General features: G+C 67.6%; 112 protein-coding genes, 1 rRNA gene and 2 pseudogenes (1 of these 115 only partly in view). 71 read left to right on the forward strand and 44 right to left on the reverse strand.

Going from position 1 to position 113,925, the window contains the following annotated elements; all coding sequences use genetic code 11:
• Positions 1–94 (forward strand): 5S ribosomal RNA (rrf, locus tag C8K36_RS14425); the annotation flags it as partial.
• Between the two features lie 115 nt (positions 95–209).
• On the opposite strand, the gene C8K36_RS14430 is transcribed toward rrf, so the two are convergent.
• Positions 210–1,811: an adenylate/guanylate cyclase domain-containing protein gene (locus C8K36_RS14430; protein ID WP_107985216.1), complete on the reverse strand. Its 1,602-nt coding sequence runs from the start codon at positions 1,809–1,811 to the stop codon at positions 210–212.
• A gap of 44 nt (positions 1,812–1,855) precedes the next feature.
• On the opposite strand from C8K36_RS14430, the gene nucS reads away from it, so the two are divergent.
• Together nucS and C8K36_RS14440 are read left to right on the forward strand one after the other, a co-directional pair.
• On the forward strand, positions 1,856–2,545 hold the full coding sequence (gene nucS / locus C8K36_RS14435; RefSeq protein ID WP_107985217.1) for an endonuclease NucS: 690 nt from the start codon (positions 1,856–1,858) through the stop codon (positions 2,543–2,545).
• A gap of 42 nt (positions 2,546–2,587) precedes the next feature.
• On the forward strand, positions 2,588–2,917 hold the full coding sequence (locus C8K36_RS14440; protein ID WP_107985218.1) for an ATP/GTP-binding protein: 330 nt from the start codon (positions 2,588–2,590) through the stop codon (positions 2,915–2,917).
• Here the strand turns inward: C8K36_RS14440 and C8K36_RS14445 are convergent.
• Positions 2,914–3,849, reverse strand: coding sequence for a hypothetical protein (locus C8K36_RS14445; protein WP_107985219.1), 936 nt, complete (start codon positions 3,847–3,849; stop codon positions 2,914–2,916). The two genes, C8K36_RS14440 and C8K36_RS14445, sit on opposite strands and share 4 nt — an antisense overlap.
• 98 nt (positions 3,850–3,947) lie before the next feature.
• A complete protein-coding gene (gene mce / locus C8K36_RS14450) occupies positions 3,948–4,427 on the reverse strand; it encodes a methylmalonyl-CoA epimerase (protein WP_107985220.1) in 480 nt (159 codons plus the stop codon).
• 91 nt (positions 4,428–4,518) lie between these two features.
• Between mce and C8K36_RS14455 the strand changes: the two genes are divergently transcribed.
• The 3 genes from C8K36_RS14455 to C8K36_RS14465 all read left to right on the forward strand — a co-directional run bounded on the left by C8K36_RS14455 (position 4,519) and on the right by C8K36_RS14465 (position 7,183).
• Positions 4,519–5,712, forward strand: coding sequence for an acetyl-CoA C-acetyltransferase (locus tag C8K36_RS14455; protein WP_107985221.1), 1,194 nt, complete (start codon positions 4,519–4,521; stop codon positions 5,710–5,712).
• Between the two features lie 79 nt (positions 5,713–5,791).
• Entirely contained in the window at positions 5,792–6,163 is a 372-nt protein-coding gene (locus C8K36_RS14460; RefSeq protein ID WP_181319561.1) for a DUF3817 domain-containing protein, read from the forward strand.
• A 108-nt stretch (positions 6,164–6,271) separates the two neighbouring features.
• Positions 6,272–7,183 (forward strand): tetratricopeptide repeat protein, encoded by a 912-nt coding sequence (locus C8K36_RS14465; protein WP_107985222.1) that lies wholly within the window; start codon positions 6,272–6,274, stop codon positions 7,181–7,183.
• 19 nt (positions 7,184–7,202) lie between these two features.
• Here the strand turns inward: C8K36_RS14465 and C8K36_RS14470 are convergent, their stop codons facing one another.
• The 3 genes from C8K36_RS14470 to C8K36_RS14480 are packed head-to-tail and all read right to left on the reverse strand — an operon-like array spanning position 7,203 to position 12,900.
• Positions 7,203–8,669: a metallopeptidase gene (locus C8K36_RS14470; protein ID WP_420910892.1), complete on the reverse strand. Its 1,467-nt coding sequence runs from the start codon at positions 8,667–8,669 to the stop codon at positions 7,203–7,205.
• 29 nt (positions 8,670–8,698) lie between these two features.
• Positions 8,699–10,894, reverse strand: a complete 2,196-nt coding sequence (gene glgB, locus C8K36_RS14475; protein WP_107985223.1) for a 1,4-alpha-glucan branching protein GlgB — start codon at positions 10,892–10,894, stop codon at positions 8,699–8,701.
• Positions 10,891–12,900 carry an alpha-1,4-glucan--maltose-1-phosphate maltosyltransferase gene (locus C8K36_RS14480; protein WP_107985505.1) on the reverse strand — a complete coding sequence of 670 codons (2,010 nt, stop codon included), beginning with the start codon at positions 12,898–12,900 and terminating at the stop codon, positions 10,891–10,893. The genes glgB and C8K36_RS14480 overlap by 4 nt, the downstream gene beginning before the upstream one ends.
• A 195-nt stretch (positions 12,901–13,095) precedes the next feature.
• On the opposite strand from C8K36_RS14480, the gene glgP reads away from it, so the two are divergent.
• Complete coding sequence (glgP, locus tag C8K36_RS14485; RefSeq protein WP_107985224.1) at positions 13,096–15,696, forward strand: alpha-glucan family phosphorylase; 2,601 nt, start codon at positions 13,096–13,098, stop codon at positions 15,694–15,696.
• Positions 15,697–15,718: 22 nt separating this feature from the next.
• Here glgP and C8K36_RS14490 read toward each other — a convergent pair whose 3' ends face one another.
• From C8K36_RS14490 to C8K36_RS14510, 4 genes are all read right to left on the reverse strand, one after another.
• On the reverse strand, positions 15,719–17,368 hold the full coding sequence (locus C8K36_RS14490) for an ABC transporter permease (protein ID WP_107985225.1): 1,650 nt from the start codon (positions 17,366–17,368) through the stop codon (positions 15,719–15,721).
• Positions 17,365–18,285 carry an ABC transporter ATP-binding protein gene (locus C8K36_RS14495; protein WP_107985226.1) on the reverse strand — a complete coding sequence of 307 codons (921 nt, stop codon included), beginning with the start codon at positions 18,283–18,285 and terminating at the stop codon, positions 17,365–17,367. Before C8K36_RS14495 ends, C8K36_RS14490 begins: the two co-directional genes overlap by 4 nt.
• Before the next feature lie 57 nt (positions 18,286–18,342).
• Positions 18,343–20,400, reverse strand: a complete 2,058-nt coding sequence (locus tag C8K36_RS14500; RefSeq protein ID WP_107985227.1) for an ATP-dependent DNA helicase — start codon at positions 20,398–20,400, stop codon at positions 18,343–18,345.
• Between the two features lie 403 nt (positions 20,401–20,803).
• The gene (locus tag C8K36_RS14510) at positions 20,804–22,192 is read right to left on the reverse strand and encodes a cytochrome P450 (protein ID WP_181319562.1); all 1,389 of its coding nucleotides are present in this window, start codon (positions 22,190–22,192) and stop codon (positions 20,804–20,806) included.
• A gap of 86 nt (positions 22,193–22,278) precedes the next feature.
• Here C8K36_RS14510 and C8K36_RS14515 point away from each other — a divergent pair, with 86 nt between their 5' ends.
• Positions 22,279–22,899, forward strand: coding sequence for a TetR/AcrR family transcriptional regulator (locus tag C8K36_RS14515; protein WP_107985230.1), 621 nt, complete (start codon positions 22,279–22,281; stop codon positions 22,897–22,899).
• 39 nt (positions 22,900–22,938) lie between these two features.
• On the opposite strand, the gene C8K36_RS14520 is transcribed toward C8K36_RS14515, so the two are convergent.
• Positions 22,939–23,526 (reverse strand): isochorismatase family protein, encoded by a 588-nt coding sequence (locus C8K36_RS14520; protein WP_107985506.1) that lies wholly within the window; start codon positions 23,524–23,526, stop codon positions 22,939–22,941.
• The gene (locus tag C8K36_RS14525; RefSeq protein WP_258195425.1) at positions 23,523–24,881 is read right to left on the reverse strand and encodes a nicotinate phosphoribosyltransferase; all 1,359 of its coding nucleotides are present in this window, start codon (positions 24,879–24,881) and stop codon (positions 23,523–23,525) included. Before C8K36_RS14525 ends, C8K36_RS14520 begins: the two co-directional genes overlap by 4 nt.
• Positions 24,882–24,951: 70 nt before the next feature.
• On the opposite strand from C8K36_RS14525, the gene clpS reads away from it, so the two are divergent.
• The 3 genes from clpS to C8K36_RS14540 are packed head-to-tail and all read left to right on the forward strand — an operon-like array spanning position 24,952 to position 27,011.
• Entirely contained in the window at positions 24,952–25,308 is a 357-nt protein-coding gene (gene clpS, locus C8K36_RS14530; protein ID WP_107985231.1) for an ATP-dependent Clp protease adapter ClpS, read from the forward strand.
• Between the two features lie 48 nt (positions 25,309–25,356).
• Complete coding sequence (locus C8K36_RS14535; protein ID WP_107985232.1) at positions 25,357–25,932, forward strand: DUF2017 domain-containing protein; 576 nt, start codon at positions 25,357–25,359, stop codon at positions 25,930–25,932.
• A complete protein-coding gene (locus tag C8K36_RS14540; RefSeq protein WP_107985233.1) occupies positions 25,929–27,011 on the forward strand; it encodes a P1 family peptidase in 1,083 nt (360 codons plus the stop codon). The genes C8K36_RS14535 and C8K36_RS14540 overlap by 4 nt, the downstream gene beginning before the upstream one ends.
• 22 nt (positions 27,012–27,033) lie before the next feature.
• On the opposite strand, the gene C8K36_RS14545 is transcribed toward C8K36_RS14540, so the two are convergent.
• Genes C8K36_RS14545 through C8K36_RS14565 form a run of 5 tightly spaced genes read right to left on the reverse strand, consistent with a single transcriptional unit; the run spans position 27,034 to position 32,322 of the window.
• On the reverse strand, positions 27,034–27,849 hold the full coding sequence (locus tag C8K36_RS14545; protein ID WP_107985234.1) for an ATP-binding cassette domain-containing protein: 816 nt from the start codon (positions 27,847–27,849) through the stop codon (positions 27,034–27,036).
• Positions 27,846–28,859, reverse strand: a complete 1,014-nt coding sequence (locus tag C8K36_RS14550) for an ABC transporter ATP-binding protein (RefSeq protein ID WP_107985235.1) — start codon at positions 28,857–28,859, stop codon at positions 27,846–27,848. Before C8K36_RS14550 ends, C8K36_RS14545 begins: the two co-directional genes overlap by 4 nt.
• Positions 28,852–29,751 carry an ABC transporter permease gene (locus C8K36_RS14555; RefSeq protein ID WP_107985236.1) on the reverse strand — a complete coding sequence of 300 codons (900 nt, stop codon included), beginning with the start codon at positions 29,749–29,751 and terminating at the stop codon, positions 28,852–28,854. Before C8K36_RS14555 ends, C8K36_RS14550 begins: the two co-directional genes overlap by 8 nt.
• Complete coding sequence (locus C8K36_RS14560) at positions 29,748–30,689, reverse strand: ABC transporter permease (protein ID WP_107985237.1); 942 nt, start codon at positions 30,687–30,689, stop codon at positions 29,748–29,750. Before C8K36_RS14560 ends, C8K36_RS14555 begins: the two co-directional genes overlap by 4 nt.
• Positions 30,690–30,735: 46 nt before the next feature.
• Complete coding sequence (locus C8K36_RS14565; RefSeq protein ID WP_107985238.1) at positions 30,736–32,322, reverse strand: ABC transporter substrate-binding protein; 1,587 nt, start codon at positions 32,320–32,322, stop codon at positions 30,736–30,738.
• 343 nt (positions 32,323–32,665) lie between these two features.
• Between C8K36_RS14565 and C8K36_RS14570 the strand changes: the two genes are divergently transcribed.
• The 4 genes from C8K36_RS14570 to rdgB all read left to right on the forward strand — a co-directional run bounded on the left by C8K36_RS14570 (position 32,666) and on the right by rdgB (position 35,590).
• Positions 32,666–33,253, forward strand: coding sequence for a rhomboid family intramembrane serine protease (locus tag C8K36_RS14570; RefSeq protein ID WP_107985239.1), 588 nt, complete (start codon positions 32,666–32,668; stop codon positions 33,251–33,253).
• Positions 33,254–33,376: 123 nt separating this feature from the next.
• Entirely contained in the window at positions 33,377–34,135 is a 759-nt protein-coding gene (locus C8K36_RS14575) for a cyclic nucleotide-degrading phosphodiesterase (protein ID WP_107985240.1), read from the forward strand.
• Between the two features lie 58 nt (positions 34,136–34,193).
• On the forward strand, positions 34,194–34,976 hold the full coding sequence (gene rph, locus C8K36_RS14580) for a ribonuclease PH (RefSeq protein WP_107985241.1): 783 nt from the start codon (positions 34,194–34,196) through the stop codon (positions 34,974–34,976).
• On the forward strand, positions 34,973–35,590 hold the full coding sequence (gene rdgB / locus C8K36_RS14585; RefSeq protein WP_181319563.1) for an RdgB/HAM1 family non-canonical purine NTP pyrophosphatase: 618 nt from the start codon (positions 34,973–34,975) through the stop codon (positions 35,588–35,590). The genes rph and rdgB overlap by 4 nt, the downstream gene beginning before the upstream one ends.
• A 74-nt stretch (positions 35,591–35,664) precedes the next feature.
• Here the strand turns inward: rdgB and C8K36_RS14590 are convergent, their stop codons facing one another.
• On the reverse strand, positions 35,665–36,045 hold the full coding sequence (locus tag C8K36_RS14590) for a DUF3817 domain-containing protein (protein ID WP_107985242.1): 381 nt from the start codon (positions 36,043–36,045) through the stop codon (positions 35,665–35,667).
• On the reverse strand, positions 36,042–36,440 hold the full coding sequence (locus C8K36_RS14595; protein ID WP_107985243.1) for a transcriptional regulator: 399 nt from the start codon (positions 36,438–36,440) through the stop codon (positions 36,042–36,044). Before C8K36_RS14595 ends, C8K36_RS14590 begins: the two co-directional genes overlap by 4 nt.
• 265 nt (positions 36,441–36,705) lie before the next feature.
• On the opposite strand from C8K36_RS14595, the gene rpsP reads away from it, so the two are divergent.
• From rpsP to C8K36_RS14620, 5 genes are all read left to right on the forward strand, one after another.
• Positions 36,706–37,149, forward strand: a complete 444-nt coding sequence (rpsP, locus tag C8K36_RS14600; RefSeq protein WP_107985244.1) for a 30S ribosomal protein S16 — start codon at positions 36,706–36,708, stop codon at positions 37,147–37,149.
• Positions 37,149–37,391, forward strand: a complete 243-nt coding sequence (locus tag C8K36_RS14605) for an RNA-binding protein (protein WP_003939023.1) — start codon at positions 37,149–37,151, stop codon at positions 37,389–37,391. Before rpsP ends, C8K36_RS14605 begins: the two co-directional genes overlap by 1 nt.
• A 6-nt stretch (positions 37,392–37,397) precedes the next feature.
• Complete coding sequence (gene rimM / locus C8K36_RS14610; RefSeq protein WP_107985245.1) at positions 37,398–37,964, forward strand: ribosome maturation factor RimM; 567 nt, start codon at positions 37,398–37,400, stop codon at positions 37,962–37,964.
• A gap of 10 nt (positions 37,965–37,974) precedes the next feature.
• The gene (gene trmD, locus C8K36_RS14615) at positions 37,975–38,673 is read left to right on the forward strand and encodes a tRNA (guanosine(37)-N1)-methyltransferase TrmD (protein WP_107985246.1); all 699 of its coding nucleotides are present in this window, start codon (positions 37,975–37,977) and stop codon (positions 38,671–38,673) included.
• A 67-nt stretch (positions 38,674–38,740) separates the two neighbouring features.
• Complete coding sequence (locus tag C8K36_RS14620) at positions 38,741–40,114, forward strand: flavin monoamine oxidase family protein (protein ID WP_107985247.1); 1,374 nt, start codon at positions 38,741–38,743, stop codon at positions 40,112–40,114.
• On the opposite strand, the gene C8K36_RS14625 is transcribed toward C8K36_RS14620, so the two are convergent.
• Entirely contained in the window at positions 40,111–41,085 is a 975-nt protein-coding gene (locus C8K36_RS14625) for a serine hydrolase (RefSeq protein ID WP_107985248.1), read from the reverse strand. The two genes, C8K36_RS14620 and C8K36_RS14625, sit on opposite strands and share 4 nt — an antisense overlap.
• Before the next feature lie 40 nt (positions 41,086–41,125).
• Here C8K36_RS14625 and C8K36_RS14630 point away from each other — a divergent pair, with 40 nt between their 5' ends.
• Positions 41,126–43,480, forward strand: a complete 2,355-nt coding sequence (locus C8K36_RS14630; protein WP_107985249.1) for a Tex family protein — start codon at positions 41,126–41,128, stop codon at positions 43,478–43,480.
• Positions 43,481–43,525: 45 nt separating this feature from the next.
• Here the strand turns inward: C8K36_RS14630 and C8K36_RS14635 are convergent, their stop codons facing one another.
• Positions 43,526–44,197 carry a GAP family protein gene (locus C8K36_RS14635; RefSeq protein WP_107985250.1) on the reverse strand — a complete coding sequence of 224 codons (672 nt, stop codon included), beginning with the start codon at positions 44,195–44,197 and terminating at the stop codon, positions 43,526–43,528.
• Between the two features lie 110 nt (positions 44,198–44,307).
• Between C8K36_RS14635 and C8K36_RS14640 the strand changes: the two genes are divergently transcribed.
• The 10 genes and pseudogenes from C8K36_RS14640 to C8K36_RS14685 all read left to right on the forward strand — a co-directional run bounded on the left by C8K36_RS14640 (position 44,308) and on the right by C8K36_RS14685 (position 52,955).
• Entirely contained in the window at positions 44,308–45,282 is a 975-nt protein-coding gene (locus tag C8K36_RS14640; protein WP_107985251.1) for a formylglycine-generating enzyme family protein, read from the forward strand.
• Positions 45,282–46,166: a hypothetical protein gene (locus C8K36_RS14645; RefSeq protein ID WP_107985509.1), complete on the forward strand. Its 885-nt coding sequence runs from the start codon at positions 45,282–45,284 to the stop codon at positions 46,164–46,166. Before C8K36_RS14640 ends, C8K36_RS14645 begins: the two co-directional genes overlap by 1 nt.
• A 73-nt stretch (positions 46,167–46,239) precedes the next feature.
• The gene (gene rplS / locus C8K36_RS14650) at positions 46,240–46,581 is read left to right on the forward strand and encodes a 50S ribosomal protein L19 (protein WP_107985252.1); all 342 of its coding nucleotides are present in this window, start codon (positions 46,240–46,242) and stop codon (positions 46,579–46,581) included.
• A 70-nt stretch (positions 46,582–46,651) separates the two neighbouring features.
• On the forward strand, positions 46,652–47,452 hold the full coding sequence (gene lepB / locus C8K36_RS14655) for a signal peptidase I (RefSeq protein WP_181319564.1): 801 nt from the start codon (positions 46,652–46,654) through the stop codon (positions 47,450–47,452).
• Positions 47,449–48,165, forward strand: a complete 717-nt coding sequence (locus tag C8K36_RS14660) for a ribonuclease HII (protein ID WP_107985253.1) — start codon at positions 47,449–47,451, stop codon at positions 48,163–48,165. Before lepB ends, C8K36_RS14660 begins: the two co-directional genes overlap by 4 nt.
• 48 nt (positions 48,166–48,213) lie before the next feature.
• Positions 48,214–48,531: a DUF2469 domain-containing protein gene (locus C8K36_RS14665; RefSeq protein WP_005513927.1), complete on the forward strand. Its 318-nt coding sequence runs from the start codon at positions 48,214–48,216 to the stop codon at positions 48,529–48,531.
• A 195-nt stretch (positions 48,532–48,726) separates the two neighbouring features.
• Positions 48,727–49,083, forward strand: a complete 357-nt coding sequence (locus tag C8K36_RS14670; protein ID WP_107985254.1) for a YraN family protein — start codon at positions 48,727–48,729, stop codon at positions 49,081–49,083.
• On the forward strand, positions 49,083–50,591 hold the full coding sequence (locus C8K36_RS14675) for a YifB family Mg chelatase-like AAA ATPase (protein ID WP_107985255.1): 1,509 nt from the start codon (positions 49,083–49,085) through the stop codon (positions 50,589–50,591). Before C8K36_RS14670 ends, C8K36_RS14675 begins: the two co-directional genes overlap by 1 nt.
• Positions 50,588–51,217, forward strand: a pseudogene (locus C8K36_RS14680) (DNA-processing protein DprA); the annotation flags it as partial. The gene C8K36_RS14675 and the pseudogene C8K36_RS14680, both read left to right, overlap by 4 nt.
• A gap of 22 nt (positions 51,218–51,239) precedes the next feature.
• Positions 51,240–52,955, forward strand: coding sequence for a recombinase family protein (locus C8K36_RS14685; RefSeq protein ID WP_107985256.1), 1,716 nt, complete (start codon positions 51,240–51,242; stop codon positions 52,953–52,955).
• 159 nt (positions 52,956–53,114) lie between these two features.
• Here the strand turns inward: C8K36_RS14685 and C8K36_RS14690 are convergent, their stop codons facing one another.
• Positions 53,115–53,672 carry a hypothetical protein gene (locus C8K36_RS14690; RefSeq protein ID WP_107985257.1) on the reverse strand — a complete coding sequence of 186 codons (558 nt, stop codon included), beginning with the start codon at positions 53,670–53,672 and terminating at the stop codon, positions 53,115–53,117.
• A 145-nt stretch (positions 53,673–53,817) separates the two neighbouring features.
• Here C8K36_RS14690 and C8K36_RS14695 point away from each other — a divergent pair, with 145 nt between their 5' ends.
• From C8K36_RS14695 to C8K36_RS14710, 5 genes are all read left to right on the forward strand, one after another.
• A complete protein-coding gene (locus C8K36_RS14695; RefSeq protein ID WP_107985258.1) occupies positions 53,818–54,285 on the forward strand; it encodes a hypothetical protein in 468 nt (155 codons plus the stop codon).
• 597 nt (positions 54,286–54,882) lie between these two features.
• Positions 54,883–55,020 carry a hypothetical protein gene (locus C8K36_RS24835; RefSeq protein WP_181319565.1) on the forward strand — a complete coding sequence of 46 codons (138 nt, stop codon included), beginning with the start codon at positions 54,883–54,885 and terminating at the stop codon, positions 55,018–55,020.
• 76 nt (positions 55,021–55,096) lie between these two features.
• Positions 55,097–55,894, forward strand: coding sequence for a helix-turn-helix domain-containing protein (locus tag C8K36_RS25455; protein ID WP_420910900.1), 798 nt, complete (start codon positions 55,097–55,099; stop codon positions 55,892–55,894).
• Positions 55,895–55,996: 102 nt separating this feature from the next.
• On the forward strand, positions 55,997–56,452 hold the full coding sequence (locus C8K36_RS14705; RefSeq protein WP_107985260.1) for a hypothetical protein: 456 nt from the start codon (positions 55,997–55,999) through the stop codon (positions 56,450–56,452).
• A gap of 238 nt (positions 56,453–56,690) precedes the next feature.
• Positions 56,691–57,518 carry a phage major capsid protein gene (locus C8K36_RS14710; protein ID WP_107985261.1) on the forward strand — a complete coding sequence of 276 codons (828 nt, stop codon included), beginning with the start codon at positions 56,691–56,693 and terminating at the stop codon, positions 57,516–57,518.
• A 49-nt stretch (positions 57,519–57,567) separates the two neighbouring features.
• On the opposite strand, the gene C8K36_RS24560 is transcribed toward C8K36_RS14710, so the two are convergent.
• Positions 57,568–57,912 carry a hypothetical protein gene (locus C8K36_RS24560; protein ID WP_146176497.1) on the reverse strand — a complete coding sequence of 115 codons (345 nt, stop codon included), beginning with the start codon at positions 57,910–57,912 and terminating at the stop codon, positions 57,568–57,570.
• A 666-nt stretch (positions 57,913–58,578) separates the two neighbouring features.
• On the opposite strand from C8K36_RS24560, the gene C8K36_RS14720 reads away from it, so the two are divergent.
• From C8K36_RS14720 to C8K36_RS14730, 4 genes are read left to right on the forward strand one after another with little or no spacing between them, the layout of a single operon-like run.
• Complete coding sequence (locus C8K36_RS14720) at positions 58,579–58,875, forward strand: hypothetical protein (RefSeq protein ID WP_107985263.1); 297 nt, start codon at positions 58,579–58,581, stop codon at positions 58,873–58,875.
• On the forward strand, positions 58,875–59,207 hold the full coding sequence (locus C8K36_RS24565) for a hypothetical protein (RefSeq protein ID WP_146176498.1): 333 nt from the start codon (positions 58,875–58,877) through the stop codon (positions 59,205–59,207). Before C8K36_RS14720 ends, C8K36_RS24565 begins: the two co-directional genes overlap by 1 nt.
• Complete coding sequence (locus C8K36_RS14725; RefSeq protein WP_107985264.1) at positions 59,188–59,589, forward strand: Gp19/Gp15/Gp42 family protein; 402 nt, start codon at positions 59,188–59,190, stop codon at positions 59,587–59,589. Before C8K36_RS24565 ends, C8K36_RS14725 begins: the two co-directional genes overlap by 20 nt.
• Before the next feature lie 2 nt (positions 59,590–59,591).
• Positions 59,592–59,933: a hypothetical protein gene (locus C8K36_RS14730; protein WP_107985265.1), complete on the forward strand. Its 342-nt coding sequence runs from the start codon at positions 59,592–59,594 to the stop codon at positions 59,931–59,933.
• Between the two features lie 199 nt (positions 59,934–60,132).
• On the opposite strand, the gene C8K36_RS24840 is transcribed toward C8K36_RS14730, so the two are convergent.
• Positions 60,133–60,282 (reverse strand): hypothetical protein, encoded by a 150-nt coding sequence (locus C8K36_RS24840; protein ID WP_181319597.1) that lies wholly within the window; start codon positions 60,280–60,282, stop codon positions 60,133–60,135.
• A gap of 983 nt (positions 60,283–61,265) precedes the next feature.
• Between C8K36_RS24840 and C8K36_RS14735 the strand changes: the two are divergent.
• A pseudogene (locus C8K36_RS14735) lies at positions 61,266–61,769 on the forward strand (DNA-processing protein DprA); the annotation flags it as partial.
• Between the two features lies 1 nt (position 61,770).
• On the opposite strand, the gene hadA reads toward C8K36_RS14735, so the two are convergent.
• Positions 61,771–62,304, reverse strand: a complete 534-nt coding sequence (gene hadA, locus C8K36_RS14740) for a (3R)-hydroxyacyl-ACP dehydratase subunit HadA (RefSeq protein ID WP_107985266.1) — start codon at positions 62,302–62,304, stop codon at positions 61,771–61,773.
• A 152-nt stretch (positions 62,305–62,456) separates the two neighbouring features.
• Here hadA and C8K36_RS14745 point away from each other — a divergent pair, with 152 nt between their 5' ends.
• A complete protein-coding gene (locus C8K36_RS14745) occupies positions 62,457–63,590 on the forward strand; it encodes a GIY-YIG nuclease family protein (RefSeq protein WP_107985267.1) in 1,134 nt (377 codons plus the stop codon).
• A gap of 77 nt (positions 63,591–63,667) precedes the next feature.
• On the forward strand, positions 63,668–64,447 hold the full coding sequence (locus tag C8K36_RS14750; RefSeq protein WP_107985268.1) for a siderophore-interacting protein: 780 nt from the start codon (positions 63,668–63,670) through the stop codon (positions 64,445–64,447).
• Here C8K36_RS14750 and C8K36_RS14755 read toward each other — a convergent pair.
• Positions 64,437–65,618, reverse strand: a complete 1,182-nt coding sequence (locus C8K36_RS14755; protein WP_107985269.1) for a multidrug effflux MFS transporter — start codon at positions 65,616–65,618, stop codon at positions 64,437–64,439. The genes C8K36_RS14750 and C8K36_RS14755 overlap by 11 nt on opposite strands.
• 85 nt (positions 65,619–65,703) lie before the next feature.
• On the opposite strand from C8K36_RS14755, the gene C8K36_RS14760 reads away from it, so the two are divergent.
• Positions 65,704–66,645: a tyrosine recombinase XerC gene (locus C8K36_RS14760; protein WP_107985511.1), complete on the forward strand. Its 942-nt coding sequence runs from the start codon at positions 65,704–65,706 to the stop codon at positions 66,643–66,645.
• On the opposite strand, the gene C8K36_RS14765 is transcribed toward C8K36_RS14760, so the two are convergent.
• The gene (locus C8K36_RS14765; RefSeq protein ID WP_107985512.1) at positions 66,630–67,208 is read right to left on the reverse strand and encodes a M23 family metallopeptidase; all 579 of its coding nucleotides are present in this window, start codon (positions 67,206–67,208) and stop codon (positions 66,630–66,632) included. The two genes, C8K36_RS14760 and C8K36_RS14765, sit on opposite strands and share 16 nt — an antisense overlap.
• A gap of 325 nt (positions 67,209–67,533) precedes the next feature.
• Between C8K36_RS14765 and rpsB the strand changes: the two genes are divergently transcribed.
• The 7 genes from rpsB to C8K36_RS14800 all read left to right on the forward strand — a co-directional run bounded on the left by rpsB (position 67,534) and on the right by C8K36_RS14800 (position 73,949).
• Positions 67,534–68,430, forward strand: coding sequence for a 30S ribosomal protein S2 (gene rpsB / locus C8K36_RS14770; RefSeq protein ID WP_107985270.1), 897 nt, complete (start codon positions 67,534–67,536; stop codon positions 68,428–68,430).
• A gap of 108 nt (positions 68,431–68,538) precedes the next feature.
• Entirely contained in the window at positions 68,539–69,363 is an 825-nt protein-coding gene (tsf, locus tag C8K36_RS14775) for a translation elongation factor Ts (protein WP_107985271.1), read from the forward strand.
• A 276-nt stretch (positions 69,364–69,639) separates the two neighbouring features.
• The gene (gene pyrH / locus C8K36_RS14780) at positions 69,640–70,368 is read left to right on the forward strand and encodes a UMP kinase (protein ID WP_107985272.1); all 729 of its coding nucleotides are present in this window, start codon (positions 69,640–69,642) and stop codon (positions 70,366–70,368) included.
• A 67-nt stretch (positions 70,369–70,435) separates the two neighbouring features.
• Positions 70,436–70,993, forward strand: coding sequence for a ribosome recycling factor (gene frr / locus C8K36_RS14785; RefSeq protein ID WP_107985273.1), 558 nt, complete (start codon positions 70,436–70,438; stop codon positions 70,991–70,993).
• 2 nt (positions 70,994–70,995) lie between these two features.
• Complete coding sequence (locus C8K36_RS14790; protein WP_107985274.1) at positions 70,996–71,865, forward strand: phosphatidate cytidylyltransferase; 870 nt, start codon at positions 70,996–70,998, stop codon at positions 71,863–71,865.
• Positions 71,862–72,596: a class I SAM-dependent methyltransferase gene (locus C8K36_RS14795; RefSeq protein WP_107985275.1), complete on the forward strand. Its 735-nt coding sequence runs from the start codon at positions 71,862–71,864 to the stop codon at positions 72,594–72,596. The genes C8K36_RS14790 and C8K36_RS14795 overlap by 4 nt, the downstream gene beginning before the upstream one ends.
• Positions 72,597–72,656: 60 nt before the next feature.
• Positions 72,657–73,949, forward strand: a complete 1,293-nt coding sequence (locus C8K36_RS14800; protein ID WP_107985276.1) for a lipase family protein — start codon at positions 72,657–72,659, stop codon at positions 73,947–73,949.
• 3 nt (positions 73,950–73,952) lie between these two features.
• On the opposite strand, the gene C8K36_RS14805 is transcribed toward C8K36_RS14800, so the two are convergent.
• Both C8K36_RS14805 and C8K36_RS14810 read right to left on the reverse strand, forming a co-directional pair.
• Positions 73,953–74,795, reverse strand: coding sequence for an HpcH/HpaI aldolase/citrate lyase family protein (locus C8K36_RS14805; RefSeq protein WP_107985277.1), 843 nt, complete (start codon positions 74,793–74,795; stop codon positions 73,953–73,955).
• 70 nt (positions 74,796–74,865) lie between these two features.
• Complete coding sequence (locus C8K36_RS14810) at positions 74,866–75,276, reverse strand: LapA family protein (protein ID WP_107985278.1); 411 nt, start codon at positions 75,274–75,276, stop codon at positions 74,866–74,868.
• 80 nt (positions 75,277–75,356) lie between these two features.
• Here C8K36_RS14810 and rlmN point away from each other — a divergent pair, with 80 nt between their 5' ends.
• Positions 75,357–76,469, forward strand: a complete 1,113-nt coding sequence (gene rlmN / locus C8K36_RS14815; RefSeq protein WP_107985279.1) for a 23S rRNA (adenine(2503)-C(2))-methyltransferase RlmN — start codon at positions 75,357–75,359, stop codon at positions 76,467–76,469.
• A gap of 143 nt (positions 76,470–76,612) precedes the next feature.
• A complete protein-coding gene (locus tag C8K36_RS14820; protein ID WP_107985280.1) occupies positions 76,613–78,319 on the forward strand; it encodes an alkaline phosphatase D family protein in 1,707 nt (568 codons plus the stop codon).
• 95 nt (positions 78,320–78,414) lie between these two features.
• On the opposite strand, the gene C8K36_RS14825 is transcribed toward C8K36_RS14820, so the two are convergent.
• A complete protein-coding gene (locus C8K36_RS14825; RefSeq protein ID WP_107985281.1) occupies positions 78,415–78,684 on the reverse strand; it encodes a DUF2631 domain-containing protein in 270 nt (89 codons plus the stop codon).
• 160 nt (positions 78,685–78,844) lie between these two features.
• Here C8K36_RS14825 and dxr point away from each other — a divergent pair, with 160 nt between their 5' ends.
• The 4 genes from dxr to C8K36_RS14845 all read left to right on the forward strand — a co-directional run bounded on the left by dxr (position 78,845) and on the right by C8K36_RS14845 (position 83,410).
• The gene (gene dxr, locus C8K36_RS14830; protein WP_107985282.1) at positions 78,845–80,002 is read left to right on the forward strand and encodes a 1-deoxy-D-xylulose-5-phosphate reductoisomerase; all 1,158 of its coding nucleotides are present in this window, start codon (positions 78,845–78,847) and stop codon (positions 80,000–80,002) included.
• A gap of 6 nt (positions 80,003–80,008) precedes the next feature.
• On the forward strand, positions 80,009–81,241 hold the full coding sequence (locus tag C8K36_RS14835) for a M50 family metallopeptidase (protein ID WP_107985283.1): 1,233 nt from the start codon (positions 80,009–80,011) through the stop codon (positions 81,239–81,241).
• A gap of 61 nt (positions 81,242–81,302) precedes the next feature.
• On the forward strand, positions 81,303–82,457 hold the full coding sequence (gene ispG, locus C8K36_RS14840) for a flavodoxin-dependent (E)-4-hydroxy-3-methylbut-2-enyl-diphosphate synthase (RefSeq protein ID WP_107985284.1): 1,155 nt from the start codon (positions 81,303–81,305) through the stop codon (positions 82,455–82,457).
• Positions 82,458–82,573: 116 nt separating this feature from the next.
• Complete coding sequence (locus tag C8K36_RS14845) at positions 82,574–83,410, forward strand: GNAT family N-acetyltransferase (protein ID WP_107985285.1); 837 nt, start codon at positions 82,574–82,576, stop codon at positions 83,408–83,410.
• Positions 83,411–83,422: 12 nt separating this feature from the next.
• Here C8K36_RS14845 and C8K36_RS14850 read toward each other — a convergent pair whose 3' ends face one another.
• Both C8K36_RS14850 and C8K36_RS14855 read right to left on the reverse strand, forming a co-directional pair.
• Positions 83,423–84,202 carry a prepilin peptidase gene (locus C8K36_RS14850; RefSeq protein ID WP_107985286.1) on the reverse strand — a complete coding sequence of 260 codons (780 nt, stop codon included), beginning with the start codon at positions 84,200–84,202 and terminating at the stop codon, positions 83,423–83,425.
• Between the two features lie 662 nt (positions 84,203–84,864).
• Complete coding sequence (locus C8K36_RS14855) at positions 84,865–85,665, reverse strand: nuclear transport factor 2 family protein (protein WP_107985287.1); 801 nt, start codon at positions 85,663–85,665, stop codon at positions 84,865–84,867.
• An 80-nt stretch (positions 85,666–85,745) separates the two neighbouring features.
• Between C8K36_RS14855 and C8K36_RS14860 the strand changes: the two genes are divergently transcribed.
• Positions 85,746–86,189: a CD225/dispanin family protein gene (locus tag C8K36_RS14860; protein WP_107985288.1), complete on the forward strand. Its 444-nt coding sequence runs from the start codon at positions 85,746–85,748 to the stop codon at positions 86,187–86,189.
• A 29-nt stretch (positions 86,190–86,218) separates the two neighbouring features.
• On the opposite strand, the gene C8K36_RS14865 is transcribed toward C8K36_RS14860, so the two are convergent.
• A complete protein-coding gene (locus C8K36_RS14865; protein WP_107985289.1) occupies positions 86,219–87,085 on the reverse strand; it encodes a LuxR C-terminal-related transcriptional regulator in 867 nt (288 codons plus the stop codon).
• Positions 87,086–87,188: 103 nt separating this feature from the next.
• On the opposite strand from C8K36_RS14865, the gene C8K36_RS14870 reads away from it, so the two are divergent.
• Entirely contained in the window at positions 87,189–88,811 is a 1,623-nt protein-coding gene (locus tag C8K36_RS14870) for an AMP-binding protein (protein ID WP_107985513.1), read from the forward strand.
• Between the two features lie 145 nt (positions 88,812–88,956).
• Here C8K36_RS14870 and C8K36_RS14875 read toward each other — a convergent pair whose 3' ends face one another.
• Genes C8K36_RS14875 through C8K36_RS14900 form a run of 6 tightly spaced genes read right to left on the reverse strand, consistent with a single transcriptional unit; the run spans position 88,957 to position 94,773 of the window.
• Positions 88,957–89,754, reverse strand: a complete 798-nt coding sequence (locus tag C8K36_RS14875; protein ID WP_107985290.1) for an ABC transporter permease — start codon at positions 89,752–89,754, stop codon at positions 88,957–88,959.
• Entirely contained in the window at positions 89,729–90,634 is a 906-nt protein-coding gene (locus C8K36_RS14880) for a 2-aminoethylphosphonate ABC transporter permease subunit (RefSeq protein WP_107985291.1), read from the reverse strand. The genes C8K36_RS14875 and C8K36_RS14880 overlap by 26 nt, the downstream gene beginning before the upstream one ends.
• Positions 90,631–91,824 carry an ABC transporter ATP-binding protein gene (locus C8K36_RS14885; RefSeq protein ID WP_107985292.1) on the reverse strand — a complete coding sequence of 398 codons (1,194 nt, stop codon included), beginning with the start codon at positions 91,822–91,824 and terminating at the stop codon, positions 90,631–90,633. Before C8K36_RS14885 ends, C8K36_RS14880 begins: the two co-directional genes overlap by 4 nt.
• A 1-nt stretch (position 91,825) precedes the next feature.
• Positions 91,826–92,887 carry a 2-aminoethylphosphonate ABC transporter substrate-binding protein gene (locus C8K36_RS14890; protein WP_107985293.1) on the reverse strand — a complete coding sequence of 354 codons (1,062 nt, stop codon included), beginning with the start codon at positions 92,885–92,887 and terminating at the stop codon, positions 91,826–91,828.
• A gap of 58 nt (positions 92,888–92,945) precedes the next feature.
• Positions 92,946–93,623 carry a phosphonatase-like hydrolase gene (locus C8K36_RS14895; protein ID WP_107985294.1) on the reverse strand — a complete coding sequence of 226 codons (678 nt, stop codon included), beginning with the start codon at positions 93,621–93,623 and terminating at the stop codon, positions 92,946–92,948.
• A 22-nt stretch (positions 93,624–93,645) separates the two neighbouring features.
• Positions 93,646–94,773 (reverse strand): TIGR03364 family FAD-dependent oxidoreductase, encoded by a 1,128-nt coding sequence (locus C8K36_RS14900; RefSeq protein WP_181319567.1) that lies wholly within the window; start codon positions 94,771–94,773, stop codon positions 93,646–93,648.
• A 99-nt stretch (positions 94,774–94,872) separates the two neighbouring features.
• Between C8K36_RS14900 and C8K36_RS25460 the strand changes: the two genes are divergently transcribed.
• Entirely contained in the window at positions 94,873–95,091 is a 219-nt protein-coding gene (locus tag C8K36_RS25460; RefSeq protein ID WP_420910894.1) for a hypothetical protein, read from the forward strand.
• Positions 95,088–95,789: a GntR family transcriptional regulator gene (locus C8K36_RS14910; RefSeq protein WP_107985296.1), complete on the forward strand. Its 702-nt coding sequence runs from the start codon at positions 95,088–95,090 to the stop codon at positions 95,787–95,789. Before C8K36_RS25460 ends, C8K36_RS14910 begins: the two co-directional genes overlap by 4 nt.
• A 21-nt stretch (positions 95,790–95,810) precedes the next feature.
• On the opposite strand, the gene C8K36_RS14915 is transcribed toward C8K36_RS14910, so the two are convergent.
• Positions 95,811–96,032: a three-helix bundle dimerization domain-containing protein gene (locus C8K36_RS14915; protein ID WP_107985297.1), complete on the reverse strand. Its 222-nt coding sequence runs from the start codon at positions 96,030–96,032 to the stop codon at positions 95,811–95,813.
• A 230-nt stretch (positions 96,033–96,262) separates the two neighbouring features.
• Here C8K36_RS14915 and ppk2 point away from each other — a divergent pair, with 230 nt between their 5' ends.
• The 6 genes from ppk2 to C8K36_RS14945 all read left to right on the forward strand — a co-directional run bounded on the left by ppk2 (position 96,263) and on the right by C8K36_RS14945 (position 105,489).
• Positions 96,263–97,132 carry a polyphosphate kinase 2 gene (gene ppk2 / locus C8K36_RS14920; RefSeq protein WP_258195427.1) on the forward strand — a complete coding sequence of 290 codons (870 nt, stop codon included), beginning with the start codon at positions 96,263–96,265 and terminating at the stop codon, positions 97,130–97,132.
• A 31-nt stretch (positions 97,133–97,163) separates the two neighbouring features.
• Complete coding sequence (locus C8K36_RS14925; protein ID WP_107985298.1) at positions 97,164–99,989, forward strand: cation-translocating P-type ATPase; 2,826 nt, start codon at positions 97,164–97,166, stop codon at positions 99,987–99,989.
• Between the two features lie 45 nt (positions 99,990–100,034).
• Complete coding sequence (locus C8K36_RS14930; RefSeq protein WP_107985299.1) at positions 100,035–101,732, forward strand: SulP family inorganic anion transporter; 1,698 nt, start codon at positions 100,035–100,037, stop codon at positions 101,730–101,732.
• An 8-nt stretch (positions 101,733–101,740) separates the two neighbouring features.
• Positions 101,741–103,033, forward strand: coding sequence for a diacylglycerol/lipid kinase family protein (locus C8K36_RS14935; RefSeq protein ID WP_107985300.1), 1,293 nt, complete (start codon positions 101,741–101,743; stop codon positions 103,031–103,033).
• Between the two features lie 69 nt (positions 103,034–103,102).
• Positions 103,103–103,960 (forward strand): type I methionyl aminopeptidase, encoded by an 858-nt coding sequence (gene map, locus C8K36_RS14940; RefSeq protein ID WP_107985301.1) that lies wholly within the window; start codon positions 103,103–103,105, stop codon positions 103,958–103,960.
• An 8-nt stretch (positions 103,961–103,968) separates the two neighbouring features.
• A complete protein-coding gene (locus tag C8K36_RS14945; RefSeq protein ID WP_181319586.1) occupies positions 103,969–105,489 on the forward strand; it encodes a cobyric acid synthase in 1,521 nt (506 codons plus the stop codon).
• Positions 105,490–105,517: 28 nt separating this feature from the next.
• Here the strand turns inward: C8K36_RS14945 and C8K36_RS14950 are convergent, their stop codons facing one another.
• From C8K36_RS14950 to C8K36_RS14965, 4 genes are all read right to left on the reverse strand, one after another.
• Positions 105,518–107,008 (reverse strand): MFS transporter, encoded by a 1,491-nt coding sequence (locus C8K36_RS14950; protein ID WP_107985303.1) that lies wholly within the window; start codon positions 107,006–107,008, stop codon positions 105,518–105,520.
• A gap of 274 nt (positions 107,009–107,282) precedes the next feature.
• Entirely contained in the window at positions 107,283–108,032 is a 750-nt protein-coding gene (locus C8K36_RS14955) for an ABC transporter permease (RefSeq protein ID WP_107985304.1), read from the reverse strand.
• Positions 108,029–108,949: an ABC transporter ATP-binding protein gene (locus tag C8K36_RS14960; protein WP_107985305.1), complete on the reverse strand. Its 921-nt coding sequence runs from the start codon at positions 108,947–108,949 to the stop codon at positions 108,029–108,031. Before C8K36_RS14960 ends, C8K36_RS14955 begins: the two co-directional genes overlap by 4 nt.
• Complete coding sequence (locus C8K36_RS14965) at positions 108,946–109,311, reverse strand: GntR family transcriptional regulator (protein ID WP_420910895.1); 366 nt, start codon at positions 109,309–109,311, stop codon at positions 108,946–108,948. Before C8K36_RS14965 ends, C8K36_RS14960 begins: the two co-directional genes overlap by 4 nt.
• Positions 109,312–109,507: 196 nt before the next feature.
• On the opposite strand from C8K36_RS14965, the gene C8K36_RS14970 reads away from it, so the two are divergent.
• From C8K36_RS14970 to C8K36_RS14985, 4 genes are all read left to right on the forward strand, one after another.
• Complete coding sequence (locus tag C8K36_RS14970) at positions 109,508–110,764, forward strand: serine hydrolase domain-containing protein (protein ID WP_420910896.1); 1,257 nt, start codon at positions 109,508–109,510, stop codon at positions 110,762–110,764.
• Positions 110,765–110,805: 41 nt separating this feature from the next.
• Entirely contained in the window at positions 110,806–111,372 is a 567-nt protein-coding gene (locus C8K36_RS14975; RefSeq protein ID WP_107985307.1) for an alpha/beta fold hydrolase, read from the forward strand.
• A 56-nt stretch (positions 111,373–111,428) separates the two neighbouring features.
• Positions 111,429–112,913, forward strand: coding sequence for a SulP family inorganic anion transporter (locus C8K36_RS14980; protein WP_107985308.1), 1,485 nt, complete (start codon positions 111,429–111,431; stop codon positions 112,911–112,913).
• A gap of 346 nt (positions 112,914–113,259) precedes the next feature.
• Positions 113,260–113,925, forward strand: partial view of an isopenicillin N synthase family dioxygenase gene (locus C8K36_RS14985; RefSeq protein WP_107985309.1) — the 5' portion only. 348 nt of this gene lie beyond the right edge of the window; 666 of the gene's 1,014 nt are visible here — the first part of the coding sequence; the start codon lies at positions 113,260–113,262; its stop codon lies beyond the right edge, outside the window.

Raw genomic sequence — 113,925 nt, forward strand, 5'->3', positions numbered from 1 at the left:
AACGCCCGGTCTCATTCCGAACCCGGAAGCTAAGCCCTCCAGCGCCGATGGTACTGCACTCGACAGGGTGTGGGAGAGTAGGACACCGCCGAACACCTTTCAACCGAAGGCCCCCACCCGTCAGGGTGGGGGCCTTCGGCATTTCCGTATCAATTTCCTCTTGTTGTATGAGCCGGCGACCTCACTGAATGCGGTGGCGAATGGGGCGCTCAGCCGAGGCTCGGGAGTGACGAGATCGCGTCCCGCGGTCCACTCTGATGTACGCGATCGATGGGATGAGCGAGTCGGGTGGGTGCCGCTCGACCGCGCAGGTTGACTTCCCCACCCGCGGCCCAGAATTCGGCTTCAGCGGTGCCGGCACGTTCGACCGTCGGAAGTGACGCGAGCAGGAGCCCCGGATCGCCCTTGGCGACCTCCGAGAGTCGGGCCGCCTCGTTCACTGGATCGCCGATGACGGTGTACTCGAAGCGTTCGCGGGCGCCGACGTTGCCGGCCACGGCTGTCCCCGCTGCCACTCCGATTGCGGCGCGGCAGTCGGGAACCTCGACGGCGAGGCGGCGTCGGATCGTGCGAGCGGCCGCCAGCGCCTGCCCTGCAGCGTCGTCCATGTCACGGGGTGCGCCGAAGATCGCCAGCGCCGCGTCACCCTCGAACTTGTTGACGAATCCACCATGGCGATCGACCTCGTCGACGACCACTTCGAAGAACCGGTTCAGGAGGTCGACGACCTCGGTAGGCGGTCGAGTCGCGGCGAGCTCCGTGGATCCCACGAGATCGACGAAGAATATGGCGACCTCACGCTCTTCACCGCCGAGCTGCGGCGGTTCGACGAGCGCAGCCGCGGCGACATCGTGGCCCACGTGCCGTCCGAAAAGATCGCGGATGCGTTCGCGCTCGCGGAGACCGTCGGCCATTCGATTGAAGCCGGACTGAAGTTCACCGAGTTCCGTGCCGTCGTAGACGACGACCGAGGCGTCGAGATCGCCCTCCTCGATCAGGCTCATGCCGGTCTTGACGGCGCGGATCGGCGCGACTGTGGCGCGCGCGGAGAGAAGGATGAGGAGTAGGCCGAAAAACAGGGTGATTGCGCCGAGGCCGACGATCGCCACAATCAGTTGCTCCCGCGTCGTGGCGCGGTTGAAGTAGCTGAAGACCGCGACGATCATGAGTCCGGTCATGGGGACACCCGTGCCGAGAACCCACGCGAGCAGCGTTCGTCCGACGACGCCGCCGAGCCTCACGTCGGGGCGGGTCCCCACCTCGAGCGCTCGGGCGGCCGCGGGACGAAGCGCGAATTCACTGAACACGTGACTGAAAGCGCAGATGGTGATTCCGCCGAATGCGATCGTGAATGCGACCTTCGGCACGGCCTCCGGGTCGACCAGCCCGTAGGCCGCCGTGAGGATGACGAGCGCGATCGTCCACTGACCGATCTGCATCTTCGTCAGCCGCCAGGGCATCGTCAGTGCCGTCAACTGTTCGCGGCGAGTCGGTGTGCGGTCCTGCATCATCCATTCGAGGCTGTGCAGGGCACGCCGCGTGCCCATGATCGTGCCGATGAGGAGGGCGACGGCGAGATAGATCGGGACGACGATGAAGTTGAGGAATCGGAATTCGTCGGAAAGCATCTCCGGCCCCGGTACGACGTACGTGACGAGTATCGCCACTACCGCTGCGCCGATGAGGTTCGCGCCGACAAGTGACGTCGTCAGCAGGGTCTGGACCCGGATGCGCCGGATACGCGGAGTCTCGGAAGGCGTTCCGAGCAGACGGGATCCGAGTGGGGTGGAGGCGGATCGGCGCGGGTCCATGGTCGTTCGAGAGTAGTCCGAATCCATCCACTAGGGTGGGCGGAGTGCGTCTCGTAATTGCTCGTTGCCGTGTCGACTACGTCGGTCGTCTGACCTCCCATCTTCCGATGGCGCGTCGACTGCTCCTCATCAAGGCGGACGGCTCGGTGAGCATTCACGCCGACGACCGGGCGTACAAGCCGTTGAACTGGATGAGCCCTCCGTGTTGGCTGTCCGAGACCACCGACGGTGAATCGTCGGACGGCGCGGAGCAGCAGTTGTGGATCGTCACCAACAAGGGCGGCGAGGAACTTCGGATCACGATCGAGGAGATCGAGCACGATTCGAGCCACGAACTCGGCATCGATCCCGGACTGGTCAAGGACGGCGTCGAGGCGCACCTACAGGAGTTGCTGGCAGAGCACGTCGGGACTCTTGGTGACGGTTACAGCCTGATTCGCCGCGAGTACATGACCGCGATCGGCCCGGTCGATCTGCTGTGTCGCGACGCGGACGGTGCCACGGTCGCGGTGGAGATCAAGCGCCGTGGTGAGATCGACGGCGTCGAACAGCTGACGCGCTACCTGGAACTGCTCAATCGGGATCCGTTGCTGGCACCGGTCAGTGGCGTGTTCGCCGCTCAGCAGATCAAGCCGCAGGCCAAGACTCTGGCGACCGACCGCGGAATCCGGTGCCTCGTACTCGATTACGAGGCACTGCGAGGAACCGAGAGTACCGAGTTCCGTCTGTTCTGATCGTCGTCGCTCAGCGCGCGCGGCGACACCTAGACTGGTGCGGTGCCGCGTCATAACCAGCCCCGCAAGTCCCAGCGCCGATCCGGAGGATCGACGGGGGAGAGTCGCGGCGGTCTGTTCGGCGATGCGCTGGCACGCGAGGAATCCGGTCCTGCCGGATATGGCGACGAACGATTCATGGTGCGGCAGATCCCCGGTGCCCGCGCCACCAAGAGCTATCGGTGTCCCGGGTGCGACCAAGAGGTGCGTCCGGGCGTGGCTCATGTGGTCGCGTGGCCGACCGACCGCGGTGGTGCCGACGACCGTCGGCACTGGCACACCGGGTGTTGGTCGGGACGCGGGACGCGCGGGCTGACCCGCCGCTGGTCCTAGCTGGTTGCGGGAGCGCCGGCAGGGACCTCCCCGCCTCCATTGGACTCGACAGCGGCACCGTTGTCGGTATCGAGTTCGGGTGCCGCGACATTGTCGAGCATTTCGGACTCGCGGTTGACGGAGGCCAACATTGCCGGAACCGAATCCAGCTGGCCGCGAATGCCCAACAGCTGAGCGAGGATCCGGCCGCGCAGCACGCGCAGCTCCTCGGCGAGTTCCTTGGCGTGGGCGATCTTGCGCTCGGATTGCTCGGTAGCGACCTGCAGGCGGCGGGCGGCTTCCTGGCTCGCATCGGTGAGGCGCCGTTGGGCGTCCGCCTTGCTGTTCGCCTCGCGTTCTTCGATCTCGGCGATAGCCTTGGCGCGACGCTCCGACATCGTGATCTCGAAGTCCTGCTGGACCTGGATGCGCTTGGCCTCGGCCTCCGCGGTGAGGCGGTCGCTCTCGGCCTGCGCTGCCTGGACGATCCGCTTGGCCTCGGCCCGGGCGGCCTGCATGGTCTGCTCGTGCTCGCGTTCGAGCACCTCACGGCGCTTCTCGAGTTCCTCGGTCTTCGTCTCGTAGAGCTCGCGAAGCCGTGCGCTCTCCTGTTCGGCGACCGAGATCATCTCGGCAGCTTCGGCTTCGGCCTTGGCGCGGACCTCCGAGGCCTCGTCGGAAGCCAGGCGGAGCATGCGGGAGATGCGCTCGCTCATGCCCTCCGCAGTAGTGGGCGGGACCGAGAGCCGATCTACGTCGCGCCGGAGTTCGTCGATCTCGTCGCGTGCGTCCTCGAGCTGATTGGCCAGTTCGCGGGCCTGCGCGGCCGCGGCGTCGCGATCCGTCGCCATGAGGCGCAACTCGGTGTCGAAACGGTCGAAGTAACGCCGAACCTCGTCCTTGTCGTATCCCTTGCGGACGATGGTGAACGGCATGCCGCGGTCGTAGGCCATGCCCGCCAATCTACCGGGGACGACAGGCGGTGTGCCCGCGGAGTGGGACCGGGATCGTCACACCGGGCCCACCCCGCGGAGGCATCCGGGAATCCCGGTCAGTGTCCGCCGTCCGCGGCCGGCTCGACGAGCTCGATGAGGACGCCGCCACCGTCCTTCGGGTGAATGAAGTTGATACGTGAGTCCGCCGTACCGCGGCGCGGTGCGTCGTACAGCAGGCGGACGCCGTCGGCGCGCAGCTGGGTGCTGATCGCGTCGATGTCGGTGACGCGGAACGCGAGCTGCTGCAGGCCGGGGCCGCTGCGGTCGATGAACTTCGCGATCGTCGAGTTCTCGTTCAACGGGGCGAGGAGCTGGATGGCGGGGGCGCCGGCAGCCTGGCCCGGGTATCCGAGCATTGCCTCGCGGACGCCCTGCTCCTCGTTGACCTCCTCGTGGAGGGAGACCATGCCGAGGTGGTTGCCGTACCAGGCGATGGCGGCGTCGAGATCAGGAACCGCGATACCGACGTGGTCGATCGCGGTCACGAGCTCGGAGGTCAGTCCACTCGGGGCGGGGCTGGGGGCGGAAGATGTCATGTATCAGACGGTAGCGCTACCGTTTGAACTGTTCGCGCCGGGCCGGGGGCTGAGGCCGCTGCCCGGACCAAGATCGACCGCTGGAGGAATCTTGACCACTTCTGTCATCGTTGCCGGGGCTCGTACCCCCGTCGGACGACTGCTGGGATCCCTGAAGGACCTTTCCGGGTCCGACCTCGGCGGTGTAGCGATCAAGGGCGCCCTGGAGAAGTCCGGTGTCGCGCCCGATCAGGTCGACTACGTGATCATGGGACAGGTCCTCACCGCCGGTGCGGGACAGATGCCGGCGCGTCAGGCTGCCGTCGCCGCGGGTATCCCGATGAGCGTCCCCGCGCTCACGATCAACAAGGTGTGCCTGTCGGGTATCGACGCCATCGCGCTGGCCGACCAGTTAATCCGTGCCGGCGAGTTCGAGATCGTCGTGGCCGGCGGCCAGGAGTCCATGTCCCGGGCCCCACACATGCTCGAGAAGAGCCGTGAGGGCTTCAAGTACGGCGACGTCACGCTGCGCGACCACATGGCCTACGACGGCCTGCACGACATCTTCTCCGACCAGCCGATGGGCAACCTCACCGAGCAGCGCAACCAGGACGACGACCAGCGCATCACGCGTGAGGCCCAGGACGCGTTCGCGTCCGCCTCGCACCAGAACGCGGCCCGCGCCTGGAAGGACGGCCTCTTCGCCGACGAGGTCGTGCCGGTCACCATTCCGCAGCGCCGCGGTGAGCCGATCGTCGTCGCCGAGGACGAGGGCATCCGCGCCGACACCACCGCCGAATCGCTGGCCAAGCTGCGTCCGGCATTCGCGAAGGACGGCTCGATCACGGCCGGTACTGCGTCGCAGATCTCCGACGGTGCCGCCGCCGTCGTCGTGATGAGCAGGACGAAGGCCGAGGAGCTGGGTCTCGAGTGGATCGCCGAGATCGGTGCGCACGGCGTCGTCGCCGGCCCGGACTCGACGCTGCAGTCCCAGCCCGCGCGCGCGATCGCTCGCGCCTGCGAGCGCGAGGGCATCGACCCGAAGGATCTGGACGTCGTCGAGATCAACGAGGCGTTCGCCGCCGTGGGTATCGCGTCGACCGGTGAGCTGGGCCTCGACCCGGCCAAGGTCAACGTCAATGGTGGCGCCATCGCGATCGGCCACCCGCTCGGCATGTCCGGTGCACGCATCACCCTGCATCTGGTCCTCGAGCTGCAGCGACGTGGTGGCGGTGTCGGCGCGGCCGCTCTCTGCGGCGGTGGCGGCCAGGGCGACGCGCTGATCGTGCGGGTCCCGAAGAAGTAGGCCACTACTCCTCGACGACACCTCGTGGTCGAGACTGTGACGAGTCTCAACTACGGGGTGTCGTAGTTTCTCGGGCACAATGGCGACCATGGCGAACTTCTTCGATCTCAGCTCGTGGCCCAAGCGTTTCCGTTTCGTGGCCGTTCTGGAAGCAATCAGTTGGGCCGGTCTGTTGATCGGAATGGCATTCAAGTACCTCCCGGAGGAGGGCCCCGAGATCGGCGTCAAGATCTTCGGACCCTTCCACGGCGCGATCTTCGTGATCTACGTGATCGTGACGCTGTTCACCGCGCGGGCACTGAAGTGGAACTTCGCGACGTTCGCCCTCGCGATGGTGTCGAGCATCCCGCCGTTCATGACGATCTGGTTCGAGATGTGGGCCGCGCGCAACGGCCGCCTCGGCGAGCTGTCGACGGGCGCTACGCAGAAGACGGAGCGCGTCGCGGCCTGACGGCACTTTTCGAGTGACGGGTCGGAATGGCTGCCCGCCCGTCACTCGTGACACACTTGAGCGGTGACTCGACCTGGTTCCCGTCCGTCCCCCAATATCGCAGCGGCCATGTCCGGAGCCGTTGATCTGTCCGGTTTGAAGGACCGTGCTCCGGCATCGCCGAGCGCGTCCACCGGTCCGCCGTCCGACGGCGCAGCCGCCCCCGTGAACGCCACCGGGCTGGCGCCCGTCATCGACGTCACCGAGGCGACGTTCCAGGCCGAGGTCCTCGAGCGATCCAACGAGGTTCTGGTCATCGTGGATCTGTGGGCCACGTGGTGTGAACCGTGCAAGCAGCTGTCGCCGTTGCTCGAGAAGCTCGCCCACGAGGGCGGTGGCAACTGGGTGCTCGCGAAGATCGACGTCGATGCGAATCCGGGCATCGCTCAGGCATTCGGTGTGCAGTCCGTGCCGACGGTCGTCGCGATCGCCGCGGGACGTCCACTGGCCGACTTCGCGGGCGCGCAGCCGGAGCCGCAGTTGCGGCAGTGGATCGCAGCGTTGCAGGAAGCGGTCGCAGGCAAGCTGGCCGGTCCGCCGTCAGGTGACGGCGAACCCGAACCCGAACCCGAGGACCCCCGCTTCGTAGCGGCGGAGAACGCGCTCGACGACGGAGACTTCGAGGGCGCCGAGGCGGCTTACAACCTCATTCTCAATTCCGAGCCGGGCAACCAGCAGGCACAGGCCGCGTTGCGTCAGGTTCGCTTCCTCGGCCGCGTGCAGGACCTGCCGGACGACGTCGTCGACGTTGCCGACGCGCAGCCGGATTCGATCGATGCGCAGTTCGCGGCCGCCGATGCCGAGCTGTATTCGCAGCGGCCGGAAGCCGCGTTCGACCGACTCGTCTCGCTGGTCAAGCGCACGTTCGGCGACGACCGGACGACAGTTCGGACGCGTCTGCTCGAGTTGTTCGAGCTGTTCGATCCGGCAGAACCCGTCGTCATCGCGGCGCGGCGAAAGCTGGCGTCAGCTCTCTACTGAGGGCTGCGCCGCCGAGTCGTCAGCGGTACCGTCCGTCGCACGCCTTCTGCCCGCCGAGAACGCCGGTGCGGAACGCGTCGACCCGGGAGAAGCCGCTGGGCACGGTGTCGCCGTCGACGTCGCTCGCGGCGAGGCCGTCGGACAGTAGTCCGGAGATCGCTTCGTCGAGATCGCCCGCCGACAACCAGATTCGGCGTTCGGCGCCGGTGGTCGAACCGTCGGGGCTGAGCGCCGCGGTCACCGAACCGGACAGGCAGGCGGCCCGCAACGCGGCCTGCGGGCCAGTGATGGATTGGCCGGCGGCCTTCTGCACCGCGAGCGTGTACCGCGACGCGACCAGGACGTACGCGCTGTAGTCGCCCGTGACGTCGACGCTGAGGAGCGGATCGACGCTGCCGGTAGCCGTCGAGGGGCGTCCGCGCGCTGCGAGCGCCGCGACGTCCACACTGATCGTGTCGGTCGACGGGCAGTATGCGACGGGCTGGGTGGTGGCAGCGTCGGCGCAGGTGGTGTCGGTGCCGTTCAGATCGAGTTTCGGCGGATCGTCGAGCGCGAACACCGAACCGAACGAGTCGAACAGCGCGGTGAGGGATTCCTTCGTCACGGGGAGTTCGCCGTCGTCGTTCCTGCCGTCGAATCGTTGCGGGAGGCTCGCCCGCCGCGAGGTGACCTCGTCCGCGTCGATTCGTGTGCAGGCCCCAGCGCCGTCGGTGAACCCGATCTGGGTCGCGGTGACCCGCTCGAAGGCGGAACCGTGGATCGAATCGGGATCGTTGGGGGCCGCGTCGCGGACCGAGACTGTCGCGGCGAGGACGGAATTGAGGCCGTCCGACGTGTTGAGGGTGAAGTGTGGTGCCCCGTTCTCGGCGACGTGCCGGACGAACGCGCCCGCGAAGCAGTCCGCCTGTTGCTCCACCACGATTCCCGGATCGTCGTCGCCGACGAGCCCGGCCTTGTGCTGGATCGCGTGGCCGTACTCGTGGGCGAGGACCATCACGACGGACATGGGGCCGAACGCCTCGATGAGGCTCGGCAGCAGGTAGGCGCGATCCCAGCCGATCGTGTCCTGCTTGATGCAGTACGCGGCATTGACCAGGTCTGCCGTGTCCATTCCGCAGAACCGGATTCCGCCGGGACCGTCCGGATCCCACGACAGCAATTCCGACACCGGTGCGAATGTGCCCTTGAAGACGTTCGGGTATTCGACAGCCCAGTAGTCCTCGATGTCGGCGATCGCGTTGGCCGCGAGGGCGTCGACGTCGCTGCCGTCGGTGCCCGACACGGCGATCTGGGCGTCGGGCACTCCGTCGCGGGGGCCGCTCGGGCCCCCCGTCGCCGGAAGACCCGCGACGGTGAACGGGTCGTCGTAGATGGACACGGCGTGGCCGTCGGTTGTCGTCGCGCAGGCGGTTGCCGCCAACGTCGCCGAGATCAGGACCGTGAGCAGGGTCCTCGCGGTGCTCGCCCGTTGCGATCGCGTCCTCACCGATCCAGCCCAGTCACCGAGAGTTCCCCTCACCGTTCCAGTTCCAACCAGATCGCCGAACTCGCCGGCAGTGTCACCACCACCGACGCCGGGCGGCCGTGCCACGAGCGTTCCGTGGCGGTCACCGCACCCAGATTGCCGAGCCCGGATCCACGAAAGTCCACTGCGTCGGTGTTCAGGATCTCAGACCAGGTTCCGGTCTCGGGCAAGCCCACGCGGTAATCGGTGTGAGGCGAACCCGAAAAGTTGAACAGGCACGCGACGATCGAACCGTCGCTGCCGTACCGGAGGAAGCTGAGCACGTTGTTCTCGGTGTCGTTCGCGTCGATCCACGAGTAGCCGCCCGGGGAGGTGTCGAGCGACCACAGCGCGGGCGTGGCGCGGTACTTGGCGTTGAGATCGCACACCAGCGCGTGGATGCCCCGATGCAGGTCGCCGGTCGCGGGATCCTCGAGCTCGGGCCAGTCCAGCCCGTGCTCCTCGGACCATTCGCTGCTCTGGCCGAATTCCTGGCCCATGAAGAGCAATTGCTTGCCGGGGTGTGCCCACAGATAGGCGAGCAGTGCCCGAACGCTCGCGGCCTTCGTTCCGTCGTCGCCGGGCATGCGGGACCACAACGTGCCCTTGCCGTGAACCACCTCGTCATGGCTGATCGGGAGCAAGTAGTGCTCGCTCCACGCGTACATCAGCGAGAAGGTGATCTCGTGGTGGTGGAAGCTGCGGTGGATGGGGTCGCGTTGCAGATAGCCGAGCGTGTCGTGCATCCAGCCCATGTTCCACTTCATCGTGAACCCCAGGCCGCCGACGCTCGTGCCCCGAGTGACGCCGGGCCACGCCGTCGATTCCTCGGCGATCGTGACGACACCCCGGTTCAGTTTGTGCACGGTCGCGTTCATCTCCTGCAGGAAGGCGACCGCCTCGAGGTTCTCCCGCCCGCCGTGCACATTGGGCGTCCACTGGCCGGGTGCCCGCGAGTAGTCGAGGTAGAGCATCGAGGCGACGGCGTCGACGCGCAGCCCGTCGACGTGGAACTCGTCGAACCAGAACAACGCGTTCGCGACGAGGAAGTTGCGGACTTCGCGCCGACCGAAGTCGAAAACATAGGTGCCCCAGTCGAGTTGTTCGCCGCGTTGCGGGTCGGCGTGTTCGTACAGGGGAGTGCCGTCGAATCGCGCGAGCGCCCACTCGTCCTTCGGGAAGTGCGCGGGCACCCAGTCGACGATGACGCCGATGCCGGCGAGGTGCAGCCGATCGACGAAGTAGCGGAAGTCGTCGGGCGAACCGAATCGCGCCGTGGGGGCGTAGTACGACGTCACCTGGTATCCCCACGAACCGCCGTACGGATGTTCGGCGACCGGCAACAGTTCGACGTGGGTGAACCCCGTCTCGATGAGGTACGCGCTCAGCTCGTCGGCCAGTTCGGTGTAGCTCAGGCCGGGTCGCCAGGAACCCAGGTGTACCTCGTAGACGCTCATCGGTTCACGGTTCGGTTCGAGTCCCGTTCGCGCCGACATCCATTCGTGATCGGTCCACCGGTACGCCGACACCGCGACGATCGAGGCGGTGGCGGGTGGGGCCTCGGTCGCGAACGCCATCGGGTCGGCCTTGTCGCGGACGCTACCGTCGTGGCCGTGGATCCGGAACTTGTACATCTCGCCGGGGCCGACATCGGGGACGAACACCTCCCAGACTCCGGTACCGCCGAGGACCCGCAGAGGGAACGTCCGTCCGCCCCACAGATCGAACTGGCCCAGCACCGTCACACCGCGTGCGGCCGGCGCCCACACCGCGAACGACGTCCCCTGCACGACGCCGTCCGGGGTCTCGTACGTCCGCGGGTGCGCTCCGAGGACGTCCCACAGGCGTTCGTGCCGGCCCTCGCCGAACAGGTGCAGGTCCAGTTCGCCGAGGGTGGGTAGGAAGCGGTAGCCGTCGGCGGTGACGGCGACGTGGTCGCCGGGGTACGTGACCACCAGGCGATAGTCGACGAGGTCCGGGACCGGAAGGAACGCGCTGAAGACGTCGTGCGCGACGTGGTGCAGTGGGTGGTCCCGGCCGTCGATCCGCACCGACACCGACTCCGCGCCCGGGCGCAGGGCGCGGATCACGGTGCCGTCGGCGCGAGCGTGTGCGCCGAGTACCGAGTGCGGATCGTGATGGGTGCCCTGCGCGAGCAGCGTCAGGTCGTGGGGGTCGGGCGGGCACACCGCGTCCGGGGTCGTCACGGGTTGTGTGCCCGGTCGGCGAGGCGTCGGCGGGCCTCGAGCGGAATCGGCGGCAGCGCCAGGACGTGGGCGCATGCACGCCACGGCTCGAGCCGGACGAAGTTGTGCTGCCCCCACTCGTACTGCTCGCCGCTGACCTTGTCGTGGACGGTGAGGTGATCGTGCCAGTCGCGTCCGATCGCCGGCATGTCGAGGGAGACGAATCCTTGCCGGGCCCCGAAGGAGTCGAGGTTCACCACGATCAGCACGGCGTCGCCGGTCACCGGGTCGAATTTCGAGTACGCGATGAGGGCGTCGTTGTCGACGTGGTGGAAGTGCAGGTTCCGCAACTGCTGCAGGGCCGGGTGAGCACGGCGGATCCGGTTGAGCGTCGCGATCCACGGCTCGAGCGATTCGCCCCGCGAGCGCGCACCGGCGAAGTCGCGCGGACGCAGTTGGTACTTCTCCGAGTCGAGATACTCCTCACTGCCCGGGCGCACGGCGACATGCTCGAACAGTTCGTATCCCGAGTACACGCCCCAGGTGGGCGAGAGGGTCGCGGCGAGCGCCGCCCGCACCGCGAACATGCCCGGCCCGCCGTGCTGCAGGCTCTCGTGCAGGATGTCCGGCGTGTTGACGAACAGGTTGGGGCGGGCCTCGTCGGCCTTGGCTGCGATCTCGGTGCCGAATTCGGTGAGTTCCCACTTGTTCACCCGCCACGTGAAGTACGTGTACGACTGCGTGAAGCCGCGTTTCGCCAGCCCGTACAGCCGGGCCGGGCGGGTGAAGGCCTCCGCCAGGAACAACACGTCCGGGTCGGATCGCTTGACCGCCGCGATGAGCCATTCCCACAAATCTGGCGGCTTGGTGTGCGGGTTGTCGACCCGGAAGATCTTGACGCCCAGTCGAACCCAGTGCAGGACGACGCGCAGGACCTCGCTGTGCAGGCCGTCCGGGTCGTGGTCGAAGTTGAGCGGGTAGATGTCCTGGTACTTCTTGGGCGGGTTCTCCGCGTACGCGATGGTGCCGTCGGGCAGTTCGGTGAACCACTCGGGGTGCGTACTCGGCCAGGGGTGATCGGGAGCGCACTGCAGCGCGAGGTCGAGCGCCACCTCGAGCCCGAGGCGGGCGGCGTCGGCGACGAAAACCTCGAAATCGGCTTCGGTGCCGAGGTCCGGATGGATCGCGTCGTGGCCGCCGTCGGCAGATCCGATAGCCCACGGTGAACCCACATCTTCCGGGCCGGCCGTCAGGGAGTTGTTGGGGCCCTTGCGGTTCACCTCGCCGATCGGATGGATCGGCGGCAGGTACACGACGTCGAAGCCCATCGCGGCAATCCGTGGCAGATCCTCGGCGGCGGTCGCGAAAGTGCCGTGCCGGGGCGCACCGTGCTCGTCCCAGCCACCCGTCGAACGGGGGAAGAACTCGTACCACGATCCGAACAGCGCCCGGCGTCGATCGACGACGACGTCGTAGGTGCGTGACGACGTCACGAGTTCCCGCAGCGGGCGGATTCGAAGCGCCTCGGCGATCTCCGTCGAGAAGGCCGGTGCCACGCGCACCGGTAGTTGCCGATCCGACCGCAGCGCGGCCGCGACCGCGAGCAGCCGATCGTGGTGGGAGGACTCGGCGCCCTCGGCGGCGCGTTCGAAGAGTCGTGCGCCCAGCTCCAGGTCGTTCGCGAGCTCCGCGGGGCCCTGCCCGACGGCGAGCTTCGCCTCGACGGCGCTGCGCCACGTCTGGATCGGATCGCCCCACGCATCGATCCGATACGTCCACGTTCCGACACTCGACGGCGCGAACGTCGCGTGGAACGCATCGAGCGTCGGCCCGGGATGCATGCGAAGGCACAGCCTTTCGGCGGCGCCGCGGGGTCCCTCGACGACAAGGGTCGCGGAGACGGCGTCGTGGCCCTCGCGCCACACCGTCGCGGACACCGGGAACACCTCGCCGACCACGGCCTTGGCCGGGAATCGGCCGCCCTCGATCGAGGGCAGCACGTCATCGATGGCGAGGCGACCTGGCACGCGTACTCCGTTCGGGTTCCGACTGTCCGGGTCAGGGCCGAGGGTGTCGACGCTGATCAATCAACGGTAGTTCAGCGGGTCGGGTAGCGCGGGGATAGTCATCCGTCCATGGTGCGCCAGGTCCCACGGCCCATGGTGCGTCAGGTCCCACGACTCGGCAGGTCACCGGCCCCGAACATGGGTAGTGTTCGCGGCGTGAAAGCCCTGCGTCGTTTCACCGTCCGAGCCCATCTGCCCGAGCGTCTCGCGGCGCTGGGTCCGTTGTCGACCAACCTGCGCTGGTCCTGGCATCCGCCGACGCAGGACCTCTTCGCATCGATCGACCCCGAATTGTGGGTGGCGGTGCGCCACGACCCGGTCCGCATGCTCGGTGAGGTCGATCCCTACCGGCTCGACGAACTGGCGGTCGACCCCACGTTCCTGGCCGATCTGGACGGCGCGGCCGCGGACCTCGACCATTACGTGACACGCCCGCGCTGGTACCAGGATCAGCAGGACAGGGGCGCCGCACTCGCGACCGGAATCGCCTACTTCTCGATGGAGTTCGGCGTCACCGAGGTGCTCCCGAACTACTCCGGTGGACTCGGCATCCTCGCGGGCGACCATCTCAAGGCGGCGTCGGATCTGGGCCTGCCGCTGATCGGCGTCGGACTGCTGTATCGCTCCGGCTACTTCCGGCAATCCCTCACCGCGGACGGCTGGCAGGCCGAGCACTACCCGGCACACGATCCGCAGGGCTTGCCGTTGCGATTGCTCACCGAGAACGCGGGTGACGGGGGCCCCGGCGCACCGGTCCTGGTGCACGTCGCGATGCCCGGCGGCCGGGTCCTGCGGGCGCGGGTGTGGATCGCGCAGGTAGGTCGGGTCCCGCTGCTGCTGCTCGACTCCGACATCGCGGAGAACGAGCCCGAACTGCGGGCGGTGACCGATCGGCTGTACGGCGGCGATCAGGACCATCGCATCAAGCAGGAGATCCTCGCCGGGATCGGTGGCGTCCGGGCGGTGCGTGCCTACACGCGCGCACACGGTCTTGCGGACCCCGAGGTGTTCCACATGAACGAGGGACATGCGGGGTTCCTCGGTCTCGAGCGCATCCGTGAGCTGGTCAGCGGCGCCGGACTGGGGTTCGACACCGCGCTGGCGGCGGTGCGCGCGGGCACCGTGTTCACCACCCACACTCCGGTGCCGGCCGGCATCGACCGGTTCCCGGCCGATCTGGTGCGCCGCTACTTCGGCGGCAACGAGGGGGAGCGCGAGTCCACGCTGCTGCCGGGACTGGCCGTCGACCGGATCCTGGCGCTGGGCGCCGAGAACGACCCGGGCACGTTCAACATGGCGCACATGGGGTTGCGCCTCGGCCAGCGCGCCAACGGGGTCTCGAAGCTGCACGGCGAGGTGAGCCGCGAGATGTTCGAGTCGCTGTGGCCGGGATTCGACGCCGCCGAGGTGCCGATCGGGTCGGTCACCAACGGCGTCCACGCCCCGACGTGGGCGGCTCGCGAGTGGATGGACCTCGCACGCCGACTGGTCGGGCCGGACATGCTCGAGGAGGCCCGCGGCTGGGAACGGCTGCGGGAGATCGATCCGGCCGAGCTGTGGTCGACCAGGAACACACTGCGCGCGCAGTTGGTGGACGAGGTCCGCCGACGGGTCCGAGCGTCGTGGCTCGAGCGCGGCGCCACCGAGGCCGAACTGGGGTGGACCGCCGAGGTGTTCGACCCGAACGTCCTGACCGTCGGGTTTGCGCGCCGCGTCCCCACCTACAAGCGTCTGACCCTGATGTTGCGCGACCCCGAGCGGCTGAAGGCGCTGCTGCTGGACGCGGAACGGCCGGTGCAGTTGGTGGTCGCCGGCAAGAGCCACCCCGCCGACGAGGGCGGCAAGGCACTCATCCAGCAGGTGGTCCGGTTCGCCGACCAGCACGACGTGCGGCACCGCATCGTGTTCCTGCCCGACTACGACATCTCCATGGCCCGCTACCTGTACTGGGGCTGCGATGTGTGGCTCAACAACCCGCTGCGCCCGCTCGAGGCGTGCGGGACGTCGGGCATGAAGTCGGCCCTCAACGGCGGGCTCAACCTGTCCATCCGCGACGGCTGGTGGGACGAGATGTTCGACGGCGAGAACGGTTGGGCCATCCCCACCGCCGACGGCGTCGCCGACGAGGTCCGCCGCGACGATCTCGAGGCGACCGCGCTGTACGAGCTGCTCGAGCGGTCGGTGCTGCCGCGGTTCTACGACCGCGACGAGGACGACGTTCCGGGTCGGTGGATCGAGATGGTGCGGCACACCCTGCAGAGCCTCGGGCCCAAGGTACTTGCGTCGCGCATGGTGCGTGACTACTCCGTCGAGTACTACGCACCGGCCGCGATCGCGGTCCGGAACACGTTGCCCGACAACTTCGCCGGCGCCCTCGAGATCGCCGAGTATCGGCGCCGTGTGGAGGCGGCATGGCCTGGTGTGCAGGTGGCGCAGGTCGACAGCGCCGGACTGCCCGACAATCCGGAGATCGGAGCAGACCTGTCACTGCGGGCGTTCGTCCGCCTGGGAGGGCTGTCGCCCGACGAGGTGGTGGTGCACGCGGTGCTCGGCCGGGTGGGTGCGAACGACGACCTCACCGACGTCTCGACGGTCCAGATGGTGCACACCGGTACCGACGGACTCGGCGAGGTGTTCGAAGCCGTCACTCCGTTGCCCGTCTCGGGATCGGTCGGATACACCGTCCGCGTTCTGCCGCACCACCGGCTGCTCGCGACCGACGCCGAACTGGGGCTCGTCGCGGCACCGTACGTCTAGCGGGACCTTCTCCAGCCCTATATCAGGACTGGATGTCCCGGCGCCGGAACCCGACGAGCGCGAGTGTGTACAGCGCGGCCGCGACGACGAGGAGCACGAGCACCGGAACGATGTCGAACTCGTCGGCAGGCAGATTCGGGGTGAAGTGGAACGGTGACGCCCAGCCGGTCCAGTCGGGGAGGACTTCCAGGAACATCCCGATCACGAGCGCGTACCCGAGGTACACCCACACCACGGCCAGCATTCGGGGGAACCACGCGTACACGGCGGCGCTCAGCGCGATGACGGTCAGTGTCGCGGGCAGGAAGTTCGCGGCGGCGCCGACGAGCCGACCGAACATTCCGCCGTCGTGCAGTGTCGCGGCCGCGGTGACTCCCATCGCGGCGCCGGCGGCCAGCACGATCAGCGATGTCGCCACCGAGATCACCACCAGCTGCGCGCCGAGCCACCGCCACCGCGACACCGGGCTCGCCAGCACGTCCTCGGCCCGGCCCGACGTCTCCTCGCCCCGGGCCGACTGGATCGCGGTCATCGCGTACATGCACGCCATGATCGCGAGGAACACCAGATACAGCGCGAACGCGCCCTGCGCGGCGTTGCTCTCGCCGCCCGGCAGCAACCCGGCCAGGCGCGGATCCTGGTTGACGAACTCGGCGACCTGCTGGCCCAGCGCACCGATCGGGAACGCCAACGCAGCGACCCCGATGCCCCACGCCGCGATCTGGTTGCGTTGCATTCGCAGCGTCAGCGCGGCGATCCCATCGAGCGCAGCGCTCGCACGGGGCCGGCCGCCGCGCGGCGCGACGAGACCGGCGCCGACGTCGCGTCGGCCCACCACCGCGTATGCGAGCACGACACCGACCACGACCGCGGCCAGCCCCAGCAGTAGCGGCCACCAACGTTCGTCGACATAGGCGCGAGTGGCCTGCCCCCAACCGATGGGCGACAGCCACGACCAGATGCTGTCGTCCTCCTTGGCGCGGACGTCACCGATCGCCCGCAGCAGGTAGGCGACCGCCACCGCGACCAAACCCAATCCGCTTGCGGTGCGGGCATGCTCGGTGACCTGTGAGAACAGGGCCGAGGTGGCGCCGAACACGAGTCCGACCATGAACACCGACCCCGCGAGATTCCAAGAACCCAACACCGGCAGGCCGACGGCGGTCAGACCGACACCCAGCACCACCGCGATCAGCAGATTCGCCAGCAGCACCACCGCGAGCCCCGACGTGATCGGTGCGAACCGCCCGACGACACCGGACCTCAGCATCTCGGCGCGCCCGGTCTCCTCCTCGGTCCGCAGATGCAGCGTCACCAGTAGGACCGACATGATCGCGACCGCGATCATCGTCATGCCCGCGATCTCGTTGGCGACCATGGCGCCGAGCGTGTAGTCCGACAGCCCGTATCCCGGTCCTGCGAGCGCGGTCGCAGCGGGCGACTCGATGAGCGCGGCGCGCGCCTGCCGGGCCTCCGGCGTGGGGTAGAGATTCTGATAGCTCGACGCCAGCAGCACCGTCGACCCGCCGACCGCGATCACCCACGCGGGCAGGCGGATCCGGTCGACGCGCAGCGCGAGGCGGGTGAGCGCCCACGTGCCCGCCAGCGGGTCGGCCGCCCCGGCGGCGGCGGGCCGCGCTGCCTGCTCGACACCCGCGACCTGCGTCGTCATCGCCGCTCGATGCCCAGCGAATCGAACTCGTCGCTGTACTCGCGCAGGAACAGATCCTCGAGCGTCGGCGGGTTCGCGGTGATCGTCACGATCCCGAGGCCGGCGAGTGTCGTCATCACCGAGTCGATGTGATCGGAGTCGACGTCGAACGTGACGCTGTTGTCCTGATCGTCGAGCGGCTTCACGTTGTGTACGCCCGCTACGGTTGCGAGGCCGTCGGGGGAGTGGCGGGTGGTCGATGTGACCGTCGTGCGGGTGAGGTGCCGCAACTCCTTCAATGTTCCACTCTGCACGGTCCGTCCCGCACGGATGATCGTCACGACCCCGCACAGCGACTCCACCTCGGCGAGGATGTGGCTCGACAGCAAGATCGTGCGCCCGTCCCGCGCGGCCTCGCCGATGCACTGCTGGAACACGGCCTCCATCAGCGGATCCAGGCCGGACGTCGGCTCGTCCAGGATGAGTAGTTGCGCGTCGGCCGCGAGCGCCGCGACCAGCGCCACCTTCTGCCGGTTGCCCTTGGAATAGGTGCGGCCCTTGCGGGTGGGATCGAGTTCGAAGCGCTCGAGGAGTTCCTGGCGGCGGTGCTCGTCGAGGCCGCCGCGCAGCCGTCCGAACAGGTCGATGGCCTCGCCACCGGTGAGATTCGGCCACAGGTTCACGTCGCCCGGCACGTACGTGAGGTGTCGGTGCAGGCTCACCGCGTCGCGCCACGGGTCGGATCCGAGCACCGAGACGTCGCCGCCATCCGCGCGCAGCAGGCCGAGCAGCACCCGGATGGTGGTGGACTTGCCGGAACCGTTGGGGCCGAGGAAGCCGTGGACCTCGCCGGGGCCGACCTCGAGATCGAGGCCGTCGAGAGCATGGACGTCACCGAAGCGTTTGGTGAGTCCGCGAACCGAGATCACCGGGTCCATCGCCCGAGCATAGGACGCCCGGCACCGGCCCGGCCGGGTTTCGAGGACAGCCGAAAGTCAGGACGACGGGCGTGACGCTGCGATCCGGGTCAGTGCCTGCCGTACCACCTGGGGGTCCGCCGTCTCCCAGAACGGGGGCAGCGACGCGCGCAGGTAACCGCCGTAGCGGGCGGTGGCCAGACGGGAGTCGAGGATCGCCACCACCCCCTTGTCGTCGACGCTGCGCAGCAGGCGCCCCACACCCTGCGCGAGCAGCAGGGCCGCATGGTTCGCCGCCACCGACAGGAATCCGTTGCCGCCGCGCGACTCCACCGCCTGCTGACGCGCCACGAGCAGCGGATCGTCGGGGCGGGGGAAGGGGATGCGGTCGAGGATCACCAGGCTCAGCGACGGCCCGGGGACGTCGACGCCCTGCCACAGCGACAGCGTGCCGAACAGCGTCGTCGGCTCGTCCTCCGAGAACTTCTTCACGAGAGTGCCGGTCGCGTCGTCACCCTGGCACAGGATCGGCACGTCGAGGCGCTCGCGCATCTCCTCGGCGGCAGCCTTCGCGGCCCGCATCGACGAGAACAGGCCCAGAGTGCGGCCACCGGCTGCGGTCACCAGTTCTGCAATCTCGTCCATGAACGCGGGGGACAGGCCGTCCCGTCCGGGCGGCGGCAGGTGCCGGGCGATGTACATGATGCCCGCCTTCGCGTGGTCGAACGGCGATCCGACATCGAGCGAATTCCAGCGCAGCGCACCGGCATCCGACGGCGCCTCCTTGCCGGTCGCCGTCGCGGTGTCGCTGCGGGACGGCGACTCCGGCGGCAGGCCCCAGTTCACCGCGAGTCCGTCGAACGACCCGCCGACGGTGAGGGTGGCCGACGTCAGCACCACCGTCGACTCCGCGAACAGGCTCGCGCGGAGCAGCCCACCCACCGACAGCGGGGCCATCCGCACGACCCGGCGCACGTTGCCGCGATTCTCGTCGACCGACAGCCACACGACGTCCTTGCGCTTGGCCGGGTCGGGCTCGTCGAACGCGGTGAGCACGCGGACGGCGCTGTCGTGGACCTCGTCGATCGCCGACAGCGCGGAGTTGCGCGCCGCCGCGGCCTCCGGATCGGCGGCGGCCATGCCCGGCTTGGCCGGACCGATCGCGGTGCGCACGTTCCACGCGGCGTCGCGAACCGCGGCCAGCGCCAGGCCGACACCGTCGGGCAGTGCGTCCCACCGTCCTGCGGCGAGCTCTTCGAGCAGATCCGCCCACCCCTCGGCGGACGCCTCCAGTCGGTCGACGTCCTGCTCCTCGACGAGCTTGACGGCGCGGCGCGCGGCGGCACTGATCGCCGCCGACGACAGTTCCGCCGTCGCGACGCCGGTGACGCGGTCGACCAGTTCGTGTGCCTCGTCGATGACGACGACGTCGTGCTCCGGGAGGACCGCGATCCCGGAGATCGCGTCGATCGCGAGCATCGCGTGGTTGGTGACCACGACGTCGACCTGCGCGGCCTCCGCGCGGGCGCGCTCGGCGAAGCAGTCCTCGCCGACGGGGCAGCGGGACTTGCCGAGGCATTCGCGGGCACTGACGCTGACCTGCCGCCACGACTGATCGCTCACGCCGGGCACGAGATCGTCGCGGTCACCGGTCTCGGTGTCCGACGACCATTTGGTGAGGCGCTGCACCTCGCGGCCGAGCCGGGAGATCGCGAACGCGTCGAACAGCTCCGCCTCCGGCGGATCGTCCTGCGCCATCCCCGTGTGGATCTTGTTCATGCACAGGTAGTTGCCGCGGCCCTTGAGGATCGCGAACCGGGGAAGGCGTCCCAGGGCGGGCTTCAACGCCTCGGCGAGCCGGGGCATGTCGCGATCCACCAACTGGCGCTGCAGCGCGATCGTCGCGGTCGAGACGACAACGGTTCGGCCGGACTGGACGGCATGCCGGACGCTGGGGACGAGGTACGCGAGGGACTTGCCGGTACCGGTGCCGGCCTGCACCGCGAGGTGCTCGCCGGTGTCGATCGAATGCGCGACGGCGGACGCCATCGTCAACTGATTCTGGCGTTCCTTGCCGCCGAGGGAGCGGACCGCGAGCTTGAGGAGATCGGGCACGTTCGGCAGCTCACGGGGCACCGGAACAGGGTACTGCCCGCCGTCGCATCAGCCCCGGCCCGGGATCACCCGCACGATCGACGACGAAGGGTGCGATGCCCCCGCATACTGCCCGGACTGTGGTTTCCTTTCGGGTGCACTACCTATTTCCGGCATTTCGCCCGAACAGTGACACGAAAGGCCGTGGTGTTCGGGGAACCCCCACGCCAGTCGGGAGCTGACCGGCATTCAGGCGACCGTCGGCGACGACCGCTTCACCGTCACCGCCGGCAACGGCACCAGCCCGGATGCCGTCCTCGGGGTATCACTGGTCGTCGCTGCGGCACCCGTCCCCGAACCGCCGACCGACGCCTTCCTCGGATCGCTCGAGTTGCTCACTTCCGCGTTCGGCAGCTGACTTCCCGGCCGCACCGTCCGGCGGGCACTACGACTCCGGACGCAGCGGCTCCGCGGGCGCACGGGGGCGAAGTCGCAGATCGACCGGTTGCCCGTCGGACGGGAACGGCAAGGAGGTGAAGTTGAGCGGGGCGACGTAGTCGGCGTCGACGCACCACTCGAAACGCAGGAGGAGGTGGTGCATGATCGCCTTGATCTCGGCCCCGGCGAAGTGCATGCCCAGACATTTGTGGACACCGCCGCCGAACGGTTCCCAGGCGTATCGGTGCACCTTGTCCTCACGTCGGTGCGGCGCGAAGCGCTCGGGATCGAAACGCTCGGGATCGGGCCAGTACTGCGTCATGTGGTGGGTGAAATGGGGTGCGACCGCCGTATAGGTTCCCGCTGGCACGAAGTGCCCCCGGATCTGGGTGTCGCGTACCGCACGGCGCGCCATGACCGGCACCGGAGACACGATCCGCAGGCATTCCTTCATCACCAGATCGAGGCTGCCGAGTCCGTCGAGATCGGCATAGCTCGGTGCCGAGGTTCCCAGCGCGAGTGACTCTGACCGGCACCGGTCCTGCCACTGCGGATGCTGGCCCAGGTACTGCATCATCGTGGAGAGGGTGATCGTGGAGGTGTCGTGTGCCGCCATCAACAGGAAGATCATGTGGTCGACCACCTCGTCATCGCTGAAGCGTTGTCCCGCTTCGGCTTCGATGTGACAGAGCACGGAGAAGAGGTCGTCGGTCTCGCGCTCTCGCCGCGCGGGCAGGTATCGGCGGAAGAAGGCCTCGAGGACCCTGCGGCCGTCGAGTCCGCGCTTCCACCGGGTCCCCGGGACCGGGTAGCGGATCACCGAGGTCGCGGCCTGGACGCAGTCGACGAAAGCCTTTTGTACCGACGAAATTTCGTGCTCAGTGGATGCCTCCGCACCGCCCATGAAGATATCGGTGGCGAGATCGAGGGTGAGCTTCTTCAGTGCGGTGTAGGCGCGGAATCCGGGGGCGGGGGCCCACTCGTCGAGCGCCGCGTCGATTGCCGGGTTGAGGGCCTCGACGGACTTGTCGAGTCGGGAGCGGGTGAACGCCTGCTGCATGATTCGGCGGTGCCGGAGATGTCCATCGGAATCGAGAAGCATGAGACCGCCGTGGAAGAACGGGCCGATCAGCACCGACCAGCCGTCGCCGTTGGCGAACGCCCGGTCCTTGTTCTGCAGCACTTCCTGGCACGCGTCGGGGCCGAGAACGGCGATCCAGCGCCGGCCGATCATCGAGAACCAGGAGACCTCGCCGTAACGGTCCCACTGCTCCTGCATCAACGCCAGGGGGTCCCGAATGTACGCGAGGGCGTGCCCGACCACCGGCGGGCCCGCTCGTCCCGCGACCGGGCGCAACAGCGAGTGGGTAGGTGGGTCGGCCAGGAACTTGGACACGATGAACCCCCGTTCAATCTGACAGTGCATCCTGTCAGAATGGATGTAGTGTGCGTCACACGGATTGCGTCTGTCAACATCGAGCCATGACTTCTCCTGCCCCGCGCCGGTACGCCGGCCTGAGCGGCGACCAACGTGCCGCGCAGCGACGCGAACGCTTGCTCGAGGCGGGGCTGGACCTGTTCGCGGCCGCCGGACGGAGCGGCGCCACCATGACGGCCATCTGCGCGCACGCCAAGTTGACGGAGCGATACTTCTACGAAAGCTTCACCAGCAGAGACGAACTCCTGCAGACGGTCCTGGAAGGCATAGTCGCCGAAGTCCGTCAGGCCGGACTGGAGGCGCTGCACGCGAGCACCGGCACCCTGGAGCAGCGGGTCCGCAGTGCCATCGCATCGCTGGTCGCCATTCTCACCGACGATCCCCGCAAGGGGCGTTTCGCGCTGATCGAATCCGCCGCCTTCGAACCCTTGCGCACCGACAGGCGCGCAGCGCTGCGCGGCTTCGCCCGGATGGTCGCGGACGAGGCAGCCCGGATGTACGGCGACCGAGCCTGGCCGACGCTGCAGGGGGAGATCAACGGGCTGCTGTTCGTCGGCGGCTTGGCCGAACTGGTCACCGCATGGTTGAACGAAGAGATCGCCCTCACCCCGGACGAGATCGTCGACGCGGCCACGTATCAGTTCACCTCCACCGCGCATCGCTGAGACGGTCTACTCGCCTCCGACGCGATCCGGCGTGAGGGGTCAATGCTCGTCGTCGGACCGGCCGGAAACTCCACCCACCAGCTCGACACCGGCCGCGTCGAGTTCCGTGAGCGCGGCCGCCACGGTGACGGGGGAGACGCCCGCGGTGAAGGGGAGCAGCACCCGTGTGCGGAAGCCCTCGCCGGTGGCGTCGAGGGCGGTCGCCCGCACGCAGTGGTCGGTCGCGATGCCGACCACGTCGACGGCGTCGATGTCGCGTCGGCGCAGCCAGTCGGCGAGGGGCTCGCCCGACCGGGACGTGCCCTCGAAGCCCGAGTAGGCGGCGCTGTACTCACCTTTCGAGAACATCTCCTCGATGGGCTCGGTGTCGAGCGCCGGGTGGAACTCGGCCCCCGGTGTCCCGGCCACGCAGTGCGGCGGCCAGGTGTCGACGTAGTCCGGGTCGTCGGAGAAGTGGGTGCCGGGATCGACGTGGTGATCCCGCGTGGCGACGATCGCCACATACCCCTGCCCGGACAGGAGTGCGTTGATCTCGGCGGCGACCGTCGCGCCACCCGCCACGGCGAGCGATCCGCCCTCGCAGAAGTCGTTCTGGACGTCGGTGACGATCAGTGCACGTCCGGTCACGGTGGCCACCCCTCTCCGCTGGTCGTGGGTTCGGCCGATGCAACGAATCGAGTCGGCACGGCCGGATCGCCGTGCGAGAGCTTGAGACCCTCCCACGGCAGGCTCACGAGATTGCGGGCGAGGAAGGCGCGACTGTCGGCCAGCGTCGGCAGGTTGTCGGCGACGTCGCCTCCGCGCACCATCGGCATCAGCAACTCTCGCGCCTCGAGTTCGCCCATCTCCGGGGCCGGCGCGCCCGCCCGGTACAGCACTTCCTCGACAACGGTGCCCGACGGCCGACTCAGGCGCACCGCGCGCTTGGTGCCACCGCGTGACTGCTTGTGGCTGCTGCGCTTCTCGACCGGGACGCCGTCGACCTCGACGAGCTTGTAGACCATGCCCGCGGTGGGGGCGCCGGATCCCGTCACCAGCGACGTCCCGACGCCGTACACGTCGACGGGCTCGGCACGCAGGGCGGCGATCGCATACTCGTCGAGGTCTCCCGACACGACGATCCTGGTTCCCGTCGCTCCGAGACCGTCCAACTGCTCGCGTACCTGCCGCGCGAGCACTCCCAGATCGCCCGAGTCGATCCGCACGCCGCCGAGGTCGGTGCCGGCCGCGGCCACCGCGTTCTCTACGCCGCGGGTGATGTCGTACGTGTCCACGAGCAGCGTCGTGGCGACCCCGAGCGCTGCGACCTGAGATCGGAACGCGGCCACCTCGTCGGGGACGCCGTCCTTCGTGTGCAGCAGCGTGAAGGCGTGTGCGCTCGTGCCCGCGCCCGGGACGCCGTGCCGGCGCACAGCCTCGAGGTTCGAGGTGGCGTCGAACCCCGCGAGGTACGCCGCGCGGGCGCACGCCACCGCGGATTCCTCGTGCGCCCGTCGCGAGCCCATCTCGATCATCCGACGTCCGCCACCGGCGCTGACCATGCGCGCCGCGGCCGAGGCGATCGCACTGTCGTGGTTGAGGATCGACAACACGAGCGTCTCGAGTAGGACACATTCGGCGAATGTCCCCCGCACCGACAGGATCGGGGAGCCGGGGAAGTAGAGATCGCCTTCGCGATAACCGTCGATGTCGCCCGTGAAACGGAAGTCCCGCAGCCAGCGCACCGTCGCGTCGTTCAGGAAGTGGGAGACGACCGAGAGCTCCGCTTCGCCGAAGTGGAAGCGCGACAACGCGTCCGCGATGCGCCCCATGCCGGCGACCACACCGTACCGGCGTCCGTCGGGTAGTCGGCGGGCGAACACCTCGAAGCTGCAGCGCCGGTGTGCGGAGCCGTCCGCGAGCGCCGCTTCGATCATCGTCAACTCGTATTGGTCGGTCAGGAGCGCAGTGCTGGGCCCGCCGAGCGCGGGAACGGTTGCCACGTGGCCAACTCTACGATTCGGGCGTCGGGCGCGGGTGTCGGGTTCGATGACCACGCCGTACCCTGGACGCATGGCGCCGTGTTCCACAATGACGACTCTCCCGACCGCAGTCCCTGTCGGCAAGATGCCCGCTGCGGCACCCCAGGTCTCGCCCGCGGAGGCGGAGATCGAGGAGACGGCCGAGGCGCAGGACCGTCCGTGGGTGACCGTCGTCTGGGACGACCCGGTCAATCTCATGCACTACGTGACGTACATCTTTCAGAAGCTTTTCGGCTACAGCAAAGCGAAGGCGACGGATCTGATGATGCAGGTTCACAAAGAGGGCAAAGCGGTCGTATCCAGCGGTTCTCGCGATAAGGTCGAGGGCGACGTGCGGAAGCTGCATGCGGCCGGCCTGTGGGCAACGATGCAGCGCGACAGCAGCTAGACCTCCATCCATCGACCTCTCTCGACCGTAAGGATCCCGGGTACAGACGTGCGGACTTGGACCAGGAAGAACTCACTCGGCGGCCTGAAGCTGCGTTCGGAGTTGGACGCGCACGAGGCGGCGGTGCTGAGGTCCCTGGTGACCTCGGTGTCCGGACTCCTCGAGGAGCGTGCGGCATCGGCGCCGACCGACGAACTCGCCGCCCTCACCGGCCTGCGGACCGGTAACTCCGAGGCGCCCTCGGACGACGTTCTCGCTCGGTTGCTTCCGGACTTCCAACGCGCCGACCCTGACAAGCCGGACAACGACACGGAACGGGGCAACGTCAACGGGGCGCTCCGCAGCCTCCACGAGCCCGACATCATCGACGACAAGCTCGCGGCGGGATCGGTCATCCTGCAGACCGTGCCCGCCGAGGGCGGGAAGGTCGTCCTCACGCCCGAGCAGGCGGACGCCTGGCTGTCCGGGCTCAACGACGTGCGCCTCGCGCTCGGCACGAACCTCGGTATCGACGCCGACACTCCCGACGAGGTGGATCCGGAGGATCCGCGAGCCCCGCACTACGACGTCTACCACTGGCTGACGTGGATGCAGGACTCCCTCGTGCAGGCATTGGTTTCGTGACGGCGCCCGGTACGTCGGTCCGGATCGGACCGACGGATTCGCTGTGCGACGTCGAGGGGGTCCTCGTCGGCCACGATTACGTGCTCGACGCGGACGCGACTCTCGGCGACGGAGCGGCATCGGGCTGCACCGTCGTCCTCGCGCCGTCGGGCGCGACGGCCGGTGTCGACGTGCGCGGCGGCGGCCCGGGTACCCGGGAGACCGACCTGCTCGACCCCAGCCATTCCGTGCAGCAGGTGCATGCGGTGCTGCTGTCGGGCGGTAGCGCGTACGGTCTGGCCGCGGCCGACGGTGTCATGCGGTGGCTCGAGGAACACGACTACGGCATCCCGATGGGGGCGCCCGGACAGGTGGTCCCGATCGTGCCCGGAGCGGTCGTCTTCGACCTGCCGGTCGGCGACTGGCGCATCCGGCCGACTGCGGAATTCGGCTACCGCGCTGCGGACCGCGCGTCCACGACAGTCGCGACGGGTTGCGTCGGTGGGGGCACCGGCGCGCGTGCCGGGGTGCTGAAGGGCGGTGTCGGCACCGCGAGCGCGGTCATCGAAGGTGGCCCGGCCCACGGCATCACGGTGTCGGCGCTCATGGTCGCCAATCCGGTCGGTTCCGTGTGGGATCCCGAGACGGGTCTGCCATGGGGTCTGTCGCTCGCGGACGCCGAAAGGCGCGGCATGAGATTGCCCTCGTCCGAGGAACTCGCGGCGGCGAACGCCCTCGCGGAGAAGGCCACGGTGCTCAACACCACGATCGGCGTGGTCGCCACCGACGCAAAACTGTCGAAGGCGTCCTGCCGTCGGGTCGCGGTCGCCGGGCACGACGGCATGGCGCGTGCGATCCGGCCCGCGCACTCTCCGCTGGACGGCGACACGATCTTCGCGCTCGCGACCGGTACGCACGAGACCCCGTTGCCGGACGGCGTCCCTGCAGCCTTCCCCGCGGAACTGCCGATCCTCGACGCGGTGTGCACCGCGGCCGCGCAGTGCGTCGAACGAGCGATCGTCGATGCGATCCTCGCCGCCACCACCGTCGCCGGAATCCCCAGCTACCGGGACGTGTTCCCGTCGGCGTTCGGTTCCTGAGGAGATCCGAACGCAGACGGGATCAGGCCGTCGAGATCCGCGACGACCGCGGGACGGGAATCGGAATCGCGGAGAGCAGTTGCCGGGTGTACTCCTGGCGCGGATTCGCAAAGACGTCGTTCACGGGGCCCTCCTCGACGATCGTGCCCGCCGACATGACGGCGACGCGGTCCGCGATCACCTCGACGAGCGCCAGGTCGTGGGTGATGAACAGGTAGGACAGTCCGAGTTCGTCCTGCAGTTCCTGCATCAAGTTGAGCACCTGCGCCTGCACCGAAACGTCGAGTGCGGCGACCGGTTCGTCACACACGATCAGCGCGGGTTCGACGGTGAGCGCCCGAGCGATCGCCACCCGCTGCAACTGGCCGCCGGAGAGTTCCGCGGGGAACCGCTCCAGATAACGCCCGCCGATCCCGACCCTGTCGAGGAGCGCGGCGGCGCGCCGATCCCGATCGGCCCGGCCCAATCGCTGATGAATGGCCAGGGGCTCGGCGACGGCCTCGGCGATGCTCATCCGCGGATCGAGGGCACTGAAAGGGTCTTGGAAGATCATCTGCATGCGGCGTCGGAGTCCACGAAGCTCGCGGCTTCCCAACGCACGGACGTCCACGCCGTCGAACCGAATCGTGCCTGCATCGGGTTCGATGAGACGCAGGACCAGTCGGCCGACGGTCGACTTGCCGGCCCCCGATTCGCCGACGAGTGCGAGTGAGCGCCCGGCCTCGATCGTGAACGCGACGTCGTGAACGGCAGGTGCGGCGGCCTTGCGAGTCCCGACCAATCCACGACGTCCGCCGAACGATTTCCGCAGGCCTGTGACTTCCAACAGTGCGGTCACGGGCGGACCACCCCTTCCAATACCAGTTCCTGTACTCGCGAGCACCGCACGGCCCGGCCGTCGGCACGTGCCGCCGTCGCCGGATGTCGGGCATCACAGACACCGGCGAGCGCGTGCGGGCAGCGGGCCTCGAACCGGCAGCCCTCCGACCATTCACCGGGCGCGGGAATCCGTCCCGCGATCGTGCGCAGGAGCCGCCCGTTGCCGACTGCTGGGATCGATCCCAGCAGTCCGGAGGTGTACGGGTGGAGTGGATCGAAGAACACCTCCTCGCACGTTCCCTGCTCGGCGACCTCGCCGGCGTACATCACGACGACCCGGTCCGCGATTTCGGCGACCACGCCCAGATCGTGGCTGATGAACAGGACCGAAACGCCGGTCCGTTCCTGGATCTCGCGGAGCAACTGCAGAATGCGAGCCTGGACCGTCACATCGAGCGCCGTCGTAGGTTCATCGGCGATGATCATCTGTGGGTCGCACGCCACCGCAGAGGCGATCATGATCCGCTGGGCCATACCGCCACTGAACGTGTGCGGATATTCCTGTGCGCGCCGGGCGGCGTCGGGGATGTGCACCATCTCGAGCATCTCGACGGCGCGGGCCCACGCGGCCTTTCGCCCCAGCCCGAGGTGCGCCCGAACGTTCTCGGCGATCTGTTCGCCCACCGTGTACGCCGGGTTGAGGCTGCGGATCGGCTGCTGAAAGATCATGCCGACGTGATTACCTCGGACCGCGCGCAGCTCCCGCTCGGGCAGACCCACCAGCTCGCGGCCGTCGAGTCGGATCGACCCGCCCGCTATTCGGCCCCCACGTCGTTCGGTGAGTCCGAGGACCGCCATCGCCGTGACAGTTTTTCCCGAACCGGATTCGCCGACGAGGGCCACCGTCTCCCCGCGCCCGACCTCCAGCGACACGTCCTGGACGGCAGGCACCCAACGGCCGCTCTGGTCGAACTCGACCGTGAGACCGCGAACCTCGAGTAGCGGTTGCGCGGTCGGTACGTCACGCATGTGAACCTCCTGATCTCCGGCGGCCGAGCGCCGCTTGCAGACCCTCGCCGACGAACGCGAACGCGAGAACGGTGAGGAAGATCATCACTCCCGGTGGCCACACCAGGTAGGGGGCGACCGAGATGGTTTGGCTGGCCGTCGTCAGCATCGAACCCCAACTGGCCGTGGGTGGTTGGACGCCCAGGCCGAGGAAGCTGAGGCTGGCCTCCGCGCTCACTCCGATACCCAGGGCGACCGACATCTGGACGATCACAGACGGCAGGACGTTCGGCAGAATGTGCCGGAGGACGGTGCGGGGACCCGAGCAGCCCAGCGCCGTCGCAGCCTCGATGTAGGTCTCCTGACGGACATCCTGGGTTGCGGCGCGCGCGACCCGGAAGAACGGGGGCGCGAGAATTACACCGACCGCGATCATCGCATTGGTCAGTCCTGGGCCGAGGATCGCGACGAGCGTCAGTGCGAGGATCAGCCCGGGCACGCTCATCAAACCGTCGTACGCCCGTGCCAGGAACGTGTCGATTCGACCGCCGCGGAACCCCGCGAACACGCCCGCCGGCAGGCCGAGGACAAGCCCGACGCACACCGCGATCGCGGCGGCGCGCAACGATACCTGGGCGCCGAAGATCAAACGGCTCAAAACATCTCGACCGAAATCGTCGGTGCCGAGCCAGTGGGTTCCGTTCGGTGATTGCAGCCGCCCCAGGAGGTCCTGAGCATCGGGGGAGAAGGGCGCGAGCGCGGGCGCGAACACGGCGACGGCACCCAACAGGAGCAGGAATGCCGACGCGACAACGGCAAGTCGGCGGGACGTGAACGCCGCGACGAAGGCACGCACCGGACCGGCGCGGCGCCGGACGATCGGGGTGGCCGGGGCTTCGTGAACGGTTGTCATGCGCGCACCTTCGGGTTGAAGTAGCCGTAGGAAATGTCGACGAGCAGATTGACGACGAGCACGATCGCGGTGGTGAGTACGACCAGGCCGAGAAGCACCGGGATGTCCCGGCCGAGGACGCTGTTGACTGCCAGGGTGCCCAGACCTGCCAGCCCGAATACCGTTTCGATCGCGACCGTGCCGCCGATCATTTGAGCGAAGCGAGAACCGAGGACTGTGACGACGGGCACCGCGGCGTTCTTCGCTGCATGCTTGATCCTGACCTGGGTGACGCTGAGTCCCTTGGCTTCCGCGTTGAGGATGTAATCGCGGCCGAGCACGTCCGCGAGGGAGGTCTTCAATTGCAGGGCCACCTCCGCCATCGGCAGCATCGCCAGGGCGATCGCGGGGAGTATGAGGTGTGAGATCCACGGCCCGAACCCGTCGGCGAGTGGTTCGTAGCCCAGCGCCGGCAACCAGCCCAGATTGACGGCCAGGACCACGACCAGTATCAAACCGAGCCAGAAGGGCGGCACCGCGATCGCGGCCGAGGCGAGGGCGGTGATCACCCGGTCCACCCACGCCCCCGGGCGTGCGGCGGCGGCGAGTCCCGCCAGCGGGCCGATGACGAGCGTGAGGATCATGGCCACCAGTACGAGCGACATCGTCACGGACAGTCGGTCGCCCACCATCTCGGCGACCGACTGTCCGTTGACGAACGACTGACCGAGATCACCCTGTACGGCGTGGGCCAACCACGACGCGTATCGCTCGGGCAAGGAGTCGTCGAGGCGGAGTTGCTCGCGGATCTGCTCGACCTGCGCCGGCGTGGGATTCTCGCCGGCCAAGGTGACGGCCGGATCGCCGGGTGCAAGATCGATCAGGACGAAGACCACGAACGAGACGACCAAGAGCAGGGGAATCGCCATCAGAAGGCGACGTGCTGCGAACCGGAGCAACGTGTGTTCTCCCTTCAGAAGTGGACGGGCGGTGCGATGGCGACGGTCAGCCGACGACCGCGAGGGTCCGCAGGTTCGGGAACCCGGATCGGATCCACGGCAGCGTGTCGACGTTGGTGACGCTCTTCGACTTCGCCCAGACCTGCTCGCTGCGCAGAATCGGCACCCAGTTCGCGTCGTCGGCCAGAATCTGCCAGATCTGGTCGTACAGCGCGGCGCGCTCGGCCTCGGATTTACGCGGGTCGGCGGCGTCCCGGGAGAGTGCCTGAACCGTGTCGTTGCCGGCCGCGATCTTGTAGCCCGCGGTCACATAGTTGGTCACTGTTCCTGCCGGATCTGGCTGCGGCTGAACACTGTTGGCCTGAGATTGCAGGTCTCCGGCCATGAAAGCGCCGTCGATCTGGGCCTGCGGCAGCATCTCGACGGTCGCGTCGATCCCGACTGCCTCGAGTTGCGCCTGAACGGCCTCGGCAACCACCTGGTTGGTGGACCCGGCCGCGGCACTGATCGTCACGGCCGCTCCTCCCGCGCGAGCCACGAGATCTTTCGCCTTGGCGGCATCGAACAGGTACGGATTCGCCAGGCTGTCGCTGTGGGCCCAGAATCCCTCCGGATAGAACTGATCGGCCACACGCGCATTGCCCGAGAAGAGCCCCTTGACGAGGGCGTCCTTGTCGATCGCGTGCCCGATCGCCTGACGCACCTCGGGTTTGGTGAGATCTCCGCGGGCCGAATTGAACAGCAGCCCCTGGATCGAGAGCTGGGGGACGGTGTCGCCCGCGATCGCACCCTGGGTGACGAGCGCCTTCGCCTCCTGCACGGGCGTGGAGCCGGCGATCTGCGCCAGGTCGAGGGCGCCGGTCCGGACGCCGTTGAGCCGGGCGGCGGTGTCCGCGCTGTACTGGATCTTCATGCTCTGCAGGAAGCCGGCGTCCTGATCCCAGTAGTCGGCGGCCTTCTCGAAGTCGACCTGGACGCCGGGGTTGACCTTGGTCGGCAGGTACGCGCCCGATCCGGCGGTGCCCGGGTTCGTGGCCAGTTCGGACGCACGCTCGGTCAGTGCCTTCGGGCTCACCATCATGCCCGCATTCAGCGCGAACTGGGCCGGCAACGACGCGCCCTGGCCGGGTTCGAGCATCAACCGCACCGCAGTGGGGCTGACGACGTCGACGGCGGTGATCGGTGCGAGCTGCGCAGCGATCGTGCTGCCGGGCATCGACTTGCCGCGCTCGATGTTTGTCTTGACGGCACCGGCGTCGAACACCGTTCCGTCGTGGAACTTCACGTCGTCGCGCAGCGTGAGGTCCAGCGAGGATCCGTCCGGCGCGAACGTCCATGCGGTCGCGAGCATGGGTTTGACGTTGTAATCGGCGTCGAGCTGGGTGAGGGCGTCGTAGATCAGGAACGTGTACACGTTCTGCCCGATGTTGTTCTGCAGTGCCGGGTCGAGGATCGTCGAGGGAGACGGCACGGACACCGTGAGTGCCGCGGTTCGGTCGTACTCTCCGCTCCCGGCCGTGGTGGACCCGCTCGTGGCGGAGGAACTGCCGCTGCCGCACGCTGTGGCCGTCATGGCCGTACCGGCGAGTGCGACGGCCAGGAGGCGTCGAGCTCGGTGCCTGCGCTGAGTCATGCTTCTACCCCTGACAGGTGTGAGTAGGGAATGGGGCAGCGAGAAATACACCGGGCGTGGCCTATTCGGATCGCCGGCTCTGCTGCGTTCTGTATGACGCGGATCACAACATAGGCGGCACCGCTGTTGCTGTCAATCAATTGATTGGCTGGGGATTGATCGGTTGATTGGGTTTGGCGGGTGGGTTGCGCCACACGGGCATTCGTCGATCGATACCGCCGCATCGATCGGTAGGCTCGATGTGACGTCGGACGCGCATCGGAGGAGTTGGCCAGTGGACAGCGCAGGGAATCGATCCGCGGTGATACCGAGCGCGCCGCGCCCTCTGTGGCAGCGGGCCGCGATGACTATCGGCGGGTTCGCGGTTGTTCTGTACGTCCTCGAGGCGTTCGACACGATCGCCCGAGACAATCCGTTGGACCAGTGGGGGATCGAACCCCGCACCCTCGACGGGTTGTGGGGAATCCTGTTCGCGCCCGTGCTGCATTTCGGGTGGGGACACCTGCTGGCCAACACGGTGCCGTTCCTGATTCTCGGGTTCCTGGTGCTGATGTCGGGCATCGGCCGGGGGCTCGCGGCGACCGGCATCATCTGGGTGATCGGCGGCGTCGGCACGTGGTTGACCGGTGGCGTCGGGGCGCACGCCGGTGCGTCCGTCCTGATCTTCGGCTGGCTCACGTTCCTGCTGGTGCAGGGCATCTTCACGCGTAGTTTCGGGCAGATCGTGCTCGGCGTCGTGGTGCTGTTCGTCTACGGCGGCATGCTGTGGGGCGTGCTGCCCGGGCAGTACGGGATCTCGTGGCAGGGCCACCTGTTCGGGGCGATCGGTGGTGTCGCGGCAGCCTGGGTGCTGTCGGCCGACACCCGGCGGAAGGGCGATTCGGCGTCGCCGACGATCGGTTCCATCGGGACGACGCGACCGCTTCGCTGACTCGATCGTCACACCGTTCGCGGCGGTATCGGCGCATCACAATCCGGCGTCGGATGTGAGTTGACGCCACCGAAACGGCCCGAAGCTTTTTGAGAGCGCGGTCGTCGTGGCAGCATAGTTTGCATGCGCATTACGGTCCTGGGATGTTCGGGCAGCGTCTCCGGACCCGACTCGGCTGCTTCGGGTTACTTGTTGACTGCTCCGGGCACCCCGCCGGTCGTCATGGATTTCGGACCCGGCGTGCTCGGCGCCCTGCAGAAGCATGCTGATCCCGGCGAGGCCACGATCCTGCTCTCACACCTCCACGCGGATCACTGCCTCGACATGCCCGGTCTGCTGGTGTGGCGGCGCTACCACCCGAAACCGCCCAGCGGGCGTGCCCTCGTCTACGGACCGACGGACAGTGCGTGCCGCATCGGGGTCGCATCCGCCGAGTGCGGCGGGGAACTCGACGACATCTCCGACACCATCGACCTGCGTAGCTGGTCGGACGGGCACGTCGCCGCGATCGGCGAACTCACGGTCCAGGCCTACCGTGTGAACCATCCGCCGGAGTCCTACGGCTTCCGCGTCACCAGCCAGACCGGCCGCGTGCTCGCGTACACGGGCGATACCGGCATGTGCGACGCCGTCGTCGACCTCGCCCGCGGCGCGGACGTGCTTCTGTCGGAAGCGTCGTGGACACACAGCGTGGACCGACCCGAGGGCATCCACCTGTCCGGCACCGAGGCCGGCCGGGTCGCGACACGCGCCGGGGTGGGCGAACTGCTCCTCACCCACATCCCGCCGTGGACGTCCCGCGAGGATGTGATCGCGGAGGCGAAGGCGGAATTCTCGGGCCCCGTGCACGCGGTATCCGCCGGGGATGTCTACACCGTCTGACACCACCCGCTCGACACCGAGGACTCGCTGTCCCGTGTGACGACTAGGCTCTTCGAACGTGACGACACGAGAAGACGGTAGGACGGACGACGAGCTCCGCGAGGTTCGCATCACGCGCGGTTTCACCAACCATCCCGCGGGTTCGGTGCTGGTCGAGTTCGGCAACACCCGGGTGATGTGCACCGCGAGCGTCGAGCAGGGTGTGCCGCGCTGGCGTAAGGGCTCCGGACTCGGCTGGCTCACCGCCGAGTACGCGATGCTGCCCGCCGCGACCCACACCCGCAGCGGCCGCGAGTCGGTCAAGGGCAAGGTCGGCGGCCGCACGCAGGAGATCAGCCGGCTGGTCGGCCGGTCGCTCCGCGCATGCATCGACCTCGCCGCGATCGGCGAGAACACCATCGCGATCGACTGCGACGTATTGCAGGCCGACGGTGGTACCCGCACCGCGGCGATCACCGGCGCCTACGTCGCGCTCGTCGACGCGGTGGCCTACCTGCGCGCAGCGGGCCGTCTGGCCGACCCGCAGCCCATCTCGTGCGCGATCGCCGCGGTCAGCGTCGGTGTCGTCGACGGCCGTGTTCGTCTGGACCTGCCGTACGAGGAGGACTCGCGCGCCGAGGTCGACATGAACGTCGTCGCGACGGACACGGGCACGCTCGTCGAGATCCAGGGCACCGGCGAGGGCGCGACCTTCCCGCGAACCACCCTCGACAAGCTGCTCGACTCGGCGCTCGCCGGCTGCGAAGAGCTGTTCGCGATCCAGCAGGCTGCGCTGGCCGAGCCATATCCGGGCGTGCTGCCCGAGTCGCCCGAGCCGAAGAAGAAGGCGTTCGGCAGTTGAGCGAGATCCGCAGAGTCCTTGTAGCCAGCCGCAACGCCAAGAAGCTCGGTGAGCTCCGCCGCGTCCTGGCCGCCGCCGGTATCGACGGACTCGAGGTGATCGGCCTCGACGAGGTGCCCGCATTCCCCGAGACCCCGGAGACCGGTGCAACGTTCGAGGCCAACGCGATCGTGAAGGCCGTCGACGGCGCTGCGGCCACCGGACTGCCCTGCGTCGCCGACGATTCCGGTCTCGAGGTCGATGCGCTCAACGCGATGCCGGGCGTGCTGTCGGCGCGCTGGAGCGGTGGGCACGGCGACGATGCCGCCAACACGGCGCTGCTGCTCGGTCAGCTCTCGGACGTGCCGGACGAGCGTCGCGGTGCGGCGTTCGTGTCGGCATGCGCGCTCGCGATCCCCGGACAGGACCCCGTCGTGGTGCGTGGGGAATGGCGCGGCAGGATCGTTCGTGAGCCACGCGGCGAGAACGGGTTCGGCTACGACCCCGTCTTCGAGCCCGAGGGCGAGCAGCGGACATCGGCGCAGCTTTCGCCGCAGGAGAAGGACGCCGCGTCGCACCGTGGTCGCGCGCTGGCCCAGTTGGTGCCCGCACTGGCGGCGCTGGCACGCCGCTAGCCGGACCTCTGGAAACAGACGAAGGGCCCGTCCGTGGACGGGCCCTTCGTTGTGGGTCGGTGCGGGTGAGCCGCTCAGACGCCGAAGTCCTTCTTGACCTGCTGGGTGCGCCAGTGTTCGACGAAGAACGACAGGAAGGGGATGGTGCCGGCGAGGAGCGTGCCGATGGTGCGGCCCGCGGGCCAGCGCACCTTGACCGCGAGGTCGATGGTGAGGATCAGGTACACGAAGTAGACCCAGCCGTGGACGATCGCGATCCAGGCGGGGAGGTTGTCGACGCTGAAGATGTACTTGGCGACCATCTCGGCGGTGAGCACCAGGAGCCAGATGCCGGTCGCGTACGCGAGAACGCGGTAGCGAAGCAGCGCGGATGCGATCTTCTTGTTGTCCTGCTGCGTCGGTGCCGCCGCGGTCGCGGTCTGCTGTGGGGTGGTCTCGCTGGGGCCGCCGCTCACTTGTCGCTCCTATCGGGCTCGCGAGCGGAGAGCTCGGCGAGATAATCGTTGTACTCGAGCATCTGCCGAGCCTCGGGGTCGTCCAGGTCTGCGGACGTGGGCGTCGTGTTCGTCCGCGTCGGCAGCAGCCCCTCGGGGACATCGGTGGGCTCGTCGTCCTTCGCAGTGGCGGCGCCCTCGTCGTCACCGTCCTCGAGCTGCACGAACCGCCGATACGCATACACCACGAACGCCGCGAAAAGCGGCCACTGGAAGGCGTAGCCCAGGTTCTGTCCGGTGCCGCCGACGGCTTCGAAACGCATCCACTGCCACCAGCCGAGCCCCAGGCATCCGAGGGATGCAACGACGACCAGCAGAATCAGGGCTGGTCGGCTCTTTCGACGGGTTCGGGCCACACTTCGACGGTACCCGAGGTGGGGAGCCTCCCTGTAGGGGTGCCGGGTGGTTCTGGTCACCTGAGCTGCGACGCAGCGACTGTCCGGGCTGCGTTTCGTTCCGTGCGGGTCGTCTGGCAGAATGAACCGCTGTTCGTCGCATCCGGTTCCGTACCGCGCGACGGTCACAGGAAAGTGGCAAAACCGGACTCACCACCCTGGTGGGTCGCTGAATTGCACGTGACACGTGCGCACTCGTGTGCGCGCTGAAGGAGAACCGCAGCTCATGGCTGTCAAGATCAAGCTCACCCGCCTCGGCAAGATCCGCAACCCGCAGTACCGGATCGTCATCGCCGACTCTCGCACCCGTCGTAACGGCCGTGCGATCGAGACCATCGGCAAGTACCACCCCAAGGAAGAGCCCTCGCTGATCGAGATCGATTCCGAGCGCGCTCAGTACTGGCTGAGTGTCGGCGCGCAGCCGACCGAGCCGGTCGAGAACCTGCTGAAGATCACCGGTGACTGGCAGAAGTTCAAGGGCCTGCCGGGCACCGAGGGCACCCTGCGCGTCAAGGAAGCCAAGCCGTCCAAGCTGGAGCTGTTCCAGGCTGCGCTGGCGCAGGCCGAGAACGAGCCGGCCGCCGAGGCCATCACCCCCAAGAAGAAGAAGGCCGCCAAGGACGCAGAGGCTGAGGCTCCTGCCGCCGAGTCCACCGAGGCTGCCGAGTAATGAGCGCCGTTGTCGCCGATGCCGTCGAGCATCTCGTCCGTGGGATCGTCGCCAACCCCGACGACGTTCGCGTCGAGCTGATCACGGGGCGTCGGGGACGCACCGTCGAGGTGCATGTGCACCCCGACGATCTCGGTAAGGTGATCGGTCGCGGTGGTCGTACCGCGACCGCCCTGCGGACCCTGGTCTCCGGTATCGGTGGCCGTGGAATCCGCGTCGACGTCGTCGACACCGATCAGTAGGACGCAGTGGAACTCGTTGTAGGCCGCATCGCCAAGGCGCACGGCATCAAGGGCGAACTGGTCGTAGAGGTTCGCACTGACGAACCCGAGGATCGTTTCGTCGTCGGTGCCGAACTGCGTGGTCGCAAGCCGCGCGAGAGCAAGCTGCACACGTACACGGTGGAAGCCGCCCGGGATCATTCCGGGCGGCTTCTGCTGCGCCTCGAGGGCGTAGCCGATCGCTCCGCCGCGGACAACCTGCGCGGCACGCTGTTCGTGATCGACACCGCAGATCTCACACCGTCCGACGATCCGGACGAGTTCTACGATCACGAGCTCGAGGGTCTGGCCGTGCGGATCGCCGCTGGACGCCCCGACGCCGGTACTCCCATCGGCACGGTGATCGAGGTATTGCATTCCGCTGCAGGAGAACTGCTGTCCATTCGCCGTGAGGGCGAGACATCCGGCGAGCTGTTGGTGCCGTTCGTCACGGCCATCGTGCCGAGGGTCTCGGTGGCTGACGGCGTCATCGAGATCGATCCGCCGGAAGGCCTGCTGGACCCGGACTTCGGCGACAGCCGCAACGAGGAGTGACCGAACCGCCGTGCGTCTGGACGTAGTCACGATCTTCCCCGAGTACCTCGAGCCGCTTCGCGCCGCTCTGCTCGGTAAGGCGATCGACAAGGGACTCATCTCCGTCGGTGTCCACGATCTGCGACGCTGGACCCACGACGTACACAAGGCCGTGGACGATTCGCCGTACGGGGGCGGCCCCGGGATGGTCATGAAGCCGACCGTGTGGGGCGACGCTCTCGACGAGGTTCTCACCGACGAGACCGGCGAACCCGACTCCGAGGCGCTACTCGTCGTTCCTACCCCCGCCGGAGTCCCGTTCACTCAGGCCACCGCGCACCGGTGGGCGCAGGAGAAGCACCTGGTGTTCGCTTGCGGCCGATACGAGGGCATCGACCAGCGTGTGTTCGACGACGCGGCTCGCCGCGTGCGCGTCGAGGAAGTCTCCATCGGCGACTACGTCCTCATCGGCGGCGAGGCCGCGGTCCTCGTCATGGTCGAGGCCGTCGTGCGCCTCCTGCCGGGCGTCCTCGGCAATCAGCAGTCCCATGAGGAGGATTCGTTCTCCGACGGGCTCCTCGAGGGCCCCAGCTACACGCGTCCGGTCAGTTGGCGTGGACTGGACGTCCCGCCGGTCCTCCTGTCGGGGGATCACGCGAAGGTCGCGGCCTGGCGGCGTGCCCAGTCCCTACAGCGCACAGCGGAGCGTCGGCCCGATCTCCTTTCCTGATCGGTGACCAGACTTCCTTGACCCGCCGCGTGGTCCGCGAGTAGGCAGGAACTCGAGGTGACCGGCGATGACTGATGTCGACTATTGCGTCGTAGGAGCAGGGTTCGCGGGGTTGACCGCAGCGCTGCGCCTGAAACAGGCCGGCCGTTCCGTCGTCGTACTCGAGGCGCGGGATCGGATCGGCGGACGCACCTTCACCGAGGTTCGCGGGGGCGGACTGTGGATCGACCGCGGTGGGGCGTGGATCGGTCCGGGCCAGGATCGCATCCAAGCCCTGATGTCCGAGTTCGGGGTTCCCTCTTACAAGCAGTACACGGACGGCGCCGCGATGATGGTCGTCGATGGCAAGCAGTACCGCTACCAGGGCACGATCCCGATGACGATGAGCCCGTGGGCCGTCGCGAACCTGGGGACGGTGTTCCTCGAGCTGGGCGAACTGTGCAAGACGATTCCGCTGGACGCGCCATGGGAGGCCAAGCGTGCCGCCGAGTGGGACCGGATCAGCCTCGCGAAGTGGCTCGACGACAACGTTCTGTCGAAGCCGGCCCGGGAACTGCTCGAGATGGCGATCGCCGGCTGCTACACGTCGGCGGCGTCGGAGGTGTCGTTCCTGTTCGTCCTTTATCAGATGGCCTCCGGGGGCGGTCCCGGTTTCGTGCTGGGGGTGAAGGACGCCGCGCAGGACGCCCGGCCCGTCGGCGGAATGCGGGCGATCTACGAACCGATGGCGGTGGAAGTCGGTCGATCCCTGCATCTTTCGCAGCCGGTGCGGGTCATCGAGCAGGATGCCGAGGGGGTGACTGTGTGCACCGACCAGTCGACGGTGCGGGCACGCCGCGCCGTGGTCACCGTGCCGCTCGCGACGGCCTCCCAGATTCGGTACGAGCCCATGCTCCCGGTCGATCGTTCGATGTTGCACCAGCGGATGCCGAGCGGCGCGATCCTCAAGATCGCCGTCGTCTACGACGAACCGTTCTGGCGGGCGGACGGGTTGTCCGGCCAATCGGCCGCGCCCGGTTCGGCCGCGATGGTCACCATCGATGCGAGCACCGACGCACTCACCCCCGGCGTTCTGTGTGTCATCGTCGAGGGTCCGGCCGCCCGCGCCCTCGGCCGGATGACCGCGACCGATCGCCGCGGTGCCGTGCTGTCGGAGCTGACGGAGAGATTCGGGGCGTCGGCCGCCGCGCCCGTCGACTACGTCGAGCAGGACTGGACCGGCGAGCGCTACTCGGGTGGCGGGATGCTGAGTCACGCGCCCACCGGAGTACTCACCGAATTCGGTGCGGCCCTGCGGGAATCGTGCGGGCGCGTCCACTGGGCGGGCACCGAAAGCTCCGCGGTGATGTGCGGGTGGGTCGACGGCGCGGTGCGGTCGGGGGAGCGTGCCGCGCGTGAGGTGATCGCCGCGGACGCCCTCGTCGGCGTCGACCGCGGTTAGCCGATCCGCCCGTCCGGGAACACTGTTCGCACGATGTCGGTGATCGTCTCCCGCGCATGCAAGGCACTGGCGTCGTCGACGGCCGCGGTGATCGAGGTGTCCGGGTAGTCGGTGTCGGCGTCCCCGTAGTCGAGCGCTTCCCGGGACACGAGCACCAGCACGTAGCGGTCGCCGGGTCCGATCACCCCGGTCGACACGTGCGTCCACAGGTCGTCGATGCAGCACATCCAGCCCTGCTTGACCGCGATGCCGGCCTCTCCGGGTAAGCCGGCGGGTAGGCCGAAGGTCTGGTCGTAGCCGTCCGCGGCGGTCGGACTGGACTTGTGCAGATATCCCAGCAGTTCGTCGCGGTGCGTCGGATCGAGGCCGCCGCGGCCGTCGAGCACGGCCGCGTAGTAGTCGACCAGATCGTGGCCGGTCGTCGTCGTGTTCCACCAGTTGTCGTCGTACGGGACTGCAGTGTCGGGAAGCTCGTACCGGGATACGACGTCGAGCACGATGTCGGAAGTGCCGTACTCGTTCCACAGTTCGTTGGCCGCGTCGTCGTCGGAGTTCTCGAGCATGCGGGCCACCAGGGCGTGCTCGTCGTCGGTGAGTTCCAGTTTCGCGGTCGTCTCGCGAAAGAGGAGGTCGTCGGCGATGAAGAGTTTCGCGACCGAAGCCGTCGGGAACGGGGTGGCGTCGGCGAAGGACTCATAATGGCCGTCACGCCGGTCGAGCAGCGCGATCGTCACGTCCGCGCCGCGTTCGGTGGCGTCGACGACGGCCTGGGTGATCCGGCCCTCGAATGTGACCGGCACGGCGTCGACCCCGACGTCGGTGGCGGCGTTCTGGCGCCGACTGTCGGCGGTCGTCCCGTCGTCGGACGGTGTCGCGCAGGCTGCGAGCGCGGTGGCGGCGAGGCAGGCGACGACGAGTCGTCGCGCGCGTCCGGCCACCGGATCCTCCACCACATCGTTCGCCAGCCTCATTACCGGCGACCAGATCAGGCTAGCGGTAGGGTCGATCGCCGTGACGACTGCTCTCAAATCTGTGAACCAGCGCATCGCCGACGAGCTCGACGTACGGGAAGGGCAGGTCGCCGCGGCCGTCGACCTCCTCGACGGCGGCGCCACGGTTCCGTTCATCGCTCGCTACCGCAAGGAGGTCACGGGCGGGCTCGACGACGCGCAGCTGCGCCAGCTCGAGGAACGTCTGCGCTACCTGCGCGAGCTCGACGAGCGCCGGCTCGCGATCCTGGAATCGATCCGCTCGCAGGACAAGCTCGACACCCAGCTCGAGCAGCAAATCATGCTCGCCGAGACCAAGGCCCGGCTCGAGGACATCTACCTGCCGTACAAGCCGAAGCGGCGCACCAAGGCGCAGATCGCCCGGGAGGCCGGACACGAGCCGGTCGCGGACGCGCTCATCGGCGACCCGTCCGTCGATCCCGCCGGCTACACGGCCGAGCAACTCGAGGGCGCCCGAGCGATCCTCGTCGAACGGTTCGCGGAGGACGCCGACCTGGTCGGTGAGCTGCGCGAGCTGATGTGGACCCGCGGCCAGGTCGAATCGACCGTCCGGAAGGGCAAGGAGACCGAGGGCGCCAAGTTCGCCGACTACTTCGAGTTCTCGGAGCCGTTCGAGAAGCTCCCCTCACACCGCATCCTCGCGATGTTCCGCGGTGAGAAGGAGGAGGTCCTCTCGCTCACGCTCGCGTCGGATCGCGAGCCGGTGGAACCGGGCGAGAGCACCGTCTACGAGGGTCGGATCGCGCGCCGGTTCGACATCGCCGACCGGGGGCGTGCGGCCGATCGTTGGCTGCTCGACACCGTGCGCTGGGCGTGGAAGACCAAGATGCTCGTCACCCTCGGCATCGACACCCGAATGCGGTTGCGGCAGTCCGCGGAGAAGGACGCCGTGGACGTCTTCGCAGCCAACCTCAAGGACCTGCTGCTGGCCGCGCCCGCCGGCACCCGCGCCACGATGGGACTCGACCCGGGCTTCCGCACCGGCACCAAGGTCGCCGTCGTCGATGCGACGGGCAAGGTCGTCGCACACGACACGATCTACCCGCATCAGCCGCACAACAAGCGGGACCAGTCGCTCGCGACGCTGGCGGCTCTCGCCGCCAAGCACGGCGTCGAGCTCATCGCGATCGGAAACGGCACCGCCTCCCGGGAGACGGATGCGCTTGCGGCCGATCTGATCTCGAAGTTCCCCGACGCCGGTCTCACGAAGATCGTCGTCTCCGAGGCCGGCGCGTCGGTGTATTCGGCGTCGGCGTACGGGTCGCAGGAACTACCGGATCTCGACGTCTCGATCCGCGGTGCGGTGTCGATCGCACGACGCCTGCAGGATCCGCTCGCCGAGCTGGTCAAGATCGACCCCAAGTCGATCGGTGTCGGGCAGTACCAGCACGACGTGTCCGAGACGATGCTCGCGCGTTCGCTCGCTGCGGTCGTCGAGGACGCCGTGAACGCGGTCGGCGTCGACGTCAACACTGCGTCGGTGCCGCTGCTGGCGCGGGTGTCCGGCATCGCCGGGTCGCTCGCCGAGAGCATCGTCTCCTACCGCGACCAGAACGGCCCGTTCCGCAGCCGCAAGGGGCTCAAGGACGTCCCGCGGCTCGGGCCCAAGGCATTCGAGCAGTGCGCGGGCTTCCTGCGGATCCCGAACGGCGACGACCCGCTCGACGCGTCCAGCGTGCACCCCGAGGCGTACCCCGTGGTGCGCCGGATCGTGCAGGCGTCGGGTGCGGGCGTGGGGGAGTTGATCGGCAACACGGCCGTCCTGTCGAAGCTGCGGCCCGCCGAATTCGCCGACGACCGGTTCGGTCTGCCGACGGTCACCGACATCATCGCCGAACTCGACAAGCCCGGCCGCGATCCGCGACCCGAGTTCAAGACCGCCACGTTCGCGGCCGGCATCGAGAAGGTGGCCCACCTGAAGCCCGGCATGGTGCTCGAAGGTGTCGTCACCAACGTCGCGGCATTCGGTGCCTTCGTCGATGTCGGTGTCCACCAGGACGGCCTGGTCCACGTGTCCGCGATGTCGCGCACCTTCGTCAGCGACCCGCGTGAGGTCGTCAAGTCGGGCGACGTCGTCAAGGTCAAGGTGCTCGAGGTCGATGTCGAACGTCAGCGCATCGGGCTGACGCTGCGTCTCGACGACGAGGTGGGGGCGCCGAGTGGCCCGCGCGGCGGTCAGGGTTCGCGTGGACCGCGACCGACCGGACAGGGTGGCGGACAGCAGCGGCAGGGCGGACAGCAGCGACAGGGCGGGCAGCAGCGACAGGATGGCCGGGGCCGTGACCGGAAGCCCGAGCAGAGCCCCGCCGGCGGTTCGATGGCTGACGCGCTTCGCAAGGCCGGCTTCGGAAAGTGACTCGTCGACAGGCGTCCCGGCCATCGGCCCGGGCGCCTGTCACCGTCAGTACCCGCCGATGCCCTTGCCGATCAGCGATACGCCGATCACGAGCAGGAGCACCGCCATCACCGCGACGTTGTTGGCGGTGAGCCACACTTTGAGGCCCTCCAACCACGACGTCGCCCGCTCGCGCATCGTGAAGTAGCCGATCACCGGAATTGCGACCGTGCTGGCGGCGAGGATCGTGAACACGATTCCCGCGACGGCCATCGTCCCCGCGCCGACGCCGAGTTGGGCGACCGCGACCGCGGCGCCGACGATCATCAGCAGGTTCTTCGGGTTGATCGCCGACAGCCCGACCCCGAGTGCGAGAGCTTTCGCCGGCGTCACCTTGTCGATTGCGGCCAGCCACGCCGGCATGGTCGGTTCCTCGCCCGGTGCCGGCCGGCCGCGCCACTGCTGGACGGCGAGTGCGAGCAGGAGCAGGCCGAGCACGAGACGGATGGTCGCGGTGACCGCGTTGCCGTCCGAGCTCGACGACAGGTCGACCGCGCTGCCGACCGCCACCAACACCGCGTACCCGACGGCGATTCCGAGCACCCACCCGGCGAGGAACGCCGTCGCGGTGCTGCCGGCGCGGGGAGTGAGCAGCATCAGGATCGTCGCGATGATCGGAATGGGGCTGATCGCGACGCCGATCGCGAGGGGGAGCACATCCCCGATGGTGGTACCCATGATCGGATGGTGGCAGCACATGCCGTCCGGGGACCCCACCCGTTGCGGGTGAAACGCCGGATGCCGCTCCGGCTTTCGCGACGCTCGCGCAGGTGGAATGCTCGTGAGCCATGCAGTCGATGGCATCCGCAGGCACCGAGACGTCCAATGCGCCCAAGAACATGGCGTGGGTTCCGGGAGGGACGTTCTGGATGGGGTCCGAGGACTTCTATCCCGAGGAACGTCCCGTCCACGAGGTCGGTGTCGACGGATTCTGGATGGACACCCACCAGGTGACGGTTGCCGAGTTCCGGCGCTTCGTGAAGGACACCGGGCACGTGACGACCGCGGAGATCGCGCCGGACCCCGCCGACTACCCCGGTGCGGATCCCGCGCTGCTGGTCCCCGGATCGCTCGTCTTCACCCCGCCGACCCACCCGGTGTCGCTCGACGACTACCAGCAGTGGTGGTCGTGGGTGCCCGGCGCCGACTGGCGACACCCGGAAGGCCCCGGCAGCAACGTCGGCGGCCGTGAGCGTCATCCCGTCACACATGTCTCCTACTCGGACGCTCTCGCCTACGCGACGTGGGCGGGCAAGGCCCTGCCCACCGAGGCCGAATGGGAGTTCGCTGCCCGCGGTGGCCTCGATCGCAAGACGTTCGCGTGGGGTGACGACTTCACGCCGAGCGGCAGGCACCAGGCGAACACCTGGCAGGGTCAGTTCCCGTGGGAGAACCTCGCCGAGGACGGCTTCGTCGGCACCTCGCCGGTCGGTGTGTTCCGGCCCAACGGTTACGGCCTCGTGGACGTCGCGGGCAACGTGTGGGAGTGGACCACCGACCTCCACACCGCTGACCACAGCGCGTCGGGCAAGAACGTCGCGCCCGCGTCGTCGTGCTGCATTCCGCGCAACCCGCGTGTCGAGATGGCGGAGGTGGGCGACGGCGAGGCGTACCCGCGCCGCGTCATCAAGGGCGGGTCGCACCTGTGCGCGCCGAACTACTGCCTGCGCTACCGGCCCGCCGCACGGCAAGGTGAGACCGAGGAGACGTCGACCTGCCATATCGGCTTCCGGTGCATCGTCCGCGGACCGGGCCCGACCTGATGCGGGACTGGCTCGACCGGGAGATCATCGCGAACGGTCGCCTTCCGCTGCTCTTCTTCCTGATCGGATTCCTGCTCGCCTTCCTCTTCATCCGGCTCAGCGTGCGCATGATCCGGGCCGAGGTGAGCTGGTGGCCCGGCAACATCACGCCGGGCGGTCAGCACATCCACCACGTCGTGTTCGGGGTGGTGACGATGTTCGCGTCCGGCATCGGGCTGATCGCGCTGTACGAGACGGCGACGCAGGCCACCGGCGCGGTGCTGGCGACGTTCTTCGGTATCGGGGCCGCCCTCGTGCTCGACGAGTTCGCGCTGATCTTCTATCTCAAGGACGTGTACTGGTCGGACCAGGGCCGCGCCTCGGTCGACGCGGTGTTCGTCGCCCTTGCGGTGACCGGATTGCTGCTGCTCGGCTTCCAGCCGTTCGAACTGCTCGACATCACCGAGTTTCGCGAGGACCGGCACATCGCGGTCCGGGTGGCGCTCATCGTCCTGCTACTGGCGAACCTGGTGATCGCGGGGATCGTCATCCTGAAGGGGAAGATCTGGACCGGCCTGGTGGGGCTGTTCGTCTTCCCGATCCTGCTCGTCGGGGCGATCCGGCTGAGCCGACCGGGAGCGCCGTGGGCGCGGTGGCGCTACGTCGGCAAGCCGCGCAGGATGCGTCGTGCGATCGAACGTGAGAAACGATTCCGTCGCCCGATGATCCGCGCGAAGATCTACGTGCAGGATCTCGTCGCCGGCAAGCCGAGTGTGGAGCACGCACTGACCGCGACCGAAGTCGAGTTGGAGAGGATAGTCCAAGCGGCTCCGGCACCGATTTCCGCACATGGCGGGCCGTCTGGCACAATGGTCGGGTTGCCCGGCGAGGGCGACTCAACTTGAACTGAGCACGAACCAGTCGAGCTACCGCCGCTCGGTTCCTCTGCTCCTGCGAAAACGCAAGGATGGAACACCCATGAACACCTTGGATTTCCTGGACGCCAAGTCCCTCCGCAACGACATCCCGGATTTCCGCGCCGGTGACACCCTGAACGTGCACGTCAAGGTCATCGAGGGCTCGAAGGAGCGCGTGCAGGTCTTCAAGGGCGTCGTGATCCGTCGCCAGGGTGGCGGCGTGCGCGAGACCTTCACCGTCCGCAAGATCTCGTTCGGCGTCGGCGTCGAGCGCACCTTCCCGGTCCACAGCCCCAACCTGGCCGAGGTCGAGGTCCTCACCCGCGGTGACGTCCGTCGCGCCAAGCTGTACTACCTGCGCGACCTCCGCGGCAAGGCTGCGAAGATCAAGGAAAAGCGCTGAGCTTCGACGCTCCGAGCTTCTTCGATTGGCCCGGCACCGTTTTCACGCGGTGTCGGGCTAATCTGTCTCAGTGGCAGATGCACCGCAGGATCCGGACGTGACGCCGGAGGCGAATGATCAGGAGCACACCGGGGGCCGATCCCGCAGGCGCAAGGGCAAGGAAAAGAAGCCCAGGTCGTTCTGGCGCGAGATCCCCATTCTCATCGTCGTCGCGCTGCTGCTGAGCTTTCTGCTGCAGACGTTCATCGCGCGGGTCTACCTGATCCCGTCCGAGTCGATGGAACCGACGCTGCACGGTTGTCCCGGATGCACCGGCGACCGCATCGTCGTCGAGAAGATCAGCTACCGCTTCGGAGACCCGGAACCCGGCGACGTCGTCGTCTTCCGCGGGCCGGAGTCGTGGTCCGAGGGGTACGCGTCGACTCGGTCGGACAACGTTGTGCTTCGGGGACTGCAGGAGGTCGGTTCGCTGGTAGGCCTCGTGCCACCGGACGAGAACGACCTCGTCAAGCGGGTCATCGCCACGGGCGGGCAGACCGTCGAGTGCTGTGACGACCAGGGGCGCGTCCTCGTCGACGGCAAGCCACTCGACGAGCCGTACATCACGATGGACTTCCCGTTCCTTCCCGGCGTGCAGACGTGCGATACCGCGGTCAAGTCGGGACGCTGCTTCGGTCCCGTCACCGTTCCCGAGGGGCACCTGTGGGTGATGGGCGACAACCGCAGCAACTCGGCGGATTCGCGATACCACGTCTCCGACGAGATGCAGGGCACCATTCCGGTGGAGAATGTGATCGGCAAGGCGACATTCATCGTCCTGCCCCCGTCCCGCTGGGGATCGATTCCGTCCCCCGACATCCAGCAGCAGTGAGTACCTGGCCACCGAGAACCGTCATTCGCAGAGCATCCGGCTTGCGGACGATGGAGTCTGCGTTGGTCCGGAGCGGGCTCGGCCCGGTCGCCGGGGTCGACGAGGCCGGCCGCGGTGCGTGCGCCGGACCACTCGTCGTCGCGGCGTGCGTGCTCGGCCCCAAACCGCATGCGGCGCTTGCCCGGCTCGACGACTCGAAGAAGCTCACCGAGAAGACCCGGGACGAATTGTTCCCGGTGATCAAGCGCCTCGCGGTCGCATGGAGCGTCGTTGCGATCCCCGCAGCGGAGATCGACCGCATCGGCGTGCACGTCGCGAACATCGAGGGCATGCGCCGCGCTGTGGCGGGTCTGTCCGTCCCGCCGGGCTACGTGCTTACCGACGGCTTCCGGGTGCCGGGGCTTTCGGCGCCCTCGCTGCCGGTCATCGGCGGCGACGGAGCAGCCGCGTGCATCGCCGCGGCCAGCATCCTCGCGAAGGTCAGCCGGGACCGGACGATGGTGGCGCTCGACGACGAACTGCCCGGCTACGGTTTCGCCGGACACAAGGGGTACGGCACCGCGGTGCACACAGCGGCCATGAACGAGTTGGGGCCGAGCCGGGAGCACCGGATGTCCTACGCCAATGTGGCCGCGGCGAGCCGCGCGTACGATTCGGCGGCGCGCCGCGCATACGAGTCCGCGGCGAGCCGCGGGTTCGGTGCCACGGGGTAGGTACGAGATGATGATTGTTCACAACAACGCAGGAGGACGTCGAGACCGATGAGTGCCGAGGATCTCGAGAAGTACGAAACCGAGATGGAACTGTCGCTGTACCGCGAGTACCGGGACATCGTCGGGCAGTTCTCGTACGTCGTGGAGACCGAGCGCCGGTTCTATCTCGCGAATTCCGTGGAACTGCTGCCGCACAGCGCCGACGGCGAGATCTACTTCGAGGTGCGGATGTCCGACGCGTGGGTGTGGGACATGTACCGGCCGGCTCGGTTCGTGAAGTACGTGCGGGTCATCACGTTCAAGGACGTGAACATCGAGGAACTGGAGAAGTCGGACCTGCGGCTGCCCGACAACGGGCTGGGCTAGGCGACAGCTTTCGACGGGCCACGCATCCCGGAGTCGGGGTGCGTGGCCCGTCGTCGTCTCCGTCGTCGGTCCACAGGTCCTGGTTCATCCACAGGGCAATTGGTTTGCCCTGGTGGGCAGCCGGCGGTGTGTGATCGTGGGGGCACAGTCGGTCTCACCGGCGGGAGGTTCCGGCCGGGTGAGGGGGATGCCCGGATGGGACGCAATCTCGCGCTGGGCGCGATGGGGGAGGAACTGGCGGCGTCAGCGCTGACCGCTGCGGGCCTGCAGATTCTCGACCGTAACTGGCGGTGTCGTCACGGCGAGTTGGATCTGGTGGCGGTGGACGGCGACACGGTGGTGTTCGTGGAGGTGAAGACACGCTCGGGCCTCGGCTTCGGCAGCCCTGCGGAGGCGGTCACGTATGCCAAGCAGCGGCGCATCCGGATGCTCGCCCAGCGGTGGCTGGCCGCATCGGAGCGGCACTGGACGTATGTGCGGTTCGACGTCGTCTCGGTCCTGGTCGATCGGCGCCGCGAGCCCGAGGTCACGCACCTGACGGCGGTGTTCTGATGGCACTCGGTCGCGCGCATTCGGTCGCGGTGACCGGTGTCGACGGGCAGATCGTGGAGATCGAGGCGGACATCGGGCGCGGGCTGCCGGGGGTGCATCTCGTCGGGCTCCCGGATACGGCGCTGCAGGAGTCTCGGGACCGCGTGCGCGCGGCGGTCACCAATTCGGGCGCGAAGTGGCCGGAGTCGCGGGTGACGCTTGCGTTGTCGCCGGCGACCCTGCCCAAAGTCGGCAGTGTCTACGATCTGGCGCTCGCGTGCGCAGTCCTCGACGCCGCACGTCAGGTGCCGCGCAAACGGCTCGAACACACGGTGCTGTTGGGCGAATTGGCGCTCGACGGGCGTCTGCGGACGGTGCGCGGCGTGCTGCCCGCGGTGCTCGCCGCGAAGAACGCGGGCTGGTCGACGGCAGTGGTGCCCATGCCGGCACTGGCCGAGGCCGGCCTGGTCGACGGGATCGAGGTGCTGGGCGCAGACCGGCTGACCGCGGTCACGGACTGGCTGCAGGGCAAGGGTGAATTGGCGGCGCCCGAGCCCTTCGACGCGGGAACCGTATCGGCGCGAGGCGATCTCAGCGAGGTGGTGGGTCAACCGGATGCGCGGTGGGCGATCGAGGTCGCGGCCGCGGGCGCACACCATCTGATGCTGACCGGGCCGCCCGGGATCGGAAAGACGATGCTGGCACAACGACTCCCGGGCATTCTGCCGCCGCTGTCCGAACGGGAGGCTCTGGAGGTCACGGCCATTCACTCGGTCGCCGGACTGCTGACGTCCGATTGCCCGCTCATCACCGAGGCGCCGTTCATCGCGCCGCACCACACCTCGTCGGTGAGCGCGCTCGTCGGCGGGGGCAGCGGGATGGCCAAGCCCGGTGCGGTCAGCCGCGCGCACCGCGGAATCCTGTTTCTCGACGAGTGTGCCGAGATGGGTACGAAGGCGCTCGAGGCGCTGCGGACCCCGCTCGAGGATGGCGAGGTCCGGATCGCGAGACGCGACGGAGTTGCCTGCTACCCGGCCAGATTCCAGTTGATCCTTGCCGCGAATCCGTGCCCGTGCGCGCCGGCGAGGGAGACCGACTGCGTGTGCGCCCCGACCATTCGACGTCGCTACCTGGGCAGGCTGTCCGGACCGCTTCTCGATCGAGTGGACCTGAGGATCCGGATGAAGGCGGTCGCGACGGGCGCACTGATGGACGAGGTGGGCGAGAGCACGGAGGATGTTCGGGGGCGCGTGTCGGCGGCGCGGTCGGCGGCGACCGAGCGTTGGGGCCCGTACGGGTGGCGTACCAATGCCGAGGTGCCGGGACCTGCATTGCGGCAACGATTTCGGCTGCCACGTGAGGCGGTGGCCCCGCTCGAACGATTGCTCCGCAAGGGTGTGGTGACGGCCCGCGGCGCCGACCGTGCGCTCCGGGTCGCCTGGACCCTCGCGGACCTGGCCGGTCTGGACGCTCCGGGAACCGATCAGGTCACCACGGCCCTCGAGTTCCGGGACAGGGGAGTGGGGTGACGGGGCACGATCCGCGGCTGCTGGCATGGGCGTATCTGTCCAAAGTGGTGCAGGGCTCGTGCCCGCCGCTGGCGCAACTCGTCGCAGCGGTGGGGCCGGTCGATGCCGCACGGGCGGTGCGGGAACGCGATCTGTCGAGCTTCCTGGACCGGCGAACGTCGGCCCGGGCGCACATCGACACTGCGGCACGCGACCTGGATCTGCTTGCCGGACTGGGTGGCCGGTTGGTGACACCGGACGACGACGAGTGGCCGCGGTGGCGGCTGCTCGGATTCGACCGGCTCGGCGACGGCCGCGACGACGGCGCACCGCTCGCCCTGTGGGTGCTCGGGGGCCGGTCGGTGGACGAATTGGTGACCAGGTCGGTGGCCGTCGTCGGCACACGCGCCGCGAGCTCGTACGGCGAGCACGTGACCGCCGAGATCGCCGGTGATCTCGCTGCGGACGGGTGGACGATCGTGTCCGGTGCGGCATTCGGTATCGATGCCGCCGCACACCGGGCCGCACTCGGCTCGGGTGGGCTCACCGTGGCGGTGCTGGCGTGTGGCGTGGACCGCGCGTATCCGGCCGGACATGGTCGCCTCCTGCAGCAGATCGCACGCGACGGCGCAGTGATCAGCGAGTACTCGATTCGGGTACTTTAACACCATGCGTCCTCAACAGAAGCCGACACGCGCATTGATCGTGGTTCGACTTTCCAGACTCACCGATGAGTCGACCTCGCCCGAGCGTCAGCTCGAAGTCTGTAAGAAGCTGTGCGAGGCCCGCGGCTGGTCCATCGTAGGCGTGGCCGAGGATCTGGACGTTTCGGCTGGTAACACCTCTCCGTTCGATCGTCCGTCTCTGTCCAAGTGGATCGGAGACGGCGAGGGAGACCCTGGCCGAGCCCACGAGTACGACGCGATCGTGTTCTACCGGGTGGACCGGCTCGTTCGTCGAGTTCGGCACCTGGGCGAGATGATCACCTGGTCGGAGAAGTACGCCGTCAACATGGTGTCCGCGACCGAGTCGCATTTCGACCTGTCTACGCCGATCGGCGTAGTAATCGCCCAGCTCGTCGCGTCGTTCGCAGAGATGGAGCTGGAAGCGATCAGCGATCGCGCCTCGTCGGCGCACCAGCACAACATCCGGTTGGGCAAGTTCGTCGGCGGCTCCCCGCCGTTCGGGTACGTGGCCAAGGAGACGACCGACGGGACCGGGTGGCGGGTCGTTCCTGACCCCGAGATGACCCAGGTCATCCGCGAGATCGCCGAGCGGGTGCTGAACGGCGAGCCTCTACGCCGGATCTCCGACGACCTGAATGCCCGAGGAGTGCTGACGCCTCGGGACCGGCTCCGCATCAACAAGGGCCAGAAGCCCATGGGGTTCCAGTGGCACTCAAACTCACTGAAGCGGCGGCTGACCTCCCCGGCGATGCTCGGGTACGCGATCACTCGCGAGCAGTTGCTGGACGCGCGAGGCAAGCCCGTGGTCAACAAGCGAGGCGAGAAGGAGTACGGACCCGATCAGATCCTTATCGGCTCCGATGGGCTGCCTGTACAGCGCGCCGAGCCGATCCTGACCAAGCCGCTGTTCGAGCGGCTACGGGCCGAGCTGGAGCATCGTGCGGTTCGGAAAGAGCCCAACAAGCGAACGAACTCGCTGCTTCTGCGGGTGCTGTTCTGTTCGGTGTGCGGTGGCCCGGTGTACCGGGCCAAGGGCAACGGTGGCCGGTCGAACCGGTACCGGTGCGGCACGGTCCAGACGCCGAACAAGTGCGGCAACGGCTCAGTCCTGGAGCACGTTATGGACGACGCCGTCGAGGATCAACTACTCGCGCTGATGGGTGATTCCGAGCGGCTGCAACGGGTTTGGGATGCGGGCGAGGACACCGCCGAGGAACTCGCCGAGGTCGAGGCGAGGCTGGCCGATCGAACAAGCCTGCTCGGCATCGGCGCATACAAGTCCGGTACTCCGCAGCGTGCCACGCTCGCTGCCCTGATCGATGCTGACGCCAAGCTGTACGACCAGCTAGCAGCAACCACGACCCGGCCCGCTGGCTGGACCTGGCAGCCGACCGGTGAGACGTTCCGCGACTGGTGGGGTCGGCAGTCGGTGCCAGAGCGGAACATCTACCTCCGCACGATGGGCGTCGAGGCCTGGTACGACACTCGGGAGGAGTTCAAATTCAGACTTGAGTTCGGCGCGCTGAACAAGATGTCGGCCGGACTCCAGACGGTCGGACCGATCGAGACGATGACCGACGCGTTCGTCAACATGGCCGAACACGGCATAGCCGGAATCGAGATCCGGGGCCGCAAGGTTGTGGCCGTCTCGAAGTCCGGCGAGCGGGTCGAGCTGCCGTTGGACATCACCGAGGAGTGATTCGGCACCAGGCCGGCCAAAACCAGGCAGGTCCAGGCACCCCCGGAACCGAGGAACGTTCCGCAGCGTCCAACCTCGTATGGACGACGAGAGAGAACACTTCCTGTTGTGGGAACTGGAGATCCTGCGGGACCGCTGGCTATCCGAGGAGTACCCGGACTAGTCACCCTCCAGGAGTGGAACCAGGACCGCCGTGCCCTTGTCGGTCAGGTGGCCACCGGCACGCCCTGGTGACCTCTCCAGCAGCCCCTTTCTGGTGGCTTGCCACAGGTGATTCTTGATCGCCGCCGCCGACTTGCCGGTGAGTGAGGCGAGGTGCTCCATCGGCTTGTCCTGGCCGTTGTTGACGACGCCGACGTAGACGCGCGAAAGAAGTACGAGGTACTCCGGCGTGATCGCGCCACTTGCCGCGTGACTGGCCAGTAGCCCGGTCAGCTTGCTCTCGGTGTCCTGCCGCGCTCGTTGCCAGCGTTTCGAGGCGGCCAGCTTCCCCCGCAGTCGCTCCAGCGCGTACTTGAAGTCCACGTCTCTCAGCACCGTCTGCGAAAGCCCGCCGGGCGGACACGTGTCGGGGTCAGAGGGGTAAATCACCAACATGGCTGGCCCGCCCTGCGTCTCGCCCTCGGGCCACTGCATCGCCGCGACCCATTCGTCGTTCGGGCCGATATCAATCTCCACCGAGAACCTGCTGTCGTGATCCACCTGCCAGTTCGCCATCCCGCCACACTAGCACGGTTAACGTGTTTGACAGACCGGTTAGACACACCATACATTCTGGGAGTCGGCAACTACGGCAGCCCGGATCCCGGGCGAACCCACGGCAGCGGGACGAGCTGCCACAACCGAGGAGAGAACACGAGAATTGACCAACAACATCGGCGAGGTCGAGACCTCGGCATCGGGCATCAAGTTCGTCCGCCCGCTGGGCAACCAGGCCGCCAAGGCCGTGCCGAACCACGTCGACCGGTGGCGACGCGAGAACCCGAACCACGTGTACCGGCAGGAAGTGAAATCAACCGGCGGAGCGTGGGTCCAGTTCTGGGGTTTCCGCGTCTACTACGGCCCGTGCGCCGAATGCGGCGGGCTCGTCCACACCCGGCGGAAGATCTCGCACAAGAAGGACGGAAGCACCAACACCGCCCGGTGGCCGAAGTACTGCACCGAGTGCAACGAGAAGCGGCGCGCGGCGCACGATGCCGGTGCAGCTGAGCGGATGCGGGCGCTACGCAAGCGCAGAAGCGAAGGTCAGCCTGGGTCTGATTCGTATGTAGCCCGCAAGTCGGGGGGCGGGTGGTACGCCACTGCGCCGAGTAGCCACTACCTTGCGTGAGCAAGATCACTGGAAGCTGCAGGCGGAGAACGTGTTCCGAATATGTACTGAGTAATCGAAAGGGAGAGAAGGCATCCCTTGAACGTGCGAGCTTGAGCACCGGTGGGGTCGGTGCTCGTTCGCATCCCGACGAGTCCCCAACTCGTCGGAGGTCGGTCGGTGTAGGCCTTTCTCCTTCGCCGACCGCCAGAACTTCCCGAGGCTGCTTGCTCTCGGAAGCCGCTGATCCTTGCCAGCGGATAAGGGACGGCTGGCTGCCAGTCCCGCTCTTGAAAGAGGAACCGAGATTCCCCGGCCTGCTTGGTCATGGCAGGCCGGGGTTTTTCTCGGCCCACACCCGATAGCCCTACTCGAACCCAAGGAGGTGGCGTCATGCCCGCCCATCGCTGTACTCGCCACCCACACCGTGGCCCCGAGGACTACCGGCCAGATGGCCGGACCTGCATCCACTGCAGCCGCGAAGCTCAGCAGCGTTACAGCGCTCGCTGCCGCGATGCGCTGCGGACCTTGAAGGCCCAGGCCGGCCAGGCCTGAGCTACACCCCACAAAGACCGGCCAGATGCCGGTCTACCACCACCCACCTAGATGGAGGAATCCATGAAGTTGAACGACTTGCCGAGGTCTTGGCAGATCCACATCCGCGAGCTCCGGGCCGAGTCTGCCCGGTACCGCGTCGAGAACGTGAACCTTCGCGCTCAGATGGAGGATCTGACCGAGGCCGGCCGCAATGCCTAGTCGAAACCTGGTCCGGCACCACGGCAAGCTCGGGGCTCACGGCCCCGGTGGAGGCCAGTTGTACGCATCCGTGCCGATGGAGCTTGCCCGCGATGGCAAGCTCTCGTATCTCGCCCGGTCGGTGGCGATGTACGTCTGGTCGCATGACGAGAAGTGGCAGCAGTCGGCCTCAGCGGTGGCGGTGGCCCTCGGCATGGATCGAGGCACCGTAGGCAAGGCCCTCGCCGAACTAGAAGAGCACGGCTGGCTCGTCCGTGAGGTTCACAACAAGATCGGCCCGAGCGGCAAGCCTCGCACTGCGTGGGAACGTTGGCACGTACAGATGACGAATCGACGATTCACGTCGGAGGAGATTCGCGGGCTGCGGGCTGCCCCGGACGTGCGGGCCACACCCGCACCTTCTGACCAGACGTGCGGGCCACACCCGCACGGGGGTGCTGGTACCACCATCACGGACGGTGCGGACAACACCAGCACCATAGAAGTGGAATCAGGAGTGCACCCAGAAGTGCACTCCAGTAGTGCAAGTACTGATCAGGACGAGACCGGCCTTGTGAGCCGGACTCTTGCGGTTGCGGGTACAGACGCAACTGCAGGTGGTCGGGGCCGGGGAGGCCCCTCCCATATGGAACCTGCATCTGCTGGTGCCCCCGAGGCACCGGAGGAGAACCGGCCTGAAGGCCTGCATTCGTCGAACGGGTTCCCCGACCCGTTCGCGGGCGAGTCCGCATGGCGAGCTGAAGGACACGCACGAGAGGAGCGTGCCGTGCCATCTGTGCCCAACTTTCACTACGAAGAGCCGCCGTCCACTCGAAGGACGGCGGGACGTAAGCGACAGCGATCGTTCGCCAATCGCATGGCGGACCTGGGATGACCTGATTCAACTGCACATCACGCCGAGAGGGCCACGACCGATGTCGTGGCCTTTGTGCTGCCCGGACCCCGGCAGCGACAACACCAGAGGAGAGATGAAGACATGGAAGAAAATCAGACCGATGTTCCCGGCCTTGAGGGCCACGCTGACGGAGTTTCTGCCGGTTCGGGCACCTCGGGTACCCCCGACGCCGATAACAGTGCTCAGCGCACCAGCAAAGAGGCCCGCTACCGGGTCGAACGCAACGCTGCCCGCGAGGCGCTGACCGCCGCACAGGCTCGCATCGAGCGACTGCAGCGAGCGGAGATCGAGCGACTGGCTGCTGACGCAGGCCTGGCGCATGCCTCGGATGTGTTCACGCTGTCCGGCAACGGACCAGTCGACTACCTCGACGACGACGGCAACGTCGACCCGGCCCGAGTGGCAGCGGATGTCACTGCCGTCCTGGTCGAGCGTCCCGGCCTGCGGAAGAACGCCCCCGCGTTCGATCCCTCGCAGGGCACCGGGGGCAACAAGCCGAAGCAGTCGGCCCCGTCGTGGGGCGCACTGTTCCAATGACTTCGAACGCTACAGATATACGGATATATGGATATATGGATATATGGATATATGGATATATGGATATACAGCTATCTGCATAGCTGTATATGCAGACAGTCTGCGACTGGCTAGCGTTCACCTCAAGGGGCTGTGCCCCATGAGGATTCGGTCCGTGACCGTCTCCTGATCCACCCCCTATCAAGGCCTCCGGCAATCGAGCTGGGGGCCTTTCTCATGTCCCGGAAAGGACAACACCATGGCAGTTCTGAACAACAACCTCGCTAACGCCTTCACCCCGGAGGACTACGGCAAGCTGATCGATACCGAGGTCGACGCGAAGTCGGTGGCCTTCCAGGCCGCGACCGTCGTCAACACCGACAAGCATCAGGTTCGTTTCCCGGTGCTGCTCTCGGATCCCGAGACCGGCTGGTACGAGGAGAACACCCCGATCACCCTGGTCGACCCGGAGACCAACGAGATCGTCGTGATCCCGTCCAAGGTCGCCGGTCTGACCCAGGTCTCGAACGAGGCTGTGGACGATACCGATCCGGCGATTGCCGCCCAGATCGGCAAGGCGCTGGCCCGCGACATCGGCAAGAAGATCGACGCTGCGTTCTTCGGCAACACCGTGACCAACGGCCCGTCGGGCCTGCTCTCGGTCGCCGGTGTCCAGGTGGTCGACACCGGTGCCGGTTGGACCACGCTCGATTACGTCCACGATGCGAAGTCTCAGGCGATGGCGAACGGTGCCGAGCTGAGCCACATCGTCCTGGCCCCGGATGTGGCACTGGCGCTGTCGAAGGCGAAGACCGGCGCCGGCTCGAACCTGGGCCTGCTCGAGACCGTCGACGACGGAATCAAGCTCGCTGGTCTGATCGCTCTGGTCTCGCCTGCAGTCTCGGCCGGCAACGCCTGGGCGCTCGACTCTTCGCAGGTCATGACCGTGCGCCGTCGTGGCACCACGGTCTCGCAGTCGAAGGATGCAGCGTTCGGCTCGGATGCAACCCAGATCCGCGCCGTCTCCCGAGTCGGCTTCGGCTTCGCGAACCCCGCTGGCATCGTGCGCCTGCACCCCGCCGCCTGACGAATTAAGCACGAAGCCCCCGGCAGCAACGCCGGGGGCTTCCCTTCACCTATTCATTCTGTTCCGAATTGTGTAGCACCGGTCTCATCTTTGCCTTCGTGGCCACCACTCGGCCAGAACTTAAATCGACGTGCAACGCAACTTCTCCGCGAAGGTCGAGTTCGCTCCCCACCGGTACGACGCGCAGGTCTTCAACCTTCCCTTTAGTGCTAGCAAATTGCATCGCCGTGCGCTGGTGAGCGTCGTCTTCCACAAACTGTTCATCGCCGAAGCAGCGGTGCACGTGAATCACGTTTCCAGTGTTTGCGTCGTAGACAACAAACGTGCGGCTTCGCATGTCTTCTTCATCTTGAGGCTGGGTCGATTCGATGGAATCACTAAAAGAAATATGCATGACTATCCCTTCAGGACCAGAAGCTCAGCATCCATCGAGCCCTCGTGTAGCCATTGAAGGTCGCGACAGCGAATGTAATGCTCGTCATATTCTTCCGAAAAGCGGACAGCATTGGCGTTTGAACATTCTCAACCCCATTGTCGCTAACAATTTGATAAATAAAACAGGACGCCCCTGCGTAGTCCGATTCGTCACCAGATGTGACAGCCCCAAGCGCGATATCCGCGAACGTATCACGGTTTCTGACCTGGATTGTCATCGAGTGCTGGTAGGTGTTGTCGTCGCCGCTTGCGTTCCCCACCCCTAGCCGGCCCGCCTTTTGACCTAGCATTGTGACTCCGATTCTGCGCCGTCGGTGTACACCGACCTCACGGTACACCGACCTCACCACTTCTCGCACGCCGACTGCATGGAATCGAATACTGCACTCGCCGACTGTGCGTGCGGAAATGCCGAATTGCACTGATTGCAGTACTCGATATCCGCCATACGGCGCAGAAGTAATGGACCGACCTAATGGCACCCCAGGGGGGCTCCCCCCGGCATCCCTCTCGACCGGGACGTTATGCGGCCGCCACATCTTGTGCGGCTTTCAGAACCCGATTTTTCACCAGATGCCCTGTTCAAGGGCAATTTCCCCATTCAGATAAAGGAGTTGAAACGCCTATGCGGCCACGAATGCCGAAGGGTTTCGGGTCGGCAGGCCAGAAACTCTGGAGAACCGTCCTGGACGAGTACGAGCTGGACAACGAGCCCGCCAAGCTCGAGATCCTCGCCCACGCCTGCCGGGTGTCCGACACCATCGCCGAGCTGGACCGTGCGACTGCCGATCAGCCGCTGACCGTCCGAGGCTCCGCAGGCCAGATGGTCATTCATCCACTGATCTCAGAGGTCCGGTTCCAGCGGGCGTTACTCGCCCAGCTACTCGCCCGACTCAACTTCGCACCTCCCGAGGAGGACTGATGCCCAGAGGTTCTGGGATGTCGCCGACCAGGCGACGCAACCGCAAGCCGACCGGCTCGAGCCCCGAGGCTCTGGCTGCCCGTCTGCCGGACGATCTCCGGTCGCTCGAGGGTGTGGGTACCCCCAGCGAGTACCAGGCGCTGCGGGGCCACGTCGCCGACTGGCTCGACCATGCAGCACCAGGTCAGGGCCAGGTTCAGGCCTCTGCAGTGATGACCGCAGCCGGTCTCTCGGCTGCTGAGTTCTACCGGATCGCCCTCGAGGCCGGCCAAAAGCAGGCAGGCCCCTCCGCACACAACCAAGGAGCACCGCATGCCCTACGCAATCGCTGAAGATGTCCAGGCCGTACTCGGTCGGGCGCTGACGCCCGAAGAGACCGGGATGGTCAACCGCCGACTCGAACAGGTCGAGCGCATGATCATTCGCCGGATCCCGGATCTGGCCGACCAGATCACTGCAGGATCCATCGACCGCGCCGACGTGGTCGACATCGAGGCCGAGGCCGTCCTGCGTGTCGTCCGCAACCCTGAGGGGCTATTCTCCGAGACGGACGGCACGTACGGCTACCAGCTCGACCGTGAGACCGCATCCGGCAAGCTGCAGATCCTCCCGGAGGAGTGGCAGACGCTCGGGATCCGCCCGAGCAAGATGCACATAATCGTGCCGAATCTCGTTGCCCCGGCGCACCGCCCGATGTTCGGGGCGGGTGGCTGATCATGAGTCTTCTCAATCGTGGAACCGAGACCGTGAAGGTCTTCCCCGAGGAAGTCATCATCGACGAGGACGGGAACAAGCTCACCCGACCGAGCAAGGTCGGTATCCTGGTCAAGGCTGTTGTCCAGCCGATCAACCTGATGGCAGCCAACTTTGAGTCTCAGAACATCGGGTTCGAGACCACGACCAAGTACAAGCTGAGGCTGGTCGGATACCCCAGCCTGCTCGGTGCCCAGTCCGCCGTCGAGTGGCGCGGCAAGCGGTACGTCATCGACGGGGAGCCCTCGATCTTCAACGGCTCGCCGCGTACGGCACGAGCCGAATACGTCATGCTCCGCAAGTGACGACCTCGAGGACTCGCAGGTGCCGACTGCACCTGGGCGATCGCTGGAGGCCGCGCGGTGGCGGCCCCCAGCGTCGTTCACTACTTCTTCTTGCCCTCGACGACGGTCGTCTTGGGGTGAGAAGCCGCGTGCTTCTTGGTCACGTACCGTCCGGTGATTGCGCTGCGCGCCTTACCGGAGCCGCTCGACTTAGCCACGGTCACAGCCCCCGAATCGTCGTGGTGCGGGTGACCGTGTTGATCTTCATCGGCACGGTCTTGGTGATCGTCGTTCCACCACGCGTGATCTTGATCGGCACACGAGCGGTGCCAGTCCTGCGGGTGATGTTGGTGTGGCGAACGCGGCTCATGGCCGCCTCCATTTCCGCCGGGGCGGTTCAAGAACGATCCCGTGAAACTGGCCACCCCATCTAGAAGGGCCAGCTAGCCTGAGTTACGCTCGAAAGGCATCCTGGAAAATGCAGTCAAGCGCACCCGGCTCGGGGACCTAACCCCGATGTCGGGGCCTTGTCGTGTTCCGGCTGTTACCGAATCTACACCTTGTGGCCGACAGAAAAGTACAACCCGAGATCTTGTGAGTGACACGGTTGATATTCCCAGGTCGGCACCTCACGTGCGGGCCCCGGTCGGCGTGACCCAGGTCACAAATCGCCTGGTGGCCTGACTTGCGCCCGCGTTCATCGCCTAGCTGGACCGAACAAGTTGGCAGCGTGCGATCGGTTGTCGAACTGCCGTAACTTCGCGCAGGAGGACGTCTCCACTCGAGCGTTGGGCACGGTGAGCCGCCGACGATGATGTGGAGCCCTGGGGGCGCTGTCCCCCTGCCCGAGCGGAGCACCCAAGGGTGCCGGTGTCGAAACCCCCACCCCGAAATTTTCCCACGAACCGCATCCCCGCATCGCGTCAGGCCACGACGAATAGCCCGCTCCCACAATGGAAACAGGCTGTCGCGAACCCTCAGCATGTCCTGGCCAGGACTGCACCATGCTGAGAGCGCCCGCCCCGGTTGGCGGGATGAAGAACACCGGGTGCCGCTGGTTCTCGTCGAGCGGCGCTTTGAACGACGGCAGGCCAACGGCCCGCACCGCGCCCCCAGGGATTGCGCCCTGGAAGGCGGAACGGGTCGTTAGCTGGTGATGTGTCGGGGAACGCGTGAGAGGGAGGTGGTCCCGAGCGCGCGGCGTGCGGGATGCAAGGTCTCAACCTCACAGGTGACGGTGGATACAGCTATGCTGCGGGAGTTCATTACGGACCTTCATTCCGTCGTGACCAAGATCCCCGATCGGTGTTGGTAGCACCTACGGGGATCGTCCCCATTTGGAGTTAAATGGGAATCATCGAGTATCCGCCTGGGACGACGCCTGCGCGATACCGATTCCTGGCCCGAAACCGTCTGGTGGCCGGGTTGTCCGAGGCGGTGGTGGTGGTCGAGGCGGGGTGGCGCAGCGGCGCGCGGAACACGGCGACGTGGGGTCGGCGGCTGGGACGTCCGGTGCTCGCCGTACCGGGGCCGGTGACGTCGGCGGCGTCCACCGGCTGCCATCGGATGATCCGAGTGGGTGAAGCGCGCTTGGTCGCAAGCGCGGCCGATGTCGTGGAGGAGGCGGGCCCGATCGGGGTGGATGGCGACGACAGCGGCCCTGCACGTTCGCTGGACGCGTTGTCGGGTGACAGTGCGACGGTCTACGAGGCACTGCCCGCCAGCGGTACGCGAGCCACCCGCGAGCTGTCGGAGGAATCCGGACTGCCGATCGATCGGGTGCGGGCGGTCCTGCCGATACTCGAGCTGGAGGGGTTCGTGGGGTCGGACGAGTCGGGATGGTTTCGTGCGAGGTGATTCACGCCTCGCGCATCATGACGTCCTTGATGCGCGCGATTCGCTCCGGATCCTCGTCGCCCCCGGCGCGACCGACGAGCGTGGTCAAGGTGGTGATGACCGGTTCGCCGGTGTCGTCGGTGACGAGATTCTTCGTGACGATGATGTCGGTGCCCGCGGTCTGCCGGAACGATTCCAGGGAGACATCCACCGACAACCGGTCGCCCGCCCGCATCGGCCGATGGAAGATCAGCCGCTGGTCGGTCTGAAGGATCTGGCTCAGATCGAATCCGGTGATGATCTGCTCGAGCAAGAACTTCTGTGCAATCGCGCCGATGACCGAGACGAAGGTGAGGGGCGCGATGAGCGCGGGATGACCCAGATCGCGTGCTGCTTGCTCGTCGTAGTGTGCGGGATGGTCGTTCTGCACTGCGATCGCGTACTCCCGCACCTTCTCCCTGCCGACCTCGTAGTAGTCGGGCATGCGGTAGCTGAAGCCGACCAATCGCTGGGCGCGAGTGGCGCGGTCTTCCGTTGGTTCCGCGGATCGGGTCACTCGTCGAGTGTGACTTACGATCGGCGCCGGCGGCCGAAATCGGACAGAGATCGCGCCGGTTACGACAAATCGTTTCCCGCGGGAAACATGCCGTCGTCCAGTGGACAGCAAGGCATGCCGCACCGGGTGCGGTGATCGCCTAAAGTCGCGTCATGGCTACCGTCTGGACCGTTCCCGATGACATCACCCGTGTGCTGCTGGCGGCGCCGGGGATCCGCGACTTCCTCACGAACGACGAGGGGCGGGGAGCGGTCAGCGATCCCAAGGTGCGTCTGGCGGAGTTCGCCGCAGTGGTGGGATCACTCGGAAAGAACGCGGGACGGACGTTCAGCTCGGTACGGGACGCCTCCGGTGTCCTGTTCGAGGGGCAGGCCGTCGGCGGGGTGATGATCTCCGACGCCCTGCGTCTGGCGGTGATGCGGGTGATCACTGCCGAACCGCGCGAGCGCAAGCCGGCGCCGAATCCGCTCCCGGCCCGGGTGGTCGAGAATCTCGGCCTGTACGTCTATGCGCTGCGCGACCCGCGGGACAAATCGATCTTCTATGTGGGTGTCGGCCGCGGCAACAAGATCTACTCACACGACTGGGATGCGCTGGGGGAGGCCGGCACCCTCGATGCAGAGTCGGTCGGCGAGCCGGATCGGGAGGAGGCGCGCAAGGCATGGATCCAGCGCATCCGCGACATCTACGCTGCCGGTCATTCCGTGGACCACGTCGTGCTGCGGCATCGGATCGAGGCAGCCCATGACGCGACGGCCGAGGCGCGCGAGGCCATTCATGTCGTCACCGATGCGCTCCGACTGCTCGAGCGAGGTTCCGGTCGTACCGTTCTGACCAACTTGGTGGGCGAGCCTGCCGACCTCGAACGGCGGGCGATGACGGTGGAGGAACTGGCGGTCCAGTACTCGGCTCTGCCTGCGCCGGACCTGCCGGTGCCGGGCGCGCTGGTGCGGGTTTCGGCGGCCGCTGATCAGTCGCTGTCTGCCGAGGAAGTGTACGAAGCGGCCCGGTGTCCGTGGCCTGCGAGCGCGACCGCGCGGAATATCGCGGGCCTGCCGGTGATCGTGTTCGCCGACAACATTGTTCGTGCGGTTTATCGAGTTGGTTCGTGGAGTCAGGTGGGGCCGAACGCCGATCAGCAGTTCCGGTTCACCGGTGAGCCGGATCCTGAACTCGAGGCCGCGTTCGTCGGCACCCGGGTTACGCCGGATCGGGCGGGGCTCAAGGCGTGGCCCGCGCACGGCTGGGTTCAGCGAATGACGACGGCGCGTCCTCACAAGCGCTGACCCTCAGGACTCCCGAAGACAGTCTATGGTTAGGTAACGCTAACTATGGGCTGTCTTTGTTTTCGAGGAGTGTTGAAGTGGCACGAAATACGTCGACGTTGACAGTGGTACGCACCGAGCGGGTTACGCCACACATGGTGCGAGTTGTGCTGGGTGATCCGGGGTTCGACTCCTTCGAGCCCTCCGTTCTCACCGACTCCTACGTCAAGATCGAGTTCGAGTCGGGTGACGACACCGTGCTCCGGACGTACACGGTCCGATCCGTGGATCCCGTCGCTCGGGAGATCGCGGTCGACTTCGTCGTCCACGGAGACGAGGGGGTTGCCGGGCCGTGGGCCGCGACAGTGCAACCCGGTGCGACGGTGACCGTGCGCGGCCCCGGTGGGGCGTATGCGCCGCGGGCGGATGCCGACTGGCATCTCATCGCGGGCGACGAGTCCGCCCTTCCAGCGATCTCGACGGCCGTCGAGGCATTGGCGCCTGATGCGGTGGCAAAGGTGTTCATCGAGGTTGCGGGCGCGGACGACGAGATCGAGTTGCCGGCCGGCCCTGGAGTGGAGATCGCGTGGATCCACCGCGGCGCCACCGCCGATACGGCGGGCGACGACCTCAGCGGTGTGAATTCCCCGTTGGTGGCCGCGGTGCGGGCGGCGGAGTGGCTGCCGGGCGATGTCCACGTCTTCGTGCACGGCGAGGCCGAGGCCGTGATGCATGGCCTGCGCCCGTACATCCGCAAGGAGCGCGGAGTGCCCGCCGCGTCGGCCTCGATTTCCGGTTACTGGCGTCGCGGTCGCACCGAAGAAGGCTTCCGCGTGTGGAAATCGGAACTGGCGGCAGTCGAGGCAACTACGAACTGATCGTCTCCGGGCCCGTGGTCTGCGGACTGCGGGCCAGGATCTTCAGCGCCGTCATCGCGACCGTGCCCGAGGCGACGATCGCGATCGCCATCGGCAATGCGGTGCCGCCGATTCCCACCAGTGGAGATACGACAGCGGCGAGCCCGAATTGGCACGCGCCCATCAGTGCCGATCCGGTGCCGGCCGCATCCGGAACCTGGCCCTGCGCCAGGGCTGTGGCGTTGCCCATGATGAAGCCGATGCTGGTGACCACGCCGAACAGCGTGGGGAGAACCAGCCAGATGCGGGTGTCGCCGATTGTGGTGGCGAGCAGGAGGAGTACGCCCGAGGCGAGCAACAGGGCGACGCCGAAGGTCAGGAGTTGTCGAGCCTGGTACGTCCCGATGAGCTTGGTGTTGACGATGCTGCCCGCGACGATCCCGGCCGAATTGACCGCGAACACGATCGAGAACTGGCCGGGGGACAGACCCATCACTTCCTGGACGACGAACGACGACGCCGAGATGTACGAGAACAACGCCCCGAACCCGAACGCGAACGTCAACGCGTAGCCAACGTAGACGCGGTTGCCCACGACGTACTTCACGTTCCGGGCGAGTGCCGTCAGCCCCCCGCCGTGGCGGCGCTCCTTCGGCAGCGTCTCCGGCACGAGGAACAGCACACCCAGAAGCATCACGATAGAGGCTCCGGCGAGGACCCAGAAGATGCCGCGCCACCCGATCGGGCCCAGCAGGGCCCCGCCCATCAGGGGCGCGACGACGGGGGCGACCCCGCCGATGATCATCATGATGCTGAACAGCCTGGCCGCCACGTCACCCTTCGCGCGGTCCGCGATCACCGCACGCGCCAACACGATTCCCGCACCGCCACTGAAACCCTGCAGCAGGCGGGCGGCGATGAGGATTTCGATGGTGGGGGCGATCGCGCACAGCACACCGCTGATCGCACACAGCACCGTGCCGAGGATCAGCAGCTTGCGCCGACCGAGGCCGTCGGACAGCGGTCCGATGATCAGCTGACCCACGCCGAGACCCGCCATGAAGGTGGCGAGCGTGAGCTGCACACTCGTGTCGGACGTGCCGAGGCTGCCGGTCATCGATGGCAGCGCCGGCAGATACATGTCGGTGGCGAGGGGAGCGATTGCCGAGAGAAGGGCCAGAACGCACAGCATGGGGAGGGGAATCGCTCGTTTCACGCGAGAACCCTACCGGCGTGCGCACTTGCGAATTCGGTCGGTCGCGGCGACCGTGGACGGCATGGAATCCCGGTCGCCGCGCACCCCACTGCCCCCGATGCTGCAGGTGCACCTCGACGACTACGACGAGTTCCTGCGCCTCGAGAGGGGGCGGTCGGAGCACACGGTGCGCGCGTATCGGGCGGACGTCGCCAGTCTCCTCGGCCACCTTGCGGCAGGCCGGGCGAATGCGGTTCTGGCAGATCTCGATCTGAGGGTGCTGCGGGCCTGGCTCGCGGGCCAGGCCGCGTCGGGCACCGCTCGGACGACGCTCGCGCGACGGACGTCGTCGGCGAAGGGGTTCACGGCGTGGGCCGAGCGCACCGGACGGATGCCGGTCGACCCGAGTGTTCGCCTCGTGGCCCCGAAGGCGCACCGGACACTGCCGCCGGTGTTGCGGCAGGAGCAGGCCGCCGAGGCGATGGTGGCCGCCGAATCCGGTGCCGCCCAGCAGGATCCCGTGGCTCTGCGCGACCGGCTGATCGTCGAGTTGCTGTACTCGACCGGTATTCGCGTCGGGGAGCTGTGCGGACTGGACGTCGGCGACATCGACCACGATCGGCGTGTGCTGCGGGTGCTGGGCAAGGGTGACAAGGAGCGGGTGGTTCCGTTCGGCAGGCCCGCCGAGGAAGCGATCGGTGTGTGGCTACGTGCCGGGCGACCGCATCTGGAAAGCGAACGTTCGGGTGAGGCGCTGCTACTCGGACGTCGGGGCGGACGGCTCGACCAGCGACAGGCGCGCGAGGTGGTGCACGATGTAGTGCAGGCGGTTCCCGGCGCTCCGGATCTGGCCCCGCACGGTTTACGGCACTCGGCTGCCACCCACCTCCTCGAAGGAGGCGCGGACCTGCGTGTGGTCCAGGAGTTGCTCGGTCATTCGAGCCTCGCCACGACCCAGCTCTACACGCACGTTTCCGTGGCGCGACTGCGAGCGGTGCACGACCAAGCTCACCCGCGGGCCTGACCGGCGTCTCCGGTCGGTAGCAGCCGTATGGGCACGGCTCGCACCAACGGCAGTGGGTCGAGATATTCGCGATCGCGTCGCAGCCCCCAGTGCAGGCACGCCGCCGCGGCGCACTCGGGGTGCCCCGACACGACGGTGCCGAGGACGGTTCCGCGCTCCACGCGTCGGCCCGCAGTGACCGCTGCGTCGACGGGTTCGTAGGTGGTGCGCAGCCCATCGGCATGGTCGACCGAGACGACGGGCTTGCCCGCGACCGTGCCGGCGAACACGACGATGCCCGCTCCCGCAGCGAGCACGGGCTGGCCCGGTGCCGCCGCGAGGTCGACGCCGCGGTGCCCGGCCAGCCAGTTGCGTTCCGGCCTGTCGAACGGCCGTGCGATCTGCGGACGGGGGCGTAACGGCCAGTCGAATTGCGGGCGACCCTGGTCGGGCACCGCAGCTGTCGCCGGTGCGGCGGCTGGTGCGGCGGTCGGTGCGGCTGTCGACGGGGGCGATGTGGCCGGGCTCAGCATCAGTGCGAGCGTGACGCCGACCAAGGCGCGTCCGGCTCTCGTGTTGTTCATGAGACGAGCCAAGCTCACGCGACGGCGGTTGGGGCGGTCGCGGACCGGATTGTGGATGGACGAATCGTTCATCCACAGATTTCGGGGTTCGACGGGTGCGCTGACCTGCGGCGGGTGGCCCTGGACGAGCGGGTTAGGTCTCGCAGGGGCGACGCCGTACACTTGTCGAGCGGTCTGTGCTCGCACAGTCCGACTTCGCGCGCCCGCGCACATATCCGGCTGTCGGCTGGTCCAGCATTCGTGCAGGTCCGACATCGGGCGGGCGCCAGGGCAGGGATCACCGATCCCTGCGACAACCGGCACTTGAAAGAAGAGGTACACAGCCATGGCTGTTGTGACCATGAGGCAGCTGCTCGACAGCGGCGCACACTTCGGGCACCAGACCCGCCGTTGGAACCCGAAGATGAAGCGATTCATCTTCACCGACCGCAACGGCATCTACATCATCGACTTGCAGCAGACGCTGACGTACATCGACAAGGCGTACGAATTCGTCAAGCAGACCGTTGCCCACGGTGGCACGATCCTGTTCGTCGGTACCAAGAAGCAGGCGCAGGAGTCTGTCGCGGGTGAGGCCACTCGCGTCGGAATGCCCTACGTCAACCAGCGTTGGCTCGGCGGCATGCTCACCAACTTCTCGACCGTCCACAAGCGCCTGCAGCGCCTGAAGGAGCTCGAGGCGATGGAGCAGACCGGTGGCTTCGAGGGTCGCACCAAGAAGGAAATCCTCATGCTTACGCGTGAGATGACCAAGCTCGACCGCACCCTCGGCGGCATCCGCGACATGGCCAAGGTTCCGTCGGCCATCTGGGTCGTCGACACCAACAAGGAGCACATCGCCGTCGGCGAGGCGCGCAAGCTGAACATCCCGGTCATCGCGATCCTGGACACCAACTGCGACCCCGACCTCGTCGACTACCCGATCCCGGGTAACGACGATGCGATCCGTAGCGCGGCGCTGCTGACCAAGGTCGTGGCCTCCGCTGTCGCCGAGGGCCTGCAGGCCCGCGCCGGTGCCAGCGCTGACAAGGACGCGAAGCCGGAAGCAGGCACGGGCGAGCCGCTCGCGGAGTGGGAGCAGGAGCTCCTGTCGCAGGCAGCTCCGGCCGCCGACGTCATCACCGAGGGTGGCCCCGAGTCTCCCCGTGAGGCTGTCGCCGAGGCCGACTCCAAGCTCGCCGAGGCTCCCGCGGACATCGCGGACGCCGAGCAGCAGGCCTAGTTGATTCGGCCCCGACCAGAGAACCTGGTCGGGGCCGTTTCACGCCGCTGCTTTTGCCTGGCACCGCTCGAGTCAGGCATCCGTAACTCATCCGAGGAGGATCGCCCCATGGCGAACTACACCGCCGCCGACGTCAAGCGGCTCCGTGAGCTCACCGGCTCCGGCATGATGGACTGCAAGAACGCGCTCACCGAGACCGACGGCGACTTCGACAAGGCTGTCGAGCTGCTTCGCATCAAGGGTGCCAAGGACGTGGGCAAGCGCGCCGAGCGCACCACGGCCGAGGGCCTGGTTGCGGCCAAGGACGGCGTCATGGTCGAGATCAACGCCGAGACCGACTTCGTCGCGAAGAACGCGGAGTTCCAGGAGCTGGCCGACAAGGTCGTCGCTGCTGCCGCCGCCGCAAAGCCGGCCGACCTCGAGGCTCTCAAGGCTGTCGACGTCGACGGCAAGACTGTCGACGCCCTGGTCCAGGAGCTCTCCGCCAAGATCGGCGAGAAGCTCGAGCTGCGTCGTGTCGTCTCCTTCGACGGCCCGGTCGCGACTTACCTGCACAAGCGCGCCTCCGATCTGCCCCCGGGCGTCGGCGTGCTCGTCGAGTACACCGGTGAGGGCGAGGCTGCGGCCGATGCAGCTCGCGCCGCCGCGATGCAGGTCGCTGCGCTCAAGGCCAAGTACGTCACTCGCGACGAGGTCCCCGCGGACATCGTCGAGGCCGAGCGTCGTATCGCCGAGCAGACGGCCAAGGAGGAGGGCAAGCCCGAGGCTGCGCTCCCGAAGATCGTCGAGGGTCGCGTCAACGGCTACTACAAGGACGTCGTCCTGACCGAGCAGTCCTCGGTCACCGACTCCAAGAAGACCGTCAAGGCCATCCTGGACGAGGCCGGCGTCACGATCACCCGCTTCGCGCGGTTCGAGGTCGGCGCCAGCTAGTCGCACTTCCACACATCGGCCCCGCCGGTCGAGTGGTCGTGGTCGTCGGTTCCCACGGGGACCGGTGATCGCGACCCACTCGATCCGTGCGGGGCCGACGTGTGCAACGGGTGGGGTCAACTGGGGCGATTCGCGGTCGATGAGGCAGGATGAGAGAGTCCGCGACGTCGGACGGCTCGTGAGGCTCGGCCCGACGACATCGCGCCCCGCCCAGCGGGAAACCGCAGTATTTCGTAGTACTCATAGACGCATGACCTGCAGAACCGAGGGAGAATTATGACCGCACCAGCCGACGAACGTCCTGGATTCCGACGTGTGCTTCTCAAGCTCGGCGGCGAAATGTTCGGCGGCGGCGGGGTGGGGCTCGATCCTGACGTGGTGACGACCGTTGCCGCGCAGATCGCCGAGGTCGTCCGCTCGGGCGTGCAGGTAGCGGTGGTGATCGGCGGCGGCAACTTCTTCCGCGGTGCCGAGCTGCAGCAGCGCGGCCTCGACCGGGCCCGCTCGGACTACATGGGCATGCTCGGAACGGTCATGAACTGCCTTGCACTGCAGGACTTCCTGGAGAAGCAGGGTGTGGACACCCGCGTGCAGACTGCCATCACGATGGGTCAGGTCGCCGAGCCGTACCTGCCGCTGCGGGCCAGCCGCCACCTGGAGAAGGGGCGCGTCGTGATCTTCGGCGCCGGCATGGGTATGCCGTATTTCTCGACCGACACCACGGCTGCGCAGCGCGCCCTCGAGATCGGCGCCGAGGTGGTCCTGATGGCCAAGTCCGTCGACGGCGTCTATTCGGCCGATCCGCGCCTGGATCCCGACGCCACGATGTACTCCGAGATCACCCATCGTGAGGTGATCGAAAAGGGCCTGAAGGTCGCGGATGCGACAGCGTTCAGCCTGTGCATGGACAATCAGATGCCGATCATGGTGTTCAACCTCCTCACGCAGGGCAACATCGCTCGTGCGGTGTCCGGTGAGAAGATCGGAACACTGGTCAAGTCATGACGACGCGCAATGTGATCATGGATCGCAACGCACGTGACCGCGATGGATACGAGACGGAGGAACAGCCGTGATTGATGAAGCTCTCTTCGAGGCCGAGGAGAAGATGGAAAAGGCCATCACGGTTGCGAAGGACGACCTCGGGTCCATCCGGACCGGTCGCGCCAACCCGGGCATGTTCAACCGCATCGTCGTCGAGTACTACGGCTCGATGACGCCCATCACGCAGCTGGCGGGCATCAACGTGCCCGAGGCGCGGATGGTCATCATCAAGCCCTACGAGGCTTCGCAGCTCGGACCGATCGAGAACGCGATCCGCAACTCCGACCTGGGTCTCAATCCCAGCAACGACGGCAGCATCATCCGCATCTCGATCCCGCAGCTCACCGAGGAGCGCCGCCGCGAGTTCGTGAAGCAGGCCAAGGGCAAGGGCGAGGACGCCAAGGTCTCGATCCGCAACGTCCGACGCAAGACGATGGACGAACTGTCGCGCATCCAGAAGGACGGCGAGGCCGGCGAGGACGAGGTCGGGCGCGCCGAGAAGGAACTCGACAAGACCACCGCGCGCTACGTCAGCCAGATCGACGAGCTGGTGAAGCACAAGGAAGCCGAATTGATGGAGGTTTAGCGGTGGGGAAAGCTGACGGCGCCCCCGTAGCGTCGCCGGGTCCGGCCGCGGCACCCTCCAAGGCCGGACGTAACCTTCCTGCCGCGATCGCCGTCGGCGGTGGCCTCGGCGTCGCGTTGATCGTGATCCTGATCTACGCGCCTCTCGTGTGGATCGGCGTCGTTGCGGTCGCCATGGCGGTCGCGACCTGGGAGGTCGCCAAGCGCCTGCGCGAGGCCGACATCAACGTCCCGATCATTCCCCTGCTGGTCGGCGGCCAAGCCGTCATCTGGTTGAGCTGGCCGTACGGCACGACCGGCGTGCTGGGTGCGTTCGCCGGCACGGTGCTGGTGACGATGGTGTGGCGTCTGTTCGATCACGGGCTTGCCGCCACCCCGCGCAATTTCTTGCGCGACACGGCGGTCGCTGTGTTCGTAACGGCCTGGATCCCGCTGCTCGCGTCGTTTGCCACGCTGATGGTGCTGCAGGACGACGGCGCCGCCCGTGTGCTCTGTCTCATGATCGTCGTGGTCTGCTCCGACGTCGGTGGCTACGTCGCGGGGGTGTTCTTCGGCAAGCATCCGATGGTGCCGGCGATCAGCCCCAAGAAGTCCTGGGAGGGCTTCGCGGGCTCGCTCGCGTTCTGCATCGTCGGTGGCGTTCTGACGGTGACGTTCATCCTGGATGCGAACCCACTGGTCGGCGCGCTCCTCGGCGTCGCATTGGTGTTCACCGCGACGCTGGGCGATCTCATCGAGTCCCAGGTCAAGCGTGAGCTGGGGATCAAGGACATGGGTACGCTGCTGCCCGGCCACGGCGGCATCATGGACCGGCTCGACTCGCTTCTGCCGTCCGCCTTCGTCACCTGGCTCGTCCTCACCGTTCTGGTGTGAGCCTCATCCGTTCCGGCCGTGGTCGGGCTCGGGGTCCCATCCCGAGCCCGAACATCTGGCACTGGCCGGACATCTATGAGATCGAGAACCGAGCCCAGGACGTCGACGGTGTGGTGTTCACGGCCCTCGCCGAGCTGGCAGGCTGGGGTGGGCGCGACGTTCTCGACGTCGGTTGCGGTGCCGGGTTCCATCTGCCGGTCTTCGCCGCCGCCGCACGTTCGGTGGTGGGCGTCGAGCCTCATCCTCCCCTCGTGGCAGCTGCCCGCGCCCGTGTGGAGGGGCACAGCGCGATCACCGTGCTGCACGGGTCTGCCGAGTCGCTGCCCCTTCCCGACGCGTCCGTCGACGTCGTCCACGCGCGTACCGCGTACTTCTTCGGGCCCGGGTGCGGCCCGGGCATCCTCGAGGCGATGCGGGTGCTGCGGCCCGGGGGAGTGCTCGCGATCGTCGATCTCGACGCCACCGTTTCGCCGTACGGCGACTGGATGCGTGCCGATCTTGCGCACTACGATCCGCGCGCTGTCGAGTCGTTCTTCGAGGCACAGGGATTCGCGATGCATCGCGTTCGGACGCGCTGGGAGTTCGAGAATCGGGACGGCCTGCGCGCGGTCCTGGGAATCGAATTCACCGAACGCACGGCCGCCCGTGCTTTCGCGGAGACCGCGGGTCTGGGTCTCGAGGTCGGCTACCGCATCCATACCCGATCCGTGCCGACGGGGCTGATCCTCTGAACAGGTAAGTGTTACTCAGAGTATTGACAACGGCTGCTGTCATCGTGTGGGGTGAGTCACATGCGCATTCTGCGGGGCTTTCGTCGGACGGCAGTGATATTGGGTGGGTGCCTGGCGGCCGCGACGGCGGTAGGTGTGGCGGAGGCCGCGCCCGCACCTGCGGACTTCTACCAGGTTCCGGCGGAGGGACTCTCGGGTGAGTCGGGCAGCATCGTGCGCTCGGCCCCGTACGCTCCGCTGCTGTCGATCCCGAATCAGCAGGGTCCGTGGCCGTCGGGCGCGAACCGAATGATGTACCGCACGACGGATGCTCACGGTGCGGCGACGGTGGCCACCGCGACGTACTTCGACGCGAGTCTGCCCTGGACGGGCGCCGGTGCGCGCCCGCTCGTCGTCCTCGCGCCCGGCACACAGGGGCAGGGTGACCAGTGCGCGCCGTCGAAGCTGTTCTCGGACATCGTCCACTACAACGTCCCGCTCGACTTCGCGGTGGAGTACGAGCTGCTTCAGGTGCACGCGCTGCTCTCGCGCGGCGTCGACGTCGTGGTCGCCGACTATCAGGGCCTCGGGACTGCGGGCATGCACAGCTACACCGACCGGCGCGCACAGGGCCAGACGATTCTCGACGCCGCCCGGGCTGTGAAGGCGTTGCCTGACAGTCGGATCGCGGCCGACAGCCCGATCGGCTTGTGGGGCTACTCGCAGGGCGGCGGCGCGGCAGCCTCGGCGGCGGAGATGCAGACGTCGTATGCGCCCGATCTGAATGTCCGCGGTACCTATGCGGGCGGCCCGCCTGCCGATCTGCGGAAGGTCGCCGCGGCCCTCGATGGTGGTCTCGCGGCGGGGTTGCTCGGCTACGCCGTCAACAGCATCTACGCCGGCTATCCGGAGGCCCGCGCCGAGATCGACGGCGCCCTCAACCCGACGGGCCGGCAGGCGCTGGACGCCATCGCGACCCAGTGCGTGCCGGAGACCATCGCGCGATACGGGCTGCACCGGACCGCGGAGTGGACGAACGACGGACGCTCGATCGCCGAACTCATCGACGGATTGCCGGCGGTCCGGGCGGTCGTCGACGAGCAGCGGATCGGACGGTCGGTGCCGCACAGCCCCGTGCTGATCGTGCAGGGACGCAACGACGACCTCATTCCGCACGCGCAGGCCGCGCAGTTGGCCGGAGACTGGTGCGGACAGGGGGCGACGGTGGAATTCCGCACCGAGGAGATCCCGCCGATCGCCCCGGGCTTCGTCGTCGGCCACGGGTTGCCGATGATGTCGGGTCTGCCGTCCGCGCTGGATTGGATGACGGATCGATTCAACGGTGTGCCGGCGCCGTCGAACTGCGCCAGGTGACCGTCAGGCGAGGCCGAACACCTCGGCGAGGTGCGTGAGCTTCTTGGCTTTGGCGAGCCGGGGCAGGTCACTGCCGTCCCGCACTCGTTCACCGTCGGTGCCCAGTTCGGCGATCACGTCGTGCGCCCAGGCGATGTCGTGGGGACTCGGGCTCAGCGTGCGATTCACCGTCTGCGCCTGGTCGGAGTGCAGGCACAGTTTGCCGGTGAGGCCGAGTGACGCCGTCGCTTCGCAGTCGCGTTGCAGGATGGTGTCGTTCGCGGACACTGTCGGGCCGTCGATCGGGCCGCCCGCGAGGCGGGCCGCGCGGCTCGCGATCACGAGCCGAGAGCGCGGATAGGCCATGGCGAGCACGTCGTCGCTCATCCCGGTGTCGCGGCGGAAGTCGCCGCTGCCGAACGCGAGACGGAACGTGCCGTCCGCGCGGGCAATCTCCGGCGCTGCCTCCAGGCCCGCTGCCGACTCGATCAACGTGATGATCCGGGTGCCGTCCGGCAGCCGTTCGCGGGTTGCTTCCACCTGCCCGCCGCTCTCGGTCTTCGCGAGCATGACACCGGACAGCCCGGGGAGTTCGGCGAGCGTCTCGAGGTCGTCAGCCCAGAACGGGGTCGTGGCGTCGTTGATGCGCACCCACCCGTCGCCTCCGCCGGTGAGCCACTCGGTCACCGCGGCCCGCGCGGCCGGCTTGTGATCGGGTGTGACGGCGTCCTCGAGGTCCAGGATCATGGCGTCGGCGTGCCCGGGGCGCACGAAGCTGTCGGGTCTGGTGGCTGCCGTGAGGAGCCACGAGCGGGCCAGATCGGGATCGATGCCGGCGCGGCCGGACGGCTGCGTGTGAACGGTCACGGGGCGGCTCCTCGTCGTACTGACCGGACTCCTGCGGTTCCTCCATCGTGCCGTGCTGCTGCGCGGTCAGCTACCCCGCCGGGTTGGCGTCGGGCGGCGGATTCCCCGATGCTGCCCGTTTCGCGACACGGCGGATCTGGATGATCCGGACTCCACCGGCCAGCGCCATGATGAGGGCGCCCGCGATCGCCGCCAGGAGGAGGCTGATGCCTGCGGGGAGACTGAACTCCCACGCGAACAGCTCGAACGTGACGGAGTCCAGGTTCTGCAGAATGAAGATCAGCAGCAGGATCGCGACCACGATCCCGATGACCAACCCGGTCCACGTCGATGCCGCGCGGGTGCGGCCGAGCTTGTGCGCATCGTGTGACGTCAACGCGCCCGACTCTTCGTGTCGCCCGTGGGGGGCCGTCGCGTCAAGGGGCGGCTCCACCGGGGTCGCCTGGGCGTCCTCGGGGTCCTCTCGTCGATTCTCGGACATGTGTCGATCATCACCCACTGTGTGGTGTTCCGCACGCGCATCGGACAGCTCGGTCGAGCAGTGGGAGAATGGCAGGCACTATGACTGTCTCCCTTCCTCTCGTCTTCAATGCGCCGCGCCGCGGAATGCCGCCGCGTCATCTCGCCGACCTCGACGCCGACGAGCGCAAGGAGGCCGTGAAGGAACTGGGTCTGCCCGGTTTCCGGGCCGATCAACTGGCGCGGCAGTACTACGGCCGGCTCGAGGCAGATCCGGACAAGATGACCGATCTGCCTGCCGACATGCGCGAGAAGGTGGGTGCCGCGCTGTTCCCGCCGCTCTTGACCGCGGTCAAGAATGTCGCGTGTGATGCCGGGCTGACCCGCAAGACTCTGTGGAAGGCCAACGACGGCACCCTGCTCGAGAGTGTGCTGATGCGGTACCCGGACCGGGCGACGCTGTGTATCTCCAGCCAGGCCGGCTGCGGCATGGCCTGCCCGTTCTGCGCCACCGGCCAGGGCGGTCTGCAGCGGAACCTGTCCACCGCCGAGATCGTCGACCAGGTGCGCGCGGCCGCCGCGGCGCTGCGCGACGGCGACGTCGAGGGCGGTCCGGGGCGGCTGTCGAACATCGTCTTCATGGGCATGGGGGAGCCGCTCGCGAACTACAAGCGCGTCGTCGCGGCAGTCCGTCGGATCACGTCGCCCGCACCGAACGGCCTGGGCATCTCGCAGCGCGCGGTGACGGTCTCGACCGTCGGACTGGCGCCTGCGATCCGCAAGCTCGCGGACGAGGAGATGTCGGTGCGCCTGGCGGTCTCGCTGCACACGCCCGACGACGAACTGCGCGACACTCTCGTCCCGGTCAACAACCGGTGGCCGGTAGCCGAGGTGCTGGACGCGGCCCGTTACTACGCCGACAAGTCCGGTCGGCGCGTGTCGATCGAGTACGCGCTGATCCGGGACGTCAACGATCAGCCGTGGCGTGCCGACCTGCTCGGCAAGAAGCTGCACAAGGCGCTCGGGCCGCTCGTCCACGTCAACCTCATCCCGCTCAACCCGACACCGGGCAGCGAGTGGGACGCCAGCCCCAAGCCGGTCGAGCGCGAGTTCGTGCGGCGGGTCCAGGCGCAGGGCGTCTCGTGTACCGTCCGCGACACTCGCGGTCAGGAGATCGCCGCCGCCTGCGGCCAGTTGGCGGCGGAGGGTTCCTGATCCTCGGGGCCGCCCGGGTCGGGTCGGGTCGAGTTCGCTGAGCGGACGCTCTCAGTTCACCCGAGTTGCGCAAAACCTACACGTGCGCAAACGGGCGAACTAGGGTCAGCGCCACCCGTGTCCGCGCGAACCCGAGGTGGCCCATGTCGTTCCCGATCCGAAACGTCTCTCGCCGTAGCTTTCTCACCGGACTGTCGATGGTCGGCGCCGCGGCCGCGTTTCCGGTCACGGCCTTCGCGGCTCCGGTCCTGCGCCAGGCGCCAGATGTCGGGCCGGGGCTGATCCGGAACCCGGAGTTCGCGAACGGCGTCATGGCCGGAGTGCCACGCACCGACGGCGCGACGCTGTGGACGCGGATCGGTTCGGCCGGCGGGGGCGGTAGCCTCGGTTCCGTCGGTACGGGTTCGGGCACAGGCAGTCTCGGCTCCGGCGCGCTGGGCAGCGGCGGTACTGCTGCCGGGGAACTGGCGCTGATCGTGTCGACGCGCGAGGACCTGTCCGCGCCGGTGCTGGCCGAGCGGGTCCAGGTCCGCGAGGATGCCGACGGCACAGTGCATTTCGATGCGACGGGCCTCGTGCCCGGTGAGACCTACTACTACCAGTTTCGTGGCGCCGGGGGAGAGTCGCCGATCGGCCGGTTCCGGACGCTGCGGCCTGCGGATTCCGACGAACCGGTCCGCATCGGCTGGTTCACCTGCCAGGGCTTCGAGGAAGGCTACTACGGAGCCCACCGTCATCTTGCCGAGGAAGACCTGGACTTCGTCGTGTGCCTCGGTGACTACGTCTACGAATTCACCATGCCCGGGGTTCGGGGAATCGATGCCAACGTGTTCCCGCAGGGACTCGACAGCATGCGGGACAAGTTTCGCAGGTACCGGTCGGACGCCGACCTACGGATGATGCACAGTCGGCACGCCTTCCTGCCGATCTGGGATGACCACGAGTTCCGCAACAACTACAGCAAGGACGGCTGGACGTTCCCGGTCATCTCGCCGATCGATGGTGCGATCGGGTTCCAGCAGAAGAAGCAATGGGCGTGGCAGGCGTGGTTCGAACACATGCCGGTGCCCCGGTTCGCCGACGACCCGTTGCGCACCTATCGGTCCCTGCGGGTGGGTCGGACGGTGGAGTTGTTCGCGCCGGACACCCGGCAGTACCGCGACCGTCAGGCGTGCGGCGACTCGCTCGACCACATCGTGTGCGCGGAGGCCGATGCTCCGGGCCGCACCATGCTCGGTGCGTCGCAGAAGGATTGGCTGCTCGACGGGCTGACCCACTCGGACGCGACGTGGAAGGTGGTGGCCAACGCAAACATGATGATGGGCATGGTGGTGGCGGACAACGGCACCCGGGCCTACATGGACACGTGGGACGGATACGGCGCCGAGCGGGCCGAGATCCTCTCCACCGCGGCCCAGTCGGTCGAGAACATGGTGCTCGTGACCGGGGACGACCACGACGGGTGGGCGGGTGAGCTGTGGGACACCGGGTTCGCGCCGGGCACATCGAGCGGTGAGCAGGTGAATACGCCGGGCACCCGGCGGGCGGGTGTCGAGTTCGTGGTTCCGTCGGTCACGTCCACGAACACCGGGGACGGCGGCTACAACCTCGGCAGCAGCGGAGGCGATCCTGTCGATGCCGCGCGGGCCGAGGAGATCAACCGTCGCGAGCACAACCCGCATGTCAAGCACGTCGACATGGTCAGCCACGGCTACGGGTTGCTCGACGTGGAGGCTGGTGAGGCGCGGTTCCGCTTCCGTGCGGTCGACAAGCTGAACCCGAACCCGGATGTGACGACGTCGAAATCGTTTCGGACACCCGCCGGCCAGGCCGTCATCGAACCGGCCTGACCGACGCCCGAACCCGGGAGACGCCTGTCCCAGCTACGACGAAGGCCCCGCACCTGCAGGTGCGGGGCCTTCGCGGTAAGTCTGTGCGGTGTCGACTACCGCGGTTTGCGACGCAGGATGATGTCGCGAACCAGGATGAACACGATCGCGCCGGCGAAGCCGACGAGGAACAGGTCCTCGACCTTGCCATGGTGGTTGCCGATCATCATCAGCAGCAGGAACGCGGCAAAGAACCAGCCGGCGAAACGGAACAGTCGCGGAGCTTCGCCACTCCAGCCCCATGCGGCCGAGGGGACCTCGGCGGTGTCGACGTGCGCTGCGACTACGGGGTCGTTGGAAGTGGGGTCCAACTGGGTACCGGCCACGGCTCGATCCTCCTGATGTTACGAAAGCGCTTTTCCCGCTTATCGTGGCATACGACCGTGCGTCGTACGAACCTGGGTCCGGGGGTGTCGCGATCCGAGGTGACGACGCGAAGGCCAATCCTGTGTGATTCTCTCAGCTTCGGTCAGGAACAATGGATCCGTGGCTGACACCCAACCGACTCGCGTTCTGCTGCTGGGCAGCACCGGTTCCATCGGCACCCAGGCCCTCGAGGTCATCGCCGCCAACCCCGACAAGTTCGAGGTGGTGGGGCTCGCGGCTGGGGGCGGGAACATCGACTTGCTCGCCCGCCAGATCGCGGAAACGGGCGTGACCAGTGTTGCGGTGGCCGACCCGGTCGCGGCAGCTCGCTTGGACGTGCCCGGCGTGCTGTCGGGCCCCGACGCCGTCACCGAACTCGTGCGGGCAACAGAGGCGGACGTCGTCCTCAACGCCCTTGTCGGGTCGTTGGGGCTGGAGCCGACGCTGGCGGCGCTGGAGTCCGGTGCGCGCCTGGCCCTCGCGAACAAGGAATCGCTCGTCGCGGGCGGTCCGCTCGTGACTGCGGCCGCGGCGCCCGGCCAGATCGTGCCCGTCGACTCCGAGCACTCCGCGCTCGCCCAGTGTCTGCGCGGCGGCCGCGCCGACGAGGTGGACCGACTGGTTCTGACGGCGTCGGGTGGCCCGTTCCGAGGATGGACGGCCGCGGCGCTCGAGGACGTCACGCCGGAGCAGGCCGGCGCCCATCCCACGTGGTCGATGGGTCCGATGAACACGCTCAACTCCGCGTCGCTCGTGAACAAGGGGCTCGAGCTGATCGAGACACACCTGCTGTTCGGGATCGACTACGACCGCATCGACGTCACGGTGCACCCGCAGTCGGTCGTGCACTCGATGGTGACGTTCACCGACGGTTCGACGCTCGCGCAGGCCAGCCCGCCGGACATGAAGCTGCCGATCGCACTCGCGCTCGGCTGGCCGGCACGGGTTCCGGGTGCGGCTGCCCCGTGTGACTTCTCGACCGCGTCGACGTGGACGTTCGAACCGGTGGACTCCGTGGTGTTCCCGGCGATCGACCTGGCTCGGCAGGCAGGCAAGGCCGGTGGCTGCATGACGGCGGTCTACAACGCCGCCAACGAGGTCGCGGCGGAGGCGTTCCTGAGCTCTTCACTCCGTTTTCCGGAGATCGTGCGGACCGTCGAGCGTGTTCTCGCGGCAGGCGGAGAGTGGGCCGCACCTCCCGCTACGGTGGACGACGTGTTGGCCGCCGACGGGTGGGCCCGTGCTCGCGCACGCGAGTTCGTGAAACAGGAGGGCTAGAACCGCATGGTCTTCGCTATCGGAGTAGTGCTCTTCGCCCTCGGGATCGGTGCCTCCATCGCGCTGCACGAGGCCGGGCACATGTGGACCGCCAAGGCCCTCGGGATGAAGGTCCGCCGGTACTACATCGGCTTCGGCCCCAAGATCTTCTCGTTCCGCCGCGGTGAGACCGAGTACGGACTCAAGGCCATCCCGGCGGGCGGCTTCTGCGACATCGCCGGTATGACGGCCGTCGACGAACTCGCACCCGACGAGGTCGACCGCGCCATGTACAAGCAGAAGGCGTGGAAGCGGATCGTCGTGATGTCCGGTGGCATCGCGATGAACTTCGTCCTCGGCTTCGTGCTGATCGTCGTGCTCGCGGTCGGCTGGGGACTGCCGAAATCCGACACGAGCGCCGTGGTGGAGAAGACCGCGTGTGTGTCGGCGACGCAGGCAGGTGCAGACGGCGGTTACGCGCTCTCCGAATGCACGGGGGACGGCCCCGCTGCTGCGGCCGGTATCCGTGCCGGCGACGTGATCACGGCAGTCAACGGCCAGGAGACGTCGACGTTCAGCGACGTCGTGAAGGCGACCCAACCGCTCTCGGGGACGGCCGAGTTCACCGTCGATCGGGACGGTCAGACACTGGTGCTTCCGGTGCAGATCGAGCAGGCAGAGCGCTACGTCAACAACCCTGAATCGACCGACGCCGACCCGAAGCCGCCGATCCTCCGCGAGGTCGGAGCGGTCGGCATCCAGGCCGCACCGGGGATCGTGAAGTATTCGGTACTGGGCGCCCTGCCGGCGTCCGTCGAGTACACCGGTCACCTGTTCGGGCAGACCGTGCACGCGCTGACGCAGCTGCCGTCGAAGGTCGCCGACCTGTGGACTGCGGTCACCGGTGGTGAGCGCGATCTCGACACCCCGATCAGCGTCGTCGGTGCCTCTGTCATCGGCGGCCAGGTCGCCGAGCAGGGGTTGTGGGAGGTGTTCGTGGGCCTGCTCGCGAGCCTGAACTTCTTCCTGGGTGTCTTCAACCTGCTGCCGCTCCTGCCGCTCGACGGCGGGCACATTGCGGTCACGATCTACGAGAAGATCCGGAACTCGATTCGACGGATGCGCGGCCTGGCAGCCGGTGGCCCGGTCGACTACATGAAGCTGATGCCCATCACCTACGTCGTGGTGGTGATCGGCGGCGCGTACATGCTGCTGACGCTGACTGCCGACATCGTCAACCCGATCAAGCTGTTCCCGTGACGCCGCGTCCCGACGTGCGCGAACGATAGACTTGCCCCGTACCAACGAAAGAAGGCGAAACGTGACCAGCCCCGTCGGTTTGGGCATGCCCGATGTACCTGCGGTCCTCGCACCGCGTCGTAAGACCCGTCAGCTGATGGTCGGCAACGTCGGCGTCGGCAGCGATTACCCGGTGTCCGTGCAGTCGATGTGCACGACCAAGACCCACGACATCAACGCGACGTTGCAGCAGATCGCGGAGCTGACCGCGTCGGGTTGCGACATCGTCCGCGTCGCGTGCCCGCGTCAGGAGGACGCCGACGCGCTCGCGACGATCGCGAAGAAGAGCCAGATCCCCGTGATCGCCGACATCCACTTCCAGCCGCGGTACATCTTCGCGGCGATCGATGCCGGGTGTGCCGCGGTGCGCGTGAACCCCGGCAACATCAAGGAGTTCGACGGCCGCGTCAAGGAAGTCGCGAAGGCGGCCGGCGACGCGGGCATCCCGATCCGCATCGGCGTCAACGCCGGATCGCTCGATCCGCGGCTGATGCAGAAGTACGGCAAAGCCACGCCCGAGGCGCTCGTCGAATCGGCGCTGTGGGAGGCCGGGCTGTTCGAGGAGCATGGTTTCGGCGACATCAAGATCTCGGTCAAGCACAACGATCCGGTGATCATGGTAGAGGCCTACCGGCAGCTTGCGTCGCAGTGCGACTACCCGCTGCACCTCGGTGTGACCGAGGCGGGCCCGGCGTTCCAGGGGACCATCAAGTCCGCGGTCGCGTTCGGTGCACTGCTGTCCGAGGGCATCGGCGACACCATCCGCGTATCGCTGTCGGCCCCGCCCACCGAGGAGATCAAGGTCGGCACGCAGATTCTGCAGTCGCTGAACCTGCGCCCCCGCAAGCTCGAGATCGTCTCGTGCCCGTCGTGCGGACGCGCGCAGGTGGACGTCTACACCCTCGCCGACGAGGTGAGCGCCGGACTCGAGGGCATGGAGATCCCGCTGCGCGTCGCCGTCATGGGTTGCGTCGTCAACGGACCGGGCGAGGCCCGCGAAGCCGATCTGGGCGTCGCGTCGGGCAACGGCAAGGGGCAGATCTTCGTGAAGGGCAAGGTCATCAAGACCGTTCCCGAGGCGCAGATCGTCGAGACGCTGATCGAGGAAGCGATGCGTATCGCTGACGAGATGGAAGGCGGGGAGGCGAGCGGTGCGCCAGTCGTCACCGTGAGCTGAGAAATCCTCCCACCCCCGCGCAGGTTCATGGCAATGTGGTTACCAGATCCGGCGCTGGCAGCTCGACGCTGACAGTCATCATGCCGAGCGGTCCCACGGCACAAGGGGGTGCGTCAGTGCTCAAGCTCCTCGGAGCGCGGCAACTGGGTGGTCGGGACACCTCCCAGGTGCTGCGTGTGCTCGAAGCCGATCCTGTCGCCGCCTGCATGGTCGCGGCCCGCGTCCAACAGTCCGGACTCGATCCGCGAGCCCTCCAGGGCGAGATGTGGAGCCGAGGTGGGCCGACGGAGTCGCTTTGCTTCGCCGGTGCCAACCTGGTGCCGCTACTCGGGGGCACCGACGACCTGAGGTCCTTCGCGGACCGGGCCACCAGGTTCCCGCGGATGTGTTCGTCGATTGTCGGCCGGGACTCGCTGGCACTTCCGCTGTGGGAGATGCTCGAGTCGGAGTGGGGCCCGGGTCGTGAGATACGTTCGGAGCAGCCACTGCTCGCCCTGCGGGGCGACCCGGCCGTGAAACCAGATCCGCGGGTGCGGCAGGTGCGCATGGACGAGATCGAGGCGTATCTGCCTGCGGCGGTCGCGATGTTCATCGAGGAAGTCGGCATGGACCCCCGGGCCAACGACGGCGGCCGCAATTACCGGCGTCGCGTTGCGAACCTGATCGCATCGGGCCGGGCATGGGCGCGGTTCGAGAACGGCGAAGTGGTCTTCAAGGCGGAGGTGGGATCGATGTCCGCCGCCGTGGGCCAGATCCAAGGCGTGTGGGTGAATCCGGAACGCCGAGGCGAGGGCCTCGGGGCCTCGGGTACGGCGGCGGTCGCGGCGGCAGTGGCGGCACTGGGGCGGGTGCCGAGTCTGTACGTCAACAGCTTCAACGAGCGTGCCCGCCGCACGTATGCGAACGTCGGCTTCACTCAGGTCGCGACGTTCGCGACGGTGCTGCTCGACTGAACAGCGGCGAGGTCAGGCCGCGCCCGACCATCGCAGGTAGGCGCGGGCGAGGGGATCCGCTGCCAGGATCGCAACGATGGCTGCCGCAATCATGTACGGCCCGAACGGAATTGTCGTGCCGATCCGGCTCCGCCGGCCAGCCAGGAGGATCACGCCGACGACTGCCGCCAGCAGGAACGCCAGGAATGCCCCGACGAGCAGCGTGCCGTAGGAGATGAACGCCAGGACGGCGCCGATCACGCCCGCCAGCTTGACGTCGCCGAACCCCATGCCGGCCGGATAGATCAGGGCGAGCACCAAGTAGAACCCGAAGAGAACGATGGCCCCGATCGCTGCTCGAAGCAGCGCGGGCCAGTCGTTCAGGATCACGGAAGCGGCTGTGAGACAAACGAACAAGATCGGGTATGCCGGCACGACGAGGAAGTTCGGCAGTCGTTTGCAGTCGATGTCGATAACGGTGAGGGCGACTCCGAGGGCAGCGAAGTAGAGGTACGCCGGCGCCGCCGGGAGCAGATCGAGGGCGGCGAGGCGCAGCGTCACAGCGACGAACAGCAGTGCCGTGGACAGTTCGACGAGCACGTGGCGGGCGCTGGTGTCGCGGGGCCTGATGAGCGTGTCCAGCACCGCAATGCGCGCGGATGTCGCCGGCGCGGGGGAGTAGCCGCGTACTTCTTCGGAAGGCTCGTCCGCTCCCTGTGCCGTCTCGAACCGGACCCGGTCGATCGCCCTGTTCGCGAAGGTGCCGGCGAGGATGCCGAGGATCGCGGCGACGCCGCTCGTCGCGAAGATCACCTTTGGTCACCTATGACTGTCAGTTTGCGTTGCGCTTCGGTGACTCCGGCTGTGTGCTGCCGATAGAGGGGCGGTGGCGGTGCGTCGGGTCGCATCAAACTCCATTGGGGTGGAGACGATCTCGTGGCGGGGCTTGCTGGAGGTGCACCCAGGCGAGGCGCTATCGAAATGTCGATCGTGATTGAAACGTTACCTGGAAGGGTGTCCAGTTCTCGGTTTGGGCCCTAAAGTTTCCGATCAGATTACCTGAATAAGTGATCCGCCTCACAGTTGGACTGTTCGATCTGAGATCCTCTCCCCTACCAAATCAGGAGCTCTCATGAACCCTTTCTGCGTGAAGCGGTACGCCTGTCTGGGCTCCAAGGAACCCGCGGCGCCTGACTCTTGCGCGCTACCGTGCTGCCGTGCCGGGTGAGTGGTCGACGCGGATCTAGTGGCTATTCTTCTGCGGGCGGATCGTCGAGGCGACCTGTCTGCATGCTGGGTGCGGGTGACGGCGTCCCCGGCGGCAGTCGGTCAAGGCGGGTAAGCCGCTGCCCCGCAGCAACGTTCGGAAATCTCGGTATTGCACCGCGGCCGTGAATCTTCGGGATCGGGCACCTCGCCGGGGGGTGAGCATGAGCGATTCGTGGTGGCGCTCACGCTCACCCCCGGTGTGGGTGCTACCCGTACACGACTGCCCGCGTCACCTGCATCGTCTTGCGGTTCAGATAGCAGAACAGCACCGCGTGCTCGCCGGCGACGGTGCAGGTTGCGGTGACTGCATCACCGGCGGCGATGAGCTTGGTGACGTTCTCGACCACCCGGCCACCGAGCAGTTCGACTGCCCTGCTGTCCCCGCGCTTGGCGTCGGCGACGAGGCGTCGAACAGATCGTTTGCCGCGCTCGCCGACGCTGCGGACGGCGAGTCCGAACGCGAGCGAGCCGCCGAGGCCCTGCAGGCGGAGCATGCGCGCGCTCATGCCTGCTGCGACAGCGAGTTTCGCGCGGTCCACGCCTGCGACCTGAGCGAACATCGGCGCCACTTCCCAGTGCGCGGCGATGCGCCGGATGCGGGGCGCGCCTTCGTCGAGGGTCGTCTCGTACAACAGGTGCATGGGAGCCTTGGCTACCACGCCGCCGCCCAGTCGGGTCTCGATCGTCACGTCGCGGATCACGTCGAGGCCGCTGACGATGTCATCGTTCTCGACATGGAAGCGGATGTCGTTCGGGGCGATGAACGTGTCCCAGAATCGGGCGAGCGCGTCGCGGCCACGCACGTGACTGCGCCGGTCGTACAGGCCACCGAGTACGGGTCGGCCGCCGACGGGATCCTCGACCACGTGCCGGTCCGCAAACAGTCCCAACCAGGCATTTTTGTCGTGCACTGCGACGGCGGCGGGGGACTGGCGAGCCAGATTGAGCAACTCCTGCGTGGTGGTGGTGCGGGTGATCGTGGTCGCCTCGATCGGTGTCGCTGACATGGCCGCGAGTATGGCACAGGAGGTGGAACGTGTTCCAGGTTCCGGCGATGTCGGGGCCACCCCGCCGTTAGGCTGCATGAATGACTGATATGTCCAGTTCGGCGGAGGTCGGTGGTTCCGAAGACGACAAGCGCGCCTCCGTGGAGCAGCGCCCTCCCGTCAACGCTGGATGGGCCGTCGCGGCACTACTCTTCTTCTGGCCGTTGTCGTTCGCGGCCTTCACTCACGCATTCAACGTGCACCCGATGTGGTCCGAGGGTGACCACGACGGCGCCCGGAACGCGTCGAAGCGCGTTCGGTGGCTGGGGCAGGTGTCGCTGTGGATCGGCGGGTCGATCGCGGTGGTGCTGGTGGCGGTGTACGTCGTGGTTTCGGCCGTGTGGATCGACGGGCACCGCGACCACGGAGCCTCGCCGTCGTTCACCGGTGCCGGCTATTGCGATTTCGATGGCGGCTTCTCCAGTGGAGGTGACTTCGGTGGAGGCGACTTCGGTGGAGGCGACTTCGGCAGTTTCGATTGGTAGTTGGGGGCCTATCGAGAATCTGCCACCTCCTACGGCAGCAGACCCATCCGCCGCGCCGACACGACGGCCTCCCTGCGCGAGTGCGCGTCGAGCTTGCTCATGGCGCTGCGCAGGTAACTCTTCACCGTCTCGGGCTTGACGGAAAGCCGTTCGGCGATAGCGGCATTCGAGCAACCGAGTGCCGCGTGACTGAGGACGTCGACCTCGCGCGGCGACAGGATCACGGAGGGTGCGGCGGTTTCGACGCGCCCGCTCCCGATGCCGGCCAGTCTCGCGGACAGCGCCCGCAACTGTTCCTGGAGTGAAGGATCGCCGACGGTCTGCGCGATGCTGCGCAGCTCGGCGTGGACGTCGCGGATCTCCTCGGTGTCCGCCCCCGAATGCGCGGACTGCTCGGCGGTCGCGGCGTCGAGGAGTTGGACGCGCCGATCCACCTCGTCGCGGATCGCGATCTCGTTCGCGAGCTTGCGTCCGGCGTGCATCATGACGTCGGTCAGGCGTTCGCCGACCGGCGACTGTTCGCGGATCGCCGCGTACAGCACCGCGCGTGACCGTCCCCGCACGACGACCGGGACAGCCAGCACCGACCGGAGGCCCTCGGCCAGAACCGGGCGGTCATAGTGATGGGTGATGCTGTTGTCGCGGCCGTAGTCGTCGACCGAGACGGGATTCTTCCGCTCCACCACTCGGCCGCCCAGCCCCGAGCTTTCCGGCACCGCGAGGCCGCGCAGGCCGTCGGTGTGGGTGCCGACGAACTCGCCCAGTCGCAGCGTCCGGTCGTCGACCTCGCCGCCGAACACGACGGGCACGATGCCGCTGGCCGCAACTTTGCGCAGCTCAGTGCGCAGCGCGTCGCGGTCGCGTGGTCGAAGCAGGGCCGTGCTGTCGGTCGGCATCCTCTTCACCCCTTTCCGGGGGTAGTGGTTCGAGGCTGTGACTTGCAGCATAGGTAGGACGACGGCCCGGCGGTGAATCGGGCCCCGACGACGAGGAGTGACGATGACCGTCGACACCACCACCCGTGTGCGCGAACTCTTGGCGCAGTACGACACCCCGCAGGCCTGTGCGGCGGAGCTGCTGTGCGACCGGCACCCGGCAGATGCCGTGGCGTTCACCGTCGTCGAATCCGACCTGTCGTCGACGGATCTCACGTACGGCTGGCTGCGTGAGCAGTCCACCCGCTTCGCGGCCGCCCTCGCCGACCTGGGCGTCGAGCCGGGCGACTGTGTGGCGACGCTGATGGGCAAGTCGGCGGACCTCGTCGTCGCGCTGCTGGGTATCTGGCGCCGCGGCGCCGTCCACGTCCCGCTGTTCACCGCGTTCGCGCCGCCGGCGATCGCGTTCCGGCTCGAGGCCAGCGGTGCGAAGGTCGTGATCTCCGACGCGAACCAGCTCGACAAGCTCGCCCCGGGCGACGACATGCCGTCGAACTCGTCGTGGCAGGTCGTCGTGGTGGGCGAGGGTGTGGGCGCACTGCGGTTCGCCGATCTCGTCGCGCAGCATTCGGCCGACGACCCGCGCGGTGCGGCCGTGGCGCTCGGCGGAAACGCCCCGATCGTTCGTTTGTTCACCAGCGGCACCACCGGCTCCCCGAAGGGTGTCCCGGTGCCGATCCGCGCCCTCGCCGCCTTCCGCTCGTACATCGAGTGGGGACTCGACGTCCGCGAGGACGACGTCTTCTGGAACGCCGCCGACCCGGGGTGGGCGTACGGGCTGTACTACGCGCTGCTCGGGCCCATGGCGTCGGGCATCCGCAGCATCCTGCTGCACGCCGGGTTCTCCGCACCGCTCACATGGCAGGTGATGGAGCGCTTCGGCGTCACCAACTTTGCCGCCGCACCCACCGTCTACCGGAGTCTGCGCGCCGACGAGACCCCGGTGCCGGAGTCGGTGAAGCTGCGGCGTGCGTCGTCGGCCGGTGAGCCGCTGACGCCCGATGTCATCGCGTGGTCGGAAGCCGAGCTGGGCGTGACGGTGCGCGATCAGTACGGGCAGACCGAGCACGGCATGTTCATCATCAACGCGTGGGCCGACGGGCTGCGCGAGGACGTCGTTGCCGGCTCGATGGGGCGTCCGCTGCCCGGGTGGACCTGCGCCGTCCTGTCCGACGACTCCGACGAGATCGCACCGCCGAAGACCCCCGGCCGGGTCGTGATCGACACGACCGCGAGCCCGCTCATGTGGTTCACCGGCTACAGCGACGCGCCCGAGAAGACCGCGGCCCGTTTCACCGACGACGGCCGCTGGTACATCACGGGGGACGCCGGCCAGGTGGACGAGGAGGGCAGGTTCTTCTTCTCCTCCCGCGACGACGACGTGATCATCATGGCGGGCTACCGCATCGGCCCGTTCGACGTCGAGAGCGTGCTCGTGATGCACGACGATGTCGTCGAGTCCGCCGTCGTCGGTATGCCCGACCAGTTGCGCGGCGAGGTGCTCGAGGCATTCGTCGTGCTGCGACCGGGCGTCGAGGCCACCGACGCGCTCGAGAAGGAACTGCAGCAGTTGGTGAAGCGGAAGTTCGCCGCCCACGCCTACCCGCGGACCGTGCACTTCGTGCCGCAGTTGCCCAAGACCCCGAGCGGCAAGGTCCAGCGCTACATCCTGCGTCAGGGCTCCTGACCGAAATCCGTGCCCCTTCCCCCTCGCGTTTTGCGCACTTGTCGCGGTTTTCGAGGCCGAAATTCCGCGATAAGTGCGCAAAACGCGGGGGTGGAGGTGGAGGTGGGGGTGCGGGAGGGGGCGGGCGCTCAGTCCAGGATCGGGCTCAGCGGGCTGCGCCGCGGCCGCGGATGCGTCCGAGGGCGAGGAGAGCGACGAGGGTGACGAGCAAGAGCAGGGTGGTATTCGCGGCGGCCTGGAACACCTGACCGCGGTCGGTGAGCCCGAAGATGGCCACCGGCAACGTCTTCCACGTTGCCGGGTACACCATGATCGTCGCACCCAGTTCGCCCATCGACAGCGCGACGGACAGGCCGGCGGCCGCGCCGAGAGCCGGGACCAGCAGCGGAAGCGTGATTCGGAACAGCACCCGAGCCGGCCCGGCGCCCAGGGATTCGGCGGCCTGCCGGTAGGCGGGGTCGAGGCGGTCCAAAGCGGCCGAGACGGAACTGAATGCGAAGGCCAGCACCAGGACTGCGTGCGCGAGGATCACGATCCACTTGGTGCCGCCGAGTAGCAGCGGTCGTTCGTTGAACGCAATGAGCAGGCCCAGACCGATCGCCACCGACGGCAGCGCCACCGGCAGGTGGAACACCGCATCGGTCACCTTGCGCAGCCACGTCGGGGCCTCCCGGGCGGCCAGCGCCGCCCAGGTGCCGACGATGAGCGCGAGACCGCCGGCGATGATGGCGGTCTGCAGGCTGACGACCATGCTGGCCTGGTTCTCGTCGGACAACGCAGCCGACAGGTTCTTCGTCCCCAGGTCCGACGGCAGAGGCCCGTTCCACGCACCGGCGAGGGCAGCCGCGATCACCGTTGCGATCGGTGCGACGAACACGATCGTCACCACCGCCGCGAAGAACGCGAGTGTGAGGTACCTAGCGCGTCGGGTCCACAGCAGCACGGCTGCCTCCCATCAGTCGGGCGAACAGGAATCGGTACCCGCCGTACAGCGCGAGCGACAGGGCCACCTGGACGGTCGCGATCACCGCGGCGCCGGGCAGGTCGAACGTGACGATGCCGTGCGTGTAGATCAGCACCGGCAGGGTCATGACGTCCTTCGCGCCGGTGAACAGCACGATGCCGAACTCGTTGAGCGTCAACAGCAGTACCAGCGATCCGCCCGCCATCATCGCGGGCCACGCCTCGGGCAGCACCACCTGGCGCAGCACCCGCAGCGGCGACGCACCGAGGCTCGCCGCGACGTCGAGTTGATCGCGGGGGATCTGGGAGAACGCGGCCAGCAGTGGCCGCACGACGAACGGGGTGAAGAACGTGATCTCGGCGGCGATCACACCGAGCGGGGTGTTCAGGAAGTTCAGCGGCCCCTGCTCGGCGCCGGTGATCCGCATGATGAGCGCGTTCACCGCGCCCGCCGTGCCGTAGAGGAACGTGAACGCGAGCGTCACCAGAAACGACGGCAGCGACAGGATCGTGTCGATCAGTCGGCCCACCACCTTCGAGCCCGGGAACGGCACGAACGCGAGTACCAGCGCCAGGAAGGTACCGAGCACGAGGCAGCCCATGGTGGACGCGACCGCCACTTCGACGGTGCGCCACAGGGCGTTCCGGAACGACGCCGAGCCGAGGACCTCGGTCCACGTGGACCAGCCGCGGCCGGTGTCGGTGACGGTGGACTCGGCCAGCACCCGGGCCATGGGGTACACCGCGGACCCGACGACCAGCAGCAGCGGCGGCAGCACCCACAGTCCGGACCTCCACCGGGACGGCGCGCCGCGAACCGGGGGTCCGTCGAGGACGGGAGGATCGAGGACGGCGGTCATGACGCGGCACTCGGAACCGGCACCAGGACGGCGCCGCGCTCGGGGAACCGCATGCCGACCTCGGTCCCGACCGGGCGCTCGTCATGGCCCGGCACGTCGACGTCGATCGGCGTCTCGGGCAGGCTCGGCAACGCGATGGTCACCCGGGTGGACGCCCCTCGCCACACGCTGGCGACGATGCGGGCCGGCAGTGCGCCACGCTCGGCGGGGGAGGTGAGCGTGATCGCGTGGGGCCGCAGGCACAGCAGGGCTCCGGCGTCGGACTCCCATTCGGTGCGCCCGATCTCGGGCTGCGGGGCGTGCGCGGTGACGGGGGTGCCGCCGACGGATACCAGCGCCGACGTCCCGATCACGCGGGTCACCGTGCACGGCAACAGGTTCGCGCCACCGAGAAACGCCGCGGTGAAGCTGCTGGGCGGCCGCTTCCACAGGTTCTCGGTGGTATCGACGTCCACGAGTCGCGCGTCACGCATGACGGCGATCCGGTCCGCGAGCGCGAGGGCCTCGGACTGGTCGTGCGTGACGTAGAGCATCGCGGTGTCCGGCAGAGCGGCGCGCAGTTCCTGCAGTTCGCTCAGCATGCTCTGGCGCAGTTGGGCGTCGAGCGCCGCGAGGGGTTCGTCGAGCAGGAGCACCCTGGGCCGGATCGCCAGTGCCCGCGCGATGGCGATGCGTTGCTGCTGTCCGCCCGACAGCTCACGCGGAAAACGCTTGCCGTACGCCGACATCCCGACCATCGCGAGGGCGTCGGACACCCGCCCCGCGACCTCGGCGCGCGAAACCCGCTGCGCACGAAGCCCGAACGCGACGTTCTCGGCCACCCGCATGTGCGGGAACAGCGCGTACGACTGCACGACGACGCCGATGCCGCGCTTGGCGGGCGGCAGGTCGGTGACGTCCTCGGCGCCGAGACGGACCGTGCCCGACGCGGGACGGGTGAATCCAGCCAGGGCCTTGAGTGCGGTGGACTTGCCGGAGCCGCTGGGGCCGAGCAGGGCGACGGTCTCGCCGCGGGCGACGCGCAGATTGAAGTCGATCAGGGCCCGGGTGGCCCCGTTTCCCCGCCCGTAGGAGACGTTGACCCGGTCGAAGGTGATGGCCGGAAGGGAGGTGTCGGCGTTCCGCGAGTTGGTGTCGCGGACCTTGCCGACGGTGGTGCGGAGGGACCGCCCGGGCTCGAATCGCGGCATGTCAGTTACCGGTTGCCTTCTGGTAGGCGGCGACGTCGGCGTCGAGGGAAGCGAGAACGTCGTTCCAGTTCGGGGTCCACACCTCGACACCGTTCACCAGGCCGGTGGGCGTCGACGGGTCGGTCGAAGCGCCCGCGGCCTGACGGACGTCGGTGCGGACCGAGACGCCGAGCGCGTCGGTGGCGACGGTCTTCTGCGCCTTCTCCGACAGCAGGTACTCCATGAGCTTCTTGGCCTCGTCCGAGTGCGGGGCGCCCTTCGCCAGGCCCATCACATACGGCAGGGCGACGGTGGTGCGCTTGCCGCCCGCGGAGGCGGGGAAGAAGATGCCGAACTTGGAGCCGTCGTCCTTGATGGACGCGAGGTTCATCTGGACGTCACCGTTGGCGACGAGGAGTTCGCCGTTGCTGACCTTGGGCTGCAGCTTGCCGGTGGACGACGACGGCCCGACGTTGTTGGCATGCAGCTTCGCGAGGTAGTCGAGCGCGCCTTGCTTACCCATCAGGTGCTGGAGCAGCAGCAGGACGGCGGTGCCGTCACCGGCCTGGCCGGGGGTGGAGTACTGCAGCTTGCCCTGGAACTGGTCGGTGAGCAGGTCGTCCCAGGTCTTCGGGGCCGGGTTCGCGCCGGGGTTTGCGATGAACGACAGGTAGTTGTCGACGACGGGCACGTACTTGCCGGCCGGGTCCTGGACGTCGGCGGGGACCGCGGAGGTGTCGATGCCGCTGGGCTGCAGCAGGCCCTGGGCGTCGGCCTTCTGGATGAACGGCGGCAGCGTCACGACGACGTCGGCCTGCGGGTTGGACTGCTCCTTGTCGACGCGGGAGACGACCTCGCCGGAGCCGGCCTCGACGAGGTTGACGGCGATGCCGGTCTCCTCGGTGAAGGCGGCGAACTGCGTCTTGTACCAGCGCGCGAGGCCGTCGGCGCTGTAGACGGTCACGGTCTCGCCGCGGGTGCCCGCCGCCGATCCGGTGCCGCCGCACGCGGTGAGGGTGAGGGCCGCGGTGGTCATGGCGACCGCGGCGATACCGGCGCGGAAAAGCTTGGTGTTCCTGCTCATTCGGGAATTCCTGTCTAGGTGAGGGATTCGAACGGTGACGGAAGAACTCGAGAACAACTCAGTGGGAGAGAACGAGATCGGTGAACTCGCGCACCGACGGCACGACGTGGGTGGGATCGGCGGTGCGCAACTGCTGCTCGTCGTGGGCGCCGGTGAGGGCGCCGGCGACGATGCTCGCCCCTGCGCGTCGGCCGCTGGTGATGTCGTTGGCGGTGTCGCCCAGGACCGCAACGTCCTTCACGTCATCGACACCCAGGCGCATGAGTGCGGTGAGGATGAGGTCGGGGTAGGGGCGTCCGCGGCCCGCCTCGGCGGGGGACAGCGTGAGGTCGGCGAGGGTCTGCCAGCCGAGCGCGGCCAGCAGCCTGTCCTGCGTCGTGCGGCTGAACCCGGTGGTCAGCACCACCCGGACGCCGGCGTCGCGCAGCGCGGTGATCGACTCCGCGGCACCGGGAATCGCGGTGGCGCCGCCCTCGTCGACGAGGCGGTCGTACTCGGTTTCGAACGCGCGGTTGGCGGCCTGGGCCCGGTCCTCGCCACCGAAGAGGGCGCGGAACACGACGATCTTGGACTGGCCCATGGTGTCGAGGACGTACTGGCGGGCCGCGTCGGCCTCGGGTCCCGTCGCAGGGAGTCCCGCAGCGGCTCCGGCGGCGTCGAACGCCCGGAGCACGAGTCCGTCGTCGGCGACGGTGGTGCCGGCCATGTCGAGGACGGCGAGCTTGATGGTGGTCACGATGTCTCCTGAGATGTCGGGGTTACAGGCCCAGCCGGTCGGCGGTCTGTTCGGCGAGCGCGGGTCCGAGGGTCATGCCGCGGCCGCCGGGACCGGCGACCACCCACACGCAGTCGGCGGGCTGGGCGCGGTGCACGAGCTGTGCGGGGTCGAGACACTGGCTGTAGACGCCGGCCCACCGCTTGACGATCGGCGGCAGCGAACGGCCGAGGAGTTCCTCCACGACGCTGGTCAGATGGCGGTACGGGGCCTCGTCGACATCGAAGTCGAACGGCTCGTCGTACTCGTGGGTGTCGCCGATCGTCAGTCCGCCGTGCAGTCGCTGGACGCACAGCAGCTGCATGCGGTGTTCGGCCGCGGTGGGTTCCTGCGGCTGGGCGGCGCGCAGGGCGTCGAGCGTCGGACCGGCGAAGGCTGGGTAGTAGCGCATGCTGTCGCCGTCGGCGATCGCGGTGGTGAGCGCCTCGCCCAGCGGTGCGGTCTGCATCATCTGCAGTCGCACCCGGCGCAGCGGCAGATCGCCGGCCAGATCGCGGGCGAGACCGCCGAGGGTGGCGCCCGGGCAGACGATCACCAGATCGACGTCGAACGTCCGGTCGTGGTCGTCGCGAATGCGCACACCGGTGGAACTACTGGCGATCTCTCGGGCCTCCGTGCCGGCATGGAAGGTGTACCGCCCCGACGCCTCCAGGTGGCGTCGGATCGCGGGCAGCGCGATCCGGGACTCCACCGCGCCGTCGCGGATGCAGTGCAGGCCGGCGAGGAACTTGCCGCGCAGCGCCGGGTTGACCGCCCGGACCGCGTCGGGCCCGAGGAGGCCGAAACCACGCACCTCGGCGTCGGCGCGGGACACCATGTCCTCGGCGACCGCGACCTCGTCGGGGGTGCGCAGCAGGGTCATCGATCCGGCGGCGCGGAAGCCGATCTCGGGGACCCGTCGGGCCAGGTCGGCCCACAGCTCACGGGAGCGCAGCGAGGCGTCGAGTTCGTGCGGGGCACGACCGGAGACCCACACCAATCCGAAGTTGCGTACGGTGGCACCGCGCGCTTCGAGTTCGCGTTCGAGATGGATGACGTCGTGTCCGCGTCGGACCGCCTCGTCGGCGTGTGCCGTACCGAGGATGCCGCCGCCCACAATTGCAATTCGCATGGGACACAGCCTGAACATTGGTCTAGACCAACTGGGAGACGCTCGGCGAACGCCAGATGAACAATTGGTATAGACCTAACTTTGTGTAATCTGGCGGACGTGAACGACGACTCGGCTGCACTCGAAGAGACTGCTGCGCTGTTGAATTCGCTCCGCGGAGCGTTCGACTGCAAGGCCGTCTGGCCGTCCGGCGCGCACGTAGCGGCCAATGCCGTCCGGTTGCGAGGCTACGACGACCGCGCGAAAGTACCGGGCGCGCATGCGGTGTCGGTCGGTGACGTTCTCGAGGTCGCGCGCCGTGTGCAGGCGGCGCCATGACCGCCGAGAATCTGCCCAAGCACTACCTCGTCCGGACGCACGTGGAGGACCTGCTCGCCGATCTGTCCGAGGGTGATCCGGTGCCCGCCGAGCGGGAGCTGGCCGCTCGGTGCGGCGTGTCCCGGGAGACGGTGCGGCAGGCGTTGCACGAACTGTTGGTGGCCGGACGGGTGGAGCGCAGGGGGAGGGGAACCGTCGTCGCCCGGCCGAAGATGGTGCAGCCGCTCTCGCTCGGCTCGTACACCGAGAGCTCGCTCAGTCAGGGCCGGGAGCCGGGCCGGATTCTGGTGCGCTGGGAGGAAGTCGACGCGCACGAGAAGCTGGCGGCAATTCTCGAGATCGAGATCGGCGACCCGGCGATCCACCTCGAGCGTGTGCTGCTGGCCGACGGTGAGCGCATCGGCCTCGAGAGCACCTACCTACCGCTGCGCCGGTTTCCGGACCTGGCCGACACGTTCGACCCCGAGACGTCGCTCTACGCGGCGATCCGCTCGAAGGGCATCGAGTTCATCACCGCCACCGAACGGATCGAGACCGCCCTGCCCACACCGCGCGAGGCGGGGCTGCTCGATTCGAGCACCGCGATGCCGATGTTGAAGCTGCACCGCGTCTCCCGCGACACCGACGGCGTGCCGATCGAGCGCGTGCGCTCGCTGTACCGGGGGGACCGGATGGCATTCGTGACGGAGTTGCGCTGATCGAACGGCGAAGTCGTCCGGCTACGGTGCCGCGTGCTCGACCACCGGTATCTGTTCGGTGAGGTGCCGCCGGGCGGCCTTCTCCACGAGTAGCGGGACGAAATCACGCACCTTGCCGTCGCGGAAGCGCGCGTGAATGTCGCGCACGGTGCGCTCGATCTCCGCGGGTGAGACGGATGGGTGCCGGACGATCAGGCGCTCGATGACCTGGTCGATCAGAAGCACTTCCTCGACCCCGTTCATTCGACAATCGTCCGATCGCCGACGGCACGCGGTCAATCTCGAAACGGCACCGAAATCGACCCAGTTCGTACCGCGCGGTTTCGCGCCTTGCCGGCTCGACCCGGATCCGTCGAGCGAACATCGGGTTCCGGCCCGAACCGGCGGGCGACGACGGAGAATGGAAGGCGGTCGACGAGGATTCGACTCGGGACCGACTGTGAAGCATGGGCATCCGCGATACGGAGGCATCCGTGGGAAAGAAGGCGAAGGGCACGAAGTCCGCGCGCAGCGGACGGCCGCCCGCCGGCACCGGCGAACTGACGGAGGCGGGCGCACCCGAACCCGCTCCGCGGATGTCGAACAAGCACTACCGCCACCGATTGGAGACGCTTCAGGCCGAACTGGTCGCGATGCAGGAGTGGGTCAGGGCGTCGGGGGCGAAGGTGTGCATCGTCTTCGAGGGCCGGGACACGGCGGGAAAGGGCGGTGTCATCAAGGCGATCACCGAACGGGTGAGCCCGCGGGTGTTCCGGGTGGTCGCGCTACCGGCACCGACCGAGCGGGAGAAGTCGCAGATGTACGTCCAGCGATATCTGCCGCATCTGCCGGCGGCGGGCGAGATCGTCATCTTCGATCGGAGCTGGTACAACCGGGCCGGCATCGAGCGGGTACTGGGCTTCTGCACCGAGGATCAGGCGAAGCTGTTCCTCCAACTGATCCCGACCGTCGAGCGAGCGATGGTCGAATCGGGTGTCGTCCTGCTGAAGTACTGGCTCGAGGTGAGCGAGGAACAGCAGACCCTGCGCCTGCAGTCCCGCATCGACGACCCGAGAAAGTACTGGAAGCTGTCGCAGATGGACCTGACGTCGTACAGCCACTGGTACGACTATTCGCGGGCCCGCGACGAGATGTTCCGGTTCACCGACACCGGGTGGGCCCCGTGGTATCTGGCACTCAACGACGACAAGCGGCGGGGGCGGCTCAACATCATCAGCCACCTGCTGAGCCAGATCCCCTACGAACCGCTGGAGCGCCCCGACGTGACCCTGCCCCGGCGCCAGGACGCCGACGGCTACGCCCCGCCGACCCAACCGCTGCACTGGATTGCCACACCGTTCTGACGCGCTCGAGCCACCCGGCAAGGAGTAGGTCATGGCCACCACCGAACCCGTCCCCGGCCGGACGGGCGAGTCTGCAGCTTCGGACACCCGACCGGCGTGGCACGGCCGGAACGCGGATGCCGTCGTGTCGGCGCTTGCGTCCGATTCTCGTTCCGGACTGAGTGGTGACGATGCCGCCGCGAGGCGGGAACGGTACGGCGTCAACGAGATCGCCGCCGAACCGCCGCCGTCGATCTGGGCGGTCGCGAGCCTGCAGCTGAAGGATCCGATGAACCTGATGCTGGTCGCCGTCGTGATCATCAGTCTGGTCATCGGGGAGATCTCGACGGCTCTCGTGGTCGCGGTCCTGGTGGTGGTGAACATCGTCCTGGGCACGCAGCAGGAACTGAAGGCGCGCGCGAGTGTCGACGCGCTCGCGAAGATGCAGACACCGCAGACCCGGGTGATCCGAGACGGCGCGTTGATCCAGATTCCCGCAACCGATCTCGTCCCCGGCGACATCGTCGAGCTCGAGGCCGGCGACCTGGTTCCCGCGGACGGTCGCCTCCTGCGTTCGGCCACTCTGGAGACCCAGGAGGCCGCACTGACCGGTGAGAGCGCGCCGGTCGCGAAGGATCCGCAGGCTCTCGAGTCGGTGGACGTTTCGCTGGGCGACCGCAGCAACATGGTGTTTCAGACCACCTCGGTCACTCGGGGGACCGCGACGATGGTGGTGACCGAGACCGGGATGCGCACCGAGATGGGCCGGATCGCGTCCATGCTCTCCGCGATCGCGCCGAGTACGTCACCGCTGCAACGGGAACTGCATTCGCTGACCAAGGTGCTCGGGGTCATCGCGTGGACCGCGGTGGCAATCATCGTCGTCATCGGGGTGCTGCGGGGGCAGAGCCTCACCACGGTGATGTTGCTCGGTATCTCGATGGGGGTCTCCGCGATACCTACCGGCTTGCCGACCTTCGTGCAGGCGATGTTGGCCTACGGGGCCCGGCAATTGGCCGATGCCAAGGCGATCGTCAAGAACCTCAGCGACGTCGAGACTCTCGGTGCGACCAGCGCGATCAACTCCGACAAGACCGGCACCCTGACGATGAACCAGATGACGGTGCGGTCGCTGTACTTCCACGGCCGGTGGTTCGAGGTGGACGGTGAGGGCTACGGCAAGTCCGGCACCATCCGACACGTCGCGGGGGAGGACGTCCCCGACTTCACCCTTCTGGCGTACGGATTGTGCCTCGACAGCGACGCCACCGTCTCCGACGGCGGTGAGGTGGTCGGTGACCCGACGGAGGCCGCCCTGGTGGTGCTCGCGGCCAAGATGGGAGTCGACGCCCCACTCACTCGTCGTACCTACCCGCGCGTGGCCGAGGTGCCGTTCGATTCCGCCTACAAGTTCATGGCGACGTTCCACCGCCTCCCCGTCGACGGCACGACCCGGTTCGTCGAGTTGGTCAAGGGTGGTCCGGACGTGGTCCTGGAGAGGTGCCGGTCGGCCTTCCGCCCCGGCAGGGACGAGGTGCCGCTGGACGACATCCGTGACGAGATCGTGGCGGCCAACCGGGTGATGTCGGAGAAGGGACTTCGCGTGCTGGCGTTCGCGACTCGGATCCTCGACAGCGACGAACCAGCGGTAACGGACGATCCGATGGCCTTCGTCGACGATCTCACGTTCGTCGGGATGGTCGGCATCATCGACCCGCTGCGGCCGGAAGCGATCGCCGCCGTGCACACCGCGCATGCCGCGGGCATCGAGGTCCGGATGATCACCGGCGATCATGCGATCACCGCGGCCGCGATCGGTGCCGAACTGGATCTCGGACCGGGCGCGGTCAGCGGGGCCGAACTCGCGGGCATGACCGACGAGGCGCTCGCCGCGGCGCTACCGGGACTGCACGTCTTCGGCCGTGTCACCCCCGAGGACAAACTGCGCCTGGCCGATGTCATGCAGCGCGGCGGCGCAATCGTCGCGATGACCGGCGATGCGGTGAACGATGCTGCCGCGCTGAAGAAGGCCGACATCGGTGTGGCGATGGGTTCGGGGAGCGAGGTGACCAAGCAGGCCGGCCGGATCATCCTCACCGACGACAACTTCGGAACGCTGGTCACCGCGATCCACCTGGGCCGCAGCATCTACGACAAGATCGTCGCCTACATCCGCTACCAGATGGCGAAGCTGTTCTCCCTCGTGCTGCTGTTCCTCGTCGCGAGCGTGTTCGACATCAACGACGGGGTCGCGCTCACGCCACTGATGGTGGTGTTCCAGCACTTCTTCATCACCCTGTTCCCGGTGATCGTCATCATGCGGGACCCGCCGCCGCCCAACCTGATGGACAAGCCGCCCCGCGATCCGAAACAGCCGATCGCCAACCGGACGTCGTTCGTCCAGTGGTTCGCCTACGGCGTCCTGCAGTTCGCGGTGGCTCTCGCGGTGCTGTTGCTGGCTCCGGGCACGATGAGTCCGACGGAACCGAACGTGCCGATGACGATGGCCTTCGTCGTCCTGTCCTTCGGCTCGGTTCTCGCCGGGCTGGTCATGCGGCGCGACCCGGAATCCGGTCTCGTTTCACCCATCCTCGGCGCGCTCGAGATCCTGTCGATTCCCACGGTCGTCACGGTGCTCGCGGTCGAACTCGGCTTTCTTCAGGACCTCCTCACGACAACGTCCCTGACCGGGGGACAGTGGCTCGCGTGCCTCGGCTCGTCGCTGATCGTCCCGGTCGTGATCGAGGCGGAGAAGGCGCTGCGACGGCGGCGTCGCCGGAGAGCGTGGCCGGCACCACCGATTCCCGCGACGGTCGCCGTCGACCCGCAGCGTGCCCGCGCACGCCGACCCGATCGTCGATCCGGTGCATCGATCTGACCCGAATCCCCGTGTCAGCGGCCGTCGTCGGACGACAATCCAAGGATGACCTGGACGGAAAGCCTCCGACGGCTGCCCGGCCCGGCGACGGCCCTCGGGTATCGCCGCGAATGGTTGCGCACGGACATCGTGGCCGGCCTCGTCCTCACCGCGCTCCTCATCCCTGCCGGGATGGGATACGCCGAGGCTGCCGGTCTGCCCGCGTACGCGGGCCTGTACGCGACAATCGTCCCGCTCCTCACGTATGCCGTTGTGGGGCCGTCGAAGATCCTCGTGCTGGGGCCGGATTCGTCACTCGCCCCGCTGATTGCCGCGGCGGTGCTGCCGCTGGCTGCGGTCGGTGATCCGGAGAGTGCCCTCGCCCTGGCGGGTGTCCTCGCGGTTCTGGTCGGGGCGATCCTCATTCTCGGCGGATTCCTCAACTTGGGCTTCGTCACCGAACTGCTGTCCAAACCGATCCGGCTCGGCTACCTCAATGCGATCGCGCTCATCGTCGTCGTCGGGCAGCTTCCGAAACTGCTCGGGTTTCCCGTGGAGGCATCCGGTGTCATCGGGGAGACCGTCGAAATCGTCAGGTCGATCTTCACCGGCGCCATCGATCCCGTCGCAACTGCGGTGGGCGTCGGCTCACTGGCCGTGATCGTGGCCTTCAGGCTGTGGCTGTCGCGCGTTCCGGGAGTCCTCGTCGCTGTCCTCGGCGCGATCGTACTCTCGGCAGCGATCGGGCTCGACGACGAGATCGGCATGGTCGGCGCGTTGCCGAAGGGGCTGCCCCTGCCGTCGTTCGGTGGCGTCGACTGGCAGGACGTCGTCCAGTTGGTCGGTCCGGCTGCCGGCATCGCCCTGATCGCCTTCGCGGACACCGGGGTGCTTTCCCGGACGTTCGCCGCCCGCCGGGGCGAGGATGTGAACGGCAGCACAGAGATGAAGGCGATCGGTGCGGCCAACGTGGCGAGCGGACTGTTCGGCGGGTTCCCCATCTCGGCCAGCGGGTCCCGCACCCCGGTGGCCGAACAGAGCGGAGCCCACACGCAACTGGCGGGGGTGGTCGGCGCGCTCGCGGTCCTGGCGTTCGTGTTGATCGCGCCCGGACTGACGGCGTACCTGCCCGACGCCACCCTCGCTGCGGTGGTGATCGTCGCCGCGACGGCGTTGATCGACGTCGACGGAATGGTGCGACTGTGGCAGATGAGCCGGGTGGAAGCAGGGCTCGCCGTCGCCGCGTTCCTGGGGGTCGCGCTCGTCGGGGTGCTGCAGGGCATCCTGGTCGCGATCGGGCTGTCGTTCGTTGCCGTCGTCGTGCGGGCCTGGCAGCCGTACCGCACCGAACTGGTCGAGTTGCCCTCCGAGACCGGCTTCCACGACGTCGCCCGGCACCCGGAGGGGCACCGCATCCCGGGACTGGTGCTCATTCGGTTCGACGCACCACTCTTCTTCGCGAACGGCGGAATCTTCGACGACTACGTGCGTTCGGTGGTCGCGAAGGAGCAGAACCCGGTCGACTGGGTGGTGATCGCCGCCGAACCGATCACCGGCCTGGACACCACCGCCGTCGACGAACTGGTCGATCTCGATCGCTACCTCGAGGGCAACGGCATCCGACTGGCGTTCGCCGAGATGAAGGGGCCGATCAAGGACCGACTCGTCCGATTCGGCCTCGGCGAGCGATTCGATCCCACCCACTTCTATCCGACCATCGACGCGGCGGTGGACGCATTCCGGCGTCGCGCGGAAACGAGCTAGGGGGCGTCGTGGCCGATGGAACGCGCCAGCGCTGGTGGGCACGTTCGGGGTTCGCGGTCGGCGTGTGCGCTGTGGTTGCTCCGATCGTGTTCGCCGGGCTGCTGAGCACGGTCGCACTCCTCGTCGTTGCGGTGGGCGGTGTCGTCGTGACGGTGGCCGCGGCGTACTGGTTCCTCAGCAGTCGCGGGGCGGTGCGCGGGTGCTCGGCCGGGCTGGCGGTGCTGGCGCCGGTCGTCGTGCTCGTGCTCTTCGTCCGCGCCGGCCTGCTGTGGGTGGTGGTGCTCACGTGTGCGCTGCTCGCCGTCGCAATCTTCTGCGCGCACCGGGCACTCGCCGCCGCGAGCACGACGCCGCCGGCGCCCGAGATCCCGGCGCGGCCGCCTCGTCGACCGTTTCTCGTGATGAATCCCCACTCGGGTGGCGGCAAGGTCGCGAAGTTCGACCTGCATCGCAAGGCAGAGGCGCTCGGTGCCGAGGTCGTCCTGCTCGACGGCCCGGAGACGATCGATGTCGTCGCGCTGGCGCGAGACGCGGTCGCACGCGGCGCGGACCTGCTCGGTGTGGCCGGCGGCGACGGCACTCAGGCCTTGGTCGCCGCGGTCGCGGCCGAGCACGGCCTGCCGTTCCTCGTGATCAGTGCGGGAACGCGTAACCATTTCGCACTCGATCTCGGCCTGGACCGCGATGATCCCGCCACGTGCCTGGGCGCGCTGCGCGACGGCGTCGACGTGTGGGTCGACCTCGGCATGATGAACGACCGCCCGTTCGTCAACAACGCCTCGTTCGGCGTCTACGCAGAACTGGTCCAGAGCCCGGCCTACCGCGACGACAAGACGGGCACCGTTCTGCAGATGCTCCCCGACCTATTGGGCGCACAACGGGATTCGGGTCTGGTCGTCACGATCGACGGCGTCACGGTGCGGGGCCCGCAGGCCGTACTGGTCAGCAACGGCCCGTATCGGACGTCGGACCTCGTGGGCCTCGGCAGACGCGAGCGGCTGGACGCCGGGGTACTCGGGGTGGTGACGGTGTCGGTGAACAGTGCCCGTCAGGCCGTCGGGCTGCTGCAGGGCGGACATGCTCGGGGCCTCACGACGTCGCGGACCACAGAAGTCGTCGTCGATTCGGTTCGACCGCTGATCCCCGTCGGCGTCGACGGCGAATCCCTGATGGTCGAGACCCCGGTGCGATGCACGGTCATGCCCGCGGCCCTGCGGGTCCGTGTCCCACGGGTGCGTCCGGACCTACGCGCGCCGCAGCAGGGACTCGACCTGGCACGTCTCTACCGGCTGGCCCGCTGACCCGCCTCGCTCGGGACTCGGCAGACCGGGTGCGTCGGGGGTCGCGGCCGGTCGGTCTACGCTGGATGCATGTCTGTTCGCACCGCGCTCGTTCCCGGAACCGTCTCGCCCGTCCTCGATGTCCCCAAGAGCATCGAGCGTCCCGAGTACGTGTGGAAGGCGACGGCCCGTGAGGGCAAGGAGCCGTGGGTGCAGACACCCGAGACCATCGAGAAGATGCGGGTGGCGAGCAAGATCGCCGCGCGGGCACTGCAGGAGGCCGGCAAGGCCGTCGCGCCGGGCGTCACCACCGACGAGCTGGACCGCATCGCGCACGAGTACATGTGCGATCACGGGGCCTACCCATCGACGCTCGGCTACCGCGGCTTCCCGAAGTCGTGCTGCACGTCCCTCAACGAGGTGATCTGCCACGGCATCCCCGACTCGACCGTGATCCAGGACGGTGACATCGTGAACATCGACGTCACCGCCTACATCGACGGCGTCCACGGCGACACCAACGCGACGTTCCTCGCCGGCGACGTGTCCGAGGAGAACCGCCTGCTGGTCGAGCGCACCCACGAGGCGACGATGCGCGCGATCAAGGCCGTCAAGCCGGGCCGCGAACTCAACGTCATCGGCCGCGTCATCGAGTCGTACGCCAACCGCTTCGGTTACGGCGTGGTGCGCGACTTCACCGGCCACGGCATCGGCGAGACCTTCCACAACGGCCTGGTGATCCTGCACTACGACCAGCCTGACGTCGACACCGTCATCGAGCCCGGCATGGTGTTCACGATCGAGCCGATGATCAACCTCGGCACTGTCGACTACGACATCTGGGAGGACGGCTGGACCGTCGTCACCAAGGACCGCAAGTGGACCGCCCAGTTCGAGCACACCATCGTCGTCACCGACGAGGGCAACGAGATCCTCACCCTGCCGTGACGGCGGCGCTGAGCGGCGCACTACTGGTCGCCGGCACCACGTCCGACGCCGGTAAGAGCGTCCTCGTCGCCGGGCTGTGCCGGATGCTGGCGCGGCGCGGGGTGCGGGTGGCGCCGTTCAAGGCGCAGAACATGTCCAACAACTCGGTCGTCACGCTCGACGGTGGGGAGATCGGACGGGCGCAGGCGCTGCAGGCGCGGGCCTGTGGGCTCGAGCCGAGCGTCCGGTTCAACCCGGTGCTGCTCAAGCCGGGCGGTGACCGGACGTCGCAGCTCGTGGTCCGTGGCAAGGCCGTCACCACCGTCGGCGCGCGTGACTACATCACCCACCGGGAGTGGCTGCGCGAGATCGTCGCCGATGAGTTGGCCGGGCTGCGCGGCGAATTCGACGTCGTGATCTGCGAGGGCGCCGGCTCGCCCGCCGAGATCAATCTGCGGGCCACCGATCTGGCGAACATGGGGCTGGCGCAGGCCGCGCAGCTGCCGGTGATCATCGTCGGTGACATCGACCGCGGGGGAGTGCTCGCGCACCTGTTCGGCACCGTCGCCGTGCTCTCGCCCGAGGACCAGGCGCTGATAGCCGGTTTCGTGATCAACAAGTTCCGCGGCGACGTGAGCCTCCTCGAACCCGGACTCGAGCAACTGAGGGCCCTCAGCGGGCGCCCCACCCTGGGCGTGATTCCGTTCGCCGAGGGGCTGTGGCTCGACGCCGAGGACTCGCTCGGGGTCGTCGGCGACGCCCCGGTCGGCCGGCCGGCCGCGCCGATCGGTGACGAGTGGCTGCGCGTCGCCGCGATCCGGCTGCCCCGCATCTCCAATTCGACCGACGTCGAGGCGCTCGCGTGCGAGCCCGGAGTCTCGGTGCACTGGGTGAGCGAACCGTCGCGGCTGGCCGATGCCGACCTCGTCGTGGTGCCCGGCAGCAAGTCGACGGTCACCGACCTGGAGTGGTTGCGGCGCAGTGGTATCGGCGATGCTCTCGTCCGTCGCGCGGACGCGGGCGGGGCGATCCTGGGCATCTGCGGCGGCTACCAGATGCTCGGCGCCGTCATCGACGACGGTGTCGAATCCGGCGCCGGTAGCGTCCCCGGGCTGGGCCTGCTCGACCTCGAGATCGAGTTCGCCGCCGACAAGGTGCTCGCGCAGGTGGACGGTGATGCGGACGGAGTTGCCGTGCGGGGCTACGAGATCCATCACGGACGGGTGCGCCGCAACGGCGACGCCGCGCTCCTGACCGCCGCCGGTGGTACGAAGGAAGGCAGCGTGCGCGGCAGCGTGCGCGGCACCCACTGGCACGGACTGCTCGAGAACGACGAGTTCCGGCGACGGTTCCTCGCCGAGGTCGCCGCGGCTGCGGGACGGACCGGCTACTCGGTAGCCCCGGACACCGACGTCGCGAAGGTGCGGGAGGCGCAGCTGGATCTGCTGGCGGACCTCGTCGAACAGCACCTCGACGTCGCCGCGCTCGACGCACTGCTGGGAGGCGGCGCACCGAGCGGGTTGCCGACGATCAGATCGTCGCTCGCCTGAGGGCCCCACACACCGGCTCTTCGCCCGTTTACGTGCGTTGATACCGAGGTAGGAGTATCGCCGCAATGACGGCGACAACACTGGCACCCAGTGCGGTCGCCGTGGCCCAGATGTATCCCGACGCCGACGGCACGCTCAGCGCGGAGCCCGGGACGGGTGAGATGTTGTGCGCCAGAATCATTCCCACCACTGCGGCAGACGTCGCCAGGCCGATGATGCGCATGAGCGCGTTGAGGCCGTTGGCTTCCCCGGTTTGTTCGACAGGCGTGGCTTCCATGATCAGGGTGGGCAAAGTGGCGTAGGTAATTCCGACGGAGGCGCCGACGAGGCACGTTATGCCCACCAAATAGACCGTCGGGAACTCCCATTCGACGGCGAGCGCGATCAACATTGCGGACAAAGCGATGAACAACAGGCTGCCGGCGGACACGAGAGTGCGCCGCGCCCCCAGCGATGTGACCATTCGTGCACCGACATTCGAGGACACGAATGCCACCAGTCCTGAGGGGGCCATGAGCAGTCCTGCCGTCAGCATCGAGGCCCCCAAGCCGTGTGGGGTGGACGTCGGAGCCATCAGCATCTGGATCGGGGCCAGTTCCATTCCGTAAAACGCGAACCCTGACATGAGACCGGCAACATTCGCCAGCACAATGACGCGGCGCGACGCGATCCGCAGGTCGAGAAGCGGATTCCTCCGTCGACGTTCATAGGCCACCCAGCCGAGGAAGGTGAGGACCGACAGCCCGAACAGCGACAGGGTGATCGGCCTCGTCCAACCCCAATCGAGACCCTTGCTCAGCGGAAGCAGCAGCAACACCAGGACTGTGCCGAGGCCCAGCGCGCCGATCAGATCGAAGCGGCCACCGGTGCGGATGCGGCTGGGCACTATCAGGGCGTGGATGCCGACGAAGCAGGCCACCGACCCGGCTGCGGACACCCAGAACAAGGCACGCCAGCCGAAAGTCTCCGCAAGGAAGGCGGCAAACGGAAGACCGAGGGCGCCACCGACGGCCATGGACGAGCTCATCATTCCGACCGCGGCGCCGAGGCTGGCCGAGGGCACGAATTCACGCATCACGCTGATCCCGACCGAGACGAAAGCGACTCCGAGGCCCTGCAGTCCACGACCCGCGAGGAAAAGCGGAAGGCTTGGAGAGAGCGCACACACCAACGAGCCCACCCCCACCGACGCGATGCACAAGAGTAGGAGGCGCCGCTTCCCATACATGTCACCGAGACGGCCCACTATCGGCGTGGCCACTGCTCCGACGGCCATCGTCACCGTCACCGCCCACGATGCGTTCCCCGCACTGGTGTCGAGCATTGTCGGCAACATCGGGATCAGTGGGACAATCAGGGTATGCGTCAGGGACATTGCGATCCCTGCTGCGCACAGCACGATTACCCCGATACGGGCCTTCCGGGCGGACTCGCCGCCATCCGCCGAGAATCTTGTTTCCTGGTCAGCTTCGTCACGGGGTAACGACTTCGACTCCGGCGGCTCTACTGCTCGCTGCATCTGTGCTCTTCCTCGACCTGCAAGTGTGCCGACATCATGGCGGTATACGTTCTCGATCTCGGCTGGACTTTATGCAGTTCGACCGCAGTGAGCGCAGATTCAGCTGCGCGACCGCGCTGATCGGACTACTACGACGGAAGCGCACGCGGTGGTTTGGCAGGGTTCTCCCTGATCACAGCGCTGATGGGGGACGCCCGGTGTCGTTCGAGGAGCGTGACACCGTCTTCCCGATCAGCGGGAAGACGGTGCGTCGACGGCTGATGCCTGTCCACGATCAGGTCGTCGCGCGCCTGATAACCGACCAGGTCGTGGCGATCGCCGCGACGGCAGCGGCCAGCGGTACCCCGACGAACACCAACCAGCGGGGTGCGTCGACAAACCACGACCCCACGGCCGGCCACCATTGTGCCCACGTCACGACGACTGCGGCGAGACCCAGCACAGCGATTGTCCCGATTCCCGCGATGAGGAATCCCGGGGTGCGCCAGCGCTGGTACACCGCTCCGAGGAGCATCGCGATCGCGGTAGTGAGCAGCATGCTCGCGAACAGGGTGATGGATTGCAGCACAGGGGAATCGGTCACATAGCGAAGTACGCCGAACATGCGCATCCTGACACCCCACCCGTCGGTGGCGGCTTCGATCACCGACAGCGCCTGTAGCGCTGCAGCAAAGGCGATCGACTGGACCACCGCGACCACGGTGGTGGCGGCGAAGAACTGGCGCCGCGTCACGCTCAGCCCGAGCGCGAACGGATACGTTTGGGTCATCGCCTGTGTGTAGAAGGCGACGACGAAGCCGTACAGGGCCAGCACCGCGCCGGTGCCGTGGGTCTCACCCTCGGAGCCGACCAGCGCGAAGACCGTCAGATTGATGGCGAAGGTGACGGCAAGGATCGCGGCGGGTGCGACCAGCAGCAGTGGCCATGACACCGCGTGCAGTCGGCAGACGGCTGCGAGTCGCGCGATGCCCGTGGGAGAGCGGCGCGGGAGGAGCCGCGGTGGGGAGACTGTGGCGGCGGTCATGAGTGGTTCTCCTTGCCTGCGTCGGTGCGGCCGTCGAGAGCGTTGCGAATCGTTATTTGCTGCAGGGAGATCGGCGACAGTTCGATATCGGATCGCGCTGCTTCGGTGCGGTCTGACGGGGAGAGCGTTCCCTGCACCGTCGCGCGAGAGAGTCCGCCGAGGTTCTCGCGATGCAGAACCGTTCTGCCTGCCGTGAAGGCGTCGACCGCCGCGGTCCGTCCGCTGGCGAGTACGTATCGGCTGCGCAGGTCGTCCGAATCGGCGTCGATGGCGACACGGCCGTTCTCGATCACGATGACGTGCTCGAGGAGGTCGGCCACCTCGTCGATGAGGTGGGTCGACAGCACGATCGTTCGCGGGTGAGCCGCGTAATCCGTGAGCAGTCGGTCATAGAACAGCTGGCGGGCAACCGCATCGAGACCCAGGTACGGCTCGTCGAACAGCGTCAACGGTGCGCGGGACGCCAGTCCGATGACGACGCCGAGCGCGGAGGTCATGCCACGCGAGAGCTTCTTGACGCGGCGGCACTCGGGAAGTTGGAAATCATCCATGAGCCGGCCGGCGAACTCGCCGTCCCATCGAGGCAGCAGTAGTTCCGCGGCCGACAGGACATGCTTGACCTTCAAGTCGTCCGGATACTTCTGGCTCTCCTTGACGAAGCACAGATCCTGTAGAACGTCCGCGTTCTCGAACGGCGCCCCGCCGAACACGCTCGCCTCTCCACTGCTCGGAAGTTCCTGGCCGGTGAGGATCTTCATCAGGGTGGTCTTGCCTGCGCCGTTCCGGCCGAGGAGCCCGTAGATCGTCCCCGCTCGCAGATCGAACGAGACGTCGTCGAGAGCGATGACGTCGCCGTACCGTTTCCCGATGGCCCGTACCGAAACGACTGTGTCCCGGCCGATGTCCGTGATGGTCATGGACGTTCCTCCCATTGGTCCAGCATGGATTTGAGTTCAGCGATGCTCATTCCGAGCTTGTCGGCTTCGCGCACGAGCGGTGCCACGTACTGATCGGCGAACTGCTTACGCCTGCGAGACGCGAGGGCGTCTCGCGCGCCGGCGCTGACGAACATTCCGATTCCTCTTCTCTTGTAGAGGATCCCGTCGGCGACGAGCTGATTCAGCCCCTTCGCCGCGGTCGCCGGGTTGATCCGGTGGAAGGCCGCCAATTCGTTCGTCGACGGTGCCTGTGACTCCTCCGGCAGTGAACCGTCGATGATCGCGTTCTCGACGAGCCCCGCGATCTGCTGGAAGAGGGGCTTGCCCTCCTCGTTCAGCACTACGCCCCGCCGTCGGCCGGGCTAACTGGTTCGTTACTCATGTAATGAACCATAGAAGTGTTGTCGAGGGTCCGTCAACCCATCGCTCTCGGCGTGCGCTCTTTCCGGTGTTCGCCCCGCAACGCGTGTTCGGCGCGTTTAAGCTGCGGAGCGATGTCAGAAGCCACCACTGGCCCGACGGTGAGGAAGTGTCGACGTGCGTAGAAGCTTCGGTATCGGAATGGGCGCGCGCCTTGCCGGTGGCTCGATCGTGGTGGCGCTGGCGCTTTCGGGGTGCTCGTCGAACGAGTCGGACACCGGAACCTCGACGTCGTCCACACCGACCACCACGAGCGCGGCGTCGTCGACGGTGGCGTTGCAGAAGCTCGACCTGGCGACGCTGGACGGCATCGTCAAGAGTGTCGCGGAGAACCTGCAGATTCCTGGCGCGGTTGCGATCCTCAAGACGCCGGACGGTGACCTGACAGTCAAGTACGGCACCGGAACTCGCGGACAGAGCAACCCCGTCGATCCCGCCGAGCACATCCGGATCGGCTCCAACACCAAGACCATGACCGGCACGGTGATCCTGCAACTGGTGCAGGAAGGCAAGATGGCGCTGACCGATCCGGTCTCGAAGTTCCGGCCCGACGTCCCGAACGGCGACAACATCACCATCGAGCAGTTGCTGGACATGCGCAGCGGGCTCTTCAACTACACCGAGACCGCCGAGCTCAACCAGGCCCTCGACGACGATCCGCAGAAGCAGTGGAAGCCCGAGGAACTGCTGGCGCTCGGGTTCGCGAACCCGCCGTACTTCCCGCCGGGGCAGGGCTACCACTACTCGAACACCAACATCGTGCTGCTCGGGCTCATCGCCGAGAGCCTCGACGGCAAACCGCTCTCGCAGATCTTCCAGTCCCGGCTGTTCGGTCCGCTGGGGCTGAGCGGGACATCGTTCCCGGCCATCGCCGACAGCTCGATTCCGGCACCCCACTCGCAGGGCTACGTGTACGGGACGAACATGGACACGCTGACCGACCCGGCGCTGCCCGAGCCGATGCAGGCCGCCGCGAAGGACGGATCCCTCCAGCCGAACGACGTCACCGACGTCAATCCGTCCTGGGCCTGGGCCGCGGGCGCTGCCATCTCCACCGCGAACGATCTGGTGACGTGGGTGCAGGCGCTGGTGGGCGGAAACCTGCTCGACTCGGATATGCAGGCCAAGCGCCTCGCCAGCGTGCAGCCGACGAGTCCGGACAGCGGATCCGCCCAATACGGTTGGGGCATAGCGAAAATGGGTCCGATGTTCGGGCATACCGGTGAGCTGCCCGGCTTCAACTCGTTCATGGGCCACGACCCCGTGAACAAGGTGACGTTGGTGGTGTGGGCCAACCTGGCTCCGGCCGCGAACGGCCAGGACCCCGCGACCACGATGGCCAGGGAGATCATCGGCAAGGTCTACCCCGCATAGGTGTCCGATTTCGTGACGTCGATCGCGTACCGTTTCCAGTCATGGAGTCGACGAGCGTTGCCGTGGGAAGTGGGACCGTGACGGTCCGTATCGGGGGACCGGAAAGTCGGCACACCGTGCTGCTGCTCCCCGATGCCGGCGCTTCCGCCGACGTCTTCGACGCCGTCTGCGCGCGTCTGCACGATTCGGATCTGCGGACCGTCGTTCCCGAGACCATCGACGGGCTCGACCAGCCGTCGGTGATCGCGATGCTCGACGAGCTGAAGCTGCCGTGGGTCAACCTCGTCGGCGCCGGTGCGGGTGCGGAACTCGCCTGGCAACTCGCTGCCAAGACGTTCGGCCGTTTCGCGAGTCTCATCGTCGCGGACCGCGGACACCCGGCCGTGCCGGGCGCGGACGGAGCGGTGATCGACGCTGCGTGCCCGGCGGTCGAGTTGCCCACGACCGTCGTCGTCGGCAGCTCACTGGGGCGACCGTGCGCCGACGCGAGTGGCCGCTACGCGTACTCGGAGTTCCGGATCGTCCAGCTCGACGGTGTCGACGACGTTCCTGTGAAGGCGGCTGCCGAGCTGGCGACCGAAATCGTCCTGCGCACCGGCTCCTGGTAGGCGCCCACCGCCCGGACGATTACATCTCGGGGACGGGCGGTCCCTAGACTCACCCGGTGCACGACACCCTCTCCACCCCGGCCGACACCACGTCCGTCCGCGCCGCGCTGCGTTCTCCCCGCCGACTGACGACCGAGGCCCTCGCCGGTCTCGTCACCGCACTCGCGCTCATTCCCGAGGTGATCTCGTTCGCGGTCATCGCGGGCGTCGATCCCAAAGTGGCGCTGTATACCTCGTGCATCATGGCGATGACGATCGCGTTCGTCGGCGGCCGTCCGGCGATGGTGTCGGCGGCGGCGGGAGCAACTGCCCTGGTGATCGCGCCACTCGTTGCATCGCACGGCATCGACTACCTGATCGCCGCGGTGTGGCTGGCCGGTGCGCTGCAGATCCTCTTCGCGGTCGGGGGCCTGGCTCGGCTCGTCCGGTTCATTCCGCGGTCGGTCATGATCGGGTTCGTCAATGCCCTCGCGATCCTCATCTTCAGTGCCCAGATGCGGCACCTGTTCGACGTCCCGTGGCTTGTGTACCCGCTGGTCGTGGCCGGTCTCGCGATGATCGTGGTCGTGCCCAAGCTGACGAAGGCAGTCCCCGCGCCGCTGATCGCGATCGTCGTCCTGACCGGCGTGGTCGCGCTGTTCGGGCTCGACGTTCCCGACGTCGCCGACCAGGGTGAGCTGCCGTCCGGTCTGCCGACATGGATGATCCCGGACGTCCCGCTCACGTGGGAGACGCTGACGATCGTCGCGCCGTTCGCGCTGGGCCTGGCACTGGTGGGGCTTCTCGAATCGCTGCTCACCGCAAAGCTCGTCGACGACATCACCGACACCCCGTCCGACAAGACCCGCGAGTCCTGGGGTCAGGGCGTCGCGAACATGGCGGGCGCGGCGTTCGGCGGTATGGGTGGTTGCGCGATGATCGGCCAGACCATGATCAACGTGAAGGAGGGGCGGGCCCGCACCCGGGTCTCGACGTTCCTCGCCGGCGCGTTCCTGCTGGTGCTGTGTGTGACGGTCGGCGACGTCGTCGGCTCCATCCCGATGGCCGCGCTGGTCGCGGTGATGCTGGTGATCGCGGTGACGACCTTCGACTGGCGCAGTATCGCGCCCCGCACCCTGCGGCTGATGCCGCGCAGCGAAACCCTCGTCATGGTGGTCACGGTCGTCGGCACCCTCGCCACCCACAACCTGGCCGTCGGCGTCATCGGTGGTGTGCTGACCGCGATGATCGCCTTCGCGCGGCGCGTGGCCCACCTGGCCGGGGTCGACATCGTCGACGAGGCCGGCGAGCGGATCTACCGGGTGTCCGGCCAGCTGTTCTGGGCGTCGAGCAACGACCTGGTGCACCGGTTCGACTACAGCGACGATCCGGACTCGGTGGTGATCGATCTGTCCGGCGCCGACGTGTGGGACGCGTCCACCGTCGCGACCCTCGACGCAGTGCAGGGCAAGTACGCGGCCCGCGGAAAGCGTGTGCGCATCGTCGGCCTCGACGGTGCGAGTCTGGCTCGGATCGAGAAGCTGTCGGGCCGACTCGGCTGAGCGACACCGACCGCTCGTCTCACAGATGTCGCCGTTCGTCGCCGTGCGTATACGTTCGATTTGAACTCGTCGCGGGCATCGCGTTAGCCTCCAAGCATTGGTGTGTCCGATGTCGGACCGTCACACGAACTCGTCCGGGAAGGTCTCCGATGCGCGGCCCTGCAGCAACCGTCGCCACCACGCTCATGCGTGGTTGTTGTTGCATGCGTCAGCGCTGAGACGAGACATCCTGCGCGACGGCACATTCCGTACCGTCCCGCCTCCCCGCGCATTGTCCCTCCCAACGGGCACCCACTCGTCGCAGCGCTAGTCCATCGCAGGTGCCCGTGGGGAAAGGACCCGTAGCATGACCGCACAGACTCTCCCGATCATCGATCTGGAGAACCTCGACGTCGACGCCCTCCGCCAGGTCACGCACGAGATCGGCTTCTTCTACCTGACCGGTCACGGCATCGACCAGCAGCTCACCGACGAGCTGATCGCCGCGGCGCGGACGTTCTTCGCGCTGCCCGAGGCCGCCAAGCTCGAGATCGAGAACGGCAACTCGCCGCACTTTCGGGGCTACACCCGCGTCGGCGGCGAGCGCACCCAGGGCTACATCGACTGGCGGGAGCAGCTCGACATCGGACCCGAGCGCGACGCCGTCGACCCGATCGACCCGGCCCGCCCGTGGGACGTGCTGCACGGCCCCAACCTCTGGCCCACCGCCGTCCCCGGTCTGCGCGACCTCGCGCTCGGGTGGTCGAGCCAGGCGCAGGATGCCGGGCTGCGACTGATCCGTGGGTGGGCGCAGTCGCTCGGTGCGCCGGCCGACTTCTTCGACACCGCCTTCGCCGACCCGGACCCACTGCTCAAGATCGCGCGCTACCCGGGCCACGACGGCTCCGTCACCGGCCAGGGCGTGGGCAGCCACAAGGATGTCGGTGCGTTGACACTGCTCTACCCGGAGCCCGGCAGCACCGGTTTCCAGGTGGAAACAGGCAGCCGGGGAGGCGGGACTGCCTGGCTGGAC

This window comes from Rhodococcus sp. OK519 (assembly GCF_003051005.1).
Classification (GTDB): domain Bacteria; phylum Actinomycetota; class Actinomycetes; order Mycobacteriales; family Mycobacteriaceae; genus Prescottella.

Excerpts from the sequence above, each read along its gene's own strand:
- C8K36_RS14430 (WP_107985216.1), bottom strand. The coding sequence starts at position 1,811 with ATGGACCCGCGCCGATCCGCCTCCACCCCACTCGGATCCCGTCTGCTC.
- C8K36_RS14445 (WP_107985219.1), bottom strand. The coding sequence starts at position 3,849 with ATGGCCTACGACCGCGGCATGCCGTTCACCATCGTCCGCAAGGGATAC.
- mce (WP_107985220.1), bottom strand. The coding sequence starts at position 4,427 with ATGACATCTTCCGCCCCCAGCCCCGCCCCGAGTGGACTGACCTCCGAG.
- C8K36_RS14460 (WP_181319561.1), top strand. The coding sequence starts at position 5,792 with ATGGCGACCATGGCGAACTTCTTCGATCTCAGCTCGTGGCCCAAGCGT.
- C8K36_RS14465 (WP_107985222.1), top strand. The coding sequence starts at position 6,272 with ATGTCCGGAGCCGTTGATCTGTCCGGTTTGAAGGACCGTGCTCCGGCA.
- C8K36_RS14490 (WP_107985225.1), bottom strand. The coding sequence starts at position 17,368 with ATGACGACGCAGGTCGCGGGTGTCGAGCAGGCAGCGCGGCCCGCCGCC.
- C8K36_RS14495 (WP_107985226.1), bottom strand. The coding sequence starts at position 18,285 with ATGGACCCGGTGATCTCGGTTCGCGGACTCACCAAACGCTTCGGTGAC.
- C8K36_RS14515 (WP_107985230.1), top strand. The coding sequence starts at position 22,279 with ATGACTTCTCCTGCCCCGCGCCGGTACGCCGGCCTGAGCGGCGACCAA.
- clpS (WP_107985231.1), top strand. The coding sequence starts at position 24,952 with ATGGCGCCGTGTTCCACAATGACGACTCTCCCGACCGCAGTCCCTGTC.
- C8K36_RS14550 (WP_107985235.1), bottom strand. The coding sequence starts at position 28,859 with ATGCGTGACGTACCGACCGCGCAACCGCTACTCGAGGTTCGCGGTCTC.
- C8K36_RS14555 (WP_107985236.1), bottom strand. The coding sequence starts at position 29,751 with ATGACAACCGTTCACGAAGCCCCGGCCACCCCGATCGTCCGGCGCCGC.
- C8K36_RS14565 (WP_107985238.1), bottom strand. The coding sequence starts at position 32,322 with ATGACTCAGCGCAGGCACCGAGCTCGACGCCTCCTGGCCGTCGCACTC.
- C8K36_RS14570 (WP_107985239.1), top strand. The coding sequence starts at position 32,666 with ATGACTATCGGCGGGTTCGCGGTTGTTCTGTACGTCCTCGAGGCGTTC.
- C8K36_RS14575 (WP_107985240.1), top strand. The coding sequence starts at position 33,377 with ATGCGCATTACGGTCCTGGGATGTTCGGGCAGCGTCTCCGGACCCGAC.
- rpsP (WP_107985244.1), top strand. The coding sequence starts at position 36,706 with ATGGCTGTCAAGATCAAGCTCACCCGCCTCGGCAAGATCCGCAACCCG.
- C8K36_RS14605 (WP_003939023.1), top strand. The coding sequence starts at position 37,149 with ATGAGCGCCGTTGTCGCCGATGCCGTCGAGCATCTCGTCCGTGGGATC.
- C8K36_RS14620 (WP_107985247.1), top strand. The coding sequence starts at position 38,741 with ATGACTGATGTCGACTATTGCGTCGTAGGAGCAGGGTTCGCGGGGTTG.
- C8K36_RS14625 (WP_107985248.1), bottom strand. The coding sequence starts at position 41,085 with ATGAGGCTGGCGAACGATGTGGTGGAGGATCCGGTGGCCGGACGCGCG.
- C8K36_RS14635 (WP_107985250.1), bottom strand. The coding sequence starts at position 44,197 with ATGGGTACCACCATCGGGGATGTGCTCCCCCTCGCGATCGGCGTCGCG.
- C8K36_RS14640 (WP_107985251.1), top strand. The coding sequence starts at position 44,308 with ATGCAGTCGATGGCATCCGCAGGCACCGAGACGTCCAATGCGCCCAAG.
- C8K36_RS14645 (WP_107985509.1), top strand. The coding sequence starts at position 45,282 with ATGCGGGACTGGCTCGACCGGGAGATCATCGCGAACGGTCGCCTTCCG.
- rplS (WP_107985252.1), top strand. The coding sequence starts at position 46,240 with ATGAACACCTTGGATTTCCTGGACGCCAAGTCCCTCCGCAACGACATC.
- C8K36_RS14665 (WP_005513927.1), top strand. The coding sequence starts at position 48,214 with ATGAGTGCCGAGGATCTCGAGAAGTACGAAACCGAGATGGAACTGTCG.
- C8K36_RS14670 (WP_107985254.1), top strand. The coding sequence starts at position 48,727 with ATGGGACGCAATCTCGCGCTGGGCGCGATGGGGGAGGAACTGGCGGCG.
- C8K36_RS14675 (WP_107985255.1), top strand. The coding sequence starts at position 49,083 with ATGGCACTCGGTCGCGCGCATTCGGTCGCGGTGACCGGTGTCGACGGG.
- C8K36_RS14685 (WP_107985256.1), top strand. The coding sequence starts at position 51,240 with ATGCGTCCTCAACAGAAGCCGACACGCGCATTGATCGTGGTTCGACTT.
- C8K36_RS14690 (WP_107985257.1), bottom strand. The coding sequence starts at position 53,672 with ATGGCGAACTGGCAGGTGGATCACGACAGCAGGTTCTCGGTGGAGATT.
- C8K36_RS24835 (WP_181319565.1), top strand. The coding sequence starts at position 54,883 with ATGAAGTTGAACGACTTGCCGAGGTCTTGGCAGATCCACATCCGCGAG.
- C8K36_RS25455 (WP_420910900.1), top strand. The coding sequence starts at position 55,097 with ATGGAGCTTGCCCGCGATGGCAAGCTCTCGTATCTCGCCCGGTCGGTG.
- C8K36_RS14705 (WP_107985260.1), top strand. The coding sequence starts at position 55,997 with ATGGAAGAAAATCAGACCGATGTTCCCGGCCTTGAGGGCCACGCTGAC.
- C8K36_RS14710 (WP_107985261.1), top strand. The coding sequence starts at position 56,691 with ATGGCAGTTCTGAACAACAACCTCGCTAACGCCTTCACCCCGGAGGAC.
- C8K36_RS24560 (WP_146176497.1), bottom strand. The coding sequence starts at position 57,912 with ATGCATATTTCTTTTAGTGATTCCATCGAATCGACCCAGCCTCAAGAT.
- C8K36_RS14720 (WP_107985263.1), top strand. The coding sequence starts at position 58,579 with ATGCGGCCACGAATGCCGAAGGGTTTCGGGTCGGCAGGCCAGAAACTC.
- C8K36_RS24565 (WP_146176498.1), top strand. The coding sequence starts at position 58,875 with ATGCCCAGAGGTTCTGGGATGTCGCCGACCAGGCGACGCAACCGCAAG.
- C8K36_RS14725 (WP_107985264.1), top strand. The coding sequence starts at position 59,188 with ATGCCCTACGCAATCGCTGAAGATGTCCAGGCCGTACTCGGTCGGGCG.
- C8K36_RS14730 (WP_107985265.1), top strand. The coding sequence starts at position 59,592 with ATGAGTCTTCTCAATCGTGGAACCGAGACCGTGAAGGTCTTCCCCGAG.
- C8K36_RS24840 (WP_181319597.1), bottom strand. The coding sequence starts at position 60,282 with ATGAGCCGCGTTCGCCACACCAACATCACCCGCAGGACTGGCACCGCT.
- C8K36_RS14745 (WP_107985267.1), top strand. The coding sequence starts at position 62,457 with ATGGCTACCGTCTGGACCGTTCCCGATGACATCACCCGTGTGCTGCTG.
- C8K36_RS14755 (WP_107985269.1), bottom strand. The coding sequence starts at position 65,618 with ATGCTGTGCGTTCTGGCCCTTCTCTCGGCAATCGCTCCCCTCGCCACC.
- C8K36_RS14760 (WP_107985511.1), top strand. The coding sequence starts at position 65,704 with ATGGAATCCCGGTCGCCGCGCACCCCACTGCCCCCGATGCTGCAGGTG.
- C8K36_RS14765 (WP_107985512.1), bottom strand. The coding sequence starts at position 67,208 with ATGAACAACACGAGAGCCGGACGCGCCTTGGTCGGCGTCACGCTCGCA.
- rpsB (WP_107985270.1), top strand. The coding sequence starts at position 67,534 with ATGGCTGTTGTGACCATGAGGCAGCTGCTCGACAGCGGCGCACACTTC.
- tsf (WP_107985271.1), top strand. The coding sequence starts at position 68,539 with ATGGCGAACTACACCGCCGCCGACGTCAAGCGGCTCCGTGAGCTCACC.
- pyrH (WP_107985272.1), top strand. The coding sequence starts at position 69,640 with ATGACCGCACCAGCCGACGAACGTCCTGGATTCCGACGTGTGCTTCTC.
- C8K36_RS14800 (WP_107985276.1), top strand. The coding sequence starts at position 72,657 with ATGCGCATTCTGCGGGGCTTTCGTCGGACGGCAGTGATATTGGGTGGG.
- C8K36_RS14810 (WP_107985278.1), bottom strand. The coding sequence starts at position 75,276 with ATGTCCGAGAATCGACGAGAGGACCCCGAGGACGCCCAGGCGACCCCG.
- rlmN (WP_107985279.1), top strand. The coding sequence starts at position 75,357 with ATGACTGTCTCCCTTCCTCTCGTCTTCAATGCGCCGCGCCGCGGAATG.
- C8K36_RS14820 (WP_107985280.1), top strand. The coding sequence starts at position 76,613 with ATGTCGTTCCCGATCCGAAACGTCTCTCGCCGTAGCTTTCTCACCGGA.
- C8K36_RS14835 (WP_107985283.1), top strand. The coding sequence starts at position 80,009 with ATGGTCTTCGCTATCGGAGTAGTGCTCTTCGCCCTCGGGATCGGTGCC.
- C8K36_RS14855 (WP_107985287.1), bottom strand. The coding sequence starts at position 85,665 with ATGTCAGCGACACCGATCGAGGCGACCACGATCACCCGCACCACCACC.
- C8K36_RS14860 (WP_107985288.1), top strand. The coding sequence starts at position 85,746 with ATGACTGATATGTCCAGTTCGGCGGAGGTCGGTGGTTCCGAAGACGAC.
- C8K36_RS14865 (WP_107985289.1), bottom strand. The coding sequence starts at position 87,085 with ATGCCGACCGACAGCACGGCCCTGCTTCGACCACGCGACCGCGACGCG.
- C8K36_RS14870 (WP_107985513.1), top strand. The coding sequence starts at position 87,189 with ATGACCGTCGACACCACCACCCGTGTGCGCGAACTCTTGGCGCAGTAC.
- C8K36_RS14880 (WP_107985291.1), bottom strand. The coding sequence starts at position 90,634 with ATGACCGCCGTCCTCGATCCTCCCGTCCTCGACGGACCCCCGGTTCGC.
- C8K36_RS14885 (WP_107985292.1), bottom strand. The coding sequence starts at position 91,824 with ATGCCGCGATTCGAGCCCGGGCGGTCCCTCCGCACCACCGTCGGCAAG.
- C8K36_RS14890 (WP_107985293.1), bottom strand. The coding sequence starts at position 92,887 with ATGAGCAGGAACACCAAGCTTTTCCGCGCCGGTATCGCCGCGGTCGCC.
- C8K36_RS14900 (WP_181319567.1), bottom strand. The coding sequence starts at position 94,773 with ATGCGAATTGCAATTGTGGGCGGCGGCATCCTCGGTACGGCACACGCC.
- C8K36_RS14910 (WP_107985296.1), top strand. The coding sequence starts at position 95,088 with ATGACCGCCGAGAATCTGCCCAAGCACTACCTCGTCCGGACGCACGTG.
- C8K36_RS14915 (WP_107985297.1), bottom strand. The coding sequence starts at position 96,032 with ATGAACGGGGTCGAGGAAGTGCTTCTGATCGACCAGGTCATCGAGCGC.
- C8K36_RS14925 (WP_107985298.1), top strand. The coding sequence starts at position 97,164 with ATGGCCACCACCGAACCCGTCCCCGGCCGGACGGGCGAGTCTGCAGCT.
- C8K36_RS14930 (WP_107985299.1), top strand. The coding sequence starts at position 100,035 with ATGACCTGGACGGAAAGCCTCCGACGGCTGCCCGGCCCGGCGACGGCC.
- map (WP_107985301.1), top strand. The coding sequence starts at position 103,103 with ATGTCTGTTCGCACCGCGCTCGTTCCCGGAACCGTCTCGCCCGTCCTC.
- C8K36_RS14950 (WP_107985303.1), bottom strand. The coding sequence starts at position 107,008 with ATGCAGCGAGCAGTAGAGCCGCCGGAGTCGAAGTCGTTACCCCGTGAC.
- C8K36_RS14955 (WP_107985304.1), bottom strand. The coding sequence starts at position 108,032 with ATGACCGCCGCCACAGTCTCCCCACCGCGGCTCCTCCCGCGCCGCTCT.
- C8K36_RS14960 (WP_107985305.1), bottom strand. The coding sequence starts at position 108,949 with ATGACCATCACGGACATCGGCCGGGACACAGTCGTTTCGGTACGGGCC.
- C8K36_RS14975 (WP_107985307.1), top strand. The coding sequence starts at position 110,806 with ATGGAGTCGACGAGCGTTGCCGTGGGAAGTGGGACCGTGACGGTCCGT.